Raw genomic sequence first — 115343 nt, 5'->3', positions numbered from 1 at the left:
CCAGTCATCGACTTTAAATGGTCGGTGGAACCAAATGGAGTGGTCAATGGTAGCGACCTGGAATTTCGGTGTCATCAGAGAGACACCGTGAGGGTGTAGCGCAGTGACAAGGAAGCCCCAATCAGATGCGTAGCCTAATAAATATTGATGGATAAGTTGGTTGTCCGGTACTTTGCCGTTGGCTTTTATCCAAAGATATTGCTTGGGATCCGCTTTTTCAGGTTTCAACGGATTCACCACTGTAACCGGTCGCATTTCGATAGGTTTTTCTCCGCAAAACGTTTTCTGCAATTTTTCTGGTAGCAAATGAGCAATGCGGCCAGCAAGCTCTGACTCTGACGCAAAGTGCTCTGGCCCTGGGATATCAGGCATCACATTTTGATGTTCAAACCCCGGTGCTTCGCCGTGATAAGATGCGGTGAGGTAGAAGATTGGACGCCCATTTTGAATCGCTTTAACACGACGAGTACTGAAACTACGACCATCGCGTAGGTTTTCCACATCGTAAATAATAGGTTTCTCGGGATTACCCGGATAGAGAAAATAGCTATGAAATGAGTGAACCGTACGATCCGCATCAACGGTGTAGCGAGCCGCTGATAATGCCTGACCGATAACCTGACCACCATAAACTTGTGGTAGCCCGAGGTTTTCGCTTTGACCTCTAAAAAGTCCTTCTTCAAGCTTTTCTAATTGCAATAAATTCAACAACTCGTTTAGAGGTTTACTCATATTTGTGACCTTCTAATACCATATTTGAGACCCATTTTACGCAGTTACTGACAAATAAAACAGCTGTTTAAATTTTAATTGTCATCATAGAACTAGCATAGTCAAAACTTTGTCAGTAATCGTTAGCGTACAATGACATTCATATAATAGCCTTCTATAATCCTCGTGAATTTAATTAGTTATAGAGAGGCTTTATGAAAAAGGCACTAGCGTTAGTAATGTCAGTGGTACTAGGTGCAGTATTGGTTGGCTGCCAATCTTCAGAGAAACAAGAGCAACCACGAGTGGATTCAGTGACAGGCACACTTGCTTACCGTGAGCGCATTGCGTTGCCGGATAATGCAGTGGTGACAGTGACTCTACAAGATGTCTCATTGGCGGACGCTCCAGCAAAAGTTATCGCTAAACATCGTTTTGAAACCAATGGTGCGCAAGTTCCTTTCGAGTTTGACCTCGCTTACGATACTAACAAAATTGAAGCTCGCCACCGTTACAGTGTGAGTGCGCGTATTGAAGTAGATGGTCAGCTTCGTTTCATTACTGATACGTCTTATCCGGTTATTACTGATGATGCACAGACGGACAATGTCAATCTGCGCCTAATCGGTGTGCGTAACTAAAGTTTATTTAAGTTGTTTCATGTTAATCCATGGACTGGATTTAGAAGCTGGTGTCGCTCCTACGTGAGTTTTAAGCGTTATATCTAAACTTGTAGGAGTTAATCCTACATACACGATTAACGTGATTTCTTGAGTGCGATTAGCCTAGTTGGGTGTCAAACCCGCTAAGGCAGATTTGTGGCTTCTCTCGTCCAAAAACTCGTTGGAATTTCTGTATGCGTCTTCATACCTTTTGGGGACGTATTGGCTGCAGAATTTACTATTCAAGGTTTATCTAAACCGCTAGAGAGTAATCTGGAATATTACCTCATGCCGTTAGCGAATACTTCAGCAAACGACATTCCCGTAAGTCAGCTCAGGAAGTTGGTTCGGTCAGCATTGAACCCTTATGGCTACTACCATTCTAAGCTCAGTGTTCAGAGAGAGCCAAACGATCTCATTTTATTAGATGTGGAACTTGGTGAGGTCGTGTTGGTAGCTAAATCTAATATCGTCGTATCTGGTGAAGCCTCAAACGATGAAGATTTCCTCGAGTTAGTCAATCAAGCCCAACTTAAACAAGGGCAGCCGCTACTGCATTCTGAGTACGATACGCTGAAACGAAAATTGACTTCATTAGCCCAGAAAAAAGGTTACTTGGATGGGCGCTTTATCGAATCGTCTTTGGAAGTCATCCCGAGCATGAGTCAAGCAAATGTGAACCTACATTTCTCGAGTGGTTCTCGTTACCAGTTTGGTACGTTATCGATACCAACATCGGGTATTGAGCCAGCTCGAATAGAAGTGATGCGAACGTTTGAGCGGGGGGACGGTTTCGACACCTTGAAATTGAACCAATATCAAACAAATCTCTCGGAGACCAATTGGTTTCGTAGTGTCATTGTGAAAGCGGATTTTGATGGGATATCCAATACCCTTGAGGTGCCGATAGAAGTGATTGCAGAGCCAAACGCACGAAATATCGTGCAAGTCGGTGGTGGATATTCGACGGACTTGGGATTACGCGCTTCGTTGAATTGGACCAAGCCATGGTACAACACGCGAGGACATAGCTTTGAGACACAAGCGTACGCGTCAAAAGCGGAACAGTCGCTATTGCTTGGCTACAAAATTCCGACCCAAAATGTCCTGACGGATTACTACGGTATTCAGTTTGAATCTAAACATGTCGACTATCGTGATACGTCGAGTTTTTCCAATGATTTGTCGTTTGAAAAGCATTGGCAGCTAGACAGTGATTGGCAAAGCACTATGCACGTTCGTTATTTGCAAGAGCGTTATCAACAAGCGTCGGAAAATAACGACTCACAGATGCTATTGCCGGGAGTAACGTTTTCATTGCTTGATCGCAAGAATGATCAATTAGAAATAAAACACCGTCACGTTTACTCATTGGAATACTCGGATCCGAACTTTTTCTCGGATTCTCGTTTGCTGCGTATTGAAGGCAACAGTGTGCTGTCGTGGGATATCAGCGAAAAACATAAGTTTCACTTTCGTTCGAATGTTGGTATCAATGTCGCTGACGCTCTGAGTGATATCCCCTCATCATTACGCTTCTTTGCGGGCGGTGATGGCAACCTTCGTGGTTATGGTTATGAGTCTATCTCTCCGAGAGATGAAAATGGCGATTTAACAGGTGCCCGTTACATGTTCACTGCTGGTTTGGAATATCAATATCAGGTCTACCACCGACTATGGCTTGGTGCATTTTACGATGTTGGTGATGCCTTCAACGATAGCGTGGATTGGAAAAGTGGAACAGGGTTGAGTTTGATATGGAACTCAAAATACATGCCCGTCAAAGTGGATTTTGCTTACGGGTTAGATGCTCCTCAAGGAGACCAATTCCGAGTTCACTTCTCACTAGGCACGCAGTTTTAGCGTGCCTTAAAAAGGCTCTCATTCATGTGGATAGAGAGTTTGATGGCTCAGAGTTCGAACTCACCATTCAGTTGCTTGAATATCCAGTTAGGCGCTTTGTGCCATCCACCATAGTTTGGATTCTTAGTATGGGTTTCATTCATTGATTGCCACTGAGTTTGGCCTTGTCCATCTCGAGATACTCGCCAAAACAGTTCATCATGTTGCCGAGTTAAGTAGTGTATGACATGTTCTGCAAAGGTTTCGCTTTGGATCAGCACACCAAATTCCACATTGAGGAAGTCCGATCTTGGGTCGAAGTTTGATGAGCCTATATAAGTCAGCCGATCATCGAGTATCACGGTCTTGTTGTGATAATAAGTATCCGCATGGAAGTAGTGGTCGACATTTTTCGCTTTGTTTTTGTACTCCAGTATATGCACACCCTTGTCCAATAGGGTTTGACGGTGCTCCTCGTAATACGCCGGAATAAATCCAGAGTCGTTAGAGGCCGACGAGTTCGTCATTAACGTTACATCCGTATTTTGCTTCATTAAGGTATCAATAAAGGCAAATCCATTATTACCGGGTACCACGTAAGGGGTTGAAATCACCGCTTTGTTTGCGGTAGTTATTTGTTGCCAAACTTGGCGCTCTGCCCGCTTTCTAAAGTAAGGCTTGTTGTTCTCTAACTTTTTTAATGAATCGAAAACAGGGGTGACTTGCACAGTGATGAAATTGGGGCTGGTCAGTTGTTTAACCTGTTTTTCAACTTCAGCCAGAATGATGTTTCTGTCTATCTCCTCTTTATTGACGGCTTTGACAAACGCGGAATAGTTTGGGCTTACTTTAACGATATTTTCTATTGGTGTGACATGCTTGCTGTGCCAAAGCTGTTGGTAGTTTTGATCGAACGCTTGAATGATGCTGCCTTTAAACAACACATCCATATCAAAGAAGTTGGCTTTGCGGCTGTAACCAAAATAGTCGTTGCCAATGTTGCGTCCACCTAGAATCATCCATTGATGGTCGACGTTGAAATACTTCTCGTGTAGACGATTGTCCAAACGTTGTTGATGAGTAGAGAAGTTGATGGAGCGCCCAATCCAGCCTGACTTACGTGAATCAAACGGATTGAATAAACGGATTTGAATGTTGTTGTGAGCGCTGAGATCAGCAAGCCATTTCTCATTAAACACCAATAAATCATCGAGAGTGAGTCGAACTTGCACACCTCGATCCGCTGCATGTTTGAGCTCATTGAGTAGCATCAAGCCAAGCGTATCACTTTCCCAAGAAAAGTAGGTCATATCGATGCTTTGTTGAGCATTTCTTACCAGTTCAACGCGACGAGCAAAGGCTTCTGGAGCGGTAGGAATTAAGTAAACATCGGCTTGATGCTGAGTAGTTTGCCAATTGGCTTCAAAATCCGGTTCAACTTCAGGGTAAGGCTGGGCACAGCCGACCAATAGCGCGCTGAAGGTAAAGATCAGCAGAGCACGAAGGGCGTTAGGAAACATGAGTAAACCTTCCTAATTATGTTCAAGGAATAAGGATGAAAAAAGCCAGCGAACTGGCTTTTAGACATTCGGTAATGAGTTTTTAGCGACTGAGGATGACGTTACATGTGACTAAGAATCAGCCCAAGTTCCTCGAGACCGTTGAGGCGGCCTTTGCGCAGTTTTGGATCGATGCCTGAGTGATGAGCATTGTCCCAGTCTTGTGTGGATTGAATACCGCCATCGTTATCGATCAGCAATACTTGATCAGTCGCACTGTTGTATTGGAAGTCTTCGAATAGACGTTCGCTAAACCACATGCGAGAGAGTTCGTTCATCATTGCTTTGTCTTTATTACCTGGACGAACACTTGAACCATCGAGCTTTAATGCTTTGTTGAATACAAATGGTAGTTCCGATGCATTGCAAGCGCCCACAATACAACTGATGCTGTTGAGCAAGTCACCCACGTCTAAATCGCCGTTTTCACCTGTGGTGTCATAAGTCCAAACATTGAAGCCTGGTGTGTAGTCAAAGTAGTAAAAGCTTTGCGTTGCTCCTGTTGTTTCTTCACTTGAAACCTTATGACGGTTTGGACCCGTGAAGAGTAAGTCATGCAACGCGGTTTTGAATTGCTGCATGTTTTTGGTCGCACCATTCAGTTCGCTTTCATCGTTAGGGAAAAAGTCAGCCAGAGCAAGTAACTCAGAGGTTGAATCAGAGTTCCCCAAACCGAAGAACAACTTAGTCATCGCCTCATAAGCGGTGCTAGGCAGCAGCTCCAACAAGTCAGAAAGATCGAGTTCAACCGATGCCGAATCGCTGAGTAGTGAACGATATTCCGCGCGTAAGCGATTCAAGTTTGCTTCCGATTCTAGCCACTCCACCATGGATTCGACAATTAAGGTCTCATCGCCACTTTCAATGATTTCTGGCGCTTCTTGGCTCAAGATTTCAAGGATAGTAGGGATCAAAAACGTCAGGCTCGGCAGCATGCCCAGCGTGTTGCTTTCTGCGCTGTTTGAGCCAATCACAGTCGGTACGATCCACTCACTCTCAATAGCTTGTTCAATAAAGTGATGACCTGGTACTTCTTCCACTAGAAACGCTGGTGGGCGGTGCTCAATGTACGGCGCAAAAGGCATCAACGTGGCTAATGGGCTGTTGTCTCGTGTCGGGCTGATTAACGGAATGTTAGCCGCGGTCAGTACCCAGCTCTTGAGACGCTGAATAGGGTCAAGCATGTCACCCTGAACCTTCAAGACCTCATCAAGTGGTACTAATGCAAGATCTTCAATGCTTTGCTCTGGTCGTTGGCTCTTGGCAACATCGTAACTTTTGTACTCAAAGCCGTAAGCGTTGCTTTGCATGATGGCACGTTGAAAGTGCTTACCAGCGATTGCAGCATCGCCTTTTGATTGCTGCAAAATACCTACCGACATTGCACCAGCTCCTTGACCCATAAGTGTCACGTTTTGCGGATTACCGCCAAACGCCTCTATGTTTTGCTGAACCCATTCAAGCGCGTGTTTTTGATCGCCTAGGCCAAAGTTACCACCTTCTGGGTTATCCAAACCATCGACCCAAACACTGCCCAACAAGCCCAAACGATAGTTAAAAGTAACAGCAATAAACGGGTTACCATCGTCTGCACCTTGTGCAACAACCATATCACCATGAATTAGAGGTTCTGAGCCCGCGCCGTGTTCAAAGTCTCCACCATGAATAAAGACATAAACGGGTAAATCTGCATATGCTTCTGTCCCGGCTGGGCGCCAAATGTTGAGGTTCAAGCAATCTTCTGATTGTGTTTGGAACGTGGTTTTTAACTGAGGACACGCATCACCGAACTGAGTTGCATCAATGTTGCCTTCAAGCGGCGCAACAACGCTGTGCTGAAAGCGGTCTGCTTGCGCAAATTGGATACCTTTGAACGCTTCTACAGCGGCCAGTTTTTCATCTGCATCAAGAGGTGTGATGACAAGAGACTCTTTAGTCGCTTGAATGGTTGCATCGCCAATTTCCAATGTGATTTGCTCTGGTAGTAACGGTTGTAATGGCAGCGGATTGTAAGGCGCGCTAGGTTTACTTGAATCATCACCACAGGCAGCTAAGGCAATAGTGATGGTAATAGCTAAAGTTGAGCGATTGAGTAAAGTCATTGTTATGTCCAAAAAGTCATTTGGTGCGTGCACCGAAAATGTTAAACGGCATCTAACGAGCGACGTCCTGACGCTTTGGTATTAATCCGTGAATGGTTGGATGGCTTGTTGTATTGATGGCTCAAATGGTAGGGCATCGGTGACAGTTTCAATAATCGCCTTTGTAGGATGCAGTCCTACCATCTAATGGCCTACCAATGTGTGATTTCTATGTGTGCTATTTCTTGGTGCGATTAGAAGCGATAACCCAAGTTCAAGGTCAGTGAGTCGCGTGTTTCACCTTTGTTGTAAAGCATGGTCAAGTTGTAGTTCTTACCGATTTGCTTGTTGAAACCTGTCAGGAATGCCCACTCGTCAAGCTCGACACCGATGTCGTAATCGAACTCGATATCACCGCTTTTTACTCGGCCATCCATACGAGAGTCCAAGCCTTGGTATTCAGCACCCACAAAGAACTGAGTCCGGTAATCCACTAACTGATAGCCAAGCATTGGTTGAACGGTATAAATGCCGTCACCCCAGTCGTCTAAGCCCTTTAAACGTGTTTGAGAGTACGTGCCGGTAACGGAAGCAAAAAACTCTCTGTAACCAACTGATAACGTTGTACCCACACCGCGCAAGTCGTACTCAAGATGAATCGGCACATTGACTCGTCCGCGATTACATAGAGCAGACAATCCATCGCAGAACTTATCCCCCAAGCCTGGTAGACGGTCATTGAGCTTGTCTTTGAGGTATTGGCCTCCTTCGCCTGTGTAAGCTGCATCCACATTGGCATCGACATTGATTTTGCCGATGTAACCAAAAACATTCCAAAAGGGAAGGATGTTAACGTCACCACGAATACTGAAACTCTCTGCGTTTACAATACCCACAGTGTCTTCTGGATCGAATAGGTCGTTCAAACGTACGCCATCAATAACGAAATCGTTAAAAGGGATGTTCATATTCTGGTTACGGTAAGCCATCGACACGCCAAACGGCAGAGGCAAATCGATACCTTGACGGCGTACCATATCGCCCATTAACGGGAAGATACGATCAAGTTTTACACTGGCTTCTTGCATGCGTGGGTCAGAAACTTCGTTCAAACGTTTCTCATCCAACACTTGCACACCAATGTCATCCTCATAGATGGCAACAGGCTTAAGAGTGCTGACCACTTTGAGCGGTTTCTTTTTGCTTGAGCCAACGATTTCAGTGTGTTTGCTTGCAATCACAAGCTTGCCAGAATCCAGCTTTTGAAAGCGGATCTCTTGGTGGTACGTATCCACGTTGTATATGTGGTGTGTGAATGGCTTCTCGTTGGTAATGACCATGCGCTTTGGTTCGCCGTTGACAAGTTCGATATCAACGCTTAAGAAACGAAAATAGGCGATATCCTGCGGAAGGCCGTATTTCGAGTAGTTGAAGCTAACAATGACATTGCCGTTTTTATCTTCTTTTGCTCGTACCGATGAAGAATCAAAGCTCTCTGCGTAGTTGCGCAGACGGTATTCTGTACGCGTGAAGGTTTCGATTTCATCGAGCACTTTTTCGTTCTTATCGAGCTCGTTAGGGTTGTATTTGATGCGAAGATCGATATTGCCCTTGCTGTCTGTGCTCTTTACCAGAAACACCGAAGAGTCACGTACCTCGTTGCTGATTTGAACGGTTCGGTGAACATGCTCTACCAAGTGCTCACCTTGCACTAGAGAGCTGATGGCCAGTTTCGGTAGATCACGGCTGATACCGTATTTGTCGAATATCTCGCGACCTTGTTCCATAACTTCACGATAAGTTGTCTCTTCTGCGGCGAAGCTAAAAGTGGGGGTAGTAAGCATTAGTGCGCTCGCTAGCACAGTAAGAGAAGATGTCTTGCTAGCGCGTATTTCAAAAAAACTCATGACGATTTCCACTCTGAATAGCCTCAAACCTTTGAGACTCAGACAGTTAATGTGTCACTGAACATCTTGTTCAGTTAGATAGATGTGTTTGCTGTAATTGATGTTGTGAATGCAGAGTTTTTAATTGCATTTCGTTAATCAATGAGAGAATTTTATGAGCAGCAGAGCAATCCCGTTAATCGCTTTTGATGGATAGTATCCTCGCTTTATGGGTGAGGTAGGAATCGAGCCCAGCGAAAAAACAAAACGCCCCGCGGAGCAGAAGCAATGCAGGGCTTTAGTGTTAAAAACAGAGACGATAGCTAGGCGATAACGCGCGCACGGAACAGATCAGTAAATACCTTGGCAATCATCAAAATGATCAGAATGTTTACCAGCATCAGCAAAGGTGTTTCGATACGATATACAGGGGTTAAGTTGAGTGCACCCGATGTCAAAACAACCAGTAAATTAACGCCTAAAATTCTGTGCACCATCAGTTTTGGTGTCGCAAAAACTTTCCAAATTACGATGATGTTGATGAAGTAGAACAGCCCAAGTTGCCATAGCTCGGTCATCATTGGCATTAAGAAAATGTATTGCAGAAGAATCACTGTGCCAGTGCCTATTACACCAAAAAACGCATCCTTAATAATGCTTGGTGGCATGGTAGGGACGAGTGACGAGAATATGCCAGCCATCATCGGGAATATGAACCCGCCGGGAACCGGAAGATAAATCCAAATCAATAATGACGTAACGAACATGGAGATACCTTGCAGTACCTTTCTGCCATCTTCATGCCAATGTTGTATGAAAGTTCGGTGATCATGATGCAACATGGAGTCTCTATCTGTTTTTGCCACAAAAGGTACTTGACCGATTAAGGACGTACTAGGCTTGGCCATATCAAAGCATTGAAGTTGCTGAGCAAGAGTTGGCCAATCGATCTTACTTCGTTGCTGTTTTTCCACTTGTTCAAGCAGTCTCTCTTGGATCTGAGCCATTTCATTTAAGCGCAGGCGCCATAATTGACGATGCTCTTTCAAGTAGTAGGCACCAGTAAGTGGTAAGCTGAGCAGTTGGAACAATTTCTCTATGTTAGCGGTGTTGGTTTCCAGTGCTTTGATATCAATTTGGTTGGGCGTTTTCATGGCGTTAAGCAAAATCTCACGGCTTGCCTCAAAGCGGTGAATGAAGTTCTGTTCGGTATTAATCGGCCATACTAAACGGTACACCACAGAGAAGGAGATTACGCCAAGAATGGTTTCCTGCATGCGCAGTACAGCGAAGTGGAACGTTGCTTGGTTATCAAATCCCCCCATACAGGCGATGATCGAACACACTGAAAAACCGACGGTAAACACATCACCATATTTTTTGTCACTCGACATATAAATGCACACACCTAGAAACAAAGTGAAAAAGGTGAGAAACAAAAAACGGTCTTGAGAGAACATTGCGATTAGGAAAAAGGCATAACCGGTGCCCAATAAGGTTCCACGCAACCTGTTATGGCCTTTGTTTATCGAGTGAGCGAAGCTTTCATTCAACGCCATTACCCCGACAGCGATGGCTGCCCAATAAGGTTTCTCCCATTGAAACCAGAAGGCAAGGGAGATTGCGACAACAATGGATAGCGCAGCTTTGATCGCTTCTTTGGTTGAGGTGTTGAACATAACAATCACCTAATTACTTAATGATTTTAATAGAAGCGGTCATACCCACACGAAGCTGTAGATCGTTTGGCAGTTCATCCAGTTTTACTTTGATGGGAATACGTTGAGCCAAACGAATCCACTGGAAGTTCGGATTGACATTAGGCAGGAGGTCGTTGCCTGTGCTGCCATCTTGCTTCGCAATACCGTAGCCAATACTTTTGATTTCACCTTTCAGTTGCACATCGCTGTGCATCATCAAAGTTACATAAGCGGTGTCTTCAGGATTGACGCCAACCAGATCTGTCTCTTTGAAGTAACCTTCTACCCAGAAACTGTCTTCATCTATTAAAGCAACAATCGGAGAGTTTGCCACAACTTGAGAGCCTACTCGTAAGTTCAAATTAGTGATGTAACCGTTGGTTGGCGCATAAATTTTGGTGTAATTGAGGTTCAACTTCGCTTCTTCAATATTGGCTTTCGCGAGTTCTACGTTGGCGACCGCCGTTTCTACCGCATTGTTTAGGTTATTCAATGTCAGTACCGGAACAGCGCCTGGCGTGCGTTTTTCTAACTCGAGTGCGCGCTTTTCTTCGTTATTTGCTTTTGCTAACAGAGCCACAGCTTGCTTTTGAGTTGCCAACGCTTTGTGGTATGCCGCTTTATAGATGCTAGGGTCGATCTCAAACAGTAAATCACCTTGCTTCACTTGCGAGTTGTCTTCGACATACACGTTAATGACTTGTCCTGTTACACGGGGTGTTATCGAAACGATGTGCGCGCTGACCTGACCATCTCTAGTCCAAGGGTTGTTTGTGTATGATTGGTAGTAGCTGAAAATCACAGTGCCAGCGGAACACAGTAATAACAGAGTGATGAGATAACGTTTAATCACGGGATTTGCCTCAAAAGATGGTAATGAATTGACCAATAACGCCAGTAAAAATCACCATTAGGCTCAGCTCAGCGAGTGCAGGAAATGCAACGTATTTATGGAACCCCAGTTTTGTCGCAACGGTTCCAACCAAAATGGTGAGCATATAAGCCAATGTGATAACCAGCAACAAGGGTGGGAAGTAGACTTCGCCCCACACGAGTTCATGTGGCATTGAGTTCATGGTGTTTTTCTCTATTAACTTGATGAATGGAAAGATAAGGCAAATGATGATGGCGGTGATAATCGCATTTGTAGGGCCGAACCCATCAAACGAAAGGTGTTATGTGCTATATGGAGTGAATAGTGCAACCAAACAGTTTTTTGGACAGGGAAAATAAAAATAAAATTATTTTTCGATTTACCCGATGTTCATTACAGACCACTAAGTCATTCAATTTTCGATAATTATTTCTCAATGCTTGCTTTTGAATATGCGAAGTGATGGTTTCATCCTTCAAATAGGATTACGAGTTGTTAGTTTTTGTCCCTAATATTCGCTTCGAAGCAAACGAGATGCTTTTTAAATTAAATGATCCAACAAATATGAGTGGCAGATTATTCGTTAGATTATTTTGTTTTTCTATTTTTAATAAGAGTAAATTGTCATGGAAATTATTTCTAACCTTTTTGACATGGCACCATTTGTTGCTCTCTTTATAACGCTCTCTCTCGGTTATATGGTAGGTAAAATTACCATTGGTCGATTTGTTCTTGGCGGTGTTGCCGGAACATTATTAATGGGTGTAATTATTGGGCAATTTGGTGTTCATATTGATCCCGGCGTAAAAAGCATTTTCTTTGCGCTCTTTATTTACGCAGTAGGGTATCAGGGTGGTGCGCAGTTCTTCAAAGCATTGAACTTTAGAACTATCAACATTCTACTTTCTGCTGTTGTGATGACGGTTTCTGGCCTGCTTTGTGTATTAGCAGCAGCTTGGATGTTCGACCTAGATAGAGGCACGGCAGCAGGCCTAGCAGCGGGTGGTTTGACTCAATCGGCAATCATAGGTACCGCGGGTGATGCGATCGCACGTCTTGGCGGTGTGACAGAAGAAGCGAAGCACCTAATGCAAACCAATGTTGCAGTGGGCTACGCAGTCACATATATCTTTGGTTCGCTTGGTCCAATTCTTATGGTGACGTGGGTGTTCCCAACATTGATGAAGTGGGATATCCGAGCAGAGGCGATTGCTCTAGAGGAGAAAAACTCGAATGGCAAGCACGAGCTAGCACCGGGTGAATTCAATGCAGTAACGGCATTGGTTACACGAGCATTTAAGGTGAGCAAAGATGGCGGGCTAGCAGGTAAAACCTTAGCTCAGCTAAACCAACAATCGTTGGCTGCTTGTATTGAGTTAATTCAACGCGATGGCAAAGTGCTAGAGGCGGATAAATACACCGCACTGAAAGAAGGCGATGTCATTGTTGTCACTGGCCGTCGCCATGCGGTACATCAACTGCAAGCTGGTTTGGCAGACAACGAGGTTGTACTACCAGAAGGCTATGAAATTATTGAAGAAAACCGCCAGCTGATTGCTGACAACCGCAAACTGATTGGTAAGTCACTGCAAGAGATCAAAGAAGCATCCAATCAAGGTTCCATGCGTGGTATCTATGTGACGGATTACATTCGTGAAGGCCGTTCAATCGAAATGACACCGGACCTTGTGGTGAAGAAAAACGACGTCATTCAGCTTACGGGTACTGCAAAAGATATCAATCGCGTTGAGAAAAACATCGGTCAACGCATGGGCTCTTCAACCATGACGGACTTCGTTGTCCTTGGTATGGGTATGGTGCTTGGTCTGCTTATTGGTCTTATCAGCTTTAAGATTGCCGGTATCCCCGTCACGATTGGTTCTGGTGCAGGTTGCTTGATCTCTGGATTGATTGTTGGTTGGTTACGCAGCCGTAATCCACACGTTGCTCAGTTCCCTGTGGGCGCCGCGAACTTTATTCGAGATTTCGGTTTGGCGGCATTTGTGGGCATTGTAGGCCTTGAGGCTGGCCCTCAAGCGGTCGATACCATTAAAGAACACGGTATGTCCCTGTTGTTCCTTGGCATGGCCGTGACGATTATCCCTCAGATTATTTCGTTCTTCTTCTCATATTTTGTATTGAAGATTAAGAACCCAGTTGAAGCGCTTGGCTGCGTTACAGGTGGACGAAGTGCGAACCCAGCATTTGCTGCTTTGATGGAAAAAACAGGCAACGCAACACCAGTATTCTCATTCACCGTGACTTATGCAGTCGCCAATGTACTACTCACCCTGTGGGGACCAATTATTGTCGGCATTATTACTTTAAATGCAGGCATGTAATTTAAATAAATTAGAAAATCTTATCGCCTAATTAACTAGGCGATAAGGGAAACATTATCAAAATTAAGTAAATAATAGACTAAGGTAAATATTATGACCACGCAAAATACAACGATTGATTTTTCAAAGTTTGCAGATTTAAGCCCATTTGAATTAAAAGACAAACTCATTGAAGTGGCAAAAACGGTTCCTGACCGTATTTTATTAGATGCAGGTCGTGGTAACCCAAATTTTTTAGCGACACTGCCACGTAAGGCATTCATTCGTTTAGGTGAATTTGCGGTGATGGAAGCAGAGCGTACCTATTCATACCTTGATGGTGGTTTTGGTGGTATTCCAGATGGAATGGGTATCGTTGAACGTTTTGATACATTTGCGAGCAATAACAAACAAGATCAAGGTGTGCAGTTTATCGAAAAGTCGTTGAGCTACGCAAAAGATCGTCTAGGTCTACAGAAACAAGCGTTTTTGAATGAGTTGGTTAACGCATACCTAGCGTGTAACTACCCAGTGCCACCTCGAATGCTGACAAACATTGAAACTGTCGTGAAGCAGTACATCGCGGAAGAAATGTATGGCCCTATGCCAATCACAACAGATTTCGATCTGTTTGCAACGGAAGGTGGCACCGCATCAATGACTTACACGTTCCAAACGATGTTTAACAACGGGCTACTCCAAAAAGGCGATAAGGTTGCGTTGATCACGCCAATCTTTACTCCTTATTTAGAGATCCCGGAGCTTTCTGAATATGAGTTGGAGATTGTTGAGTTACGCCTTGATGAGACCACATGGCAACTACCAATGTCTGAAATCGAGAAACTGGCGGATACAGACATCAAACTGCTTTGTGTCGTTAACCCAGCGAACCCTGCATCAGTCAAATTTTCGGATGAGACGCTAGATAACTTAACGAACTTCGTCAATGAGCAACGCAGTGATTTATTCATCATTACTGATGACGTATACGGCACATTTGCAGACGATTTTATATCGCTGTTTGCGAAACTGCCATACAACACGCTGTGTGTTTACTCGTTCTCTAAATACTTCGGTGCAACAGGTTGGCGCTTGGGCTCGATTGCGATTCAGCACAACAACGTGTTTGACGACGCAATGCGCAGCCTTCCCGAAGCGCGTCAACTTGAGTTGGACGATCGTTACAAAACGCTAACTCCGGAACCACGTGAAATCAAGTTTATTGACCGTATCGTAGCAGATAGCCGCAGTGTTGCACTTAATCACACAGCAGGTTTGTCGCTTCCTCAACAAGTTCAAATGGCACTGTTCGCTCTGAATTGCTTAATGGACTCAGAGCAAAACTACAAAGCAGCGTGCAAACGCATCATCCGTGAGCGTTACAAAACCCTGTACAAAAACATGGGTGTAGACATTGAAGAAAACAAAGATCGTGTGGACTACTACACACTGCTTGAGCTCGACACTTTGGGTGGAAAATTGTACGGGCCAGCCTTCGTTGATTGGTTCAAAGCGAGTGAAAAGGGCAAAGATTTCCTTTTCCGCCTTGCACATGAAACCGGCGTTATCTTACTTCCGGGCAAGGGTTTCGATGTGGTACACGCTTCTGTTCGAGTATCCCTGGCTAACCTTACTCACCACGAATACGAGCTCATTGGTCGTGCAACGCGCAAAGTGTTGGATGAGTACTTTGCCGAGTTCCAAGGCTAATTAATCTAGCTCAATAAGAATAAGCCTCGGCATTGTCGAGGCTATTCCGACCAAATAAGCACAGTGCGCGGCATTGTGTTTATTTAGTCGCCAAGCTAACTAACTTCCCAACTAAGAGTGACTTATGAAAAGTATTATTTCTATTCAATCTCATGTGGTCTATGGCCACGCTGGTAATAGCTCCGCTGTCTTCCCAATGCAAAGAATGGGGCTTGAGGTATGGCCAATTCATACGGTTCAGTTCTCTAATCACACACAATATCAACAAGGTTGGACGGGGCAAAAATTTGGTTCTGACGATATTCGTTCATTAATGCGTGGTTTAGACAACATCGAAAAGCTCAGTGAATGTGGTGCGATATTGTCCGGTTATCAAGGCAGTGCCGACCAATGCCGCGCTGTCGCCGAAGCGGTAAGTTTGGTAAAGGACCGTAACCACAGCGCACTCTATGTGTGCGATCCTGTTATGGGGGACCCAGATAAAGGCTGTATTGTAGAAGATGGTGTCAAAGAAGCTATCAGACAACACTTGTTGCCCATCGCCGATGTAATAATTCCAAACCAGTTTGAATTGAGTGAGTTGACTGGCGTCAAAATAGACTCAATTTATGATGCGGTCACCGCTTGTAAAAAAGCTTTGGATCTGGGACCGAAAATGGTGCTGGTGAAACACCTTCATGCATTAAAGGATGATGCTTTCAGTATGATTCTAGCGATGCCGAAAGCATGTTATTTGGCCCAGCGTCCAAGCATTGACTTTGATTTACAACCAGTTGGAGTCGGGGATTTGATTTCCGCCATTTTTACTGCTTGTTTGGTGAAAAATATGTCTCCAGTTGCGTCATTTCGTCACGCTCACAATGCAGTTTATGGTGTATTAGAAGCCACTAAAGAATATAACGCATGGGAACTGCAGACGATCAACGCTCAATATGAATTTGTCGAGCCGACTCATGAGTTCAATATCGTGAAAATTGCTTAGCGCAACAGCTTAGGAGTTTAGTTAAACGCTATAGAAACTATCCATCATTGCATTGATGGATAGCATCCTACATCCGCGATTACGGTTATTCAATGCGCTTGGCTATAGTACCCTCATACAACGAAACGGACTTCATTTTGACCCCATTAATTTCCAACTGAGTCTCTGGTCATGCACCAGAGACATTAAATGAGAATAATTATGAATCGTTTAATTTCCTCTGGTGTGACTGTTGCGCTCTCGCTATTGGTAGCGGCGTGCAGTTCACCCCATACGCTGGATGTGCGCGTTTCTCAGACTAACTATAAAGATGTTGAAATCGAAAATTCAACACCGAAAGAACCACTTCGAATGTGGGCCAATGAGGCGCCCGATTTTCTCTATTCGACGCATAACAAAACCACACCGATCAAAGTGACGGGTGACCAACTCAATATTTTGGCGTTGTCAGGTGGCGGCGTAAATGGTGCATACGGTGCAGGTGTTTTGATGGGCTTACAAGAGAAAGGTGAACTGAAAGATTACGCCATCATCACGGGGATCAGTGCGGGAGCCTTGATTGCTCCATTTGTTTTCACTGGTGGCGAAGCGATGCCAAAGATGAAAGAGGTGATGCTTAACATCAACGATAAAAACGTTCTGGGTAAAAAAAACTTCTTAAACACGCTGTTTAAGGACGCCTTTACAGATGGTAAAACCCTTTATGATTTCATTGCAGACGCGTATCCAGAGCCATTCATTGAAGCGATGGCACAGCAACATCGTAATGGAAAGCGTCTTTTTATCGGCAGTACCCATTTTGATTCCGGCGAACTGGTGATTTGGAACATTGGCGCTATTGCAAACAGTGACTTGGCGAACAAATCTGAATTGATATACAAAGTGCTTGCAGCGAGTGCATCCATTCCTGGAGTCTTCCCACCGCAATTTATCGAGGTTGAGCATGAAGGAGAAACATTAGAAGAGTTACATGTAGATGGTGGTCTCGCGGCTCAAGTGTTCTTTAATCCGTCTAACTTTAACTACCACCAAATATCGGATGCATTGGGGTTAGAAAAAGCGCCGCAGTTAGATGTGATTCGTAATGGTGTACTGAAGGCTCCTTATCGACCACTAAAAGACAAAGGTTTTGACCTTGTATCGAAAAGCGTCGAAAGCCTTACGTTAGCTCAAACTCGGGGTGATCTGTATCGCATGAAATACATTAGTGAAAACAATGATATTGAGATGCAGTTTACCTATATCGACCAAGATTTCGGATACGCAAAAATGACGAAAGATATGTTCGACCCCCACTACTTGCTGACGATCTACGAATATGGATTCAAAAAAGCCACTCAGGGACACCTTTGGGTGACTGAACTCCCTTAACACAGGAAAACAATAAAATGAAAAAAGCCGTTATAACACTAATGATGCTTACTGCTTCCGCTACTGCATTTGCACAAGGTGGCGTACATGTTGATCAGCAAAAAGTGGATAGTGACATGCAGCAACTTTCTGCAATCAAAGAAGAAGGAGCTGCCTTTATCATGATTGATGAGGATTCGAGTTACGTTGCGATCGAGTACGTCGGCAAATGGGAAGAGATCAACAATTATGTGTCATATAAAGAAGCCAAGCAACGCAAACTGGAAAAAGTGAATAAGCGGTTTGTGTATTCGCAAACGGGTGAATCGCTGGCGTCACTAGAACAGAAGATCGTTGACCATATTCAAGCAGATCAACCTAAATATTTCAGTGTGGATGTCTACCGAGATTACCATGGCGCCTCTGGTGAGTTTAACTATTTGGCTCGTGTTGTTGAGTACAACTAAAATGGAGAAAACCTACTAACTTTAGTAGGTTTTTTATGTCGATGAGAAGGAACTCAAACGCAGTTTGTTACCGTTACCAACTAGCAATGCTATCATGATCTAATTAAATAACTCTAAAATGTAAGCACAACCTATGAACTTTAGTTTTGAACAACTTCTCGCGTTCGTGACCGTTTATGAACAACTCTCGTTTAGTAAAGCAGCGATCAAACTCAATAAGCACCGAACTACGATAGGGCAGGTGATTACCAACCTTGAAGACCAACTGGCGGTCAACTTGTTTGAACGAGTGGGGCGTTCGGTAGAGCCAACAGAAGATGGTCACCTTCTTTATCACTATGCTAAATTAACCATCGAGCAAGCGCGTACTTTCGATAAATTGGCGCTAAGCCTCTCTTATGGTGGATTAGAAAGCGTCAACATCGCCTATTCTAGTGTGATTCCTCATCGCGCTTTGGTTGAAATCCGCCAGCAATTACTTCGCGATTTTCCGTTAATGCGCGTGAACTTTCTTGTTAGGAATAAACAGGACATCAAAAGAGGCATAGATAGTGGCGAATTCCATTTTGGTATCGTCAATGTGCATGACCGTCAGGCGATGTATAGCTTTGATGCTACCTTCCTTGGGCATTTCGAATTTTACCCGTTTGTTCAAAAAGGTGGAGAGCTATCTAGGTTGGAGAAAAGTGCAGTCCTGGTGGCTCTGAAAAACAGCAAGCAATTTGTATTGCGATCTTTTATTGAAGAAGGCATGGCAGAGAAAATCATTTACAGCTCAGACAACGAAGCCGTCGATCAACTTGCTCTAGTGATAAAGATGGTAGAAGCTGGTCTAGGTTGGGCACTACTTCCTAAAACATTAGCACACACTGAGTTTGCCAATCACGCCATTGAGCCAGTTGAAGCCGATGAGATGCTAGAGGGCTTCAAGTTTGGCTTCGCGCTTTGGTGTCCACATTCCAAACAAATTGTTGATATTAAAAAGTCGTTAATCACCGTGATAAACAATTATCGCGAGCGATTTGAAGATGTTTTCCGTCGTTAACTCACAGACCCATCCAATTTCTAACAAGGCTCAATTAGAGCCTTGTTTTCGTTTCAGTTAACTTTAAGTTCGAGTTTTGATGGATTACACCCTCTATACAGGAGTGTAGGTTATCTCTTTTGGGGCTTAATCTAGTTTCGCTCTATGGGGAAGCCAAGAGCAAAAAAAGAGTTTTTATCATGTAACCGCTGCACGGAAGCAGATTTTTCAGCTGGGTTCAGTTCCCCGGCTTTTTTATCTGAGGGTCAACTTTATGAATCGCCGATACCGCGGGGCGCTTATTTCTCTTTCTGCATTGCTATCATGCTCGTCACTTGCCTCTTTCTACGATCCAGTTGATGGACAGTTCGATATGGGGCATCACATTGCAGAGAATGCTCATGGTTTTTTACCAATACCTATCCTAATTACTGAGCCTGCTATTGGGTATGGAGGCGGTGTCGCTGGTTTGTTTTTGCATGAAACGCAAGAAGAGAAACACAAAAGAAAACAAGCGGCGTTATCAGCGATAGATGGCGGAGCACAGCTCGTACCGAGTGCAATGACTGTCGCAGGCGCATTAGGTACTGAAAATGGTACTTGGTTTGCGTTTGGTGGACACCGACGCTCTTGGCTGAATGACTCCGTTCGCTATGTAGGCGGTGGTGGTGTCGGGGTGGCTAACTTGGATTTGTATAAACACATCTCCTTTGGGCCGATTGATAAGGAAATCAAATTTGGAACCAAAACAACGGTCGCAGTGCTGGCTCAAAAAGTGCAATTTCGCCTTGCCGATACACCATTGATGCTTGGTGTAAAACAAATGTTGGCGAAGTCTAAAGTGGAATCGGATAGCAAGCTGATAGATAAGGTCATGCAACTTACCCTTGGAAGTGAAGCTGTAACGTCTGGGTTAGGTGTGCTCGCTGAATACGATACTCGCGATAATCTCTTTTACCCTAGCAAAGGGTATAAAGTGACTGCTGACTATATGATTTATGATGATGCTTTAGGCAGTGATTATAATTATCGTACTTTTAACCTTGATGCAGAAGCCTACATCCCGATTGCGGAAAAATGGACGTTAGGTTTGGCTGGCAACTACCAAAATTTTGAGCAGAAAGATTCTATGGTGTCACCGACTGCAAAGCCGTATGTCGCACTGCGGGGTGTTTCTTCATACCGTTACCAAGGTGATGAAATCGAAACCTTGCAAGCTCAACTAACTTACAGCATTAACCATCGTTGGAAAGTGAGTGGTTTTTATGGTGCGGGTCAAGCGACCCAACGCAGTGGCGATCAACAAGACAGCCGAGTTAATGCTGGTGGCGTAGGTTTTCGTTATCAAATTGCTCGTCGATATGGCCTACACATAGGTATGGACTATGCGATGAGTGATGAAGAAAATGCTATTTATTTCAATGTAGGTAGCGGCTTTTGAATAGCCATCAAGTCGGTGTGCGTAACTAAAGAGTATTGAATGGCAGCCCATCAGGGCTGCCATTTATATTTTCTCAAGCTCAACTTTCCCTCTTCACTGACTTCAACACCTTCTGCAATAAGCTTGGCTCTTTGTCTCAGTAGATCCTGTCCTTTTAAAGAAATCTTGCCCTGACTGTTAATCACTCGGTGCCAAGGCAACTTGGTCTCTTGTGGAAGATTGCCAAGGGCTTTACCAACGTGACGGGCATAGCCAGGATAACCTGCGCGTTTTGCGATCTCACCATAGGTCGTGACTTTTCCACTAGGAATTTGGTGAATTACAGCAAAGATTTGCATTAAAAACTGGTCCATAATCAGAGTGTCCTAGTACAGAGTTCCAAGGAATGGATAAGGAGAGGGCATGGTATTTTCTACATTTCAGTTCTTAGTGACAACGTTATTGGCTGTGGTTTGTGCTCGGAGTATCAGTCTAAGCGAAGGCGATATCCCCGTTTTAGCCTTAATCATCCCCGCATTGTGGATTTTTCCCCAGGGCGGTGTGGTCGGTCTTGTATTGATGGCCGCGATGACCACTTATGGTCTTACACTACCTCATCAACCGTTTACGTTATCCGTGAGTCTATGGGTACTGTTCCCGTTATTAATGGTCGCATTTTCTAAACGAAGCAGCTTGGGGGTCGTGCTGACAAGTGCTTTGATCGTGACGACCTTAATGGTGGGGATTATGGTGACACAAGCGGGAGGGAAACTCGCTGGTGAACCCGTTGTCACTTTTGTCCAAACTATTGCCGTGATTGCTATTTGGTGGTCAGTCTCTCACTGGAAGCCATCCAACAAACATAGCTGGTGGGCTCTGGGTTTAATTCTGCCGTTATGGATAGCTGATTTGTCTTACGCCGCGCTGTTGGCTCTATGTATTACAGGCATTATGGCCTCGATGGAAAGTTTGTCGAAGTTGACCTCATTCCGTTGGAGTAAATTGTTATGTTGGACATTACCAACGGTTGGCTTCGCTGCCTTAGTCGTTACCCCTACCATCGAAGTGCCCAATCCCGTGTTTGTCGTGTGGATCTGTTTGCTCGGTACAGCTTGGATGACAGACTACATTTTGCGAAGTGTTGAACAAGAGCAAGATATATAAATAGTCAATCAGAGTTCGATGTATATGCGGTTGGCATATTCAACTATGTGTGTCAAAATTGCGCATGTTTTGAACGGTGAGTGGGTTGATAAGGACAATACTTTTAAACAAGTGCTTGTTTGTCCGACACTTTAGTTCGGCATCCGACTCGATGATATCCCCAGGGCATCTTTGTTCCTTGGTCATCTTTGAGATAAGAGAATTCATAACTATTCAAATAGGAACAAGCAAGGATGACCTACCTCTGGCGCATGTGGTGCACTGTGTTTTGCATGCTATTGATACCCACAACGTACGCAAACACCAAATATAAGGTCGCGATGGAGGCGGATGATGTCGTCTCACGGATACTTTTTGATGCTGTTTCTGAGCAATTTGGGTTGCAGGTGGAGTATGTCTATTATCCAAGCTTTAATAGCATCCTAAATGCCGTAAAAACTTCGCAAGCCGATTTTGCCGCCAACGTTACTTATACTACTGAGCGCGCTGAGTTTTTTGAGTTCTCAAGCCCAACCAATATTGAATACACCTATCTTTTTAGTTTGATTAATGCCGACTTGGATGAAGTCTCAACCGTCGGAGTACCCGCCGGAACCATTTATGGCGAGTTGATTCACGCTAACTATCCAGAAATGAGCTTGGTAGAATATCGTGGACATGACCAAGCTAAATCCTTGATTGAGTCAGGGCAAGTTGATGGTGTTGTTGACGCGATCAATCAGTTAAAACCCATGCTTCTCGCGGGTTACGATGCACAATTGCTTAACCATCAACTGATGATTAAGCCCGTTTCAATTATTGTGCCAAAAGGCAAACATCAAAACTTACTCAAAACGATTGAACATTATGTGCACGGCGCAGAGGTACAAAAACTTCTGCGCGAGTCGGTGAAGCAGTATCAATTTGATTTGAGAAAACAGGCGTTACGTCAGGATGTTATTGATAGCCTGATCAACTATCAAAAGCCCTTGAGAGTTAAGATTGAAAATATAGGTCAGTACGCCAAATACCAACCAGACGGCAGTATCAGTGGCATTACTGCCGATGTGGTTTTACAGGCATGTGAGATCCTGATGCTCAAATGTAACCTCGTAAGTACCTACGATGAATCTTGGGAGAGCATGTACCGTGATTTGATCGAGCAAGAGATTGATGTTCTATCACCTATTGTGGCTTCTGAATCACGCAAGAACATCGCGTATTTTAGTGTGCCTTACTATTTCCCAGAAGCCATTCTGGTCAAAAGGGAAGGGTACAAAGAGAATGTTTACAGCAACGTCTCAGAGTTAATCGCCGAGAGAATTGGCGTGATCCGAGACGACTTCTATCAAGAGTTACTTTCGCAGCGTCTACCTAATAAAGTCCTCCATGCTTATCCAAGTGGTGATGCAATCTATGAAGCGCTATTAGACGGAAAAATTGATTACTTGGCGGTCAGCCGAGCTAACTTCAATAAACGACTACGCGAATCCAATGATCTCCTTCCACTCGCAGAGGAAACATTGATTGGCAGCTACTACAAATCACCGATTGCGATAGGTTTTGCCAAGAACGATCTAGGAGAAACGCTAGCGCCACTCTTTACTCGAGCAATCAAAATGATCGATGTTGAGCGCATTATCAGCAAATACGATTATCAACCGGACTGGAAAGCCACCTTACATGCAGAACAGGCGTTCTCACGAAATAGCCAGTTTCTCTTCTTATTGGTGCTAGGATTTTTAGTGGTCGTGGCGATGTATCTGCATAGCCAATCAAATACCGATAATCTAACCAGGTTACGTAATCGTCGAGCGCTAAAGCAGAAATATAGAAGCGGCATCAATGGGGATGAGACCTTAATCTATTTAGATGTAAATCGATTCAAACAGATCAATGACAGCTATGGTCATGAAGTCGGTGACCAAGTGTTAAAAGCGGTGGCGAGCTACATTAGTCGTTATTGGCGTGGATCGAGCTATCGAATTGGTGGCGATGAGTTTGTGCTGGTCGGTAAGGTTACGCCAGAAGAGGTCAGCAAGTTAAAAAGCCAGTTTGAGTTGTTTCCGTTCGCTTCTGATGACAAAAGCATTGCGTTCAATGTCTCGCTAGCTTTCGGGGCTTCACCTTCAGGAAGACACTTTATGAGCATTGAAGAAGTGATACATGAAGCCGATGTAGAAATGTATCAGCACAAGCAAGCGCAAGCAGACGGAAAAAATGGGGCGAGACAAGCTGCGAAAGTGGTTTCTCTCAATTCATAGTGGTTACTCACTAAGCAGTTGAATCGAAAAGATGACTTTTCTGCCTTGTTTGACTTGAAATAGCCCTGAGGATGACTGATAATCCCCTCACTCCTTAGCTCTGCTAAGGAAAACGAATCTATGGAGGCCCTGGTCCTCCCGCAACAATAGCTCGTGAACTCGGTCAGGTCCGGAAGGAAGCAGCCGCAGCGAGTGACTTGTGTGCCGGGATGTGGCTGGGGCTTCCACCCATTTGAAGCCTGCAATATATGTTCGCATAAATTGCAGGCTTTCTTCATATTTGCACCATAAGTCTTCATAGTCCATTTTTTGTTGTAGGTTTACAGCAAAAGTGATTTTGCTATGTTCGACCAAACCAAAAAATCATCTTACGTACATAACATCTGTAAGTTCATGAGCTTGAAGAACGATGCTGTTGTTCGCACTCTCTCCATTCTGGAGTTCGATTTCTGTTTTCACCTCGAATACAACCCAAACATTAAGAGTTTTACCTCTCAACCTTTTGGCTTCAACTATCAATTCAATAACCGCAAGTGCCGATATACTCCTGATTTTTTGGCGACAGATCACGTTGGCCAGATGTTGTATCACGCCTCTGGTTTTGGTTTTAAATGAAACCTCAATTTCCTTAGCTCGACGACTTATACCGGTGTAATGCGGACAAACAAGAAGTAATGTTAGCCAGCTTAAATACGGAGTCTAGGCATTTTTGCTCAACGAATTTTTATTTATGCTAATTTTATTTTTAGCTTAGGTACTAATATTTTCGATATTGTTCTCCAACTTGCTAAATACCTCGATGAATAAACAATCACATTCACTGTTACTTATTTCGGCTGTATTGAATGGATGTGGTGGGGAAAGTAGCAGTGATACCAATGACCGAGAAACTTCCAATACAAATACCAATACTCAAACGGTGTATCTAGCGAGCGATGCTTTTCGAACAGGAGAATTGTCGCAAGAACTGTACCTAGATCTTTCAAATAACATTGGCTCGAACGATGGCAGCGATGTTGCTATCGTCAATGTGACGTCAATGAGCGCCGATAGCTCTTGTGAACCCCTGTATATTAATGATGTTGGATTTGCTATCGACGCAACATCGGCAAATGTCTGTGAATATCAATATACCGTGGGGGCAAAGAGTAGTAGAAGCATTACGCCAACGGCTATGGTCGAGTCTGAAGAGAGTGTTTCAACGTCAACGTCAACGGCTACGGCTAGAGCTGCTGTCGGTGAAACTGTCACAATGTTAGCACCGCTGTCTTCCGTAACTTCAGAAGGTATCGCAATTCCCATTGATGTTTCAAATGGTGGTGCAATCGACACAGGCGTTTATACCTTATCCAGTGAAGTTGGTTTACCTTACAGTGCTCAATCAGGTTCAAGCGCGATTGCTTCCCCGTCGACCAATGAAATCACCTATACACCCGGCCCTGGCTTTGTCGGTGTAGAGCGTATTTCTTACAACTACAGCGATGGCACCAATATTCTAACAGGTGATATCGATGTCTCTGTTTCAACCAGCAGTAACAATGCGCCAATTAGCGACAATTTCCAATATCAAGACTCAGTGACGGGTTCAACTATCGTAGGCAACGGTACCTTGATCGCTATTGATGTATCAAGTTTTGTCTCGGACGCCGATGGTGATGTTGTAACTGTGAAAGAGGTAAGCAGTTATGACTCTACTGTCTCAGTCACAAGCGACTCGACATTTGAGTTCAGCTCGACCGTTTCAGGCTTGCATTATGTTACCTATGTTGTTTCAGACGGCAAAGGTGGTTATAGCTCCGCAGTCGTCAGTGTCACAGTTGAACCTCAGCCTTCGTTGGTAAGAGATTGGCAAGATATAACGTACAACGATACCGCTAATGCGACTAACGTAACGATTACTGCGCCTATGTCTAAGGCGGAAGCAGACTATGTCAATCTGCCATACTCAGACACGCTTATTGGCGACGGAGTAAACAGCCCTGCGTTTAGTGAAATTACTCTTCATTCGTTTGATGAGGCAATGGATGTCTGTAAAGCAATGGGGGGGCGCCTTCCGACTCAAGGAGAACTTGAGCAGTCAATTCAGCTGTTTCGATCCAATAATTGGCCTACAGACGATAGTTACTGGGTTGGCTCAAGAACAGATCAAGCGATAAACCTGACAGGGGCTGACCAAGGCTGGTCTATTGATATTTCACCCGAAAGTGTAGTGACTGTGTCTCAAGAATTGAGAGCAAACCCTAATTTAGTTACGTGCATGCTTTACGACTCTCCAGATGTGCGCCGATATTCCATCGAACAAGGCAGCTCTATAGTGAAAGGTGACCATACTCGATACCGATTCCGCGTACTGACACCTGATCTGCAACCCGCCCACTACGGCAAAAATATTTTTGTGACAGCGGGTATCGAGAAGAACGGATACTTCAAGCAAGAGTACTACGATACTGATGAGTTTGGCTGGGTTGATGCTGACTACACGGATCTCTCTTTTGAAGACAACGTTGGTGTTGTGTCTGTCTACGATGTTGTCAAAGAGCAGCTTATTAGTATTGATAGTGAAGCTTATGTATTGAATGTAAAAGATGCGGGTTCATGGAACAGGACGATTACAGAAGGAAGCGGCTTACCTGCTGTAGATGCCAATTTCGGTTTACCTGTCACGTTTCAGGGTAAAAAACTCACGTCAGTTTACAACGTTCAGTCTTACACAGGATCGACATTAATCGGTCGTTATTATAGCTACCAAAATGTTGGTCTCGGAAACGGAAAATACTCATTCTATCTTCAACAAGTGGGCGATACGCCGACTAGCACTTGGGGAGAGAAGCTTTGGAGACCGGGTGGCCCAACCAGCAAAAACTTTGAAGTTGTTGTCGATATATTTGAGAATGAAGTGAATATATTTATTGATAGTAATACGCCTAAATATACGGTAACCAATATTGATCTAAAGGGAGATCGTTATGTTTGGTTCGAAGTGAAAAACAATCGATTCAAGCTTTATACCTCATTATTATCAGAAAAACCTGAAACACCACTATTTGATTTTGAAATGGATTGGGGATTGATCGACCCAAATTCTGAATATTGGATAGGTTTTGGTGGTCGCGTATATTATGAGTCTGAAACTTATATTAATGAAGCGAGTTTCAATGCGATCCAATAACGCTGGAATCCCAATTAAATAACCTAATTGCTTGTCATATAAATACTTAATTATTAGCCCTTTCATGATAAAGGGCTAATAGCAATTTAGAGCGTCATTATGCAGAATAGAATTTTATTATCAATTATATTATCAACGACACTATCTGCATGTAATGGTGGTGAGTCCAATACGGGTGAATCTGGAGTGGCGTCAGGGGCTAATAACGGGAGTGTTATCTACTACGTGCGAGATAAAATGGTGGAATCAGGAATCAACCAGAAACCATTGTATATCGACCTCTCCGACAATATGGAGGCTGCTGATGGTAGCGCTACTTCATTAATGGGCGTGACGCCGTTATCGCAAAATCCTGAGTGTGCCGTTGTATCACAGGACAGTGATGGATTTAGTATAACTGCAGATAGTGCCAAAGCGTGTGATTACCGTTTTTCAGTCGGTGGCGAAGAGGGAGTACAGCAATCGAGTTTGACGAATGCGACACGTTATTCATCAACCAATGACGGGTTTTCTTCGGCCACGACTCGTGTCTTGGTGGGCAACACAACTGAACAATTGATTCCAATTCACAGTCAAACCCAAGTGAATACGAGTAAACCTATCGATGTTGCGTATGAACTCGCCAAGGTTGGGGGAGAGCTCGATACAGCCAATTTCACATTGAACTCATTGACGTTACCCGACCAAGGGACTACAGGCTCAAGCGCAACATTTGATAGTTTTAGCAATACAATTAATTACACACCCGGCAATAGTTTTGTCGGAGTCGAGCGTATCAACTATAGCTATTTGAGCAATGATTCAAGCAGCGTAGCAGGTGGAATTATAGACATCGGCGTGTCGAGGGATCTGAATAGTGATCCCGTGGCGAACAAATACGAGCATCCGAGCTTAGTGAGAGTAAATACGCCGACACTCATCGACTTATCGAGTGTGATAAGCGACCCAGACGGCGACGTTTTGCAGCTAATCGATGTGTTTGGTTACAACTCGACTAATATCATACAGTCTGGACCTACATCTAACTTTGACTCCAATTCGTTTACGTTCGAAACAAGCCAGTTCGGAGACCACTATTTAAGCTATGTCGTGACAGACAAAAATGGTGGCTATGCTTCATCAACGATCAAAGTTAACGTCGAAGCTGATATTAGTCTGCTTCAAAGCTGGGACGATATAACTATTACCGACCCGTACATCAGTGCTCCAATAACCTTCACGGCTCCGGCGTCGTTGGCCTATGCAGAATTATTTAGGGTTCCTTATCACGAAGTCTTGACAGGGGAGGGCATTAGCGCGCCTCTAGGTGAGCGGTTCATCACCATGACTTACAACGATGCTTACCAGCACTGCATCGATATAGGTGGAAGGTTACCGATCCAGCGTGAAATGCAAACGCTGTTTAGCGCACTTGGGAATGTTTATTCATCTCGCAACTGGCCTGCTTCTGAGTTTTTCTGGTTAGCAGACAAAGCGGCGGGTAATCAGGCCAAGACTTACAGTTTAGTAAGTGATTCCGATAACGTAGCGCAAACAGATGAACCGTTTGAAGGGCGATTAGTAACGTGTGTATTACTTGACTCTGAAGCAGTAAAAAACTTCGAAGTTAAGGACCTTGTTACTTCAGATCGCCAAGTAGACGGGAGCTACAGATTGAGTGCCAACACTTATGACCCTGACGGCAACCTAGCACCGTTCCAAAAGGTAGATCTAAAAGTAGACAGCGAAACGAAGGGAGATGTATCAGAAGATGTGGTTACGTCTAATGCATCCGGTGCTTTTGGGGTGCTTTATTTTGATTACTCTATGGAAGATAGCTTTGTTCGTAGCAAGATTCACAACGACATTGCTTATGTCCTTGTAGAGCCAGAAAGCGGTGACCTTGATGTCGCGACGCCTTCAAATTGGTCTCGATTGGCTCTAAAACACTACAATAATGCTCAAGGTGAATTACGCCCACATACAGCAGAGGGGCTTCCGATTTTGTTTAACCAAAGCCAAAGCACCAACCTTTATTCTGCTAAGGCATATCAAGGTTCTGAGTTTATAGGTGAGTTTATCGTTGAGTCACCAACCAATAAAATCTTTACAGGGAAATACTCATTTTATGTTCAACAGGTGAGAGGAGATGCTCCTCAATCTACGTGGGGTCCACAAAATGTTCAGCCGGGAGCACCGAACTCGGCAAAAGTGTTTTCAATTGTAATTAACGTATTTGATTCAAGAGTATTAATATTTGATGGCTATGGTAACCGTGTTGCCTTCTATGACGCTGATTTAAAAGGTGAGCGTAAGTTATGGTTTGAAAGTCGAGACGGTAATTTCGCAATATACTCTCTCGACGGGTTGGTTGGGGATAAACCTTCTAAACCTTTGATTACTTTACCAATGCCATGGGGGAATATTAATCAAAATTCTCCATATTGGATTGGATTTGGTGGTTATAATGGTGATATTGACGATGGTACGAATGCTGTTGTAAGTTCAGCAAAGTTTTCATCCTTTATCAGAAACTAGAATTAATAAAATTTAATTTTTGAAAGATACCTATTTTGATAGGTGGCTTCTCCATGCATCTTAAAATAAGAAAGCAAGTCATTATAAGTGGAATGATAAACCTCATTATGTCTGCAAATAATGCAAATTATTTGCAGAGTAATTAGGCTTTGTTCAATGCTTTGATCATCACATAGGTTTCGCCAACTTTTGCGTTGTAATTTCTTAGACTTAACTGACTGCCACTAGGCACTATTGCACCTTGTAATTTGGTCAATGCCCATTCTCATTTGAATTTAATTTATATATTTAATCGATTGCCGCAAATACAGAAACTTATTATGAATAGTTATACCACTATAATTTCATCATTATTCATCACTGCAATGTTAAATGGATGTGGTATTGAAAAAATGACAGAGAAGAATGGAGAAAATACTGGCTGGGAGGGTGATGGCAGCAGTTCGATACCAGAGCCAACTTACTACGCTCAGGACACTGTACGTCACTCTAACGTAAGCGCAAACACTTATATTGATTTGGAAAAAAACATTGACAGCTCTGATGGTTCACAAGTCTACATAACGAATGTTGAAAGCCTCGATGGGCAAGCCGGTTGCGATATTATCAGTATAGAAAAAACGGGTTTTTCGGTAAAAACCGAAGCTGTACAGAGTTGCTATTATAAATATAGCGTGGGTGGGGCTACTTCCCATCGACAAACATCGAAAACAATGGAAGCAAGCGCCAGTGTCTCCGTATTGATTGGTAGCGATGTAGATACCTTTACACCCATAGGGGCTGTAACATCGATAAATACAAATGTGGTGGTCGATATCGCTAAAGAGCTAAGCCTATACGGAGAAACGATACCAGAAGGATACTCACTAGACAGTCATGTATTGATACCCAACGACAGTAGCAGCGGCTCTGTTGCACTTGCATCTGGTAATAATATCGAATATCAACCCGGATTTGATTTTATTGGTGTTGAACGTGTTCTGTATTCGTTCAGCAATGGGGATTCTGTTATTCATGGCGATTTAGATATTAGTACTTCGTCACTCAATAACACAGCACCCACCGCTTCTTATGTACATTATTCACTAGAGGGTGGCGCCCCCATTCCATGGGGAGAGGAAGTTTTCATCGATGTTAAAGACTATATTCATGACATGGATGGTGACGAGCTACAACTGGTTGATGTTTATGGCTACGATTCTACCTTGAATATACCGACTGATTACAATGGAAATAATAATCATTATGATGATACCGTGTTCGGTTTTTATTCTGAAAAACCTGGCAAGCACTCAATAACCTATGTTGTTAGCGACAAAAAAGGAGGATACGCTCATGGCATGATTCAACTGAATGTAGAGAACGTATATAAATCGCTATTGAAAACAAGTGATGACGGTCAGGAAATGTATTTTACCCCCCCCTATACTAATGAGCAGGCTGATGTAGCCCATGTGCAGCATATAGAAGGAGAACTGGGAGACGGTATTCATTCTGTAAACGGTGTTGGCACAGCAAAAACGACCTTCGATGTAGCAACAAGTATTTGTTCTGCCAAACAAGGCCGCGTACCGACCGTGTCAGAAGCGATCCTATTACGTGAGCGATCTTTAAATCAAAGCATATTTGATGAAGGTAGATGGCCAGAAAATGAGAAGTATTGGGTCTATGATGTACCGAATGAATTGAGCAACGCACAATATGCGGTGATCGATATGGCAACCGGCACAGTAAGCGAGGCACAGGCTAGAGAGTACTATTACTCTTTTTGTATTGAAAGCCAGCCTTTATCAATTTTCATTGAAGGCGCTCACTCGATACCGGTTTATAGCCATTTGGACCCAATATCTAGAATGTATCAAAGTTATGCAACGTTCCCGCAGAACGATGAAGCTATAGCCTTCGACAACGATCTTGAGTGGACCTTTGTGATTGATACACCCGATGTCGCAAGCTTCGATTATCGCACGAGAGTTCTAACATCATCACCACAAAATCCGGAGGTTGGGGCAACAGCGCATATCACCGCCTGTACAAAATCCAATCTATGCGGAACCAAAACAGTACAGTTATATACTCAGCTCTTTCAGATGCCTTCTAATACTTCTGGGTTAACCGTGGATAAGTCTTGTGAGGATATGGGGTATAAATCGATAAATGAAGATGTTTACAGAGAGGTGTTCAACTCTATGTACAAACCCGATACGAGCTCTTGGCTATATGAAAACGATGCTGCCTATTGGTCCAGTGGACTCGTTGTCGATATTTATGGAAGAATTCAACCCCAAACTGAATACACGCGTCGAGTGGCTGAAATACAAGAAAACAGTGCTGTCAAACCAGTTAATGGCGAAGTTTGGACGATAATTGACACGTCTTATGGCCCAAGCCATTTGATTTGCCAGTATTAAATACCTGCACAATGAAAACAATAACGGCCGAGAGATATTGAATATTTCTTGGCCGTTATTTCAACTAATCAACAAAAACCAGTGCATAGCTTTTCCGTACGTTGAACAGATGTGGTTGAATATTGTTCAAAACTCTTCCTATTGGGTGGGCTTTGGAGGGTATAGTGCTAATTGAACTGATGGTACGAATGCTGTTGTAAGTTCAGCAAAGTTTTCATCCTTTATCAGGAACTAGAACTAATAAAAATTAATTTTCGAAAGATACCTATTTTAATAGGTGGCTTCTCTATGCATCTTAAAACAAGAAAGCAAGTAATTATAAGTGGAATGAAAAACCTCCTTATGTCTGCAAATAATGCAAGTTATTTGCAGAGTGATTATTTTAAATGACCAATTATTAGCTAGGCAGATTGCTTGTCTTAAAAATGTTGAATGCTCATCTTATGGATAGGTTCATTGCTAATATACCGCTCGTTATCGGCGCATTGTCGAGTAAATAATCTGATTAAGGAAAATATAGTGAAAAAGCTTGCTCTTATCGCAACCCTAACTGCATTGACTTCTGCATCAACATTTGCAGCTAGCGGCGACACTTCGACTGGTTCGGTAGTATTTAGTGGTTTCGTTCCTGGTTTTGTACCCAATGGCGATATTTTAGTAACAGGTGCTGGTGGTAATACCGACTCTGCCTCATACCAAGGTACTTTGCAGGTTAACGCTGATGGTACGTTTGAAACAACGAAACCTGTTGTGCTAGAAGCGCACGATTACACAGGTGCGGTTCTTGGTGCCAAAGTTCCTGCAAATTGGACGGTATCTCAAGTGACTGTGCTTCCCGCAGCCATGGGTGAAGTTCGACCGAACATTGTCGTGGGTGATATGAAAACAACCACAGAACTGACTAATACCGATATTCTGGCTGCGACACAGCTATCAGCGGGTGAAGATATTCAATTGTATGTTGCAAACAAAACCGCGCACAGCAATCCTGACGATATCGTCGGTACAGAAGTGATCGTTAACGTTGATATGATCGCGACCCTGCCTTAGGAAATCCACTCCTATTATTTAGGCACTTATATCAATTAAGTGCCTTGTTTTTTTGAGGTTTTCTTCCCGATGAATATAAATGTAAATTGTTTCTCCTTATACTTTTTGATCTTATTTAGTTGTAAAAGCGTTGGTTCAGAGAGCTATTTGTTTCCTGTAAGTACACAGATTAATAGAGCCAATTTATATGAATATTCGATCAATGTTAGGCTATCAAAAGAAAATATTGTTCTCCAATATAATAATGATAATAAATCATTCTACGATGGGGGTTTTTTATCATACGTAACAACAACGATTCCAACCACCTCGGGAGATTCATTTAAATACAGTTATCGTGTGTCAGACTTTAACTCATCATGCGCTGAACGTGGCAGTGGTACTGTAGTAATTAATGACTTTATTGATCTTTATATAGACAAATTACATTACCCGGACATCGCTAATATTCCAGATTTTGAATTTGATACTGATAATAATAGTGGGTTTGAAAGGGCAATCAATGAATTTTTGTTAGTAACAAACCAGACAATACCAAGTGATGAGCCATTAATTTGTAATGGAAATATTACGTTTAATGTGGAGCTGAAGTTATAATGTTTTTGAGAATCTGGCTAGGTGTTAATTTCCTAGTTATATTAACTTCTATCATTACGTATAGTGCCGAAGTTCATGCCAATATTCCTGCGGGATTTGAAGACTTATTCGAAGAAAAACCCGTAAAACTTAGGTTGACTCTCTCTGCAGACAAAAATAAATCATTCTCTTTGGATGCTTACGTGTCTGGAGATGAGGTTAGAGTTCAAGCTTCCCAACAAATGTTATTGCGACAAAGTCTCGCACAGATATTCGGCGTCGATGGCCGCATGAGTGAAAATATTACGGTATCACTAATTACCGGTGTTGAATCAAGCCATGATTGTGTGGGTTACCGAAGTGAGTGTGGCTTGCTGCCGCAGTTCTATGATTTTGTTTATGTACCTGATAGTCAATCTCTCATTGTTCATGTGAATTCAAAGTTTCTCGGTAAGGAACAACAACAGATCGAACGAGAATTTGTAAAAGCTCAGACAGACCATAATGCGGTCATCATGTCTCATGGCCTGAATGTGTCGGGTTCATTCAACGAAACGTCTGATTACACGTCAGCTTACTCCTATCAGCATGAAAATTACGTAGGCTTTGGTAAATACGGTTATTTACACAATGACCTTAATTTCAGTGACATTAATGGCTTTAGCTCTGACGACTCGTCTTACAACTATGTTGACGGAAATACGAGATTTTCCGTGGGGTATAAATATCAGGAACGAGCTTGGAATAGCACTCAGTTTTTGGAAAACAACAGCAAGACGTCGGGTTATATGCTCTCAATTGGCTCGACTAAAGAGTTGGTGAAAACATCGAGCGCGAACTCTAGACGTGTCTATTTAAATATTCCAAGAGCGGGTCGGTTAGAGATTACTGATGATAGAGGGCGAACTCTACTCAGCCGAAACGTAAACGCAGGTCAGGACTTTTTTGACTACAACGAACTTCCTGTAGGGACCTACACAGCAACGATCAGGATTTTCGATGGTGGGGAAGAGTTTTACAGCGAAGAACGCTTGATTGTTAACACAGGCTCGTCTGCATTAGCCACTGGCGAGATTGATTACCACATAACGGCAGGTTACCTGTCTCGAGAGTTGACTAATACAGGTCTTGAAGAGAATTTTGACGAAAATTCAATTATTTACGCATATGATAACTACGAAAGCCCGATCTTTACCAATGGAAAGCTGAGTTATCAAGTTGCAGATTTTTTAGCGCTAGGGGGTGGCTCATTCGTGACGGCTAGTGACCACTATAACTATCTTGGTGGCAATATAACTTTAGGTGAAGTGTCGAGGCTGTCAGCCGTTGCTGGTTTATTTGATAACGGTTCAAGCTTTTACAACGTAGATTTTGGTTTGTACGACTTGAGTGTGTCATATACCAATTTCGAGAGTGAAGAGGACAGCTTAGGTGACGTAAGTTTGTCTCGTCTTCTGTTTGGTAGTTCGAGTTATATGTCACTATCGATGAATTATAACAAATACCTGTCGAGAAACGTGTCTTCGTATATTTCGGGCATATTAACTCGTAACCAATACCAAGATATAAGCAATGACTACACAAACGACTCAGAAAGTTGGTCTGCACGTAGCGGTGTACAAATATCGGAGCTACCGCTCGATTCAAAGTTAAATATTGAGCTATCAGCCAGCGAGTCTAGCAGCATGAATTATGGAGTGACTGCTTCGATCACCATTCCGCTCAACCAAAACAATACGTATGTGCATAGTACTCAGGCGCAGTTTGACGCCAAAGGAAACACGACGCTTTCTCACAGAGATACCGTGTCGAGCAATCTAGCCAATAACGGTGATTTGAATGTATCAAGTTCTGTTGGGGTTTATTATCAAGATGCAAACCAAGATTCGAGTAATGGCGACTTGTCTGTTTCCGCTAATTATAAAAATAAATATGTGGACAGTAACTCTTATACCTATGTGAACTCAAATCGAAGTGCCAACGTGTCTGCTTACCTTGGTACTAACAACATCATCACAACTGAAGGTGTCGAGTTTACCAGTGAAAAAGCGTCGAGCTACTTTGTCTCAAATAATGATACGGGGGCACTTTCGTCACAAGGTAAATTCTTGGCCGTGGTTAATTCAGAGCAAAATGGCAAGCAAAGTAATGCTTACATCAACGAAGATCAAACGAGCGTTTATCCCTTAAATGAGTACCAAGAATATGAATTTGAACTCGATACCGAAGCGTCTGATTTTTATAACAATGGTGAGTCTTATACCTCTGCAACAAGTTACCCAGGCACAATTATTCGGTTAGATACATCGCTGTCGGAACTGAAGTCATTTATTTCGACATTCAGCGATATTAACGGAAACCCAATTGATGGTGTTGAATGTGTCGGTGAGGGTTGTGTGTCGGCAGATCGGTTGGTTGAAGGCGTTTACCAGATTAAAGTTAAAAATAAACTTCCGTACAAAATTATCTCGAAAACCAACCAGTGTGTGATTCCTGAGTTATCGTCAGTGAGCAACTTAAACTTAGGTAACAACTTCTGTATGCCGATGTTTGAAGAAAACGCTGAGGGTTATCAAGTCGCTCTAGTTGACGGTATTTATTACTACTACTTAGGGCAGTACAAGGACAGTAATGTTGTTTTGAACTATCAAGACAAACTTGATCGATCAGACGTTGAAATCATCAACAAACGGCTGGGTGATTATTCTTATGTGTTTGCTAAATCTACTGATCAATTAACGGCGGCAAACAAACTATTTGTCGATGAGCTTATTAATTATGCTGTTCATATGGAACTGACGCCGTATGCATCTAACTAATTTAGAGAAGATTATGAAATATACAATACTGACATCAATTTTATTGTTGATGAGTTCCATGAGTCATGCCTTTAGTATCGATAAAATGCTCTTGATATCAAGCGATGATGGTAATGGCGTCTTTACATTAACGAGTTCTAAAGGTGAGCCTGAATATATAAAAGGAAGCGTGAGTCAAGTTAAGGTTAATAATGGTGAACTAACAAAAATTGAGCTCACTAAAGATAATTTACCTCTGTGGGATTTAGCACTATTACCGAACAAATTAATCCTAAATCCGGGCGAACGTCGACGAGTTTCAGTTAAGAATTTATGTCAGGTCAACTGTGATAATTTAGAGAAAGATAAAGTATATCAAGTAACTTTTATACCTAGTGTTATTGATGGTGAGGAAAGCAAGAGCAGGATAGGTATTAACTATGGATATGCGCCTTATTATATTGTGCCTGCGGAGAACGCTAATGTTGATTACGACATCAAATATGATGGAAATGAGATACAGGTTGAAAATAAGGGTAATACCTTTTTCTATATGCAAATAGACAATTGCCGACCTGATTCGATCAGTAACCAATGTAAGCAAACAAACACAATATTAGCAGGCCGAAAGAAAACAATTAAGTTAGCCGACGGCCTAAAAAATGTCGATTCGTTATCCGTAAAGGTTGCCAACCATGACTACAGTTACAACAAAAAAATCACTATTCAAAAGAGGTAGTCTTCTTTTGTTAGTGCTGCTTACTGCCGTAAACACGAGTTTTGCAGCCGAGGTGTATGGAACGATTACAGCGAACAATCCGGTGGTATGGAACAATGCTGCGGCAAACAGCTATTTTGGTAGTGGAGCTATATCTCCATCGGCTTGGACGATAGCGCAAGAGCGAGCCACTGCAGAGTGGTATCCAGCAACAATGGATAACCAATCCACAAATACGATTAGTTTCGTCAATCATACGACAGGTGAAAGCTTTACCACTAGCTTGGAGTTACTAGGCGTTGAGTACAACTTAGGAAGTTCCGTAAGCTACTTTACAGCAAATGATTACGGTTCAAATGTCGGCGCGGGAGTTGCCAACGAATGTGCAGGTTCGAACACTGGTGGATCGATCGCGAGAGTCATTCAAGAACCTACGTTATGCGTTTCGCGAACGGGCTATAGATCAGTAAGTCGAGTCGAGCCTTTCAAATTCTTCCGTCCCGCTTTTTCGTTACCTGATATCAGCAACGACATATTTACTGCTCCCGTGGGGACTGGCACATATACCGCATCAATTAACATTTCTCCGACGTATTTTTTTACGAGCGAAACTGGCACGATGACTTATACCCGAGTTCCGGGGACTTTAATGATTACCATTGATTACCAAGCAGCAATTCTAGAATCATTAACAGTGTTAGGGTCAGGGGAAATTGAACCTAAGTATGACACTGCTACGAAAAGGATTTCAGGCTCAACGACGTATGATGTTGTGCTAGGCGGTACTCTACCGACGGGAGTCATTATGACGTTTAGTCCCACATCAGGTGATTATGAAATGATCAATGTGGAAAACTCGCTGGAGAAAATTCCCTATAGCATCACTTGTACGGTTGGGTGTGCGAGTGCCGATAAAGTCATTGTTCAAGATGGCCTAATGAATACCGCCTCATTCCCTGATTCAAAAGTAATCACGGTCGACGGAGTGGGCAGTAATCAGGTTAACGTTAAGTATGACATCAGTTTTGATATTGATGGTAACTCAATTAATTCGGGTCATTATCAAGGGTCGTTCAATGTTATATATGAGGTAAATCTGTGAGCCACTTATTTTTCACTTTCACTTTCACTTTCAGTTTTGTTGTATTGATCATTGGTTGTGGTTCAGTTGTTGCCGCAGAATCTGACTCACACCGTCTAGGTGTCGCAGTAAACTATGGCTATAATTTTGATGGAGATATGTATGACGACTCTCAATCGCTCCATCTATTTTATCAATATAACCGAGTTCAATTAAATCTTGGTGCCAAGCATTATCAGTTGGACAACAAGTCTGAAACTATTCCAGATCTCTCTCTATTGTATAGCATTCATGACGGCGACTTACTTGATTTAAAGCTGGGCGTTGGTCTTGAAGACAAGTATCCAACGGTAGAGTACATTGTTGAGTATTCGATTAATAACCACTTTGGTGCAACCATCGCTTTGAATCAGACATTGAACGAAGACTTTGGTCAAAATCAAAGGGAAGCCGTAGTGGGTCTCTCTTACTATTTCTATGACAGCAACAGAGCACATAAGCCAGCGGTCACTGAGCATCGTGCGAATTTTATACAGCCAACTGACGTTAAACTTAGTCCAGAAATAGAAGCGCAATCAGCACTGCAAGTAGAAGAGAAATCGGAAACGAAACTTATCAATACAACAGACGTTGCTAAAAAGCCAAATCTGCCTTACGTCGTGCAAGAGGGCGACTGGTTACATAAATTGCGTAGAAAGTTTGGATTTGATTTAGATGAAATCATTGAAAAAAATAACATAGAAAACCCAGATTTGATTTTCCCTGGGCAAGTATTAGAGTAGTTTATTAGCTTCCACCATAAAATTTCAAATATAGCAGTCATGGCAAGCTCAAGCGGGTCATGGCTGTTTTTTGTGCTCACCGCATAAATACAAGTTCCACCACTTACAACCTTTCTATATATTGTCTCTATTACCCTTATCCTTCTACTCTTTTCTACAGCATGATGGTTCGTTTTGTAGGTTCTAAGATTAGCTTCTCTCTTTCTCAAAGATAAATTATATCTAACGAACTTTAGAAGGAATCTGACATTGATAACTTTCATTACATCGGCCATTGGGATTGATCTTGTGAATTGAATTTTCATTCGTGCAATTAAATTATAACAGTGAATATATTACAGGGACATATTCACCCCGCAAACTAGGCATCCGACTTTATTTTCTCTGCAAATAAGCTAAGATCAATGTGTAACTAATTACATGTGAGGTGTTTATGAAAGTGGTGCCAAAAATGGTTCTGGCTTTGGTTTCTTTAATGGCTTTTTCGGGCCTTACTTACGCATCCTCAGCAGATGTAACCTTCTCTGGAATAGTGGGAGGGGATATACGTGCTATCTATAGTACGCTTCAGGCAGCAGAATATCGTGAAGACTCAGGTCTAGTTTGGTTGAATGGTGACAGTATTGAGGTTAATACGTATTCTTTTGGAAATGCTGTAGTGCGCGAGATGGTTCTGTAGAAGTGTACTTTGTCGTCATGAAGGACTAGGCATATATGAAGCCTCGGGTATGTTGCTGCTAATATAATCCGTGCCAGTAGGGGTATCATTTCCTGATTAGAGGATGTGATTACTTATTGGAGGCAGGAATGCATGACAACAACGTAGGGTGTGTTTCTAGAAATGAAATCGTACAGCTTTGTTACAACCGGCTAAACCAAGCTGGCCTCAGTCCGTCGGATTTGTCATCCGATGGGCTGAGGTTATTGGTTTGGTGTGCGATTAGGGATAGATTAGCAGCAGCCGCTCGAAGAGACTGAGCATGGGTTTTGACAGTCTTTGCATTGGGTTAGCAAATTAAGAAACTCTGGCTGGGCGAATAATTGAGCAGTTTCTATATGCATAATTGCACGAGAATAACTGTTCTTACCTATTTTGATTGCTCCGGTTGGTGTCTTCTCTTCATACGCAACGACAGAAAATCCCATCTTTTCTAAAACGTCTACTGAGCTTTTTACCACAACAGCTGCGTAATAGTCAGTGATATTTGCTCGTTGAGAAAGATATTTGAACTCTCGATGAAGCTGTAAGCGAAATGGTCGTTCGAACAGCGAATGTTGACTCAGTGCATAGTAGACAAACTTTTTATTAGGTGTATAGGGTATTGTCTTTCTTAAATCGATTTCGTTTATTGACTTGGTGTTTAGATTTATAATTTCTGATTCAAATGATTTATGGGTAAATATTGCACCTATATTATGACCAATTAAATCATTGCTAGCGGTGTTCACATACTTGTATGCAAGTATTCTATTGTCGGCACAGTAATCTAATAGGTCGATTTTTTGTAACCCATGCATAACATGCTCTGATGATGTTTGGCTATGGAACCTATAGATGTCATCGACCGCTTTTTGGTCATGCTGACTATAGATAGGGCATTCGCATATTAAATTATGAGGTTGAGTCAGTAATTTATTATAACTTGCACGGTTGACTAGTGAATTTAAGCTTCTGTATTTTTGTTCCAGAATGAGGTCGAATTGGTCTATTCGATCTTTTGTCCGGTTTAATGACTTTTGTTCACGGCTCAGATCTGACAAGTATTGCTCTAGGTTGTTTGTGAACTCTCTAAGGACTCGAATGCTACGGGCGATAGTAGGCTTTGTCATTCCTCTTTCCCAGCGGCTGAAAGTTACGGGATCAATATTTGTCAAATCTCCGCCAAGTAAATTTAATTTAGTTGCCGCTTGCACTTGAGTAAGGCCAGCTTCAAGCCGATATTTTTTAAGATACATTCCAAATAACATAATGACTTTCCCCAATATAATTATAAGGGATGTGATTATTATGTTAGTTACTTTGTATTTTTAGGCATTGTGAAAATGCTATAAAGCAAATTTGCCTATATGTCATTAAACATATCCATCGGCTTGATTGGTTGCTACTGCTTGCATTCGTAATCTCAATTGATTGTCTTTATTAAAGTTATTATTTCAGGTCTAGATAATAATTTATCACTATCAATACCATAGAGGCAGCGCTCGAAACGTTTGTTTCCAATTTTAACTCCGCCAAATTTTGATTCCACATCAACTGCAACTTTTTCAAATCCTAGTTTTTCCATAAATGAATTGAAGTTTGGAAGAACATTGAAAAAATAGTAGCGATGAACGTTTGAATGTTTAATCAAGTTACGGAATTGTGAGGCAAGTATATACCTGAATACCTCATAATTTGCTGAGTATCGATTGTAGTTACATCCAGCCATTCTAGAGGTTTCTTTGTAACTGAGGGAGTGCGTCAGGTCTATGGTGAACGCTTTACCTTGGATGGTACGCTCGAAATAATCTAGAGGGAAAAGGAAACTAATGGAATGTCCCATCAGCTGCTCATCCTCATTTGAGACAAATTTTTTGCATACTGCACGTTTATTCTTCTGGTATTCGAACAGGTTTACATCGAGTAGGTGAGGAGGCGTATAGCCCAATTGATCGTAAAATACCTTTAAGTTATTCCACACTTCGTCACTGTCATTCATGAGCAAAGGTCGCTCGATTAACTGGGTTGGGTCGGGTTGGTCCGTTGATTCATAGCTGGAGGATGAAAGCTTAGATAAATGAGAGTGGAATCTTATTTGTGCAATCTCATTAAACATTTCATGTTCATCGGGGTTAGGTAGTAAGTCGTAGAAGTCGCTGAGGTCTAGCTTTAAACAGCGAAGGATTCTTATGCATTTCGATAGTGAAGGTGTCGTTTTTCCTCTTTCCCATCGGCTAAGAGTGACTCCGTCAAGTGAAAGGAACTCCTCGTCAGCAAGGTTGAGCTTTGTGACAAGCTCGGTTTGAGTCAATCCCAACTGTTCTCTAGTTTGTTTTAAATACTCTCCAAACATATTCAATCCATTGAAAAACTTCCAGATTTGTAAGTCTAGATGGAAAGAAGGGTGTTCGTCTAACTAATTTATTCGATTGTGTATGTGGCTTTGACCTTGAACTGAATCTTTAGTGCGTAGCTCTCGCGCTTAACGAGCGTTTCAACTAGGCATTGGTTATGAGGTTAATTTTTGACGTGCCAATCTAAATGAGTTCTTTGTTGATTAGAGTAGTGGCCTTGAAAAGAGGCGCCATTATGCAAACATCGACAAAAATTCCATATGTAGAAATGCTCATCAATGATATAAACCAGCAAGCATTTTACCCAGTATTTCAACCAATCATTGATACTGATGGCGAGACTGGTGTCGAGGTGCTTGTACGTTGGAATAATGAGCACCATATCGGAAAGTCGATCCAATGTTTGACCCAGCATGGGCATATTGCATGGTTTACTCGCCAGTTATGTAAAAAGGTAGCAAACGAGTTAGCTACCCAACCTACGAAGCTAACTTTCGTGTCTGTTAATGTGGCACCAAGTCACTTACTGCAATTGACATTTGTTCGAGATATTTATCCTCTTTGGCAAGCTTGTGAAAAACTTGGAATCGCTTTATGGCTTGAACTTACTGAAGGCGAGGCTTATCCGACTGGACTAGAGGAAAAGCGTCTGGTTTCTCAGCTTGGTGTGTGTCGTGGATTGGGTATGAAGATTGCGCTTGATGATTATGGTTGCGGATTTAATGTAGGTGAGGCAGTGCTTTCACTCGTACGACCTAGTGTTCTTAAGTTAGATCGCACACTACTAAAGAATAAATGCGAAGATTCCATGTTATGGGCAAGACTAAGATTCTTAGCTCGTAAATACAAAATAGACCTTCTGGCAGAAGGTATTGAAAATTCTGAGGATATGCGATTTTGTCATCGACAAGGTATCCGTTATTACCAAGGGTACTTTGTTGGACGTCCATGTCGCTTATCAGATGTGGCCGATCATCAAGAATTAAAGTTTGGGTAAATGGTTTAAGCGATGAAATGTGTGAATGCTTACTTTTCTCAGTGAAGCTCATTGAGTACTGATATTAAGCACAAAGAACAAATAGATGAGTTAATGTCATCATTAGGTCGGTTTATTGTTGAGTTTCTCATCTTTGTGCCTCGCCCCATAACTCCAACACTACTATTACTCTTCGCCTCCAGTGGCTATTCGGTTAATGACTTGAATGGCAATAATCAGACTAACCTTACAAAAAAACATAAAGAAATCGCCACTCGCAATTGATATAAATATTTATTGTTTGATGGTTCGCCGTGAGTGACGTCTTATCTTAAGCGCTTAGACTTAAGTAAAGTATAGAGAGGTGACTGGTTTCACAGAACGCAATTTTTCCAAAGGCAAATGTAGCTATTTGTTATCTAGATTGCATTACTTTTGTAAAATTTTCCGCACAATATATAGCATAAGATGCTAAAAAAGCTTCTTATTAGATAATTTGGCACTTCAATCTGCTTGGGAGAGAATTTTTATTTTATTCAACTAAGGAATTCTTGATACCTAGAGATTCTTACCAATTTATTGACGTAATCGGGTGTATATACGACTTTTTGCTACATTTTTATGGCAAATTACTTCAATGATTGCTAATGTGTGCCGCAATCTTTGTATTATTTTAGATTTTTATGCTTAATTTTTGAGCTAAACAGTTCTAAATCACTGGCCGTTCTAGTGAGATACAAAGAAGTCATGGATGCAATACATAAAACTCGGAGTTTAATGCATGTACAAGAATAAAATCACACAAGCCCTACTTCTAGGCGCTGGTTTGGCAGTGGCTGCCACTTCTACTACTACACTTGCAGCAGATGTTCCTGCTGGCACTCAACTAGCTAAAGTTCAAGAACTGGTCCGTGGTAACGGTACTGAAGTTGCGTCTCTTGACCCGCATAAAGTTGAAGGTGTTCCAGAGTCACACGTTCTACGCGACTTAATGGAAGGGCTAGTGATTCAAGATGGTCCAGGTAACACAATCCCTGGCGCAGCTGAGTCTTGGACTACAGAAGACAACCAAACTTTCACTTTCAAAATCCGTAAAGACGCTAAATGGTCTAACGGTGACCCAGTAACTGCGTACGATTTCGAATACAGCTTCAAGCGCGCAGCAGATCCAGCGACAGCATCACCATACGCTTGGTACATCGAATATACAAAGATGAAGAATGCTAAAGACATTATTGCTGGCAAAAAAGACGTAAGCGAGCTTGGTGTTAAAGCTGTTGACGATCACACTCTAGTACTAGAAACCGAAGTACCACTACCTTACTTTGTTAAGATGATGGCACATACAACAATGTACCCAGTTCACAAGGCAACTGTTGAAAAATTCGGTAGCGATTGGACTAAACCAGGTAACTTCGTTGGTAACGGTGCATTCGTACTTGCTGACTGGGTTGTGAACGAGAAAATCGTACTTGAGCGCAACACAAATTACTGGGACAACAAAGACACAGTCATTGATAAGGTAACTTTCCTACCTATCGAAAACCAAAACGCGGAAATGAACCGCTTCCTATCTGGTGAAATTCACCTAACATACGAAGTGCCAAACGAGCAATTCCGTCGTCTATCTAAAGATTACCCAGAGAACGTTGTTGTTTCTCCAAACCTATGTACTTACTACTACGGTTTCAACACTCAACGCCCTCCATTTGACGATGTACGCGTACGTAAGGCACTGTCTTACACGATCGATCGTGACATCATCACTAACGCAATTCTTGGTCAAGGCCAGAAGCCAGCATTCGCGCTGACTCACAGCGGTATCACAGGTTTCTCTCCTGAAGCGCCTGAGTACGCATCTCTATCTCAAAAAGAGCGTATAGAGAAAGCGAAAGAGCTTCTAGCAGAAGCAGGCTTTGGTCAGGGTAAACCACTAGACTTCACACTTCTTTACAACACTTCAGAGAACCACAAGAAGATCGCTGTAGCGGTACAATCTATGTGGAAGAAATCTCTAGGTGGTTTCGTAAACGTGAAACTTGAAAACCAAGAGTGGAAAACGTACCTAGACAGCAGCAAGCAAGGCAACTTTGACGTTCGTCGTGCGGGCTGGTGTGCTGACTACAACGAAGCATCTACTTTCCTAGCAATCGCTATGACTGAGAATGGTTCAAACGATCAGAAATACTCTAGCGCTGTTTTTGACAAAGCGATGAACGACGCTGTAAACGTAGCGAAAACGGATGAAGAACGTAACGCGTTCTATGCAATTGCTGAAGCTCAGCTTGCGCAAGACATGCCAATCGCTCCGATTTACCAGTACGTTCAGCCTCGCCTAGTGAGCACAGTGGTAGGCGGCTATCCTGATCAGAACCCTCAGGACAATATCTACTCAAAAGATATGTACATTATTAAAAAATAGTAATTTGAAGTAGATAAGAATGCGCCCATAGCCTGCGCTATGGGTGCATTTTTTTAGATGTGAGATGCATTATGTTGAAGTTAATTTTTACTCGTATTGTGGAAGCAATTCCGACCTTACTTGTCCTAATAACCGTTTCTTTTTTCCTTATGCGTTTTGCTCCAGGTAACCCTTTTTCATCAGAAAAGACTTTGCCACCTGAAGTAATGCAAAACATCAATGAGAAATATGGTCTAGACAAGCCTTTATTTGAACAATACACCACCTATTTAGGCAATATTTTGCAAGGTGATTTTGGCCCTTCATTCAAATACAAAGACTACACCGTTAATGAGTTAGTCGCTGAAGCATTACCAGTTTCAGCTAAAGTGGGCTTTTACGCGTTTATTTTTACCGTGATCGTCGGTGTGGCGGTCGGTACACTGGCTGCGCTGAAACAGAATACTTGGCTTGACTATTCGGTCATGTCCACGTCCATGATAGGGGTGGTGTTACCCTCCTTCGTATTTGCTCCTGTTCTGATTTATATCTTTTCGATCGGCTTAGGCTGGTTCCCAGCGGGCGGTTGGAACGGTGGTGCGATTGAGTACATGGTACTTCCAGTGTTAGGTATGTCATTCCTGTACATTGCGACCTTTGCTCGTATCACTCGTGGTTCAATGATTGAAACTCTCAACAGTAACTTTATCCGTACAGCACGAGCTAAGGGCTTGAGCTACCGTTACATTGTTCTTAAGCATGCGCTGAAACCTGCGCTGCTACCTGTAGTTTCTTACATGGGTCCTGCATTCGTAGGTATCATTACTGGTTCTGTTGTTATCGAAACGATCTTTGGTCTGCCAGGTATCGGTAAGCTATTCGTTAACGCAGCATTTAACCGTGACTACTCGCTAGTAATGGGAATTACCATCCTAATTGGTTTCCTATTCATCTTGTTCAACGCTGTTGTTGATATTTTACTAGCGTTAATCGACCCGAAAATCCGTTACTAACAGGGAAGTATCGTTATGTTAACGAAAAAAGAGAATCTAGAAGCGATCGAAAAATTCTCAGAGAATCTTGAGATTGAAGGTCGCAGTTTATGGCAGGACGCGCGAATCCGCTTTATGCGTAACAAAGCGGCTATGGTGAGTCTTTTCATCCTATTTATCATGACATTGGCGGTGATTTTCTTGCCAATGATCGCGCCATACACGTTCGATGATACGGATTGGTATGCGATGCACGTTGGGCCAAGCGCGGAACACTGGTTTGGTACTGATAGCTTAGGTCGTGACCTATATGTTCGTACCCTTATTGGTGGTCGTATCTCGTTAATGGTTGGTGTACTAGGCGCACTTGTCGCTGTACTTATTGGTACACTTTACGGCGCGGCATCTGGCTTCATTGGCGGCAAAGTAGACCGTCTGATGATGCGTGTACTAGAGATCCTATACGCGGTTCCATTTATGTTCCTAGTTATCGTACTAGTTACGTTCTTTGGTCGTAATATCATCCTTATCTTCGTAGCGATTGGTGCTATTGCATGGTTGGATATGGCGCGTATCGTACGTGGTCAGACTCTAAGCTTGCGTAGTAAAGAGTTTATTGAAGCTGCCCATGTTTGTGGTGTGAGCAAGTGGAAAATCATCACTCGCCATATCGTACCAAACGTATTGGGTATTGTAGCGGTTTACTCAACGCTGCTTATTCCTAGCATGATTCTAACGGAGTCATTCTTATCATTCCTTGGTCTTGGTGTTCAGGAGCCAATGACAAGTTGGGGCGCACTACTTCAAGAAGGGGCACAGACAATGGAAATTGCTATCTGGCAACTTTCATTCCCAGCAGCCTTTATGGTCGTGACTCTATTCTGCTTCAACTATGTTGGTGATGGTCTGCGTGACGCGCTTGACCCGAAAGACCGCTAATTAAAAGTATAAAGATTAAGGAAGCAATGATGAGTCTATTAGATGTCAAAGACTTGCGTGTCGAATTCACCACTCAAGATGGTATCGTCACCGCAGTAAACGATTTGAACTTCTCTCTCAAGCAAGGTGAAACACTTGGTATTGTAGGGGAGTCTGGTTCAGGTAAATCTCAAACTGTATTCGCAATCATGGGACTGTTAGCTAAAAACGGTATCATCTCAGGTAGCGCTAAGTTTGAAGGTAACGAAATCCTTAACCTACCAGAAGCTGCTCTGAACAAGGTGCGTGCAGAGCAGATTGCAATGATTTTCCAAGACCCAATGACCTCACTTAACCCATACATGAAGGTAAGTGAACAGTTGATGGAAGTTCTGATGCTGCACAAAGGCATGGGCAGAGCAGAAGCGTTCGAAGAGTCTGTACGCATGCTAGAAGCGGTGAAAATTCCCGAAGCTCGTAAGCGTATTACTATGTACCCGCATGAGTTTTCTGGCGGTATGCGTCAGCGTGTAATGATCGCGATGGCACTACTATGTCGTCCGAAGCTGCTTATCGCCGATGAACCAACAACGGCATTGGACGTGACTGTTCAAGCGCAGATCATGGATCTATTGAACGAGTTGAAGCGTGAGTTCAACACGGCAATCATCATGATCACCCACGACCTAGGTGTTGTCGCAGGTTCATGTGACAAAGTACTCGTTATGTATGCAGGTCGTACCATGGAGTATGGGTCAGTCGACGAAATCTTCTACAACCCAAGTCATCCTTACGCTGAAGGTCTACTTAAAGCGATTCCTCGTCTTGATACTGAAGGCGAAATTTTGCCAACAATTCCAGGCAATCCACCGAACTTGCTTCGTTTGCCACCTGGCTGTCCTTATCAGGAGCGTTGCCACCGTGTAACAGATCGTTGTAAGAGCGAAACGCCAATCCTAACTCCGTTTGGAGATGGGCGTCAGCGCGCATGTTTTTCTGATTGGGAGGCTTGGAACAAATGAGTTTAGAGAACAAATCGTTATTGTTGGACGTAAAGAACCTAAAAGTTCACTTTAACATTGCTGCCAAGTCAGCATGGCCATGGGCTAAGCCTGCTAACCTTAAAGCGGTAGATGGCGTAAACGTTCGTCTATACGAAGGTGAAACGCTTGGCGTAGTAGGGGAATCAGGCTGTGGTAAGTCGACCTTCGCACGTGCAATCATCGGCTTAGTCGAAGCGACCGACGGTGATGTAATGTGGCTTGGTCAAGACTTGACTAAGATGAAAGAAGTGCAGCGCCGTGAAACTCGTAAAGAGATTCAGATGATTTTCCAAGACCCACTCGCGTCTTTGAATCCACGTATGACGGTTGGCGATATCATTGCGGAACCTTTAGAAACGTTCTACCCAGAGCTATCTAAGCTAGAAGTGAAAGATCGTGTAAAAGAAATGATGGCTAAAGTCGGTCTACTACCGAACGTTATCAACCGTTACCCACACGAATTTTCTGGTGGTCAATGTCAGCGTATCGGTATTGCCCGTGCACTGATCCTAAAACCTAAGATGATCATCTGTGATGAACCTGTATCGGCGCTAGACGTATCGATTCAGGCGCAGGTCGTTAACTTGCTTAAAGAGCTTCAGAAAGAACTTGGACTTTCGCTGGTATTCATCGCTCACGACTTGTCAGTTGTAAAACACATTTCCGATCGTGTGCTGGTTATGTATTTAGGTAACGCAGTAGAGCTTGGTGAGTCTGACGCTTTGTTTGCAGATCCTAAGCATCCATATACTCGCGCACTTATGTCTGCGGTACCAATCCCAGATCCTAAGCTAGAGCGAGCTAAGCACATTGAAATGCTTGAAGGTGATTTACCATCGCCAATCAATCCACCTTCTGGCTGTGTTTTCCGTACTCGTTGCCCACAGGCAACCGATGCGTGTGCGAAGACTAAACCAACGATTGAAGGTACCGATGTTCACGCTGTTTCGTGTTTACACGTAAGCGTATAACTCGCTTTGTCACTATTAACGCGGCGTCCTAGAGGACGCCGCGTTTTTTTGTGCCTGACCTACTCATCAACCAACTAATTCAAATAATTTGAACAACTAAACCAAGACTGCCTAATTAATCTTATCGAGGTTTCTTTTTATACTGAACTCATCAACATATTGGCGTTAGGAGTGGAAGATGGGCAAACTAGTCGAAGGCGTGTGGCACGATGTTTGGTATGACACCAAATCAAACAACGGCAAATTTGTACGCGAAGATGCGGGTTTTAGAAACTGGATAAAAAACCGACCCGATGCGCAGTTTCAACCAGAGTCTGGTCGCTACCACCTATTTGTCTCTCTTGCCTGTCCTTGGGCACATAGAACCCTTATCTTTCGCAAGCTCAAAGGTCTAGAAGAGCATATCGATTTAACCATTGTCTGCCCAGACATGATGTCTGAAGGCTGGCAAATGGGACTGCCGGAGCCACTTTTCGGTCATACTCGCCTGCATCAAATTTACACCCAAGCGAAAGCAGATTACACAGGGCGAGTGACGGTGCCTGTGCTGTGGGACAAGAAGCACAACACCATCGTTAGCAATGAGTCTTCAGAAATCATCCGAATGTTTAACTCAGAATTTAACCACATTACTGGCAATATGGATGACTACTACCCAGAGCACGAGCGAGCGTTAATTGACGAGTGGAATGCTTATATTTATCCAAACGTGAACAATGGTGTCTACCGATGTGGATTCGCGACAACGCAAGATGCGTACGAAGAAGCGTATGAAGGTTTGTTTGCCTCACTAGATAGGCTGGATGCCCACTTAGCCAATCATCGCTATTTAACGGGATCTAAAATTACGGAGGCAGACTGGCGTTTATTTACGACTTTGATCCGTTTTGATGCGGTTTATGTCGGCCACTTCAAATGCAATAAACAACGTATCGCGGACTATCCAAATCTTAACGGATATCTCAAGGAGCTATATCAGATTCCAGGTATTAAGGAAACCACAGACTTCTACCATATTAAGAGACATTACTACTACAGCCACACTGGGATTAACCCAACTCAAGTTGTGCCAAAAGGCCCCAAACTGGATTTAGACACGCCTCACGGCAGGGATAAAAGTTAACGACTCAGCAAAAACGCCACACAAGTGGCGTTTTTTTCAGTTTTATACGGCGAGTCACGATTTTAGCCGCCAAATTGCGTAATCTTATGATAGTAAAGCCAAAGTTTGAGGACTGAGGGATGGATATCAACGGACTAGTCAACGGCGAACACCTGATGTGGAATCTTTTTGTTTCCTTGTTACTCGGTGCGATTGTCGGTACTCAGCGTGGTTGGGTAATGCGTAACAGTGTTGAGGGCAGTCGGGTTGCAGGTATCCGTACTTTCTCATTGGTCGGCCTTCTCGGTGGGCTTACGGCAATTTTGGCGAAGCTCTATTCGCCATTACTGATTGGCTTTGCGTTGATCGCTTTAGTCGTCTTGGCTTGTATCGCGTTCGTTGTTCAACAAAAAAAGAACGCCGACGTGAGCATCACTGGCGTGGTGAGTCTACTGGTCACGTTTGTGCTAGGCATACTCGCTGTATCCGGTGAAGCTGTGCTGGCAGCCGCATCTGCTGTGGTGACGGCGGTCGTTTTGGATAACAAAAGAGAGTTGCACCAAGCGCTACAGCGACTTAAAGAGTATGAATTGGATGCGGGATTACGCTTATTGCTAATTTCCATCGTGATGTTACCTTTGCTGCCGAATGAAACCTACGGCCCTTGGAATGCGCTCAATCCCTATGAAATATGGTGGATGGTGGTACTGATTGCCAGTATCTCATTTGTTGGTTATTTCGCGATAAAAATCGGTGGCGCGAAACGAGGTATTTTGTTTACCTCGGTGTTTGCGGGTTTAAGTTCTTCGACTGCGCTTACACTCCAGTTTTCTCATCTATCACGTGAACAACCAAGTATAAGTCCTCTGCTTGCGAGTGGCATTTTGCTCAGTTGTGGAACTATGTTCCCGCGTCTCTTAATTGTACTTTCCGTGATTAATCCTCAGCTAGTTACCTTGCTATGGCCAATTGTCATCGCCATGATGATCGCGCTCTATCTGCCAGCATGGTGGGTTTGGCGTAAAAGTGGCGTTAACAATATTGAACCTTCAAACAAGCAAGCCAATCCCCTTGCTCTGCAATCAGCGTTGTTTTTTGGTGTCATATTGGCGGTGATCATGTTGCTATCTCAAGCACTATTGCAATGGTTCGGTGATACCGGCGTTCTACTACTCTCCGCTTTATCGGGTATCACAGATGTTGACGCAATATCCTTGGCTTTAAGTCGTCAGAGTAACGATACCCTGAGTGTTACAACCGCTATGCTAGGCATCATTATTGCCGCTTCGGTCAATACGGTGGTCAAAATGGGTATGGTGGTGGCTATCGGCGATAGACGGCTGTGGATTAGGGTTGCGCCCATTATGGTCGGGTGCGTTGCGACTGGTGGTGCGATGTACTTAGCGATGTATTGAGCGGATTTGAATAAAAGAAACCCCCGCCGAAGCGAGGGTTTGTATCACTAATAAGAGATTGGGTTAGTTAACCGCTTTCTCTTCCGCTTGTTCTGCTTGAGCCGCCTGAATCGCTGTTAGTGCAACCGTGTAGACGATATCGTCAACGAGAGCACCGCGAGATAGGTCGTTTACAGGCTTACGCATACCTTGAAGCATTGGACCGATAGAGACTAGATCTGCTGAACGCTGTACCGCTTTGTATGTCGTGTTACCAGTGTTTAGGTCTGGGAATACGAATACTGTTGCTTTACCCGCAACTGGAGAGTTTGGCGCTTTAGAAGCCGCTACGTTTTCCATGATCGCTGCGTCGTATTGTAGAGGACCGTCGATAACAAGATCAGGACGCTTCTCTTGAGCAATCTTAGTCGCTTCACGTACTTTGTCTACATCAGCACCCTTACCAGATTCACCAGTAGAGTATGAGATCATTGCAACGCGTGGTTCGATACCGAATGCGGCTGCTGAATCAGCAGACTGGATAGCGATTTCCGCCAACTGTTCAGCTGTTGGATCTGGGTTGATCGCACAGTCACCGTAAACCAGAACCTGGTCAGGAAGCAGCATGAAGAAAACAGAAGATACGATAGACGCATCAGGTGCAGTCTTGATGATTTGGAACGGAGGAACGATAGTGTTCGCAGTCGTGTGAACTGCACCAGAAACTAGACCGTCTACTTCGTTATTTTCAAGCATCATAGTGCCTAGGAACACTGAGTCTTGTAGCTTCTCACGAGCAACAACTTCAGTCATACCTTTCGCGCCACGTAGCTCAACGAGACGCGCGACGTAATTTTCACGTACTTCATCAGAGTTGATGATCGTTACGCCCGCACCGAGTTCGACGCCTTGCTGCGCAGCAACACGTTTGATCTCTTCTGGGTTACCCAAAAGCACACATTCAGCGATACCACGCTCTGCACAGATAGCCGCAGCTTTAACTGTACGTGGCTCATCACCTTCAGGAAGAACGATACGTTTACCTGCTTTACGAGCGAACTCAGTTAGCTGGTAACGGAATGCTGGAGGGCTTAGACGACGAGACTTCTTAGTACCTTCAGTCATAGACTCGATCCAGTTGCCATCGATGTTGCCAGCAACGTGCTCGTTAATGAACTCGATACGCTCTTTATCGTCAGCAGGAACTTCGATGCTGAAACTCTGTAGGTTCAGAGAAGTCTGCCAAGTGTTACCTTGCGCTTTGAAGATAGGCAGACCAGAATCGAACGCAGGCTTACATAGGCCAACGATCTGTTCTGGGATATCGTAACCGCCAGTCAGAAGGATTGCACCGATTTCAACACCGTTCATTGCAGCTAGAGCCGCAGCAACGATGACGTCAGGACGGTCTGCTGAAGTGACTAGCAGTGAACCTGGCTTGAAGTGTTCAATCATGTTTGGTAGCGAACGTGCACAGAAAGTGATGCTCTTAATGCGGCGAGTTTTAATATCACCAGCATTGATGATATCCGCATTCAGGTGCTTAGCCATATCGATAGCACGTGTCGCGATTAGGTCAATGCTCCATGGCACACAACCTAATACACGGATTGGAGATGTGTTAAAGATCTCCATTACTTTCATTTCGTTTTGCTTCGCACTATCAGCATCGTCAAAGATTTCTGATAGGTCAGGACGCGTACGACCTGCTTCATCAACAGGCGCATTCAGTTTGTTGATGATAACGCCTGAAATGTTCTTATTCTTAGTACCACCGAAGTTTGAACATGCAACTTCGATGCGCTCTTTAAGTTGCGCAGGGTTGTCTGTACCTGGAGTGGCAACAAGCACGATTTCAGCGCCAAGTGTTGCCGCGATTTCTGCGTTTACTTGGTTTGCAAATGGGTGCTTGCGAGTTGGTACTAGACCTTCAATAAGCGTTACGTCTGCATCATTGTTGATCTGGTTGTAACGCTCAACCACTGTTTCTAGTAGTTCATCCATGTTGTCATTACCGATTAGGTTTTCGGCAACAGACATTGTCATAGGTGTACCAATCTTCATATCGCTGTTAGCGCCAACGATTGTTGACGTTAGATCTGGCTGATCGCCGCCAGAACGTGGTTGACAGATTGGTTTGTAAAAAGAAACTTTAACGCCTTTGCGCTCCATTGCGCGCAGAACACCCATGCTTACGCTAGTAAGACCAACACCAGCACTTGCAGGGATAAGCATAATAGTACGAGACATTCGTAGAGTACCTTTAGCTATTGGGGGAAAAGCTCAACTGCGTGTTCCTGACTAAAACGAGGATAGAAGTTGAGCCCCATAGTAAGAAAACCGGCTGACGAGGTCAGCCGGTTAAGTCAATTAAAGACCTGCTAGACGAGCAGTGTCTTCAGCGATAACTAGCTCTTCGTTTGTAGAGATAACCATTGCTGGAATACGGCTGTTTTCTGTTGTGATAGTGCCTTCACCACCGAAACGAGCTTTAAGGTTTGCTTCGCTATCGACTTCGATACCGAAGATGCCTAGACGGTTAAGAACCATTTCACGGATTGGGCCTGAGTTTTCGCCGATACCGCCAGTGAACACGATAGCGTCTAGACGGCCTTCAAGAGAAGCTGTGTAACCCGCTACGTACTTAGCTAGACGGTGACAGAACACGTCCATAGCACGAGTTGCTTCTTCTTTCTCACCGTAGTTGTCTTCAACGAAACGACAGTCAGAAGTCACTTCAGTTAGACCCGCTAGACCAGACTCTTTCGTTAGCATGTTGTTGATTTTCTCAACTGAGTAACCAAGAGTGTCGTGTAGGTGGAAGATGATTGCAGGATCGATGTCACCACAACGAGTACCCATTACTAGACCTTCAAGAGGAGTTAGACCCATAGAAGTGTCTACTGACTTACCGTTCTTAACCGCACATACAGAAGCACCGTTACCTAGGTGACAGTTGATGATGTTTACTTCTTCAACTGGCTTGCCAAGGATGTTAGCTACTTCACGTGTGATAAATAGGTGAGAAGTACCGTGCATGCCGTAACGACGGATACCGTGCTCTTTGTACAGGCTGTATGGAAGAGCGTAAAGGTAAGACTCTTCTGGCATCGTTTGGTGGAAAGCAGTATCGAACACAGCAACGTTTTTCAGCGCTGGGAAAGATTTTTGAGCTGCTTTGATACCGATGATGTGAGCAGGGTTGTGAAGAGGTGCCAGTGTTGCACAGTCTTCGATGCCTTTAAGTACGTCGTCAGTAATTAGTGCAGACTGAGTGAACTTCTCGCCGCCGTGTACAACACGGTGACCGATTGCTGCTAGGTTCTCAGAAAGCTCTGGCTTAGAAGCAAGAATAGTTTCTACCATGAACGCTAGTGCTTCTTCGTGAGCTGCACCGTTGCCCAGTTGAGCTTCGTGCTTACCGTCAAGTTTCCACTTGATACGAGCTTCTGGAAGGTGCAGACATTCTGCAAGACCCGTTAGATGCTCATCACCGCTTTCTGCATCAACAACAGCAAATTTAAGAGAAGAACTACCGCAGTTTAAAACTAAAACTAGCTTTGACATGAGTGACTACCTGTAATAATCAGTTAGGATAAAAATTAATCACAAGAATAGACGATGCATTACAAGCTGCGTACTAATCTTGGTCAAAAAAACTTAGAATTCCATATAAAAAGACAGTGGCGATCCAGATCAACCACTCTTGCATCCGCTGCAGAAAGGTCTCAAGAGTTGCTTAAATTGTAAATAACGGCAACAATGAGATTGTGGGTCCGCAAAGGATAACGATAATAACCAATGATAACAAAAAAAATTTGAAAGAATATTAACTTTCATCAATTTTTTGTCCTTATAGTTGAATCTTTCAACTAAATTTTAGTTTTGGACCCACGGACGAAGTGAGAGAGCCCCCTATGAGTAATAAAGTCGGTTTAGTTCACAGCCTACGAGACGGGCAAAAGTACATGGATATTTGGCCCATGCGCAAAGAGCTGAATATGCTATTCCCTGAGCAGCGGATCATTAAAGCAACTCGCTTTGGTGTAAAAGTGATGCCCGCTATTGCCGCGATCAGCGTACTTACCCAAATGGCGTTCAATAATTACCAGTCGATGCCTCAGGCCGTGATCATTGCATTATTTGCGATCAGTATGCCGATTCAAGGCATGTGGTGGTTAGGGAATCGATCTAATACTCAGCTTCCGCCAGCACTTGCCGGCTGGTACCGCGAAATTTACCAAAAAATTGTCGAAAGTGGCTGTGCGTTGGAACCGATGAAATCGCGTCCTCGCTATAAAGAGTTAGCACAGATACTCAATCGTGCGTTTCGTCAGTTAGATAAGTCAGCGTTGGAGCGCTGGTTCTAATATAAGCGACGAGCTTCTAGTGAAAAGTGTTGGCATAGCAAATGTTGTGTCAATAATTGCTCGCCACTCAAACAAAAAAACGCCCACCGAAGTGAGCGTTTTTATCAATTCAATCATTCAACATTAGTTGAACATAGCGATTGCTTGTGCTGGTTCTACATACTCTAGGTTAAAGCTTTCAGCCACTTCTTTACACGTTACTTTACCGTGAATGACGTTCAAGCCTTCTAGGAAGCCTTTGTCTGCGAGTAGGGCTTCGCGGTAACCTTTGTTAGCAAGTTTAACAATGTACGGCAGTGTTGCATTGTTAAGAGCAAACGTAGAAGTACGAGCAACTGCACCTGGCATATTTGCAACACAGTAGTGAACTACGTCGTCAACGATGTAAGTTGGTTCTGCGTGCGTTGTTGCGTGTGAAGTCTCGAAACAGCCGCCTTGGTCGATTGCTACGTCAACAACCGCTGAACCTGGCTTCATCTTAGCGATATGCTCTTTTGTTACTAGTTTAGGCGCTGCTGCACCTGGGATTAGTACTGCGCCAATAACTAGGTCAGCTTCTAGAACATGCTTCTCAATGGCATCTTCTGTAGAGTAAACCACTTTTGCACGACCTTGGAATTCTTCATCCAAACGACGTAGAGCGTCTACGTTACGGTCAAGGATAGTTACGTCAGCGCGTAGACCTACAGCCATACGTGCCGCGTTAGCACCAACGACACCGCCGCCGATAACGACAACTTTAGCTGGCTCAACACCAGGTACACCGCCAATCAGAAGGCCGCTACCACCGTGAGATTTCTCTAAAGTTTGTGCACCCGCTTGAATAGACATGCGACCTGCTACCTCAGACATTGGCGCAAGTAGTGGCAACCTACCCATATTATCTGTTACAGTCTCATATGCTATACAGACAGCTTTGCTCTTGATTAGCTCTTCAGTTTGTGGAAAATCTGGTGCTAGGTGCAAATAAGTAAATAAAATTTGCCCTTCTCGAAGCATAGCTCGCTCGACAGCTTGAGGTTCTTTAACCTTTACAATCATTTCTGCTTTCGCGAAAACGTCAGCAGCGGTAGGAAGAATGGATGCGCCTACAGCGATGTAATCATCGTCTGAAAAACCGATGCCTGAACCGGCATTAGTTTCAACAAAAACTTGGTGACCTTGAGACACTAGCTCGCGAACGCTCGCTGGGATCATACCAACACGGTATTCGTGGTTTTTGATTTCCTTAGGTACGCCAATAATCATCCTGAATCCTCATTTTATGTTAGTTGTATAAACTATGATGGTTGTATTAACTGTTTGTAGGGTAATTCTGTCGAATTAATATCTAGTATAGATATGTTTGAATAAAATTTGATACTGAATATTAAAAAGTTGTAGTATATTTTTTTGCAAGGAAGTAATAAGGTGGAATAAAAAATGGCAGACAACAATAAAAAGCCGTCCAAGGATCTAGATCGCATCGACCGCAACATTCTTAATGAGTTGCAGAAAGATGGTCGAATTTCGAACGTAGAGTTATCAAAACGTGTAGGACTTTCTCCTACACCGTGTTTGGAACGTGTACGTCGTTTAGAGCGTCAGGGGTACATTACGGGTTATACCGCATTGCTTAACCCGCAATATCTCGACGCGTCATTACTCGTGTTTGTAGAGATTACGTTAAACCGAGGTGCACCAGACGTGTTTGAGCAGTTCAACACCGCGGTGCAGAAACTGGATGATATTCAAGAGTGTCACCTAGTTTCTGGTGACTTTGACTATTTGTTAAAAACACGTGTATCAGACATGAGTGCTTACCGTAAGCTTCTGGGTGATACGCTTCTTCGTTTACCAGGTGTTAACGACACACGAACATACGTGGTAATGGAAGAAGTCAAACAAACCAACCAGTTGGTGATCAAAACTCGATAGTTCTGACATGATCTCAAGCCTAAAGTCCTAATAGCTTTCGATATTCTGACTTTAAGCAATTGGGTTTTTGCGCCTGATATGGTTAAATCGATAGTCCGAGTAGCGTTGCTGCTCGGACTATTTTTTTCTTACCGATCAGAGCCTCTTCGCTCATTGGTGTTTCACATAGATAAAGTTGGTTATGTTTAAAGAAACCAAAAATAAAGTACATACGATCATTAAGACGGGTGAGGAATCACCGACGTCCCGCCTCAGCGGTCCACAACGCCTTCAGGAATGTAGTTTGATCGTGATTGTTTTAATTTCGATATTCCTATCAGTGGCACTGACGACCTTTAGTGCCGCCGATCCTTCGTGGTCGCAAACCGCATGGGGGGGAGAGATAGATAACGCTGGTGGGCTCGTGGGAGCTTGGTTGGCGGATACGCTGTTTTTTGTTTTTGGTTCTTTAGCTTATGTGATTCCATTTGTGGTGACGGCAACGGCCTGGGTCATGTTACGCAAACGCGAAGAAGGTGAAACGCTCGACCTCATGCTTTGGGGGGCTCGATTGTTAGGTCTCACGGTCATCATTTTGACCAGCTGTGGTTTGGCGGATATCAACTTCGACGATATCTGGTATTTCTCCTCTGGCGGGGTGATTGGTGATGTCTTGACCAGTCTTGCCCTTCCAACACTGAATGTTTTAGGTACCACTTTGGTCTTTCTTTTCCTGTGGGGGGCAGGGTTTACCTTGCTCACGGGTATTTCATGGCTGTCGATAGTTGATTGGCTCGGAGAGAAAACCATCCAACTCATTACTCTGTTGGTTAACAAGATGAGAGGTCGTCAGGATGAAGTTCTCGAAGCGGAACTCAATCATTACGAAAGTACGGATTCTCTAACCATTGACCCTGAAGAAGCCCAACCACAAGCCCAGCCAGCAACGCAAAGTGAAAGACGCTTTAATATCCATATGCCAGAGATGGCAACGGTCAAAACCGTAGAACCTGCGCCTCAACCTCAGGTTCGTGAGACAGCAGAACCAGAGTGGCAAACGACGGTTGAACCATCGATGGAATTCTCCGCAATGACCAATCATGCGGAGGTAGAACCGATCGACCCAGCACCAACGCTTGAAAGAACCAAGCAACTTGGTGCTACGATTGAAGAGTTAGAAAATGCTGCGCGTAGCGTTGATGATCTTGCGCCAAGCCCAGAGGTTACCGCGAGTGTGGAAGAGCAACTCAGTGTTGCTTGCGCACAAGAGTCAGCACCATTACCGTCAGAATCATCGAATCAAGAGAGGGTTGATCTGCCTTGGCACACTGACTTGGTTGAAGAAGAGATTATTCAGCCTTCAATTAGCGATTCTGACTTGGCACAAATCTCTTCTGAAATTACCCCTGACGAAGAGTATCAGGAACCTGTTATTTCATCCTTTGATGTCGTTGAAGATTCTGCGGCTGAAATGGTTCATCCACTAGAGGCAGAAGACATTGCTGATAAAGACGCGGCGGCTCTGCACAACCTAGTTGAAGAAGCGAAAGCAAAAGTGGTTGCACAGCAGAATCCATTTTTGGTTCAGCACGAGCCAAATCTGCCGAAACCTCTTGAGCCGATGCCAACTCTTGAGCTGTTGTATCATCCAGAAAAACGAGAAAACTTTATTGATCGCGAAGCGCTGGAGAATATCGCTCGTCTGGTAGAAGCCAAACTGGCAGACTACAAGATTCAGGCAACCGTTGTTGATATCTTCCCAGGCCCTGTCATTACAAGATTTGAACTCGATCTCGCACCGGGTGTGAAAGTAAGCCGAATCTCTAGTTTGTCGATGGATTTAGCTCGTTCGCTATCTGCGATGGCGGTTCGTGTTGTCGAAGTGATTCCAGGCAAACCTTATGTTGGTTTAGAGCTACCCAACATGAGTAGACAGACGGTTTTCTTCTCGGATGTGGTTGGCAGCCAGCAGTTTATTGAAGCCAAGTCTCCAACGACGGTTGTACTTGGTCAGGACATTGCCGGAGAGGCCGTGGTTGCCGATCTGTCTAAAATGCCACACGTTCTGGTGGCGGGTACCACAGGTTCCGGTAAGTCCGTGGGTGTCAACGTCATGATTCTCAGTATGCTATATAAAGCCACACCTGAAGAGGTTCGCTTTATCATGATTGACCCTAAAATGCTGGAATTATCCGTGTATGAAGGGATCCCGCACCTCCTTTCAGAAGTTGTTACCGACATGAAAGACGCATCCAATGCTCTTCGCTGGTGTGTGGGTGAGATGGAACGACGCTATAAGCTGATGTCGTTACTCGGGGTACGTAACATTAAAGGTTTCAACGATAAGCTAAAAATGGCAGCAGAAGCGGGGCATCCGATTCACGATCCGCTTTGGCAGCCGGGCGACAGTATGGATGAACATGCTCCGCTATTAGAAAAGCTACCATATATTGTTGTTATCGTTGATGAATTTGCAGATCTTATGATGGTAGTCGGCAAGAAGGTTGAAGAACTGATTGCTCGACTTGCTCAGAAAGCCCGTGCAGCCGGTATTCACTTGATTCTGGCGACACAGCGTCCTTCCGTTGACGTTATCACCGGCTTAATTAAGGCCAACATACCAACACGTGTGGCATTCACCGTTTCGACTAAGACGGACTCTCGTACCATCTTGGATCAGGGTGGCGCAGAGTCGCTACTTGGCATGGGTGATATGCTCTACTTGCCTCCAGGTTCTAGTCACACTGTACGTGTTCACGGCGCATTCGCCTCGGATGATGATGTTCATGCGGTAGTGAACAACTGGAAAGCGCGCGGTAAACCAAACTATATTGATGAGATCACTAATGGCGATCAAGGGCCTGACGCGCTGTTGCCGGGTGAGAAATTGGAAGATGATGAAGAGATGGACCCACTGTTTGACCAAGTCGTCGAACACGTGGTTCAGTCACGTCGTGGCTCAGTTTCAGGGGTGCAGCGCCGCTTTAAGATTGGCTATAACCGAGCGGCTCGAATTGTCGAACAGCTTGAGGCACAAGGTATTGTCAGTGCGCCAGGTCACAACGGCAACCGTGAAGTGTTGGCACCAGCTCCCGGTAGGGAAATGAACTAGCGGGCGTCGCCCGCTGTTTAGAGAGGGCGAGAATGCTTCGCTGCGAGAGTCGAGAACGAACTCCGCCCTGCGAGACATATCTGTGGTGAGTGAGTCGCAAGATACTGGCAGGTCAGCTCCTTTGTAATTTAATCCTCCAGATATAAAAAGAAAGGGTTGACACCATGTGCCAACCCTTCAAACTTTTCACGACTCTCTATCGCTTACTCTTCGCCAATTGCGCAACCACTACAACAGCCAACGCCACTAAGTTTGCAGCAAAAATCACCACTAGCCACTGTGGCATTGATAGAGTCAGGAATTGCCACACCACCTTGCTGCAGTCACCGTAAGCTTCAAACATCCATGGAACCCACTTGTTGAGCGGTGCCCAGTCTGGGAAGGTCACAAACAGGTCACAGGTAGCGAATGGTGATGGATTAAATTGGTAATCAACGTGCTGTAATGCCAAAGTCAGACCTTTGTATGAGCTCGCGCCCCATGCCGCAAGACCTAGCCAACGAATAACAGGGTTGTTTGGGGCAATTAAACCAACTAATGCTGCTCCACCAATGCCGAGCATTGCAACTCGCTCATAGATACACATCACACATGGCGATAGCATCATCACATGTTGAAAGAAGAGGGCGCATGCTTCAAAGAAAACAACGAAGAGTAACAGCAACAACCAAGACAGTCGTCTTTGTGAAAATGTTTTGATACTGGAAAGAATGTTCACACAGATATCCTGTAGTAATAAAAAAGCTCTGAGTTATCAGAGCTTTTTATCGCGGAAAAGTTTCTCTATCAACAAAAACTTTTACTATTTAGTGTCCAGAAGATACTGCTGGGGCAATATCACCCACGTGAGGCATAATCCAACCAGCGTCGTAGAACCAAGCGGTCATTGGTTCTACCAAGAACACAATACCTGCTAAACCAACCAGTGCTAGCACTAGGGTGTAAGGCAGTGCCATCAGCACCATACGGCCATATGAAAGGCGGACTAGAGGAGCTAATGCAGACGTCAGCAAGAACAGGAATGCTGCCTGACCGTTAGGGGTAGCAACTGATGGTAAGTTCGTACCTGTGTTGATTGCAACCGCTAGTAAATCAAACTGCTCACGAGTAATAACACCTTCAATAAGAGCCGTCTTAACTTCGTTGATGTACACCGTACCAACGAATACGTTGTCTGATACCATCGACAGCAAACCGTTCGCCACGTAGAACAGAGCCAACTGAACTCCCTTATCTTCAACATGAAGTACTGCGTCAATCACTGGCTTGAATAGTTGCTGGTCAATGATTACCGCTACGACAGCGAAGAATACCGCGAGTAGTGCTGTGAACGGCAGAGCCTCTTCGAACGCTTTACCCATAGAATGTTCTTCAATTACGCCCGTAAACGCAGTTGCGAGGATAATCACCGAAAGACCGATCAAACCTACTGCTGCTAAGTGAAGCGCTAGACCTACAATCAACCAGACAGCGATGATGCCTTGGATCCATAGTTTGGCAACATCTTGGTTTGTACGTTTTTTGCGCTCCTCGTTGTCGAAGTCGACTAGGATCTGACGTACGTTTTCAGGTAAGCGTGCGCCGTAGCCAAAAACTTTGAGCTTCTCGACTAATACACAAGTCACCATACCGCAGATGAAAACCGGCGCCGTCACTGGCAGCATGCGAATGATGAACTCACCAAATTGCCAGCCTGCTTGGTCGGCAATGATTAGGTTTTGCGGCTCGCCAACCATGGTCATTACACCACCAAGTGCCGTACCGACACCTGCGTGCATAAGCAGTGAGCGAAGGAAAGCGCGGTAATTTTCTAAGTCATCACGAGTTAGCTCTGAGAGGTGATCATCTTGAGTATGGTCGTGTGATGCATGCGGGCCTTGTCCTGATGCGACTTTGTGGTAGATAGCGTAGAAACCCACTGCAACACTGATAACAACAGCGATAACGGTCAAAGCATCAAGGAATGCCGATAAGAAAGCCGCCGCGAAACAGAAAGCTAGCGATAGCATGCTCTTAGAGCGAATACCAAGCAGTATCTTAGTAAAGATAAACAGCAGTAGCTGCTTCATGAAATAGATACCTGCAACCATGAAGACCAGCAGTAACAGTACTTCGATGTTGGCGACAAGTTCGTGCTTAACCTGCTCTGCGCTCGTCATACCGATAGCAACCGCCTCAATTGCCAACAAGCCACCAGGCTGAAGTGGGTAACACTTTAATGCCATGGCAAGCGTGAAGATAAACTCAGCGACGAGTAACCAACCAGCGACAAATGGGTCGACAAAGAAGAAAACGAGAGGGTTAATGATTAAGAATGAAATGATGGCAATTTTATACCAATCTGGGGCTTTACCAAGAAAGTTCTTAATAAATGCATTTCCGAGTGACATCGGCATGATTCAAATACTCTTATATGTTGTTATGAATAGACACTGCAAGTGCTTGTATCTATTAACCAGCAGGCTACTTGTTCTGTCTAGGGGGGAAATACCCCTAAATAGGAACCAACCTGATTCAACAGTGACTTAGAAAAACAACATCGAGATCACGTTCATGTGGTCTTGCCAAGTCACTCCCTGAGAAAAACAAGCACTCCTTTACTTTGGTCGCCACTGTACTCTTCGAAGAAATTTAGTCAATGGGAAAAATAACGCTAGCGTTTTTATCTACAAACTTTTGTTTAAAAACGCGATCAAAGTGGCGTAAAAACAGGATGAGAGTTGTGAAAAACAAGGTTTAATGAGAGCTGACGTTTGAAAGCTTAGAATAAGAAAGAATATGTAATAATTATGAATGAAAATTACCTGTAAAGATTGCAATTATTAAATCTTAAATTTTGCGGATGGAGCTCGATATATAAGGGGTGATCAATGTTTATAATATGTTAAAATTGAAAATTCCGCTGTTTCGTTGACCAATGTCTGTCAATGAATTCTGCATATATTTAGAGCTATAGCTCTATTGTGGTTTTGACGCACGTTTACTGAGTGTTTACAGAGTGATGGTTTCCGATATGTTAGAACTAGTGGTATGATGAGTTTCATTAGACCCATAAAAATACAAGATTGGATAAGTTATAAATGGTCATTAAGGCAAAGAGCCCAGCAGGATTCGCAGAAAAATACATTATTGAGAGTATTTGGAAAGGGCGTTTCCCTCCAGGTTCTATTCTACCAGCCGAACGTGAGCTCTCTGAACTGATTGGTGTTACACGCACTACTTTACGTGAAGTACTGCAACGCCTTGCACGTGATGGCTGGTTAACCATTCAACACGGTAAACCGACACGTGTAAATCAATTCATGGAAACGTCAGGTTTGCACATCCTCGATACGTTAATGACGTTGGATGCAGATAATGCGACCTCGATTGTTGAAGACTTGCTTGCAGCACGGACAAATATCAGTCCAATCTTTATGCGCTATGCATTCAAAGCGAATAAAGAGAGCGCGGAAAAAACCATCTCCAACGTAATCAATTCATGTGAAGCACTGGTTGCCGCGGAATCTTGGGATGTGTTTATGGAATCGTCTCCATACGCAGATAAGATCCGTCAACATGTAAAAGACGATGGTGAAAAGGATGAAGCGAAACGTCAGGCAACTTTAATTGCTAAAACGTTCAACTTCTATGATTACATGTTGTTCCAACGCTTGGCGTTCCATTCAGGTAATCAGATTTATGGTTTGATTTTCAATGGCTTGAAAAAACTGTATGACCGAGTGGGCAGCTACTACTTCTCAAACCCAGAAGCACGTGAACTTGCACTGCAATTCTACCGTGATTTGCTCGAAGTCTGTGAAACAGGCAATCGCGAGCAGATTTTAGTTGTTGTTCGTCACTATGGTATTGAAAGTGCGCAAATCTGGAATCAGATGAAGACCACCTTACCAACGAACTTCACAGAAGATGATTGCTAATTCAGTTGTTTTCGACAAAATTGAAAAAACCGCCTAAAAGGCGGTTTTTTTTGTTGTGGCTTTAGCAGTCAGAGCACTGATCGTCGCTACCACCCGCTTCGGTAAACCACTCAGTCAGGTGACGTTTTAGATCTTTTAGCTCGTCTGGACCAATCAGAGCTAAACCAAGATCCTCAGCGCGAGTAATGTCATTATGTCTTAGTGGACGGAAGCTAACCAGCATGGCGCGAGCTTGTAACCCGCCCAATAAATCACGCAATGATTCAAGTTTGTAAAGAGTGTCATCACCATCGTCACGCATTCCCTTCGTCTTACATTCGATGATGTGTAGCTTGTTATTCACTACCGACGCGACATCGAGCTCATTACGTACTTCTCTATCGCCGAGCTGACGATAAACCTGTACGTTCAGTGAATGGTCTTGGATAGTGGGCATATCTTGCTGAATCTGACGAACGGTACTGTGTACTAAGGTTTCTAGCCATTCACCATTAGAGAAACGACGGGCATCCTCATTGGCAAACGTTAAGACGCCATTGTCATAAGTGGCAATTTCTGCCGCGACAAGATCAGAAAGAAGCATATTGAGCTCACGATAACCTTGCTGTTTTTCCGATAGCTCCACATCTAAACGTTGCTCTTTACGACAGGTCGTCGCGAGATAGTTAAGCGTCGCGAGACCAGGACCAAGTTCTAAAGCGTTGCTAGCCCATTTCTCACCAAGCTGATAAAGCTTTTGGTCAAGCTGTTCCGGTAGATGGTGGTCGTTGAATTCTCCTCGAGCGCCAAAAACAGTGAGGTAATCATCAATGGTAATTCGATCTTGAACTTGGTTGTCGTCGAGCCCGTCAGGATATAGCCAGCACAAGCGATCGCTGTTTGGTTCTACAACAAAAATTGGCCAGTGATAAGTACGGAAAATTTCGTAGACAGAGAGTAGGCGATGACGTAATCCACAACTGGCATTGAGCTTAACCTGCTCACCACGAGCTTTGAGGTTTTCGGCTAACTGAGTGATGGACTGTTTTATCTTGGAGGTGTTTGCAACATTTGGAATTTCAAAAAACTCAGAGGTAATGTTACGTTTTCCCAGCACGCTATGAAGGCGGTGATACATATCTTGTTGGGCTTTGACGCCAATAAAAACGATGTGGTCACTGATGGTGCGATGGTCTAGAAGTGGGGTCACCAGACGGATAGGATCTTGGTCTATGATGCCAACATGAACTGCCATATATATTCCTCATGTTAGGCTTGCGAAAAGGTAAATGAAAAGTGGACAAGCCTTACTAACCATATAATGACATGGGGTATAAAAAACAAGGGCGACTAAGGAAAATAGTCGCCCAAACTCAATAAATTACACTGAGTTGACTTACTAGAGCTTAAATCGGTGCACCAGTTCGCCTTGCTGGTTAGCCAGATTGGAGAGGTTATGACTGGTCGCGGCTATCTCGGCCATTGCTTGGTAGCTCGAATCGGCGATAGCGTTTATCTCTTCGATGTTTCGAGCAATATCATGGGTGGTTTCGCTTTGCTCGTTGGCGGCTTGAGCAATGTGACCACTCATCTGACTGATTTCCATGATCAAGCCTTGAATCTCTTCCATTGCGCTATTGGCGCTGGATGCTTGTTCAACCGACAACACCATATCATCCATACAGCTCTGAATAACTTTGTTCGCCGAGCTTGAACTGCCTTGAAGGTTGCTGATCATGTTTTCTATTTCAGAGGTCGACTCTGTTGTTCGTTGAGCCAACACACGGACTTCGTCTGCTACCACGGCAAAGCCACGTCCTTGCTCACCCGCTCGCGCCGCTTCAATCGCAGCGTTGAGAGCCAATAAGTTGGTTTGTTCGGCAATGTTGCGAATAACATCAAGGATGCTACCAATCTTACCGCTCATGGTTTGTAGATCTTTCACGGCATCTACTGACTGATTCAATCTGGTTTCAAGCTGATTAATCGTAGTGATATTGCTGCCCATGATTTGGCGACCAGATTCTGCGGAAATCTCTACTTTCTCAACCATTTGTTGTGAGTTCTGCGCGCTTTGAGCGACTTCTTGGACAGAATGCGCCATTTCAGTCATCGCTGTCGCAACATTGGCTGTTTGCTCGCGCTGTTGGCTGAGTTGACTTTGTGCTTGTGTCGAAGTGGTTTGGTTTGTCTCTGCGGTCTGGGTCAGATCATTAGAGGCATCATTAAGTCGAACGAGGATGCCATGCAGGTTCTCAGCCAGTGAATTGATATGGCTACTGACTTTACTGAACTCATTATTGTAGCGGATGTCAATTCGCTGCGTCATATCGCCTTGGGTCAAGGACTCAAGTGTGCCAAGAATTCGCGTAAGAGGCTGACGAACACTTTGGGCGATGTGATAACCGATACCAATTGCCATTACAATAACCACGGCGCCAATCGAAATTGAACGTAATACGCCTTGTTCATAGACTTGTCCTGCTTCCTCAAGTGAGGCGGTTAAACCTTGTTGAGCAATTTCGGCGAAAGAGGTCAGTAAGGCCATGGTAGCGTCGACTTGTTCTGTCAGATTGGTAATGTTGGCATAAAGTGCATCTTTGGCTATTAGGTAGGTACTGTGTTGATCAAGTACCCCGCCTTTTTGACCGACGTCGCGAGTAAATTGTTGTACAGACTCGTCGAAGGCATTTTTAATCTCAGGCATCTGAGCAGTCAGGCCTCGATATGCATAATTGAGGTGAGTGACGGCTTTCTTGTTTTTTGCCACAGCTTGGTTAACCAACTCGGTATCACTGCTGGCTAACGCGTCTGATGTCGTGAGCTCGGCATCCTTGAGTTTGATGAAGTAACTCTTAGCCATGACTTTTACGGAGATACTACTTTGGTCATCAACGTACTCCTTCATGCCAAGAGTTAATTCCGAATGTAAACGTTGGAATTGGCGAGTGGACTTTTGAACTTGGGCTTGCGCTTCAAACATCGCGCGGTAGTTAGCCATTGCTTGTTCGGCTTCGGCGAAGTAACCCTGTTCCATCTCTCTCAACTGAACGAGCGATTGCTCCAATTCAGTCTGACCGCTACTTACTTTTTGTAACGCGTCGAGTTGTTCGCTGTAGGCCTGTTTGGTCGCGACAAATTGTTCAGCCAACTGCTCCATACGTTCGAAGCTTTGAGTCGTCAAAAAGTCTTTGAAAAGTTTGTCAGCAGACAACAGAGCGACGCTAGTATTGTTGGCTTGTGAGACCAAGGGTAAAGAAGTGTTGGACACCTCTTCGAAATTATTATGAATTTGCTGCATTCCCCGCATCATCATTAACGTGGTAATGATGAACAAAACAATGATCAATGCAAAGCCCGCGTACATACGCCTAATTACTGAGCCTTTCATAGACCTCTCCCTAAATTAATAAAGTCTTAAAAAAGTAACAAAAAGGAGGCCATTGTATTGATTACGAGACGCGCATTTTATGACGCACAATACAAAATTAGATACGGTAGTTTATCCGTACGCCGTTTAAGAGAGGTGAACACTGTTTTTTATTGTGATCTTGCGAAGCTTGACGCATACTCGAAAGCATTCATTTAATAACACCATAAAGATGGAGTGCTTCATGGCTGAAGAAACCATTTTCAGTAAAATCATCCGCAAGGAAATTCCAGCAGACGTCGTTTATCAAGATGATTTAGTCACTGCGTTTCGTGATATTAACCCACGTGCGCCAAGTCATATCCTTATCATTCCAAACAAGCTTATTGCGACAGTGAATGACGTCGCAGATGAAGATGAATTGGTAATGGGGCGCATGTTTACGGTCGCGCGTAAGCTTGCAAAAGAAGAAGGTATTGCCGAGAACGGTTATCGTCTCATCGTAAACTGTAACGCACACGGTGGTCAGGAAGTTTATCATATCCACATGCATCTAGTCGGCGGTCGCCCGCTAGGCCCAATGCTTATGAGCTAATACCGTCATTGACGATTCCGAACCAAAACGGACTGTTGTTGTCCTAGAACTACATCAAATTAAAGCATGGTCGGTGTAACCATGCTTTTAGCATAACTTTGGGGTACGAAGTGCATAACCACATTCGACTCGCGTTCATTTTGGGGTGCTCATTAGCGCTCTCTGCTTGCGCAAACTTATCTGCAGGTAATCTCTTTAGTCATTACAGTGCACAAAATGGCGAGTTACATCAGTTAGTAAAAAGCGGTGATTACCAACAAGCGGAGGCGGCTCTGCCTGACTACGTCGCAGGCGATATTCTGGATAATTTTGAAAGTGGCCGAGTCTACTTCCTGAACCAGCAATATCCTGAGAGTAAGGAAGCACTTGGGCTAAGTGATAGAGCTGTTCGAGTTCAGCAAGATCAAGCGACTGTGTCAGTCACTCAAAGTGCGATGAGCCTGAGTGCGTTGGCGGTCAATGATAATCTCAACACCTACCAACCTGCTGACTACGAACTTGGCTTTCTCCATCTCTATCTAGGATTAAACTACCTGAAGCAAAATGACTTGGAGGGGGCTTTGATTGAGATGAGACGAGCCAACCAAGTTCAGGAGCAAGCGCGTAAGGATCGAGAAAAAGATCTCGAGTCAGCCCAGAATCAGATGGAGCAACAGGGTTTAACGCCAAACTTAGGCTCTGTATTGTCGAACTACCCAGACGCAGGCAAAACCCTTCAGGCGGTACAAAGTGGTTATTTACTTTATTTATCGGCTTTACTGTATGAAGCTGACAATGATTTGAACAGTGCTTATGTTGACTACCGCCGAGCGTTGGCCGTAATGCCGGATAATCAACAAGTCATAGATGGCACCAAACGAGTGGCAAAGCGTCTCGGCATGAGAGAAGACTTGGTAAAACTCGAACAACGTTACGGCAAGGCCAGTTACTTAGAGAGCGGCAAAGGAAGGGTCATCGTCATTGATGAACGTGGTGTTGTTGAGGCATTGCAGGGCTGGAAACAAGCTTTGCCGTTATATGACAGTCGTGGAGATGGCGCGTGGTATTCTATAGCCTTGCCATATTATCCTCAGGTGCAGAGTGAGGCTTTTTCACCAATAACCTTGAACAATGACCATCTTAGTGGAAGTCTGTTGACGGATGTTAACTTGATGGCACAACGCGACTTGTCTGAACGTATGCCGTCGATCGTGATTCGACAGGCGTTGCGAGTTTGGGCTAAGGATCAATTGAGGAAAGAAGCGGCTAAAGGTGATGATGTCGGCAATCTGCTGTTCAATGTTTGGAATACGTTAACAGAACAACCCGACACACGTAGTTGGCTTACTCTGCCTGGTGAGATATACAGCGCTAGCGCTGTCGTTGAACCGGGTGAGCAAAAAATGAAGATTAATGGTCAGGACTACACCTTTAATGTCGAAGCTGGTCGAACCGCGTTAGTTTGGCTGTCTCGTCAAGGTGAGAGTTCAACCATCTGGCATAAACAGTTAGGGAACATACGATGAAAAAATGGCTTATTTCAGCAGTGATGGCATTAACTCTGCTAGGTTGTGCAGAGAATACCGCTGGGCTTCGTATTGATGGAGCGTCACAAACCGTTTTATTTGGTGACAATGTACTTGCCGGTCGCTTAACCATAGACGATATATCGACCACTCAGGTGGATGGTAGAGCGCGAGGCGTAGTTCGATTAATCAGTCAGTACACTGGTGACCAGTATGTCCAATACCGTTTTTACTGGTATGACGATCAAGGTTTAGAAGTTAACAACAAGCAAGGACCATGGCGTCAGGCAGTGATTCGTGGTACTGAAGAGATTTCAATTTCTGAGGTATCTGTCAATCCAAACGGAACCCAGTTCCGAGTACAGATTCGTCAACTTAATAATTAACAATATAACTAAACTTTAGAGATTTAAGGAACCAACAATGAAGAAAAGTGTTATTGCATTACTTGGTTTAGCTGTCGTTTTGGGTGGTTGTTCAAACCAAGTAAGCTACGGAGACGCTCAAGCCGTTGAAACAACAACGATTGACTTTGGTTCAACTGACCTACAGAAAATCGCTGGTGAAATGGTCGACAGCATGATGATGTCTGGTTCTGTTTCCGCTATTACACGAGATTCGCGTCCGATCGTGTTTGTCGAGCGTATCAAAAACAAAACCAGTGAGCATATTGATACTGAATCCATCACCGATACCATCAGTACTAAGATGTTGAATTCTGGTAAATTCCGCTTCGTCGATATGGATCGAGTGGAATCTGTTCGTGAACAATTGAACTTCCAGAATAACGATGAACTCGTCAATCAAAGTACCGCTATTCAGTTTGGTAAGATGGTTGGCGCTCAGTACATGCTTTACGGAAACCTCTCTAGCATCGCGAAAAACGCAGGTAGCGACAAAGACGTTTACTACAAGATGACAATGCGTCTGATGGATCTTGAAACTGGCTTGATTGAGTGGGCGGACGAAACAGAAATCCGTAAACAAGAATCGAAAAGCTTTTTAGGTCTGTAATGGCTCTCTAAGCGGAAGGAGTGAACTATGGCGCGTATGTCTTGGAATGAAGCATGTTCTCTGGACCGTTCATTGTCGTCGTTAGATCACTTCTTCGCTATGCCCCCTGATTATGCCCAAACGCTAACCGGGGGGCTGACAAATCGTTGTTGGAAGGTAGTGACCAGCGACGGTCAAGCCTATGTATGGCGACCTACCACCCATATTACCCAAGCCTTTTCGATATCTCGTTTTCAAGAGTATCAAATCCTCTCCGCTATTGAATCCAGCCATTTGGCTCCGAAAGCCATTCATATCAACGATCAAGGACTACTGGTTGATTGGATTGAGGGACAACCCTTGACCAATGATCTCACTTTTGACTCGTTATTAAAGACAATGGTGAAAGTTCATGAAGTCGATATTAAGCGCATTCCCGTAGCGCCTTTTAATTATACGGCGCGAGTGGATCACTATTGGATGTTGCTTAATGATGAATACAAAGTGGATCCTTATCTTGCTATCTATACTCAGTGGCGTTCGGCACCGAGTCTTGCCGATGTAGGGCATACCTTGTGTCATTTTGATTTAGCTGGCTACAACATGGTCAAGACAGAGCAGGGTAATAAGGTTATCGACTGGGAGTATGCGGCAATTGCCGATCCGCGTCTTGATCTGACGTTGAGTATTGACGTCATGGAAGAGAAGCCACTTGAAGCTGTGTATCGTTACTGTCAGTTACGTGGAGTTGAAGGTGTTGATGACTGGGTTGAAGGTGTTATGGCTTGGAAGCCGAGAGCAACCATGATGGCCATGCTATGGTATTTACTGGCATACCAGTTATGGGGCGATGAACAATATTTAACCCAAGCGCGTGCACTGAAAGAGACGTTTTGTTGCTAAGATCACTGTTTAGTGTATTCGGTCAGCGAATCTCATAATGACGACTTTTAAACCTTAGTTTTCGTGGTAGATTTAAACCACAAGGATCGGGGGATATACAATGATTATTTATTTACATGGTTTTGATTCGACCAGCCCAGGCAACCACGAAAAAGTACTGCAACTGCAGTTCATCGACGATGACGTGCGTTTTATCAACTACAGTACTCTCCATCCAAAGCACGATATGCAGCACTTACTCAAAGAAGTACACAAAGTTATCGAGCAAGCAGGTGATACTCAGCCGGTGATATGTGGTGTGGGTCTTGGTGCTTACTGGTCAGAACGAATTGGCTTCTTGTGTGGTATTAAGCAAGTCATGTTTAATCCGAATCTTCATCCTGAGCTAACCATGCAGGGGCGAATTGACCGTCCTGAAGAGTACGAAGATATTGCGACTAAGTGCGTCTCTGAGTTCAGAACCAAGAACAAAGGCCGCTGCCTAGTGATTTTATCGAAAGAGGATGAAGTACACGACAATAGTAAAACCGCAGCTGAGTTAGAAGATTACTACGACATCATCTGGGATGAAACGCAGTCTCATAAGTTTAAGAAGATCTCTCAGCACCTCAAAACGATAGAGGCATTCAAAAAGAGTTAAACACCACTATTTTGTTTAAAGCGGCATGAAATCACTAGTGCCGCTTTTTTTTGTTCTAAATCTATGCTGAGAATATAAATATCGCTGAGATAAGTGCAATCTTTGGTTGCGTGTCCTATTAAGCTAGATATAATGAGCTAATTACAAATTTTTTGATAAATATCAAAAAAAATTGAGAGCGGATGGAAAATCTGCCCATCAACGAGTGATTGTTTTAACAATTGGCTCGGAGTCTAATGACTCTTTATCCATTAGCATGTCACATTTTATGTCCCTCTAGGTCGGAACCTCTGATGGGTTAAAACCCTAGGTGTCCCAAAAATACAGAATTCCATCGAGGCGGAATACCGACTCGATTAAGTTTTATTATAATTTTGAGGAGAGATGCTGTGACACGAATTATCGTAGTAGGCGGCGGTGCAGGTGGTCTTGAGCTTGTGACTAAACTTGGTCGCACATTAGGCCGCAAAGGACGAGCAAAAGTCACCTTGGTTGACCGCAAGGCAAGCCATTTATGGAAACCACTTTTGCATGAAGTTGCGACAGGCTCATTGGATGAAGGCGTTGACGCGTTAAGCTATCGCGCACACGCAAAAAACCACCACTTTGACTTTCAAATGGGCGGTCTGCAAGATATCGACCGTGAGCGTAAGGTCATTAAGCTTTGCGAACTGAAAGACGAGCACGGTGAACTTTTGATCCCGAGCCGCGAGCTAGAATATGACATTCTAGTGATGGCGATTGGCTCCACTTCAAACGACTTTAACACTCCTGGTGTGCGTGAACACTGTATCTTCCTTGATAGCCCTGAACAGGCTCATCGTTTCCGTACAGAAATGAACAATGAGTTCCTTAAACTCCATGCTAAGAACGGTAACGGTACGGTTGATATTGCCATCGTCGGTGCGGGTGCAACGGGGGTAGAGCTTTCTGCTGAATTACACAATGCTGTCAAAGAGCTGAGAACGTATGGTTTTGGCGATCTAGATTCAAGCAAGCTGAATGTCAATCTTGTCGAAGCGGGCGAACGTATTCTTCCTGCTTTGCCTCCACGTATCTCTTCAGCAGCACATCAAGAGCTGACTAAATTGGGGGTGAATGTTCGCACCGCGACCATGGTAACCCAAGCTGATGAAGATGGTCTTACGACAAAAGACGGCGACAAGATTCCTGCTCAGATCATGGTGTGGGCTGCGGGTATTAAAGCACCAGATTTCATCAAAGATATTGCAGGTCTTGAGACTAACCGCATCAACCAGTTAGTGGTTAAAGATACACTACAAACCACTCGTGATGATGACATTTTCGTTATTGGTGATTTGGCTCAGTGTACCCAAGCCGATGGTTCATTTGTGCCACCACGCGCTCAGGCTGCACACCAGATGGCGACCCGAGCTTTCTACAATATCGTCGCGAAGCTGAACGGTCGTGAGCTAAAACCTTATGTCTACAAAGACAAGGGTTCATTGGTGTCACTGAGCCGTTTCTCTACGGTAGGTAGTTTGATGGGGAACTTGACCAAAGGCTCAATGATGGTTGAAGGTCGCATTGCTCGTGTGGTTTACATTTCACTATATCGCCTCCACCAGATGGCGTTGCACGGTCTATTTAAGACCGCACTGATCATCTTGATGGGTCGTATTAACCGAGTTCTACGACCAAATTTAAAGCTTCACTAATAAGCTTCATGTGTAAAAAAAGAGCGCTTAGCGCTCTTTTTTTATGTGTGGAATTGGTTACGGAATGATCGAGTAAACCAAGCCATCTTGAGCAAGACCATCAAATATAAACCGATTTCGCGCACGCGTTTCAAATAGCCCACCACATTTCTCGATCAGCTTTTGACTGGCTAGGTTCTCAGGGGAACAAACCACTTCTATACGCGTGACTTTTAGCTGTGAAAAGCAAAACTCAATGAGGGCGTTAACTGCAGCAGTACCGAGCCCTTGACCTTGATAATCGTCAGCAATCCAGTAGCCAATGCTCGCCATGTTAAAGGTGTGATAAAGTTCGTTGATCGCCACCATTCCAATGAGCGCATCGCTTTTTCGGCAGAAAACACCAAACCCGAAGGCTTCGGATTTTACCCAATTCAGTCTGGTTGCGAGGATAAAGCGCTCAGCATCATCATTGGTGAAATCTGCATGGCACCAATCAACCCATCGATGAAGGGTGGGGGAACGCACGATACAAGACTGCAACTTATCGCTGTCTGAACTTTCGATAAGGCGCAAGATTAGTCTGGGTGTAATGATTTGGTAATCTGGGCTCATAAAAGAATAGCCCTCAGTAGAGGGCTAAAAGCAAGATTAGTTAACACGGCGAACCTGAATGATCATGCCCATAAGTGGGTGATCGAGGAAGTGTGTTTCACTGCTGCGCATACGGCGCTTCTGATCGAGTCGGTAGCTCTTGAGATACTCTTCTTTGTGAACGATGGGAGTGACATCCTCCATCAGTCCGATCTGAACAACCTGATTTTCGTCGCTGCTCTGATCACTCAGTGATTCTGGTTGATGCTCTTCTAACGTGACTTCACGTACGCTTGGCGCTTTAAGGTCGAGTTCAACGTCAGCATACAGATAATGTTCTACGTAAATCTGGAGTTTTCCGTCGAGTTGATAGATGGCTTTAGGAATAGATTGCTCTGTGACGCCCTCTAACACCTGTTGGCCGGTCGTGCCGATCATTGAGCCGTCAGTATTAAACTTGCCTGAAAAGTCATAGCCAGCTTGAATGTGGAAGGTCGGGGCAGACAGTCTTCCCTGATCCCCTTGACGCCATGCTTTATGCATCAACACTTCAAAACCAGCGTGCTGCTTAAGCTTTTGCACTTCATCGGTTAGCGCATACTCTGAATAAGGGAGCATTTGCACCCCTTTTTTTGCACGATAGCTCGCATCCGCAAATGTTCCAGCTCGTTCTAAATCGATTTTTGGCAGGTTAGCCGGCCATGATTCAGCGGTTTGCTCCGCATCAACGGCACGTTTAAAAATGATCACTTCGATATCGAATTGACGCTGCGCCATTGACGGCATTGCTACAAGCATTAGCAACAGCGGGATCAGTTTCTTCATTGCAACTCCATGAAAAGGTGCATGGCACCTTAATTTAATTTTGTAAACACTCAAGCCTTAGGTAATAGATTCTGCTGGAACTCGCCCAGCATGTCATTAACAAATTGAATGCGTTTGCGTCTATCCACTAATGGTATCGTAAACTTGAACTTAGTTGGTCCATCCATTGCGAATTTTTGTGGCTGAGATTGCAATAGTTTAACCAAATACATAGGGTTAATGTCAGCATCCGGATAGAATTCAATAAAGCCCCCTTTATCGTGAGCCTCAATCTTCTTCACTTTTAGTGATGCTGCTTTCAGTTTAAGTTGTGCGACTGAGAGTAGATTTTGAGTTGCTTCAGGCAACAGACCAAAACGGTCAATCAGTTCAATCTTCAGTTCGCCTAACTCATCGTCAGTACTGACACTCGCTATCTGTTTGTACATAGAGAGGCGAGTATTGACGTCTGGTATATAGTCGTCAGGCAACAGTGCTGGTAGACGCATCTCGACTTCAGTTTGTTCACGCAGCAATTCATCAAGTGACGGTTCTTTGCCTTCCTTGAGTGCTTCTACTGCTTGTTCCAGCATCTCCATGTACAAGGTAAAACCGACAGACTGAATCTGACCACTCTGCTCATCTCCAAGTAGTTCACCCGCACCGCGGATTTCTAAGTCATGGGTGGCGAGGGTAAAGCCAGCGCCCAAATCCTCGAGCGAAGCGATCGCCTCCAAACGTTTGACCGCATCTTTTGTCATCGCTTTGGGATGTGGCGTGAGGAGATAAGCATACGCCTGATGATGAGAGCGACCAACGCGTCCACGTAACTGATGAAGTTGAGCCAAACCAAGGTTATCGGCACGATCCATGATGATGGTATTGGCGGTTGGAACGTCAATACCCGTTTCAATAATCGTGGTACACACCAACAAGTTGAAACGCTGGTGGTAGAAATCGTTCATGATTCGCTCGAGTTCGCGTTCTCGCATTTGTCCATGTGCGACGGTGACACGGGCCTCTGGAACCAGTTTTTCTAAGTCAGCAGCCACCTTTTCAATGGTCTCGACCTGATTGTGAAGGAAGTACACTTGACCGCCGCGCATAATCTCACGCAGTACCGCCTCTCTCACCACCGCATCATCACTTTGGCGGACGAAGGTTTTGATTGCTAAGCGCCTTGCAGGTGGCGTCGCGATAATGGACAGATCACGCATACCACTCATCGCCATGTTGAGGGTACGTGGAATCGGTGTGGCGGTCAGAGTTAAGATATCGACGTCAGCGCGCATCGCCTTCATTTTCTCTTTCTGACGAACACCAAATCGGTGCTCTTCATCAACGATTAGCAGACCAAGATCCTTAAACTTAATATCGTTGGAGAGCAGTTTATGGGTACCGACCACTAGGTCGACTTTACCGTCCTCGATATCCTGCAATACGAGTTTCTGCTCTTTTGCGGTTTTAAAGCGAGACAGTACTTCAACACGTATTGGCAGATTTGCGAAGCGGTCACGGAAGTTTTCAAAGTGTTGCTGAGCGAGTAGAGTGGTTGGAACCAAGACTGCCACTTGCTTTCCGTTGTCCGTAGCGACAAAGGCGGCGCGCATGGCCACTTCAGTTTTGCCGAAACCTACGTCGCCACACACTAGGCGATCCATGGCTTTTGCCTGGCACATATCCGAAAGTACCGCATTAATTGCCATCGATTGATCATCCGTTTCTTCAAACGGAAAGCCAGCTTTGAAAGTGGCGTATTGACCACGGTCTAAGGCAAATTTATAGCCCGGCTTGAGCTCACGTTTTGCATAGACGTCAAGCAACTCCGCAGCGACATCACGTACTTTCTCTGCGGCTTTACGACGCGCTTTAGCCCACGCTTCACCACCCAGTTTGTGTAATGGGGCACTCTCTTCTGCACCGCCTGAATAGCGGCTAATTAGGTTGAGTGATGCCACTGGCACATATAGCTTAGCTTCATTTTGATATTCAAGGGTAACGTACTCGGTCGTCATCCCTCCTGCCTCGAGGGTTTGCAAGCCTATATAGCGCCCAATACCGTGGTCGATATGCACGACAGGTTGACCGGTTTGCAGTTCAGCAAGGTTGCGAATGACCGCATCGCTATTGGTGACTTTGCGATCTTTACGGCGACGTTGAATGACACGGTCACCGAGCAAATCGCTTTCACAGATTAAGGCGAGTTGATCATCACCATAGACAAACCCGTGTTCTGAGGAACCGAGGATAAAACTGAATTTGGCTTGGCTACTCAGTGCCTGCTCAAAATTTTTAGCTGGTTCTGGGCGTAATTTTATCCGTTGTAATAGCTCAAGTAGGGCTTCACGGCGACCTTCGGATTCGACAGAGAAGACGACTTTTCCTTTGAAGGACTCGCTAAACTGGCGAAGGGCAGCCATGGGTTCTTTGTTCTGATGCTGAACCGCTAATTCAGGTAAGGGTGCGATGTTAGGATTGAATCGTCCTTGTTTTTCACTGACAGGGTCAACAAACAGTTTGGCTTGTGGTAACAGTTTGAATTGACTAAAGAGCTCATCCTTTTGCAGCCAAAGCTCTTGCGGTGGTAACAGTGGGCGCAGTGGATCGATTTTGCGCTGATCGTAACGATAGTCAACATCGGTCAAAAAGGTATCAATAGCCGATTCTAAGTCACCGACGGTGACTAGTAAGCTATCTTCAGGTATGTAATCAAACAGAGTTTCGCTGTGTTCGAAGAACAGTGGCTGCCAATATTCGATGCCCGCAGGCCATGTGCCTTTCGATACCTGCATGTAGACGGACTCGGGTTCGCGGCGCGCTTCGAAGCGTTGACGCCAGCGAATACGAAAGTCTTCAATTGCAGATTCAGAGGTCGGAAATTCGTGAGCAGGTAACAGGCGGATTTCCTTAGTATCTTCAATCGAACGTTGATTTTCAGGATCGAACGTGCGAATCGTATCGATTTCATCATCAAAGAAATCGATACGATATGGGTCACTTGAGCCCATAGGGAATAGATCGAGAATCGACCCTCGGCTTGCGTATTCACCAGGACCAAAGACTTGGTCGACATTACGGTAACCGGATTTTTCCAACTGAAGTCTCAGCTTCTCTAAGGAGAACAAATCGCCTACTTTAACCATTAAGGTATGCTGCAAGAGAAACTCTCGTGGAGACTGACGTTGCAGCAGCGTGCTGACAGGCACAATGGTGATACCGGATGTCTGTGTCGGTAATTGATACAAACGGGAAATTCGGTCAGAGATGATTTCCTGATGAGGCGAAAAACTGTCGTAAGGCAGCGTTTCCCAGTCAGGAAAGAGGGCAACTTCATGACGAGAGAATTGTTCAATCTCTTGTTGTAGTTTCAGAGCCGTTTGAGGATCCGGTACCGCCAGCAGTGTGTGGGCACCATGACGTTCAGCTAGCTCTGCAATGGCGAGTGCTAAACTGGCACCACGCAGATTTCCGAACTGTTTTTTGTCTCCTGCGCCATCTGGGCATGCGAGATTAAGTAAAGATGAGTTAGACATAATGAAAGTCGTTATTTGTCGCGGTTTAGTGAACGCTGGCGAAGTAGTTTCTGCTGTTGGTATAGCGCGGCTTTAATCAGCAGGTCTTGGTCAATGTCTCTGAGTCGACCGTACTTAACAGTGATTAAGTGGGTATCGCTATTGGTCTCAATGTTGGCAACATGGCCATAGCAATAAATTGCCGCAGCAGGATGATCGAGAAACATTTTTACACGCAGCGTTGTGCCAAGCTTAATCACGGAGTCTGACATATAGGTAAACTGACTCGCACCAAATGAATGGGTGTGATGACGCAGCGTGGCATCATCTTGCTGTGACAACATGAAGGTAAGGAGTAAATTCAGCTTAGAGTTTTGAGTATCAAGCAGTTGAATGACATGTTTGAATTCGCTGTTCTTAAGTTCACCACGTGCATTGTCATTGAGTAAGTCGAGATTGCTGAACTCACTGGCGACGATGAAAGGCGCGGGGATTTCCGCTTCAAATTTTTCTGCGCTTGGCAACGATTCGTTGTCTGCCAATGGCTCAATATTAACGGTGATGGTGTGATTAACGGTAAAGAACTCTTGGTCAGACATGCTCGATTCCTTATGCTTTAGAGCATTGATTATCGTTATACCTGACAACTAATCAAGGTATCCCTTTGTTTATTACATATTTTAACGACTAATTGGCAATTAAACACTACAACCGACCTCAATTAATCGGTAGAGTAAACGACAATTACTAGGTCCCTAGACTCTAACTTTGGTTTCTACTATGTTTCATCCAGTCTCTACCTTTATCGGGTTACGCTATCTGCGCGGGCGATCCGGTGACAGGTTTAGTCGATTTGTCTCCTATATGTCGACCGCAGGCATCACTATTGGTGTGATGTCTTTGGTTACCGTTTTATCGGTAATGAATGGCTTCGAAGCCCAGCTGAAAGGGCGCATTTTAGGTGTGTTGCCACAAGCGATAGTCTCGCAAACGGCTGGCGCGACGGAGTACAGCTCGACGCCGCCAGAATTTGTCTCCAAGCTCTCCGATGCAGGGCACCCAGAACCAATAGTAAAAAGTGAAGCGGTGATACAAAGTGTCAGTCAATTGAGCGCTGGGTTACTGATAGGCATTAAACCCTCTGAACATGATCCGATCGAACAGCACCTTATTGCGGGGCGACTAGCCAATTTGCAAGCGGGGAAATATCAGCTGTTCATTGGACACACATTAGCGAGATCTTTGGACGTGACGATCGGCGATAAGGTGCGCCTAATGGTGACAAGTGCCAGTCAGTTTACGCCTCTTGGACGTATACCTAGTCAGAGATTGTTTACTGTCGCAGGCATCTATAACACAGGCTCGGACGTTGATGGCCAGTTGATGCTGACCCACATCCAAGACGCGGGTAAGTTAATGCGTCTAAATGACGATGCTATGACAGGTTGGCGTTTGTTTTTTAATGACCCTTTTGTGGTCGCAGATATAGCAGAACAGCCAATGCCTCAAGGTTGGAAGTGGCAGGATTGGCGAGACCAACGCGGTGAGCTATTCCAAGCAGTTCGCATGGAAAAAAACATGATGGGCTTGATGTTGGGACTGATCATAGGCGTCGCGGCATTCAATATTATTTCTGCCTTGATTATGGTGGTGATGGAAAAACAGGCGGAAGTGGCAATCCTTAAAACCCAGGGTATGACTGACCGTCAGGTGCTCGCCATTTTTATGGTTCAAGGTGCAAGTAGTGGTGTGATTGGTGCTTTGATCGGTGGGGCGTTTGGTATCGCTCTGGCCAGTAATCTCAACCAGATCCTTGATAGCGCAGGAGTGGCTCTTTTCTCTATTGGAGGGGAGTTGCCCATATTAATTAATCCGACTCAAATTGTCGTTGTTGTGGTGTTGGCCATCGCGCTAAGCCTTGCTGCAACCTTGTTTCCTTCCTACCGCGCATCTTCTGTAAAACCAGCTGAGGCTTTAAGATATGAGTAACCTTCTCAAGTGCCACAATGTGTGTAAAACCTATCATGAGGGAGCGTTTGATACTCAAGTATTAAAGGGTGTCAGCTTTGAATTAGCGAGAGGAGAGCTAGCTTCAATTATCGGTACGTCCGGTTCGGGTAAGAGTACTCTGTTACACATTCTTGGTGCGCTCGACGATGCGACACAAGGGCACGTTACCTTTCTCGACCATGATCTCGCTACGCTTAGCTCCAACCACCAAGCCAAACTGCGCAATCAGCACTTAGGATTTGTGTATCAGTTTCATCATTTGTTGTCTGATTTTAGTGCGATTGAAAATGTTGCGATGCCTTTATTGATTGGTGGCGTAAAAGTCAGCCAAGCAAAACTGGCTGCTAAAGCATTGCTTGATAAAGTTGGCTTGAGTCACCGATTAGAGCATCGTCCCGCTGAACTGTCAGGAGGCGAGCGCCAACGCGTAGCGATTGCTCGTGCCCTGGTGAACAGCCCTGCGTTGGTGTTGGCTGATGAGCCGACTGGCAACTTGGATCATTCGACGGCGCTAGCAATTTACGATTTGATGCGCGAATTGAATCAAGAATCAGAGACGGCTTTCCTAGTCGTCACTCATGATGGTGAACTTGCGGCCAAAATGGATCGCCAGCTACACATGCAAGATGGCCTGCTACTCAATCTAGAGGGGGTCTAAGTGTTTTCATCATTATCGTTATTTATCGGTGGGAGATTCAGTCGAGCCAAACAGCGAAATAAAATGGTTTCTTTTATTTCACTGTCCTCGACCATTGGTATCGCTGTCGGAGTCGCCGTTATTATCATTGGCCTTTCGGCGATGAATGGTTTTGAACGAGAGCTCAATAACCGGGTCTTGTCGGTGATCTCACATGGTGAATTCGAAGGGGTAAAAGGCCCGCTAAGTAATTGGCACAATGTGGTCACCCAAGCTGAAAAACATCCAAAAATTGAAGCTGCCGCTCCTTACGTTAAGCTGACTGCTCTTGCCGAGAAAGGAACGCAACTAAAGGCGATAGAGGTCCGAGGGATTGACCCTCAACAAGAGAGTAAAGTCTCCAATCTCAATGCGTTTATCGATGCCCAAGTTTGGCAAGCATTCAAGCCTAACCAGCAACAGGTAATTTTAGGTCAAGGTGTCGCGGACTCGTTGCAAGTCAAACAAGGCGATTATCTGACGCTAATGATCCCCACAAGCGGTGTGACAACGAAGGTTCAGGCTCCAAAGCGTGTGCGCGTTAAGGTCGCTGGACTGTTAAAGTTAAATGGTCAAATCGATCACAATTTGGCATTGATCCCACTCGAAGATGCACAGGCGTACGCCAAATTGGGTGACGGCGTTAGTGGTGTTTCAGTCCGTGTCACCGATGTATTGCAAGCAACGCAAATTGTAAGAGAAGCAGGCAATACCTTAGATGTGTATGTTTATCTGCGCAGTTGGCAACAGAAATATGGTTTCTTGTATCGAGACATTCAACTGGTCAGAACCATCATGTATTTGGTGATGGTGTTGGTCATTGGTGTTGCCAGCTTTAATATCGTCTCTACATTAATGATGGCGGTTAAAGATCGTGCTGCTGAGATCGCTATTTTGCGTACCATGGGGGCAAGCGATGGTCTGGTTAAACGTATATTTGTCTGGCAAGGTGTCTTTTCTGGTGTTCTCGGCAGTGTGGCTGGTAGTGCCATTGGTGTTCTAGTTGCGCTTAATTTGACGCCAATGATTACGGCGTTGGAGGCGTTGATTGGCCATCAATTCTTGTCTGGTGATATCTACTTTGTCGACTTTCTTCCTTCACAGGTCAATGTCTCAGATGTGGCATTGGTGTCGTTGACGGCGGTCGTGCTGAGTTTGCTGGCGACTTGGTATCCAGCCTCTCGAGCGAGTAAGCTTAATCCTGCGGCGGTACTGAGCTCAAAGTAACGCTCAATCAAAACAATAAAAAAGGACCTACTGGTCCTTTTTTTTATTCCATTCGACATCTCAATTACATGTCTGGCAAATCTGTCCTGCGCAATTACACATCGCAAGTTTACTTCTTCAACAAGCCACTTATTCTGATTTTTCGTTTTTGCCAGCTGCGTACAACCGAATAACGCCAAAGGGCTTTGATGCCAAAGTAGCCGGCCATTGCTGAGGCTATACCACAGATCATGCAGCCTAGTAGGAATGGAGGGCCAATAGTGGTCATCTGGTGGAGAATAAACTCCCAAGAAAGCTCAAAATGAAAGTCTTGAGGTGGGACGTGCATTACCCACGCGCCAATCTTATACGCGAAGTAGAACAGAACGGGCATGGTTACAGGGTTACTGACCCAAACGAGTGCAACAGAGAGGGGTAAGTTCACGCCACACATGATCGCGAGACCTGCTGACATGATCATCTGACTTGGCAGAGGAACAAACGCCATAAATAACCCTACTGCAAAGGCACCGGCGGCTGAACGACGGTTAAGACACCATAGGTTAGGGTTGTAAAGCACGTTGCCAAAAATCTTTAGTGCCTTTTGACGCTTAATTACTTCGTGGTCAGGCATAAAGCGTTTAATAAATTTTCTTGGCATAGGGGAATATGACTCTCTACTTAAATTATTGGACGCTAATTTCGTTCTCTTTGTTAATCACGACTAGCCCTTACTGGTTCAGCATGCCCAGTTGGCATTATCTGCTGCTTCCTCTGGCTGTGTTGCTTGCTTCCTTCAAGTATAGAAAAGCCAGATATTGTTCAGGAATAGCCTTAGCGTGTGTCGTCATCCTATTGCACGGCAACTTACTGCGATATCAAACAGAGATGCTTTTTCAAGCAGGTCAGGATATTACCATAATTGCTGATGTTGACAGCCTTTTTAAACCAATAAACTACGGCTTTCAAGGCATAGTTATAGTTAGATCAATCAATGGCCAAGCTTTGACCAGTTTAGCGTGCCCGAAAGTGAGGTTAAAGGGGCCGATCAAGCTAAAACCGAGAGATGTGATTTCAGCCAGTGTAAAAGTGAGTGCAATTTATGGACTGATGAACTCAGTTGGGTTTGATGCTGAGAAATACGCGCTTGAGCAATCGATAGTGGCGTCACTGTCGATAAACAGTAAGCGCAGCTACTATGCCATCACCCGTGAATCACTAAGAACTCGGCTGCTAGACAAAGTCAGGCGCCATCTAGCTAGCCGCGAATTTAGAGGCATGATCTTAGCCGTGATCTTTGGTGTACGTGATGAGATTTCTGCTCAAACCTGGCAGCAACTTAAACAAAGTGGTTTAAGTCACCTGATTTCAATCTCTGGCCTTCATATCGCGATTGTATTTACTTTTGGTTGGTCACTTGGGCTGGTAGCGATGCGAGTGAGCGCTGCGTTACGCTGGACCCCGGTTTTTTTGGGGTTGCTGCTTGCATGGTGCTACGCGTGGTTAGCGGGTTTCTCTATTCCCACTCAACGTGCTTGGTTGATGTGCTGTTTAGTGAGTGTGACGCACTATCGAGCGGGTAGTTTGCCCAGCAGTTATCGTTGGCTTCTTGTATTCGCTTTTCTGGTCGCGATGGAACCATTCTCAGTGTTAAGTCGGAGCTTGTGGATGTCTATGTATGCTGTCGCCATTATCATGCTAAATCGTTCTCTGATAAGGGAGAAGCTAAGCTGGCTCGAGGGTTTATTGAGACTCCAGTTGCTGCTTGTCATTGCTATGGCACCATTAGTGGTTTACCTATATCAGGGACTCAGTATTGGTTCGGTGATTTATAACCTGTTGTTTGTGCCTTGGTTTAGTTTTGTCGTGATGCCTTTGGCCTTTCTCGCTTTGCTAGGCTCGTTGTTGGCAGATAGCACGTCATGGCTATGGTGGGCAGTCGATGGCAGCCTTTTCCCTGTGAGTTGGATGATTGCTAACGCTCATTGGGGATGGCTGGACCTATCAAATACACAGCTAAAGTGGATAATGGTGACGGTGGTGGTAGCGCCTGTGATCATTCTAGTAAGGCGGCGAAACCGTCTGCTAGTATTCGGTGTTATTACCTTGGGTGTCACCGATTGGTCGCCAGCGCCAACATGGAAGTTGACCGCTTTGGATGTTGGCCACGGGCTAGCTATTGTGGTGCAACAAGGGCAGAGTGTGCTTATTTACGATACGGGAGCGGCCTGGAACAACTCAAGTTTTGCCGAGCAAATTGTCTCTCCTCATATCAGGTATAGTGGTATTGAGAACGTCGATTTTTTGATTCTCAGCCATTTCGATAATGACCATGCTGGTGGTTGGATGGAAATACAAGGTTCTTGGCAACCGGAAAACCTCATCAGTAGTCAACGACTTGCTGCTGGACAAGAATGCATCGCTGGGAACAAGTGGCAATGGCAAGAGATCGAAATTGAAGCACTGTGGCCGCCAAAGAGTGTCGAGCGTGCCTTTAATGCTCACTCTTGTGTAGTGAGGCTGACGCATACAATACAAGGGCAAAGTGTGCTGCTTACGGGGGATATTGTTTCGGTAACCGAATGGTTGTTGCTACGTCAGGTCGACAATCTTAACGCGGATATTATTGTTGTCCCTCATCATGGCAGCATTACCTCTTCGACTTTGCCGTTTATCAATGCGGTGTCAGCGGACATAGCGATTGCCTCTGTCGGCAAAAAGGGACGGTGGAATTTGCCTAGTCAGCAAGTTGTCCACCGATATGAAAATGCAGGCGCAACATGGCTAGATACCGCCAATGATGGTCAAATTACGGTCGAATTTTATCCAAATCACACCCAGACAAGCGCACTTAGGTGGTTGAAAGGGGGGACTTGGTATAGGCAGATGCTGCGTAAGGGAGTAGAATAACCGCAATATTGTAAAAGAAAAATAAGCATTTCTATGTCTCTGAATCAAGACGAAACTACTTGGCAAACCTTTAAACGCTTGTGGACTTATATTCGCCAATACAAGGCAGGTCTAGCGGTTGCCGTTGTCGCATTGGTCATTAATGCGGTTGCTGATACTTACATGGTCTCTCTGCTTAAACCCCTTCTAGATGAAGGTTTTGGTAACGCAGAATCTAATTTCTTACGCATATTGCCACTGATCATTTTTGGCATGATGGTGATACGCGGTCTAAGTGGCTTTGTCTCGACCTACTGCCTGAGCTGGGTTTCTGGCAATGTGGTGATGGAGATGAGACGTGCGATCTTCAATCAGTTTATGCACATGCCCGTGACCTACTTTGATAAAGAGTCGGCTGGTGGTCTTCTTTCTCGAATTACCTACGACTCTGAACAAGTAGCCGGTGCAACTAGCCGTGCATTGGTCAGTATTGTTCGTGAAGGTGCGAGTATTATTGGTCTCTTGGTACTGATGTTCTGGAACAGTTGGCAGTTGTCACTGGTGCTATTTGTTGTTGCTCCGCTGGTGGCTTGGGGTATTGGTGTCGTTTCGAAGCGTTTCCGTAAGATCTCAAAGAATATGCAGGATGCAATGGGACATGTCACTTCGTCAGCTGAACAGATGCTCAAAGGTCACAAAGTCGTATTGAGCTATGGTGGTCAGAAAATCGAAAGCGAGCGCTTTGATGCTGTAAGTAATCAGATGCGCCAGCAGTCGATGAAGTTAGTCGCCGCTCAAGCCATCGCGAACCCAGTGATACAGCTTATCGCTTCAATTGCACTTGTTGTTGTCCTGTTTCTTGCAAGTGTCGAATCTATTCGCTCTGACCTGACTCCAGGCACATTTACCGTAGTCTTTTCTGCTATGTTTGGTCTGATGCGTCCTCTCAAAGCACTGACAAACGTAACGTCTGAATTTCAACGTGGTATGGCAGCCAGCCAGACCTTATTTGCATTAATGGATCTTGAAACCGAGCAAGATAATGGCAAATATCAGGTTGAGCGTGCCCGCGGTGATATTGAAGTGAAGGAAGTCACCTTTACTTACGAAGGCAAAGAAAAACCTGCGTTAGTCGATGTCAGCTTTAAAATTCCTCGAGGAAAAACGGTCGCCTTGGTCGGTCGTTCAGGTTCAGGCAAGAGTACTATCGCAAGCCTGTTTACCCGTTTCTACGATGTTGACTCTGGTAGCATCTGCCTCGATGAGCATGATATTCGTGATTATCAACTTAGTAATCTGCGTTCACACTTCGCGTTAGTTTCGCAAAACGTACACCTGTTTAACGACACTATTGCCAATAACATCGCCTATGCGGCAACAGAGAAATACAGCCGTGAACAGATAGAGCACGCAGCCAAATTGGCTTATGCGATGGACTTTATTGACAAAATGGATGATGGCTTAGATACGGTTATTGGTGAAAATGGTGCCAGCCTATCGGGTGGTCAACGTCAGCGTATCGCGATCGCCCGAGCATTGTTACGTGATGCGCCAGTACTGATTCTAGATGAGGCAACGTCAGCGTTGGATACCGAGTCTGAGAAGGCTATCCAGTCTGCGCTTGATGAACTGCAAAAAGATAAAACGGTATTGGTTATCGCCCACCGACTGTCTACGATCGAAAGCGCAGATGAAATTCTCGTTGTTGATGAAGGTGAGATTGTTGAACGTGGTAGTCATCAAGACTTAATCGAGAAAAACGGTGCTTACGCGCAACTGCATCGTATTCAGTTTGGTGCGTAATCTTGATTGAGAAAATCTGGTTCGAAAACCACCCCGTCAAATATCTCCTATGGCCACTTTTGTGGCCATTAAGCCAGTTGTTTGGGGTTATAAGCCGTTCCCGTCGCATCAAATATCAGTCTAATGTTAAACCAAGCTACCGAGCTCCTGTGCCTGTGGTCGTGGTTGGCAACATTACGGCAGGGGGAAATGGTAAAACTCCGGTCGTGATTTGGTTGGTGGAACAACTACAAGCGTTAGGTTATAAGCCAGGTGTGGTTTCTCGTGGCTATGGTGCAAAAGCGCCCTCATACCCATTGGTTGTTGGCGATGATACCCCAACTCAACATTGTGGTGATGAGCCGAAGTTGATTTCTAAGCGAACCGGAGCGCCGGTTGCCGTCTCCCCCAAACGCAGTGAAGCGGTAAACGCCTTGCTTCCTATGGGTGTCGATATCATCATTACTGATGATGGTTTGCAGCATTACGCTCTTGAGAGAGACATTGAAATCGTGGTAGTGGATGGCGTTAGGCGATTTGGCAATGAGTCACTACTGCCTTTGGGGCCATTAAGAGAATCCGTCGCACGTTTGGCTGAAGTCGACCTCATCATCACGAATGGTGGTAAAGCGTTACAAGGCGAAGCGGCCATGACGCTTAAACCAGACCAAGTGATAAACTTAAAAACGGGTCAACGAGCGAATATTTCTACTATTCGAGAGCAGTTAGTCGCAATGGCAGGAATCGGTCATCCACCAAGGTTTTTTAAGACGTTAGAAAGTTTAGGAGCAAAGCCTACCTACCAACTGGGTTTTGCTGACCATAAAGATTTTGAACCGTCAGAATTAGAGCAACTTGCCAATAAAGGCAAACATCTGATTATGACGGAGAAAGATGCAGTAAAATGCGCGAGCTACGCGAAAGATAATTGGTGGTATCTGCCCGTTAGCGCAGTGTTTAGTCCAAGTGATGAAGCGCGTATTTTAAATATGATTAAAGAGGTTAAGGAAAAATATGGATCACCGTCTGCTTGAGATTGTTGCCTGTCCGGTATGTAAAGGTAAGCTTGCGTTCGATAAGGAAAAGCAAGAGTTAGTGTGTAAACTGGATCGTTTAGCCTATCCGATCAAAGAGGGAATCCCTGTGCTTCTTGAACCAGAAGCACGCAATATCTCAATGGACGAGGGCAGATAATGTCATTTACGGTTGTTATCCCAGCACGTTATCAATCGACGCGCCTGCCAGGTAAACCTCTGGCAGACATTGGCGGTAAGCCGATGATTCAATGGGTGTATGAGCAAGCGATCCAAGCTGGTGCAGATAAGGTGATTGTCGCGACAGACGATAGCCGCGTTGAGCACGTTGTTAAAGCGTTTGGTGGTGAAGTATGCATGACTTCGCCAGACCATGAATCGGGTACAGAGCGTCTTGCTGAAGTCGTTGAAAAAATGGCAATTCCTGACGATCACATTATTGTCAATGTTCAGGGTGATGAGCCATTAATCCCACCAAGTATTATCGCTCAAGTTGCACGCAACTTAGCCAGTAGTGAAGCACCAATGGCGACGCTAGCGGTAGAAATCGACCATGAGTCGGAAGTGTTCAATCCAAACGCGGTAAAAGTGGTGACGGATAAAGACGGGTATGCGATGTACTTTAGCCGTGCAACGATTCCATGGGATCGTGACAATTTTGCTAATGACTCAAAGAGTATCGCGCAACCTTTAATGCGTCATATTGGTATCTATGCTTACCGTGCTGGATTTATCAATACTTACATCAATTGGCAACCTACCGTGCTTGAGAAAATTGAGTGTTTAGAGCAGCTACGAGTGCTTTGGTATGGTGAAAAAATCCATGTGGAAGTTGCTAAAGACGCGCCATCTGCGGGTGTAGATACACCAGAAGATCTTGAAGTGGTGAGAAAAATCATCGCTAACCGATAAAAGAAAAGGCCCGAGGGGCCTTTTTTAACATCTATATTTTCGCGTCATAATCATTTCGTTTTGGACAAGCGCCTAGTATCTCTCTGCGACCACTGTCTTTTAGTTCCTCCAGTCTGACGTCAAATCCCCACAAACGGTACAAGTGTTTTAACACTTCCTCATAGCTGTCATCTAAAGGGATACGATCGTGTGGAACGTATTGTAGAGTGAGTGAACGATCGCCACGAACATCTACGTTAAATACCTGAATATTGGGTTCCAGGTTAGACAGATTGTACTGAGCGGCGAGCTTTTCTCTTATGGCTTGATAACCACTGTCATTATGAATGGCGCTCACCTCGATATAATTTTTTCGGTCATCATCGACGATGGCAAAAAGCTTAAAGTCGCGCATCAACTTTGGTGAAAGATACTGACTAATAAAGCTTTCATCTTTAAAGTTTTTCATCGCAAAGTGAACCGCTTCTAGCCAATCTGTTCCGGCAAGATCTGGGAACCACTCGCGATCTTCATCGGTCGGCTCTTCGCAAATTCTACGGATGTCGCGGAACATAGCGAATCCGAGTGCGTAGGGGTTAATACCACTGAAATAGGGGCTATTGTATGGCGGTTGTGCGACGACACCGGTATGACTATGCAAGAACTCAAGAATAAAACGGTCGGTGACTAATCCTTCGTCATAGAGATGATTGAGGATCGTATAGTGCCAAAATGTTGCCCACCCTTCATTCATCACTTGGGTTTGTTTCTGTGGGTAGAAGTACTGACTGATCTTACGCACAATGCGCACGATTTCACGTTGCCACGACTCAAGGAGTGGCGCGTGTTTCTCTATGAAGTACAGGATGTTTTCCTGAGGCTCAGAGGGGAAACGCGCCTTTTCGTTGTCAGGTTCTACCTTTGATTTAGGAACGGTACGCCACAAGTCGTTGACTTGAGATTGTAGGTAGGCTTCGCGCTCTTCTTGGCGAGACTTCTCTTCCGCGATGGAAATTTTCTCAGGGCGCTTGTAGCGGTCAACACCGAAGTTCATCAGCGCATGACAGGAATCCAACAGCGCTTCGACTTCCTTAACTCCATATTTTTGCTCACACTCAGCGATGTAGTTCTTAGCGAACAACAGATAATCGATGATAGAACTTGCGTCCGTCCAAGTCTGGAATAAGTAATTTCCTTTGAAAAACGAGTTGTGACCATAGCAGGCGTGTGCCATGACCAAAGCCTGCATAGTGACGGTATTTTCTTCCATCAAATAGGCGATACAGGGGTTTGAATTAATGACGATTTCGTAAGCAAGGCCCATTTGGCCATGTTTATAGCCTTGCTCGGTTTGAATAAATTTCTTACCAAATGACCAGTGATTATAGTTGATGGGCATACCAATGCTTGAGTAGGCATCCATCATCTGTTCTGAAGTGATCACTTCGATCTGGTTAGGGTAGGCGTCAAGCTTGTAGTGGTCAGCCACTCGCTTAATTTCAACATGGTATTGCTCAAGCAAATCGAACGTCCAGTCTGGACCGTCCGGCAATGCTTTGCTTTTCGTTGGCTTTTTAGTTTTTGTTGTCATACGGCCTCCCTAAGCAGTCTCTTTTCTGAAAAGCTCTCTAAACACTGGGAAAATGTCCTCTACGCTGCGAATATTTTTCATCGCAAAGTTAGGGAAGCTCCCTTCGAGTTTTTCGTACTCATGCCACAAGGTTTGATGTGAACGACGAGTAATTTCGATATAAGAATAATACTGGCAGTGTGGCAGTAAATGTTTGGTCAGTAGTTCGCGACAACGCGGTGAGTCATCGGCCCAATTATCACCGTCTGAAGCCTGCGCAGCATAGATATTCCATTCACCAACAGGGTAGCGTTCAGCGACAATTTCATTCATCAGTTTTAATGCACTTGAAACAATGGTTCCCCCGGTTTCTTGGGAATAGAAAAACTCATGTTCGTCGACCTCTTTAGCCTGAGTATGATGGCGTATAAACACCACATCGACGTTTTCATATGTGCGCGTTAAAAAGAGATAGAGCAAGACATAAAAACGTTTCGCGATGTCTTTCGTCGCTTGGTCCATTGAGCCGGACACGTCCATCAGGCAGAACATCACAGCCTGACTTGAAGGAATAGGGCGGCGTTCGTAGTTTTTAAAGCGTAAGTCGAAGGTATCGATGAAGGGCACAGTTTCAATTCGACGACGCAGATCTTTGATTTCGTTCTGTATACGCTGTTCTTCGAGCATCTGAGCTGGCTCAGACATTTTTACGCGGTCGAGCTCTTCCTCTAACTCACGTAGCATCCTTTTTTTGCCTGCTGTCATGGCGGTGCGTCGCGCGAGAGATTGCTGTAGAGATTTGACCACCGCGATATTGGCGGGAACCCCAGCCGTTTGATAACCGGCACGGTGGGTTTTCCATTCTGTGATTTTATTAATCTGATTTTTTTCTAAGTTTGGCAGTTCAAGATCTTCAAATAGGATGTCTAAGTATTCATCTTTAGAAATCTGGAAAACAAAATCATCTTGGCCTTCGCCGTCCGCGCTGGCATCACCCTCTCCGGAACCGCCCCCTTGTCCACCCCCTTTAGGGCGTTCAATTTTGTCCCCGGTGATAAATTGGTCATTACCCGGATGCACGCGTTCTTTTAGGCCGCCTTTGCCTTGATGAAATACAGGCTCTTTGATGTCCTTGTGCGGAATAGCGACATCTTCACCAGTTTCGGTGTTGGTGATTGAACGGCGATTTACTGCATCCGCCACAGACTCTTTAATCTGATCTTTATGGCGGCGCAAAAAGCGCTGGCGGTTTACAGCACTTTTATTTTTGCCGTTCAGTCGTCGGTCAATAAATTGCGCCATGAGTCACCCCTTATCTCATACAAGCCCTGCAACGAGGGCTGGATCAATCTTGCACCTTACACCTGCCAGAATAAAATAGACTGGCAGGTGAAGTACGGGCTAAAACACTGCTGCTATGATGATTTACGTACGCGTAGATACCATTCAGATAGCAAGCGAACTTGCTTCTCTGTGTAGCCCTTTTCCATCATACGGGCGACAAAATCATCGTGTTTCTTCTGATCATCAGAAGAGGTTTTAGTGTTAAAGGAGATAACTGGTAACAGTTCCTCGGTATTAGAGAACATTTTTTTCTCAATCACAGTGCGAAGTTTTTCGTAACTCGTCCAAACTGGATTGGTACCGTTATTGTTTGCTCGTGCACGAAGCACGAAGTTAACGATTTCATTTCGGAAATCTTTTGGATTACTAATGCCGGCTGTTTTCTCGATTTTTTCTAGCTCATTGTTCAATGCTGATCGATCAAATAATTGCCCTGTCTCTGGATCGCGATACTCTTGGTCTTGAATCCAGAAATCGGCGTAAGTGACATATCGATCGAAGATGTTTTGTCCGTATTCGGAGTAAGACTCTAAGTAAGCGGTCTGAATCTCTTTACCGATAAACTCGACGTAACGTGGCACTAGATAACCTTTTAAGAACTCGAGGTATCGCTCTGCCGTCTCTTGAGGGAACTGTTCACGCTCGATCTGTTGCTCGATTACATAGAAGAGGTGAACGGGGTTTGCCGCCACTTCGGTCTGATCGAAGTTAAAGACGCGCGATAGAATTTTAAAGGCGAAACGGGTTGAAAGACCTGACATGCCTTCATCGACACCTGCGAAATCGCGGTATTCTTGGTAACTTTTCGCTTTTGGATCGGTGTCTTTAAGAGTTTCACCATCATAAACGCGCATCTTAGAGAAGATGGACGAGTTTTCAGGCTCTTTTAGACGCGACAGAATACTGAATTGGGATAGCAGTTCGAGAGTACTCGGTGAACAAGGCGCTTTCGACAACTCAGAGTGATCGAGAAGTTTTTGGTAAATCTTGACCTCTTCCGATACACGCAGACAGTAAGGCACTTTAACGATGTAAACACGGTCAAGGAATGCTTCATTGTTTTTGTTATTACGGAATGTTTGCCACTCGGATTCGTTTGAGTGAGCGAGTATCATGCCGTCAAATGGTAATGCGGAAAGCCCCTCGGTACCGTTGTAGTTTCCTTCTTGAGTCGCGGTTAAAAGAGGGTGTAGCACCTTGATTGGTGCTTTGAACATCTCGACAAATTCCATCAGGCCTTGGTTAGCACGACACAGTGCACCTGAGTAGCTATAAGCATCAGGGTCATCTTGAGAGAAGTGCTCTAACTGGCGGATATCGACTTTACCCACCAAAGATGAAATATCTTGGTTGTTTTCGTCGCCAGGTTCGGTTTTCGCGATGGCGCGCTGATCTAAAATCGACGGTCTCACTTTAACCACTTTGAACTTAGAAATGTCGCCGCCAAATTCGTGCAAACGCTTCGCTGCCCAAGGTGACATAATCGAGCGGACATAACGCTTCTCAATGCCATACTCTTGTTTAAGTAATTCGCCATCCTCGGTGACATCGAATAAACAGAACGGATGGTCATTGACAGGGCTGCGCACACCGTTAGCGGAAAGTACGTAAATCGGCATTTGCTGCATTAATGATTTTAGTTTTTCGGCCAGTGATGATTTACCACCACCTACAGGACCGAGTAAGTACAAAATCTGTTTACGTTCTTCCAAGCCTTGAGCAGCATGTTTTAGGTAGGAAACGATTTGCTCAATGGCATCTTCCATACCGTAGAAATCTTTAAAGGTCTCGTAACGTGAAATGACCCTATTCGAGAAAATACGACTGAGTTGAGGATTCTGCGCAGTATCAATGACTTGTGGCTCACCGATGGCCATCAATAATCGTTCTGCTGCATTGGCGTAAGCACTTTTATCGTCTTTGCAAAGGCTTAGAAAGTCTTGTAGCGATAGTTCCTCATCCTTGGAGGCTTCGTAGCGTGCTTGGAAATGGTCGAAAATACTCATGGTGAATTCCCCTCTGAACCTGTCAAACCTGACAATAAACCCGCATAGAAAAGCAAATCCTTTCTTTATTAATCCTAGTTGGTTTTTAGAATTTTGCTTAAAAAATATGTGTTTAATTGCAATTTGTGACCACAGGCTAGTTGTCAGACCACTAATCAGCTAATGTTGATAAATTAACTATTTAGCAAGGAAATAAATGATGCGCGTAATGTTTGGCGGGTAAATTTATCTCCGAATGACAATCAAGCTCTCTTTTATTTATACGTCGCCTGATGACTTTTTGCTCACAAAGGTTGTTATTGGGATGGTATTCTATATAATTTGATTCCAATTTGTTTTATCAATATAAAGTTTGACTACTATGCAAAAAACAACGTGGCTAAAAAGCTTTTGTATCATTGTTGCAATAACCACTTTACCTGCCGAGGCAAAGATTTCTCAGTGGTCATTGGGAGTCGCCGCTTCTTACTCTCCCGCTGTCTACAAAGATACACCGTCAAACCAGACGGTGATTCCACTTATTGGTTACGAAGGAGAGCACCTTTTTTTACGTGGATTTACCGCTGGCTATCGACTGTTCCCAGTAGGTTCGCCTCACAATATTGTGTTCCGCGCTGCGTATGACCCGAGAACGCTCAAGCCAGAAGATTCAAATGATCCCAACATCAGGCTAGTGGATGAACGAAAAGCGACAGTGTTAGGTGGTGTAAGCTATCAAGCGATAACGCTTATCGGTATGTTTGAAGCGACCGTGGGAAGTGATATCGCAAATAGACACAATGGAGTCTACGCCGAAACGGCTTGGCGATTACCGATCCGAAGAGGGGGCTGGGGAATCACCCCTTCGCTTGGTTATGCATACAACAGTAGTCGTCTCAATAATCACCTGTACGGCGTGAGTTCTGCTGAGGCTACGCGATCAGGATTGACGGAATTTGATGCAGATTGGGATGGACAGATATTTATCGGCGCGAGTGGTTACTTTCATCTTACACCGAGTATTCGAATCTCTGGCGGTGTACGTTACACCAATATAGAGGGGGACATAGAGGGTAGTCCATTGATAGAGAGCGGAGTCACTACCTCTGCGAATATTGGGGTTGCCTACGTGTTCTAAGGGGTATCTCAATCACATGTAGAAAGGGCCGTTGCTTAGCAACGGCCCTTTTTAAATCAAGCGTTAAAGATTTGCTTTAGTTCATTTGCACACAAGTGGTACTGACGAGGGCAGTTGCGCCAGGTGTTTAGCATTCGACGGTATTTGTCCAGCATAGGCATTTGCGCGTTAAAATGATGTTCTCCCTTGCTGAACTGAGGGTATAGCCCTTCAGAATCAACTAGGAAGCGAACGTAGTTAACCAACTGTGCTTCCGATGCTGCATCAAAACCTAAGAAAGTTAGACGACGCTGGTCAACAAGCTTTTGCTCATCTTCAGAGAGCATTTTGTTTGATTCTTGCATCGCATGGTACATTTCCATGATGTCGATAATTTCGCGACACTCTGCGTCAACCAAACAGCCAAAGTCCTTATTGAGTTCGCGCATTTGTAGCTCGTATCCACGTTCCACTATCGTTTGCAAACGTTGATATTTAGCTGCGTTTTCAGGATCCATTTGTGACATCAAATAGTACTGATTCGATAGGATCAAACGTTGAGCGTTGGTCATTTCCATGGTGGCCTCACTAAAATAATCTAATACATTTTTAATGTGCTTAGGTTATCTGTTCCAGATTAACTGAAACATGATCTCAACACATATTTAATATCAAAAGTACAAAGATTGAGTAAGATTTTTTACTTGTCTTGGTGATAGTGATTATAGATATAGTCTCTATCCGAGAAGACGCGCAATAGTTCTGGTTTGAAAACCGTCAACATCGTCACAGTCATCCCATTAAGTAGACCTTCAGGAAAAGCGAGCAGAGGGGTAAACACGAGGTAGTTATCGTAAATCGTGCCCCAATCATAGTCAGTTACTGCAAGCAGATAATAGGCATTGATGAGTAGATGGGCTGTGCCAGTCACGCATCCATTGAGAAAGCCAGCGATAAAGATAAACACAAAAATGTTACGCGGGAGGAAACGGTAACTAGCCAGAAATAATAGATAGCTAATAAGAATTGGAAGTAAACAAGACAACAGTATGAACTGTGGTAGCTGGTAAAAGGATAGTTCGCCAAACAGCGCCATTAATGCACAAACGACCATAGAGATTGCGTAGGCACTGCGCCAGCCATACATTAGAGTCAGAACGGTCAGTCCGAGAAAATGAATAGAGAGACCTTCTTTTATTCCTGCGTCGGCAGACCAAAGAAGGTAAAAAGCAAACACAACGCCGAACGTGACGTGCTGAAAGGTTCGTTCGCTAGTTAGCTTCGGCACTAATACTTGCACGACATCTCTCCAGACAAAAAAGCAGGAAAACAGTACTAGCGAAAGAGCAAACAGTTGATTCAGCGCCACGGAAACCTCAAAAAAAAATACCAACCATATGTAAGGTTGGTATTTTTTACGAATTTCTTAACGAGTGGTATCAGTATTTAACGTTTGAGTGATACTGCTCAAGGATTGATACTATCTTGTCCATCGTCTCTTTTGAAGGAGGGTTAGTTCCTTCCAACGGGTATTCAATACCAAGGGCTTCCCATTTATGAGCGCCAAGTTTGTGATACGGCAGTAACTCAACCTTTTCGATGTTGTCCATATCTTTAATGAAATCGCCCAGCATATGTGCGGCTTCTTCGTCATCGGTATAACCAGGAACCACTACATAGCGAATCCACGTTTTCTGTCCAATTTTATGCAGGTAGCGGGCAAAATCTAATGTACGTTTGTTAGATACGCCGATGAAGTCATGATGGATTTCATCTTTCATATGCTTAAGGTCAAGCATAACCAAGTCAGTCGCATCCAACACTTCATCAATAACTTCAGTATGTTTGCGGATATAACCATTGGTATCGAGACAAGTGTGGATACCCTCTGCTTTGGCAGCGCGGAAGAAATCTCGCACGAATTCAGGTTGTAGCATGGCTTCGCCACCTGAACAGGTCACACCACCGCCGGAAGCATTCATAAAGTGTCGGTATGACTTCGCCTCGTTGATGATCTCCTCAACGGTCACTTCTTTACCGTCGTGAGTATCCCAAGTGTCGCGGTTGTGACAGTACATACAACGCATTAAGCAACCTTGCAGAAAAACGATAAAACGAATTCCTGGTCCATCTACTGTTCCGCAAGATTCAAAAGAATGAATACGACCGATTGTTGACATGAGCTCATCTCGTATTAGTAATTTGGCCGTTATTTTATTACAAATGGTAGGGATAAAATAGGTTTTCCGAACCTAGCTAACAAGAAAAGCTGAAATAAGAAAAAAACCGTTTCTTTGCTAAGATTTATGTTATAAAAATGTTATTGGTAACAATTAAATCAATAACAACTAATAACAACAGTCAGGCAAAGTATTTTACATCTGTTTGATGTTAAGGGATTTTATATGGATATGCTTGCACTCTCTCAAAAACAGAAAGTCACACTGTTTTTGATTGTTTTAACGATCGGATTCGCTTTTCTAGCCTTTTTTACTTCAGAAAGATTGTCGAAAATGAAGAGTCAATATCAAAGCAGTGCAGATATTGGTTCGGGGTCTCTGGCCATTTATCAGACCCAAAGTCGTATTCTTACGCTTGGTGGAACACTGGATAGCATGACGGGTGACAAGGTTGCAACGACCAAGACCCGTATTGAAGATATCGTTATGGCAATCAGCGATAACGCCAAGTTCCTCAAACAAGTTGGGCTGGTATCACAAGGTGATGAATTAACCCAAAGTGTCATGGACTTTAAAAGTGCCGTTACGCCTTGGTTAACATTGAAGCAAGAGTTGGGATTCAATATTGACGAAGGCAAGCTGGGGCAGATGAAGCAGACTGCGACCATCATCGAACAAAAAATCGCAGAAACCGGCATGGTGACGCTTAACTCTGATTTTCAGGCGATGGTAAAAGCGCAACAAAACTACTTATTGCAACCCTCTGAAGATAATTTGAAATTGTTCAATCGAGCAATGGCGAGCTTCGAAAGCATGTCCAATGTTTACGCGATGCTTGATCTTTATGAAAAAGAAATTGAACAGTACAAACAGGCTTTTGTGAGAGTGAGTGAGTTATCTCAACAGCTTGGCTCGGTTGAGAAGCAGCTTGATGCTGCAAAAGCCAAAATGACACGTTTGATTGGTGAGATTACCAATGAGCTGGGCGGCATTGGTGCTCGTTATCAAAACGTAGCAGAAACGACGTCGACACAAACCTTGTGGTCTATTTTGGTTGCGTGTGTTGTGTTAGCGATCTTTACCATTGCAATTTTTGCCATGCAGAGTGCGTCTATGTCACGCTCATTGAATCGTACCAAAGAGATACTCAATAGCGTTTCTAAGGGCGACTTTTCCCAGCGAATGATTCTTTCCAAGAACCCCAACGATGAATTTAATCAGTTAGCATCAAGCATCAACCAGAGCTGTACGAATTTGGGTGAACTGGTTTCAGGCGTTCAAAGCAGCAGTTTGGCGCTATCGGGCAACGCTGCTGAACTTAATCAAGGATTAGACCTGCTTGCGCATCACCAGTCTGAGGTGCTCGGTCAGACTCAATTGCTGGCTTCGGCGACTGAAGAGGTGAGCGTGACCACCCAAGAAGTCTCCAACTCACTTGAGTTTGTTGCGGATATTAGCCGATCTTCAACCGATGCAGCGGAAGAAGGCGCTAAGGTTATCAGCGCTGCGATAGGTTCGATTGAAGAAGTAGGTGCCATAATGACGGCGGCTGCCGGACACATTCAGCAGTTGGAAGAGGCGTCAGCAAAAGTTGACTCAGTGATGGATATCATCAATGGCATTGCCGAACAAACCAATCTACTGGCGCTTAATGCGGCGATTGAGGCTGCGAGGGCAGGGGAACAAGGGCGAGGGTTTGCCGTTGTTGCGGATGAGGTGCGTAGTCTGGCTGTGCGAACGGTTGATGCGGTCTCTGAAATTTCAGGCACCATTGACACGATGAAGAAAGAGAGTGCGGAAGTGATTCAATACATAGGTCAGTCTGAATCCTCAATGATCGCAGGTCGTGAGCGAGGTCAGGAAGCCATGAACGCACTGAAAATGATCACTGACAAAACCAACGAGGCGTCGCATCAAACGGAAGTTATTTTTGCTTCAATTAGAGAGTTGGCCACAACCAGTCAGTCGATGGCGGATAACATGACGCAAATCTCAGCGGCGATGAAAGAGCTTGAACAAAATAACGATCAGCTAAGAAAAGTCAGTGGGGTTGTTGAAGAGCGATCAGGCAGCCTCAATCAAGACTGCCTCAAGTTTACGATCTAATCGCGTTTAGAAGAACGCGTAGAGTGATAGGGCGCCGGTTCCGTATATCGATTCCGGCGCCTCTTTGTAATCGGGAGTTTTCGCGGTTGCAGTTAAGCTCGCGCCGAAACTTTGGTTATACCAAGCGAAGCCTGCGACTGCTGTTGCTTGATTGTTTTCCAGTGTAACGTCGTAGATACTCGGATTCTGACCGTTTTTAACCGCGTATTCAGTCACACCTGAACGCTCGCCTTCAATCGTAATGTCATTGAATCGGTAGCGTGCTTCGATACCAGTGAAGACAAACCAGCCACCCTGTGAACCACCAATCATACCGGCACGGAATGGGTTCTCGTTGTCAATGTTTGCCGCCCCCATGTTTCCGCCTAAATCTGAGCCCCAACGGAACATAAATCCTGTGGAAACATCACTGCGGAAGTTACCTGCATTGACTTCAGAGACATTGGAAATTTCGAAGTCTGTATTGGCAATTGCGCGCTGACGCCATAAGTTGAAGTGCGACAGATACCCAACGCTACCAACGAATTTATCGTCAACCTGATATGTCCAACCTCTTGGTTGATCTGAGCCGGTGATGCCGTGAACGATATCTTGTGCTTGATCGGCCAGAGAGCTCTCGCCAGTGGTACCGAGTGTGAGGTTAAAACGCTGAGCTTGTTGAGGGTGCAAACTAATATAGTTGAACTCAGTGTGCAGAAATCCTGCGTACGGTCGGTCATTGACCATAGGCGCTGTCGCTTCAATATCCGAAGGCGTGTACATCTTATGACCAAGGGTGAATTCAAACTTGTCGAGTGAAGCACCGCCCCAGAAAGAGAGACTCAAAGGGCTGAAGATAGGATAAGGCGTAATGCCCCCTGTCGTGTAGCTCAGAAACAGACCGTTGGTGTAGTCTTGGTCGACACCGAAGATACCATCGTTGTCGATAGAGAATGAAAGGGTCGATCTGTCTGAGGCGATACTACTTGCAGAAGCCAGTAGCAGAGGCAGTAAAATTATGCGGTTTAACTTCATGTGTCTGTGCTTAACTCAATTAGATGTCTGATAATACAAGATTAATCGATACAAATGTTAGCAATTAACATACCAGAGAGATGAACTGTGCACCGTATCGCTGATTTATCGGTGATAAATTGACAGAAAAAATAAAGCCCCGCTATTTAGCGGGGCTTCGTCAATCATTTAGCTGAGAATTATAGAGACTCAGTAAATGTACGTGCGATTACGTCTTGTTGCTGCTCTGTAGTTAGAGAGTTGAAACGTACAGCGTAACCAGATACACGGATTGTCAACTGAGGGTATTTCTCAGGGTGCTTAACTGCGTCTTCTAGAGTTTCACGGTTAAGTACGTTCACGTTTAGGTGCTGACCGCCTTCGATGCCTGCTTCATGGTGGAAGTAACCATCCATTAGACCGGCTAGGTTAGCACGTTGTGATGCTTCTTCTTTACCTAGTGCGTTTGGCACGATAGAGAAGGTGTAAGAGATACCGTCTTTTGCGTGAGCAAATGGTAGTTTACCTACAGATGTTAGAGACGCTACCGCACCTTTCTCATCACGACCGTGCATTGGGTTTGCACCTGGAGCAAATGGAGCACCTGCGCGACGACCATCTGGAGTGTTACCCGTCTTCTTACCGTATACCACGTTTGAAGTGATAGTCAGGATAGACTGAGTTGGGATTGCATCACGGTAAGTCTTAAGCTTACGGATCTTGTTCATGAACACTTCTACTAGTTCACAAGCAATGTCATCTACGCGAGCATCGTTGTTACCAAATTTAGGGTAGTCGCCTTCGATTTCGAAGTCGATTGCTACGCCATCTTCATCACGGATAGGTTTAACTTTCGCGTGTTTAATTGCAGATAGTGAGTCAGCTGCAACAGATAGACCAGCGATACCACAAGCCATAGTACGACGAACGTCACGGTCATGTAGAGCCATTAGTGCAGCTTCGTAGCTGTACTTGTCGTGCATGAAGTGGATAGAGTTCAGTGCAGTCACGTACTGCTTAGCTAGCCAATCCATGAAGTGGTCAAGTTTGCCCCATACGTCGTCGAAGTCTAGAACTTCGTCAGTGATCTTAGGCATTGCTGGACCAACTTGGATCTTCAGCTTCTCATCCACACCACCGTTGATTACGTATAGTAGTGTCTTAGCAAGGTTTGCACGAGCACCGAAGAACTGCATGTGTTTACCAATGATCATTGGTGATACACAACATGCGATAGCGTAGTCATCAGATTCGAAATCTGGACGCATTAGATCGTCGTTTTCGTACTGGATAGAAGAAGTGTCGATAGAAACTTTCGCACAGAACTTCTTGAAGCCATCAGGTAGTTTCTCAGACCAAAGTACAGTGATGTTTGGCTCTGGAGAAGGACCCATAGTGTATAGAGAGTTTAGGAAACGGAAGTTAGTACGTGTAACTAGTGTACGACCGTCAAGACCCATACCACCCATAGACTCAGTAGCCCAGATTGGGTCGCCAGAGAATAGGTCATCGTACTCAGGAGTACGTAGGAAACGAACCATACGTAGCTTCATTACGAAGTGGTCGATCATTTCCTGAGCTTCAACTTCAGTGATCTTACCTTCAGCGATGTCACGCTCGATGTAGATGTCTAGGAACGTAGAAGTACGACCCAGAGACATAGCAGCACCGTTTTGTGATTTAACTGCAGCTAGGTAACCGAAGTAAGTCCACTGGATAGCTTCTTGAGCTGTTTCAGCAGGACGAGAAATGTCGAAACCGTATTTCTCAGCCATCACTTTCATTTGGCCAAGTGCACGGTGCTGCTCAGCGATCTCTTCGCGAAGCTGCATTGTCATTTGAAGATCTTCGCCGTTCTCAAAACGCTCTTGTAGAGACTTGAATTGAGCCAGTTTGTCCTTCATTAAGTAGTCGATACCGTATAGAGCAACACGACGGTAGTCACCGATGATACGACCACGACCGTAAGCATCAGGCAGACCAGTTAGAACACCTGACTTACGACAAGCTAGGATGTCTGGAGTGTAGATATCAAATACACCAGCGTTGTGTGTTTTACGGTACTCAGTGTAGATTTTAGAGATTGCTGGATCTAGCTCGCGGTCGTACGCTTTGCAAGAACCTTCAACCATACGGATACCACCGTTAGGGATGATAGCACGCTTAAGAGGGGCATCAGTTTGAAGACCAACGATAGTTTCTAGGTCTTTCTCGATGTAGCCTGCATCGTGAGCAGTGATGGTAGAGATAAGGTCAGTATCGAAATCAACAGGTGCGTGAGTTGAGTTCTCAATCTTGATACCTTCCATTACCTTAGCCCAAAGCTTGTTTGTTGCTTCAGTACCTTCAGAAACTAGGAAAGATTCGTCGCCTTCATACGGTGCGTAGTTCTTTTGAATAAAATCGCGAACGTTTACTTCGTTTTGCCAATCACCTGCAGCAAAACCTTCCCAAGCTTTAGCAAATTGCTCTGCCATGACATACCTACCTTTTTAGTAGAAAAAACACGTACCTATCAAACCGTTGAGCCAGTTTGAGTCCCAAAAATGGGATGGTACACTCTTATGAATAACAATATGTATAGTCTTTAAAGTTAATTACCGAAAGGGCATAAAACTATAAATATTGTCACTACTTTTTACATGGTGTCTTATTAACTTGGTTTCAAGGATAAACTAAAAAAAATTTGCAAACCTTAAACTAAATCAATAAATGCTCGTTTGTTTAAATTATTTTTTAAAAAATAACTTGTCACTAAAAAAAAGTTGAGAGCCGAGGCCGGCTCTCAACATCTGTTTGCGTTATAGGAACGCTGCGATGCCGTATTGGCCTTCAAGCATACCTACTGCAAGCATAGCGATCAGACAGATAACCAGTACGCCTACTGGGATCACGATCTTATCGACGAACGATAGACGAGCTGCGCGTTCTTTATCACCAATCAGACCGTTGTTATCAAGTAGCATGGTTAGTGCCCAAGCTAATACAGGGTTCACAACAGCCGAGCCGAAGATACAGATACCTGCAGCTTGAGAGTCCTTAGAATCTTTAACCATTTGCATACCCGCTTCAAGTAGCGGAAGTGAGACACCGACAAGAAGAGCAACACGCATTACTGGAGGCCATACAGCGATATCCATAGGGAAACCAAGAATCGCAATGATCATAACCAACAAACCTAGCAGAATCGCACCAGCAGGAATAGGGCGCTTAGCGATGGCAGCTGGGATCATGTAAGTCCCCCAAGATGATGTGATGTTACCACCACCCACTGCTGTACCTACCATCTGACGAATTGAACACATTGTCATAGTGTCATCTACGTCCATCAGTACTTTTTCAGTCTTTTTAGGGTAGTTCAGTTCTTGGAAGATACGGTGACCTAGGAAGTCAGGTGACCACATAGCAACCGCTAGAATGGCGAACGGAAGTGATGCAATAAAGTGTTCCATGTTTGGTAGACCAAGCATCCAACCTTGCTCTGTGCTGCCCCACCAGTAAACTGGGTTTAGGTTTGGCAGACCAGTTTCAGTCACGAACTTAATATCGAAGCCAGCACCAAGTACAAGCGCAATCACTAGACCAGTAAATGCACAAACAGGGATAGCCAACCAACGCTTGTTCACTTTAGCTAGGAAAGCATACAGCGCAATAGTGACGGCAAGTACGATAAGGCCAACATAGCCCATGCTACCAGCGGCAACCGTGTCAGACTGAAGACCCACAGCCCATGTCTGAATAGAGTTGATTTGGCTCATAGTACCGGTCAGACCGAGGAAGATCAGTAGGCCACCGGCCGTACCTTCTGAAGTCAGGTTGACCAACTTGGAGCCACCTTTTAGGAAACTCAGAAGTAAGCCAAAGATACCAATTAGGATAGCCAATGCAAGAGGGTGCGCACCTGCTAATGCGATGGTGCCGATAAGAGGGATCATTGGGCCGTGGTTACCGGCAAGGTTTGCTTTCGGGTTGATGAAACCAGAAGCGAGAACACAGAACAGTAATGCTGGGATCAGCATTTCTACTCGAGCCACTTCGATGGCAAACTCTTTACCAAGGTTAACGTGGTCCCAAGCAGCGGTTAGACCTTCAGCCCAAGACATCATTACCGCAGAGTACATCGCGATAATACCAATAGTACCGGCTAGAGCGGGTACCAAGTCTTCAAGCTCAAAGCGGAAATCACGACCAGGCAGGTTTAATCCGAAGCGGCGTGGCTTCATGATTTGCAGTTCGTGGTCTAGGTAGTCTGAACGGCTTTCAAACTCAGAAGCTGGGCGGTGCAGCTCTTGATAGCTCTTGTTTTCGATATCCGAATCAGAGTGCGGTTTATTGACTGCGTCTGACATAGATTCCTCATATTCTAAATAGTTAGTAAATCTGCGAAGAGGGACCAGATTATTGTTCTGAGACGGTCCGCTCTGTAAAAACCTGGTTTAGCTTCCTGCAATTTAATCCCGGCCTACCTCGCTGTAGCTCATGCTTGATGTGCTAAAGCATAGAGGATTTATTGCGAAAAGTACCTATATTGAGACTTTTAGCATTGAGGCGAGTTTAACTTGCTAACCCTAAAGAGTGATTGATTTAGATCACTTTATGAAAGGTTGTGAAAGAAAACTACACAAGCTGCAATTAGTTGCGAGCTTGTAATCAGTTTCACTGAAATAAAATTTCATAACGTAAGGTTTACTAGCGACCTCAACCCTTTACGAGTTGAAGGCGAATGGGGTAAAGATCGTTTATTGAGTTAGATCTTGTTTTTATAAAAATGTTAATACTGACAATGTGGATATTATCTGTGTTGTCGGGCGTTTTATGCGAAATATGGAGCGCTTTTAACTATTAAATGCATTATTAATCATATAAAGTGGCTATATATTGCTGATTTATAGGTTAATAATTTGTTGCAACTTGCTCGGGGGAGTGCTAGTTTGTATCGCAATGTGGGTGGAACCCAGCAGTCAACCAATCGTGATTACTATTAATGATTGGTCATAATAAAGACAGGGAGTATGAGCGCATGAAAGATGTACCAGCGCTGGATATAAAAGAACTGCACAAAACATTTGGACAAAATGAAGTTTTAAAGGGCATCTCATTGGAAGCCCACAAAGGGGACGTAATTTCCATTATCGGCTCATCCGGTTCAGGAAAAAGTACTTTTCTAAGATGTATCAATCTTCTTGAAACACCTACTGCTGGTGAAATTTGGGTTAACGGGGAATTAATCCAGATGAAAAACAATCGCCAAGGGGAGGCTGTTCCTGCCAATGAAAGACAGGTGCAACGAATTCGTTCCAGACTTGCTATGGTTTTCCAAGGGTTCAACCTTTGGTCACATATGACAGTCATGGAAAACGTCATTGAAGCTCCGGTTCACGTGTTAGGCGTGCCTAAAGCACAAGCGATCGAAAATGCAGAGCTGCTGCTTAAAAAAGTAGGGCTATATGAACGCAAAGATTATTATCCAGGTCATCTATCGGGCGGTCAGCAGCAGCGAGCAGCCATTGCACGCGCACTTGCCGTAGACCCAGAAGTGATGCTGTTCGATGAGCCGACATCGGCACTCGACCCTGAGTTAGTCGGTGAAGTTCTAGGCGTAATGCGCGACCTAGCAGAAGAGGGACGCACCATGCTAGTGGTCACTCATGAAATGGCGTTCGCGCGCGATGTTTCTAACCATGTGATGTTTTTGCATCAGGGATTGGTTGAGGAACAAGGCGACCCTGCGAAGCTATTTACAAACCCTGATTCTGAGCGATTAAAGCAATTTATCTCATCAATTTACTAATAGCCGTTTAGCGGCAGACAAACACACATAAGTTACATATAAAAATCACAATCACAGGAGTATGGAAATGAAAAAGTGGTTATTAGCAGCAACACTGGCAGCTACCGCTGTGACTGGCGCAGTACAAGCGAAAGAATGGAATGAAGTTCGCTTCGGTATTGAAGGTGCTTACCCTCCATTTAGCTGGACAGAAGCCGATGGTTCACTGAAAGGTTTTGACGTAGATATGGCAAACGCTCTATGTCAGGAAATGGCAGTGAAATGTAAGATCGTTGCTCAAGACTGGGATGGCATCATTCCTTCACTACTAGCACGTAAATACGACGCCATCATCGCAGCAATGTCTATTACTGAAGAGCGTAAGAAGAAAGTTGACTTCACTGGTAAATACGCACTTATCCCAAACAAGTTTATTGCTAAGAAAGGTGCAGGCCTTGATTTCGATAATCTGGATGGTCAGAAAATTGCTGTGCAGCGTGCAACAACTCACGACAAGTACCTAACTGACAACTACGGTGACAAAGTAGAAATCGTTCGTTACGGTTCTTTTGACGAAGCTTACCTTGACCTTGCAAACGGTCGTGTAGCGGCAGTTTTGGGTGATGCATCTGCTCTTGAAGAAGGTGTACTGAACAAAGCGGGTGGTGAAGGGTACGAATTCGTAGGCCCATCGCTAACTGACCCTAAATGGTTCGGTGAAGGTTTTGGTATCGCACTTCGCAAGCAAGATAAAGATCTGACCAAGAAGCTAGACCAAGCCATCCTATCTTTACGCGAGAAGGGTGTTTATCAAGAAATCGCGGCTAAATACTTCAACTACGACGTTTACGGTCAGTAATCGTTGCTAAGCGACCGTTGGTTCTTGTTCCTAGGAGTAGTAGCCAACGGTCGATTTCTATAAAGTTTAGGGACCAGGAACTTACCTATGCTGGATTTACAAGGATATGAAGCCTCTATTATGAAAGGGGCCGTAGTGACCATAGAAGTCGCTCTGTTGTCATTATTGCTGGCTATGATTCTAGGTATGCTAGGTGCATTAGCCAAAATGGCCCCTTATCGCTGGGCACGAGCAATAGCCACTCTATACACCACGGTGATTCGTGGTATTCCCGACTTAGTTCTCATGATGTTGATTTTCTTTGGTGGACAAATTCTTCTCAACAACAGTTTGTACTCCATCAACGAAACACTAAACGAATGGTTTGCGGCAAGTGACCCAAGTCATGAGTGGACGTCATATTTACCAGATTACATTGATGTCAGCCCATTTGTGGCAGGCGTCCTCACTATCGGATTCATTTTCGGCGCCTATATGGCAGAAACGTTCCGTGGTGCCATCATGGCAGTTGACTCCGGTGAACTTGAAGCTGCCAAAGCGTACGGTATGAGCTCTGTATTGGCTTTCCGTCGCATTCTTTTACCGCAAATGATTCGTCACGCCTTGCCAGGATTTGGTAACAACTGGCTCGTTTTGCTCAAGACTACGGCACTTGTGTCAATTATCGGTCTTGAGGATATGGTTCGGATGAGCTCACTGGCTGCTGGCTCGACGAAAATGCCATTTACCTTCTACATGGCGGTAGCGATTATTTTCTTATTCTTTACCAGTGTTTCAACAGGCTTCTTAAAGCTGGTAGAGCGCAAATTCAGTATTCATGCGAGGTAAAGAATGGATTTTTCACTGATTTTAGATAGTTTTCCCATCTATCTTGATGGATTAATGACCACCGCATGGCTGGTTGGTGTGGCTTTGATTATTGGATTGATTGTGGCGATTCCACTTGGGGTGGCACGCAACAGTCATAATGTGCTAATAAACGGACCGAGCTGGGCTTTCATCTATTTTTTCCGTGGCACACCGTTACTGGTTCAACTTTACCTAATTTACTATGGTATGGACCAGTTTTTCCCAGTCAAAGACACCTTATGGGAGAACGCTTGGTTCTGTGCATTGGTCGCTTTTGTGCTTAATACTTCAGCATATACTGCTGAGATTATCCGCGGCGCAATCAATGGTCTGCCTAAGGGTGAAGTGGAAGCGGCCAAAGCTTATGGCATGAGTGCGTTTATGACTTATCGCCGCATCATTTTGCCAAGTGCTTTACGTCGTGCGCTTCCTGCCTATAGTAATGAAGTGATCTTTATGCTTCATGGTAGTGCCGTTGCTGGTATCGTGACGATCGTCGATTTAACTGGCGCAGCGCGTTTGGTTAACTCTCGCTACTATGCCCCGTTTGAATCTTTCCTCACAGCTGGAATGTTCTACATGGCGTTAACCTTTATTATCTTAGGCTGCTTTAAGTACGCTGAGAAACGCTTCTTAGCCTACTTGAGACCATTAAGCTAATGACAGAAAAACGGCACCGAAAGGTGCCGTTTCTATTTGAGTTCGGGTTTCGCCGTAATGTGCCGGCGTGTAACACAGAACGTTAACTGAGAATGATCAGTATCGTACCAGCCAGAGTCATCAAAATATTGGCTATCGCATAAGTGCCGGCATAGCCTAAGGCAGGGATGGTTGACTTGGCATAATCATTAACGATATCCATCGCCGGTGCGCAGGTTCTGGCACCAATAATGGCACCAAACAGAAGTGCGCGGTTCATTTTCAGAATGTAGGCGCCAACCAAATAAGCCAGTACAACGGGTACGACACTGACTAGGAAGGCGAGGCCAATTACTTGAACCCCAACCTGAGAAAGATGCTCGAACATCTTACCACCCGCACTCAGACCAATTCCGACCATAAAGAACATCAAGCCTAGGTCTTTGACCATATTTAGCGCACCTTGTGGTACGTAGCCAAATGTTGGATGGTTAGCGCGCAAGAAACCGAGTGTGATACCCGAAAGAAGCAATCCCACGGCATTACCGAGACCAAACGAGACTTGACCGAATGTCATGGTGATCAAACCAAACATAATGCCCAGAATGAAGAAGCTACAAAACGCCAGTAGATCCGCCATCTGGCTGTGGATTGAGATAAAACCGATTTTTTCCGCTAAGCCGTGGACACGACTTTTCTCACCACTGACCTGCAGCACATCACCTTTCGCCAAAACGATATCTAAATCCATCGGCATTTCAATCTGAGCACGAACCACGCGGTTGAGGAAACAGCCGTATTCGGAAAGATTCAAATCAGAAAGACGTTTACCGGCAATCGCATCACTTTTTACGACAATCTCTTCTTCGACGATACGCAAGTCTAGCAAGTTGCGATCGAAGACTTCTTTTCCGTTGCGGAAGCTAGGATCGAGACGGGCGTGACTATCTGGGAAGCCCACGAGAGCAATCTCATCCCCTTCTTGTAAAATAGCGTCACCATCAGGATGGGCGAGGATACCATTACGGCGAATACGCTCAATGTAGCAACCGGTTTGACGATAAATACCGAGTTCTCGTAAGTTCTTACCGTCAATCCAGTTAATCAACTCTTGACCAACGCGGTAAGCACGAATAATTGGCAAGTAAACTTTGCGCTGACCAGACCCCCCTAAACCGCGTTCTTGCGCAATTTGTTGTGCTGAGTCGGAAAGGTTCTGCTTTTGCAGTTTTGGCAGAAGCTTGGCAAACATGATCATACTGATTAAGCCGATCAGATAAGCCATCGCATAGCCGACAGACAGGTTCTCGATCACCTGAGCAAAGTCCATATTTCTTGGTGTGGTCGCTAAACCAGAATTGAGGGCGTCTTGGGCACCAACCAACACAGGCGTTGAAGTCAGGGCTCCCGCCATCATGCCTGCTGATAGACCGAAATCTAATCCCAGATGATGGCTGGCAAAATAGGTGATCGAAAGGGCAGTGGACAGCACCACCATACTCAAAATGAAGTAATGCTTACCGTCTCTGAAAAAAATACCGAAGAAGTTAGGGCCTGCTTCAATACCAACACAGTAGATAAACAACATAAATCCGATAGTTAATGCGTCAGCATTAAAGGTAAAACCGAGGTGTCCCATGATGAGCGATGTAATCAACACACCAATGGAGTTGCCCAATTGAAGGCTTCCAAAGCGGATTTTACCAATACCTAAGCCTATCGCTAGGACAACGAAAATAAGAAGAATGGGGTTCTGTTCGAGCAAGGTTACGACGTCAATGTTCACGGGCAATTCTTGTGTTGGTGCCGGGCAGTAAGTTATGTCAGCGAATTGTATCTGAATATTGCCAAAAGATAAGTGAAAATTTTGACAATTTATTGTTGAGTAGAGTTAAGAACAATATGACTGGGGTTGCAAACAGAATTGAAACAAAAAAAACCGCGTTAGACGCGGCTTTTTTTAAAAACGGATTTATTACTCGGCGAATAGGCCTAGGTGTTCTTTAGCGTATGCTTCGAAGTCATCGCAACCACCGATGTGCTCTTGGTCGATGAAGATTTGTGGCACAGTCTCAACAGGTTTACCTACGGTTTTTTCTAGGTCTGCTTTAGAGATACCCTCTGCGTGGATATCAACGTAGCGGTAGTTGAAGTCATCGCGCTGTGCTTTTAGTGTTTCTGCGTGCTCTTTTGCGCGAACACAGTATGGGCAAGCTGGGCGACCAAAGATAACTACGAACATATTCTCTTTCTCCTGTAATTTGTTAACTGCAACTATGCCCGATCCAATGGCGGAAATAAAGTGGCATTTACCTGTTGTTTCAATAGGTGAAATCTATCGAACAAAAATTGAACCCAGTCAGTTATATTTAGCTATGAAACCTGTGCTTTGTGTCGATAAAGCCATATATTTTTTAAGGTTAATTGCTACAAATTGCACTTGGTCAAATTAATTAGTGGCAAATCGGTGCAATCTAATTGGGCCGGTGTGACAGGGAGAGGCAGAACATGTTTCAATTTATGACCTCCACGCGAATCATCTTTGGTGAAGGTGCACTGCAGTCATCATTGTCTGTACTGAATCAATTTGGTTACAGCGTACTCTTAGTAACAAGTAAAAATCTCAGCAGAGCCTCTCCCGTTATTCAATATCTCAGTTCTCAAAACATGCGCTATCAGCATGTTGCTATCCGTGGTGAGCCCAACATTACAATGGTAGAAGAGACCGCATTAGTCGGTCGTAAATTTAGGCCAGACATGGTGGTCGCGATGGGCGGAGGGAGTGTTCTCGATATGGGCAAGGCACTTGCTGCTATCATTCCTAACCAAGGTGATGTGTATGACTATGTTGAGGTCGTGGGACGCAACGTTCCACTCAAGTCGAAACCTATTCCTTTCATCGCGATACCAACTACCGCCAGTACCGGCTCTGAAGTGACGCGGAATGCAGTACTTCGATCAGGGCAAGACAAGGTTAAGGTAAGCTTAAGAAGCCCCGACATGTTAGCTGATGTGGCAATTGTCGACCCTACATTGACTTATGGTACCGATGTTGAGACGTCAGCTCGGGGAGCAATGGACGCCTTCACTCATTTGATGGAAGCCTATGTATGTGGGCAGCCAAATCCGCTGACCGATATGATCTGTGAAGAGGGGTTGCGCAGATTAAGTAAATCTATCCTTGCTGCCTGCTTAAACGATCAACATTCCGCTCGTTCGGATCTTTCGTTTGCTGCAATGCTGGGCGGCATGGCGGTCACCAATGCCAAACTGGGTGCGGCACATGGATTGGCATCCGCTTTGGGCGGTAAACTCAATGCCCCTCATAGTATTATCACCGCCCGTCTCGCGCCCTACGTGATGTTGGAGAATATTCATGCCGCAGAACGTGCCGGACGAGATGATGTGTTGGATCGCTACGCTAAGATAGCGAGTATTGTCTCTGGGCGTGTCAATGCTTGCCGCGAAGATTCAGTATTATGGGTCAACATGATGCTTGATCGGTTAGGTTTACCAAAACTCGACCAGTTTGGAGTTTGTACAACATCATTCGAAAGTGTTGCTGAAGATGCGTTAAAGTCAGTGGCAATAAGAGGTAATCCTCTTCCGCTGACCAAAGAACGTTTGACGCATATCCTACAACAGGTATGTCAGTGCGATGGTTCCTGCCAAGAGGAGAGACCATTTGAACACCAGTGTGAAGCTAGTGTAGTCAGGCTAGGTGGAGATAAACTGGATGAGGGGCGTTTGCAAAACAGCTAACAAAAAACGGAGCGTTAAACGCTCCGTTTCTAGTTAAAATTGTGACAGCTTGTCGTATCGAGAATCTTTCAATACGTCTTTAACGCGTTTGAGGTTTTCACGGAAACCAGAACCACGACGCAGTGTAAAACCGGTTGCCAAAACATCAATCACGGTCATTTGAACCACGCGGCTTGCCATTGGCATGTAGACATCGGTGTCTTCTGGGACATCTAGTGAAATAGACAAAGAGCTGGCTTTATCTAACGGCGAGTCCTTAGCCGTAATGGCGATTACCGTCGCCCCATTTTCACGTGCAAGGTTCGCGATCTCGACTTGGCTCTTAGTTCGACCAGTGTGAGAAATCAGAACGATCACATCATTGTCAGTGCAGTTAATACAGCTCATACGCTGCATAACGATATCTTCAAAACAGGTGATTGGGATATTGAAACGGATAAATTTGTTTTGAGCATCTTTTGCTACTGCTGATGATGCACCCAATCCGAAAAATGAAATGCGCTTCGCCTGAGTCAGAAGATCAACTGCACGGTTAATTTGCATTGGGTCAAGGCTGTTTTTGGCTACGTCTAAACACGCCATAGTAGATTCAAAAATCTTATGCGTGTAGGCGTCTGGACCATCATCTTCCTCAACATTGCGGTTTACATAAGGTGTTCCGTTAGCAAGGCTTTGCGCTAAATGAAGCTTAAAATCAGGGAAACCTTTAGTGTCCAAGCGACGACAAAAGCGGTTAACCGTTGGCTCACTTACGTCAGCCATCTTAGCCAGTGTAGCAATACTAGAATGAATCGCAGTCTGAGGGGAAGCCATGATAACTTCGGCGACCTTACGCTCTGACTTACTAAAGTTTTCTAGATTTTTTTGAATTTTTTCTAATGTATTCATAGTGTTCACGAGGGTATAGAGAACAACTCACCAGATATACCCGTAATTAATGATAGGAAACAACCAGTTTCCCAAAAGGTAAGTGCAATCCGGCGCCATGCGACCAGTATAAACCTAAGCCAAAGGTTTACGGCAATATTTCTATCTGTCAATTGGCTATTATATGACAAGCCTCAAACTAAATTTTGTCTAAACTACAGAAATCATATCCTGAGCCAGAAAAAAACAAAATCTGAAGCCTGTGTTGATAGGGAAATTACACTTTTCCAGAAAGAAAGTTTCAGTTTAAGACTGATGATTAACGATTTCTGTACATAGCTCATCAATCCTAGCCATCAAGTTAGGTACTTGAGTCGCGATAACTCTTTGCTCCTCAAGAACGGAACTAAGAATATCCCTTCCGGTGAGTGGGTTAGCGAGCACCACACGAAAAACGATCGTGTTAAGGTGATTCCACTGTTCAGGGTTAAGGCGTGTTCGTGAGACAAATGATTTACCTGTTTCACGTTGACGCTTCTGAATGAACATGGTCAATTCGTTAAGCAATTCATTGAGCTGCTCAGTTTGTTTACCCGTTGAGAGCTTGAGTGCAGCTTTGACATGCGCAGGTAAATATCGATAAGTAAGCAGACACAGTTCAGGCTCAGAAACAAGTTCGAAGTCCGGTTGCTGATGGATAAGGTCGGCAAAGTAGCGAGCTTTTTCGATACTTTGGTCAATGAGCAGCTCATAACCTGGGCGGCTGATAATATGCATTGCGGCATACACCAGCATCGCCATTCCGGAGCGAGAACCTTCCAACGTATGGCTGCCAAGATCTTTTGAACCTTTACGCAAAATGTACTGTGCGTGGTGTTCAATAGACTTCATCGCATCAGGTTGTTTGAACAGAACCATGCCGGCGCCCATTGGGATGTATAGCTGTTTGTGTGCGTCGATGGTGACAGAGTCTGCTAATTCAACGCCATCCAATAAATGTCTATGATTGTTAGA

Annotated in this window: 90 protein-coding genes, 1 other RNA gene and 2 pseudogenes (2 of these 93 cut by a window edge); 57 read left to right on the top strand and 36 right to left on the bottom strand. The window is 44.4% G+C overall.

What is annotated here, in order from left to right; all coding sequences use genetic code 11:
- Positions 1–732, bottom strand: the 5' portion of a protein-coding gene (tesB, locus tag ACQEXT_RS02015) for an acyl-CoA thioesterase II (RefSeq protein WP_331417276.1). 129 nt of this gene lie to the left of the window's left edge; the window shows 732 of its 861 coding nt (coding positions 1–732); it begins with the start codon at positions 730–732; its stop codon lies beyond the left edge, outside the window.
- Positions 733–926: 194 nt separating this feature from the next.
- Here tesB and ACQEXT_RS02010 point away from each other — a divergent pair, with 194 nt between their 5' ends.
- Both ACQEXT_RS02010 and ACQEXT_RS02005 read left to right on the top strand, forming a co-directional pair.
- Positions 927–1352, top strand: coding sequence for a YbaY family lipoprotein (locus tag ACQEXT_RS02010; protein ID WP_138970836.1), 426 nt, complete (start codon positions 927–929; stop codon positions 1350–1352).
- A gap of 177 nt (positions 1353–1529) precedes the next feature.
- Entirely contained in the window at positions 1530–3236 is a 1707-nt protein-coding gene (locus tag ACQEXT_RS02005) for an autotransporter assembly complex protein TamA (protein ID WP_426950405.1), read from the top strand.
- Positions 3237–3283: 47 nt separating this feature from the next.
- Here ACQEXT_RS02005 and ACQEXT_RS02000 read toward each other — a convergent pair whose 3' ends face one another.
- From ACQEXT_RS02000 to ACQEXT_RS01975, 6 genes are all read right to left on the bottom strand, one after another.
- Positions 3284–4735: a phospholipase D family protein gene (locus ACQEXT_RS02000; RefSeq protein WP_426950404.1), complete on the bottom strand. Its 1452-nt coding sequence runs from the start codon at positions 4733–4735 to the stop codon at positions 3284–3286.
- A 101-nt stretch (positions 4736–4836) separates the two neighbouring features.
- Positions 4837–6876: a carboxylesterase family protein gene (locus tag ACQEXT_RS01995; protein WP_426950403.1), complete on the bottom strand. Its 2040-nt coding sequence runs from the start codon at positions 6874–6876 to the stop codon at positions 4837–4839.
- Positions 6877–7109: 233 nt separating this feature from the next.
- Positions 7110–8762 (bottom strand): hypothetical protein, encoded by a 1653-nt coding sequence (locus ACQEXT_RS01990; RefSeq protein ID WP_426950402.1) that lies wholly within the window; start codon positions 8760–8762, stop codon positions 7110–7112.
- Between the two features lie 302 nt (positions 8763–9064).
- A complete protein-coding gene (locus ACQEXT_RS01985; protein WP_426950401.1) occupies positions 9065–10420 on the bottom strand; it encodes an FUSC family protein in 1356 nt (451 codons plus the stop codon).
- A gap of 13 nt (positions 10421–10433) precedes the next feature.
- Positions 10434–11294, bottom strand: coding sequence for an HlyD family secretion protein (locus tag ACQEXT_RS01980; protein WP_426950400.1), 861 nt, complete (start codon positions 11292–11294; stop codon positions 10434–10436).
- Between the two features lie 10 nt (positions 11295–11304).
- Entirely contained in the window at positions 11305–11517 is a 213-nt protein-coding gene (locus ACQEXT_RS01975; RefSeq protein WP_426950399.1) for a DUF1656 domain-containing protein, read from the bottom strand.
- 424 nt (positions 11518–11941) lie between these two features.
- On the opposite strand from ACQEXT_RS01975, the gene aspT reads away from it, so the two are divergent.
- The 7 genes from aspT (at position 11942) to ACQEXT_RS01940 (ending at position 20610) form a co-directional block, all read left to right on the top strand.
- Complete coding sequence (gene aspT, locus ACQEXT_RS01970; protein WP_426950398.1) at positions 11942–13657, top strand: aspartate-alanine antiporter; 1716 nt, start codon at positions 11942–11944, stop codon at positions 13655–13657.
- Positions 13658–13750: 93 nt separating this feature from the next.
- Positions 13751–15346 (top strand): bifunctional aspartate transaminase/aspartate 4-decarboxylase, encoded by a 1596-nt coding sequence (locus ACQEXT_RS01965; protein ID WP_426950396.1) that lies wholly within the window; start codon positions 13751–13753, stop codon positions 15344–15346.
- A 124-nt stretch (positions 15347–15470) separates the two neighbouring features.
- Positions 15471–16328: a pyridoxal kinase PdxY gene (pdxY, locus tag ACQEXT_RS01960; protein ID WP_426950394.1), complete on the top strand. Its 858-nt coding sequence runs from the start codon at positions 15471–15473 to the stop codon at positions 16326–16328.
- A gap of 201 nt (positions 16329–16529) precedes the next feature.
- On the top strand, positions 16530–17699 hold the full coding sequence (locus ACQEXT_RS01955; protein WP_426950392.1) for a patatin-like phospholipase family protein: 1170 nt from the start codon (positions 16530–16532) through the stop codon (positions 17697–17699).
- Between the two features lie 17 nt (positions 17700–17716).
- Complete coding sequence (locus tag ACQEXT_RS01950; RefSeq protein ID WP_038940442.1) at positions 17717–18145, top strand: hypothetical protein; 429 nt, start codon at positions 17717–17719, stop codon at positions 18143–18145.
- A 133-nt stretch (positions 18146–18278) separates the two neighbouring features.
- Positions 18279–19190, top strand: a complete 912-nt coding sequence (locus ACQEXT_RS01945) for a LysR family transcriptional regulator (protein WP_426950391.1) — start codon at positions 18279–18281, stop codon at positions 19188–19190.
- Between the two features lie 253 nt (positions 19191–19443).
- Positions 19444–20610, top strand: coding sequence for a BamA/TamA family outer membrane protein (locus ACQEXT_RS01940; RefSeq protein WP_426950389.1), 1167 nt, complete (start codon positions 19444–19446; stop codon positions 20608–20610).
- Between the two features lie 50 nt (positions 20611–20660).
- Here ACQEXT_RS01940 and ACQEXT_RS01935 read toward each other — a convergent pair whose 3' ends face one another.
- Positions 20661–20963: a DNA base-flipping protein gene (locus ACQEXT_RS01935; RefSeq protein ID WP_426950388.1), complete on the bottom strand. Its 303-nt coding sequence runs from the start codon at positions 20961–20963 to the stop codon at positions 20661–20663.
- 49 nt (positions 20964–21012) lie between these two features.
- Between ACQEXT_RS01935 and ACQEXT_RS01930 the strand changes: the two genes are divergently transcribed.
- The 4 genes and pseudogenes from ACQEXT_RS01930 to ACQEXT_RS01915 all read left to right on the top strand — a co-directional run.
- Positions 21013–21753: a hypothetical protein gene (locus ACQEXT_RS01930; RefSeq protein WP_138970838.1), complete on the top strand. Its 741-nt coding sequence runs from the start codon at positions 21013–21015 to the stop codon at positions 21751–21753.
- Positions 21754–21986: 233 nt separating this feature from the next.
- Positions 21987–23996 carry a GGDEF domain-containing protein gene (locus ACQEXT_RS01925; protein WP_426950387.1) on the top strand — a complete coding sequence of 670 codons (2010 nt, stop codon included), beginning with the start codon at positions 21987–21989 and terminating at the stop codon, positions 23994–23996.
- A 127-nt stretch (positions 23997–24123) separates the two neighbouring features.
- An RNA gene (gene ffs, locus ACQEXT_RS01920) (signal recognition particle sRNA small type) lies at positions 24124–24220 on the top strand.
- 118 nt (positions 24221–24338) lie between these two features.
- A pseudogene (locus tag ACQEXT_RS01915) lies at positions 24339–24569 on the top strand (TnsA endonuclease N-terminal domain-containing protein); the annotation flags it as partial.
- Here ACQEXT_RS01915 and ACQEXT_RS01910 read toward each other — a convergent pair.
- Positions 24570–24708 (bottom strand): annotated as a pseudogene (locus ACQEXT_RS01910) (transposase); the annotation flags it as partial.
- Positions 24709–24795: 87 nt separating this feature from the next.
- Here ACQEXT_RS01910 and ACQEXT_RS01905 point away from each other — a divergent pair.
- The 10 genes from ACQEXT_RS01905 to ACQEXT_RS01860 all read left to right on the top strand — a co-directional run bounded on the left by ACQEXT_RS01905 (position 24796) and on the right by ACQEXT_RS01860 (position 39777).
- On the top strand, positions 24796–27165 hold the full coding sequence (locus tag ACQEXT_RS01905; protein ID WP_426950386.1) for an Ig-like domain-containing protein: 2370 nt from the start codon (positions 24796–24798) through the stop codon (positions 27163–27165).
- 99 nt (positions 27166–27264) lie between these two features.
- The gene (locus tag ACQEXT_RS01900; protein WP_426950384.1) at positions 27265–29682 is read left to right on the top strand and encodes an Ig-like domain-containing protein; all 2418 of its coding nucleotides are present in this window, start codon (positions 27265–27267) and stop codon (positions 29680–29682) included.
- A 320-nt stretch (positions 29683–30002) separates the two neighbouring features.
- Positions 30003–32093 (top strand): hypothetical protein, encoded by a 2091-nt coding sequence (locus ACQEXT_RS01895; protein WP_426950382.1) that lies wholly within the window; start codon positions 30003–30005, stop codon positions 32091–32093.
- 519 nt (positions 32094–32612) lie between these two features.
- Entirely contained in the window at positions 32613–33143 is a 531-nt protein-coding gene (locus ACQEXT_RS01890) for a hypothetical protein (RefSeq protein WP_426950381.1), read from the top strand.
- Between the two features lie 147 nt (positions 33144–33290).
- Positions 33291–33740 (top strand): hypothetical protein, encoded by a 450-nt coding sequence (locus ACQEXT_RS01885; protein WP_426950380.1) that lies wholly within the window; start codon positions 33291–33293, stop codon positions 33738–33740.
- The gene (locus ACQEXT_RS01880) at positions 33740–36538 is read left to right on the top strand and encodes a CS1-pili formation C-terminal domain-containing protein (protein WP_426950379.1); all 2799 of its coding nucleotides are present in this window, start codon (positions 33740–33742) and stop codon (positions 36536–36538) included. Before ACQEXT_RS01885 ends, ACQEXT_RS01880 begins: the two co-directional genes overlap by 1 nt.
- 13 nt (positions 36539–36551) lie before the next feature.
- Entirely contained in the window at positions 36552–37256 is a 705-nt protein-coding gene (locus tag ACQEXT_RS01875) for a hypothetical protein (RefSeq protein WP_426950378.1), read from the top strand.
- Positions 37213–38337 (top strand): hypothetical protein, encoded by a 1125-nt coding sequence (locus ACQEXT_RS01870; protein WP_426950376.1) that lies wholly within the window; start codon positions 37213–37215, stop codon positions 38335–38337. Before ACQEXT_RS01875 ends, ACQEXT_RS01870 begins: the two co-directional genes overlap by 44 nt.
- Complete coding sequence (locus ACQEXT_RS01865; RefSeq protein WP_426950375.1) at positions 38334–39098, top strand: LysM peptidoglycan-binding domain-containing protein; 765 nt, start codon at positions 38334–38336, stop codon at positions 39096–39098. Before ACQEXT_RS01870 ends, ACQEXT_RS01865 begins: the two co-directional genes overlap by 4 nt.
- 433 nt (positions 39099–39531) lie before the next feature.
- Positions 39532–39777: a hypothetical protein gene (locus ACQEXT_RS01860; RefSeq protein ID WP_426950374.1), complete on the top strand. Its 246-nt coding sequence runs from the start codon at positions 39532–39534 to the stop codon at positions 39775–39777.
- 272 nt (positions 39778–40049) lie between these two features.
- Here ACQEXT_RS01860 and ACQEXT_RS01855 read toward each other — a convergent pair whose 3' ends face one another.
- The gene (locus ACQEXT_RS01855; RefSeq protein ID WP_426950373.1) at positions 40050–41066 is read right to left on the bottom strand and encodes a helix-turn-helix domain-containing protein; all 1017 of its coding nucleotides are present in this window, start codon (positions 41064–41066) and stop codon (positions 40050–40052) included.
- A gap of 155 nt (positions 41067–41221) precedes the next feature.
- Positions 41222–42151, bottom strand: coding sequence for a helix-turn-helix domain-containing protein (locus ACQEXT_RS01850; protein ID WP_426950372.1), 930 nt, complete (start codon positions 42149–42151; stop codon positions 41222–41224).
- A gap of 236 nt (positions 42152–42387) precedes the next feature.
- Between ACQEXT_RS01850 and ACQEXT_RS01845 the strand changes: the two genes are divergently transcribed.
- From ACQEXT_RS01845 to ACQEXT_RS01810, 8 genes are all read left to right on the top strand, one after another.
- Positions 42388–43149, top strand: coding sequence for an EAL domain-containing protein (locus ACQEXT_RS01845; protein ID WP_426950371.1), 762 nt, complete (start codon positions 42388–42390; stop codon positions 43147–43149).
- Between the two features lie 760 nt (positions 43150–43909).
- Positions 43910–45550, top strand: coding sequence for an ABC transporter substrate-binding protein (locus ACQEXT_RS01840; RefSeq protein ID WP_426950369.1), 1641 nt, complete (start codon positions 43910–43912; stop codon positions 45548–45550).
- A gap of 71 nt (positions 45551–45621) precedes the next feature.
- Positions 45622–46542, top strand: a complete 921-nt coding sequence (gene oppB / locus ACQEXT_RS01835) for an oligopeptide ABC transporter permease OppB (protein ID WP_331417280.1) — start codon at positions 45622–45624, stop codon at positions 46540–46542.
- Between the two features lie 15 nt (positions 46543–46557).
- Positions 46558–47460, top strand: a complete 903-nt coding sequence (gene oppC, locus ACQEXT_RS01830; protein WP_269375978.1) for an oligopeptide ABC transporter permease OppC — start codon at positions 46558–46560, stop codon at positions 47458–47460.
- Between the two features lie 29 nt (positions 47461–47489).
- Positions 47490–48461 carry an ABC transporter ATP-binding protein gene (locus tag ACQEXT_RS01825; RefSeq protein WP_240800956.1) on the top strand — a complete coding sequence of 324 codons (972 nt, stop codon included), beginning with the start codon at positions 47490–47492 and terminating at the stop codon, positions 48459–48461.
- The gene (oppF, locus tag ACQEXT_RS01820) at positions 48458–49453 is read left to right on the top strand and encodes a murein tripeptide/oligopeptide ABC transporter ATP binding protein OppF (RefSeq protein WP_331417282.1); all 996 of its coding nucleotides are present in this window, start codon (positions 48458–48460) and stop codon (positions 49451–49453) included. The genes ACQEXT_RS01825 and oppF overlap by 4 nt, the downstream gene beginning before the upstream one ends.
- 178 nt (positions 49454–49631) lie before the next feature.
- On the top strand, positions 49632–50576 hold the full coding sequence (locus ACQEXT_RS01815) for a glutathione S-transferase family protein (RefSeq protein WP_426950368.1): 945 nt from the start codon (positions 49632–49634) through the stop codon (positions 50574–50576).
- A 119-nt stretch (positions 50577–50695) separates the two neighbouring features.
- Positions 50696–51970, top strand: a complete 1275-nt coding sequence (locus ACQEXT_RS01810; RefSeq protein WP_426950367.1) for an MgtC/SapB family protein — start codon at positions 50696–50698, stop codon at positions 51968–51970.
- Positions 51971–52033: 63 nt separating this feature from the next.
- Here ACQEXT_RS01810 and pta read toward each other — a convergent pair whose 3' ends face one another.
- The gene (gene pta, locus ACQEXT_RS01805) at positions 52034–54199 is read right to left on the bottom strand and encodes a phosphate acetyltransferase (RefSeq protein WP_426950365.1); all 2166 of its coding nucleotides are present in this window, start codon (positions 54197–54199) and stop codon (positions 52034–52036) included.
- Positions 54200–54319: 120 nt separating this feature from the next.
- Entirely contained in the window at positions 54320–55516 is a 1197-nt protein-coding gene (locus ACQEXT_RS01800; RefSeq protein WP_426950362.1) for an acetate kinase, read from the bottom strand.
- Between the two features lie 350 nt (positions 55517–55866).
- On the opposite strand from ACQEXT_RS01800, the gene yfbV reads away from it, so the two are divergent.
- Complete coding sequence (yfbV, locus tag ACQEXT_RS01795; RefSeq protein WP_138973341.1) at positions 55867–56319, top strand: terminus macrodomain insulation protein YfbV; 453 nt, start codon at positions 55867–55869, stop codon at positions 56317–56319.
- A gap of 123 nt (positions 56320–56442) precedes the next feature.
- Here the strand turns inward: yfbV and ald are convergent, their stop codons facing one another.
- Positions 56443–57567 carry an alanine dehydrogenase gene (gene ald / locus ACQEXT_RS01790; RefSeq protein WP_138973340.1) on the bottom strand — a complete coding sequence of 375 codons (1125 nt, stop codon included), beginning with the start codon at positions 57565–57567 and terminating at the stop codon, positions 56443–56445.
- Between the two features lie 174 nt (positions 57568–57741).
- Between ald and lrp the strand changes: the two genes are divergently transcribed.
- Together lrp and ACQEXT_RS01780 are read left to right on the top strand one after the other, a co-directional pair.
- Positions 57742–58236 (top strand): leucine-responsive transcriptional regulator Lrp, encoded by a 495-nt coding sequence (lrp, locus tag ACQEXT_RS01785; protein WP_004414493.1) that lies wholly within the window; start codon positions 57742–57744, stop codon positions 58234–58236.
- Between the two features lie 181 nt (positions 58237–58417).
- Positions 58418–61327 (top strand): DNA translocase FtsK 4TM domain-containing protein, encoded by a 2910-nt coding sequence (locus ACQEXT_RS01780; RefSeq protein WP_426950360.1) that lies wholly within the window; start codon positions 58418–58420, stop codon positions 61325–61327.
- 196 nt (positions 61328–61523) lie between these two features.
- Here the strand turns inward: ACQEXT_RS01780 and dsbB are convergent, their stop codons facing one another.
- Both dsbB and nhaB read right to left on the bottom strand, forming a co-directional pair.
- The gene (dsbB, locus tag ACQEXT_RS01775; protein ID WP_426950359.1) at positions 61524–62045 is read right to left on the bottom strand and encodes a disulfide bond formation protein DsbB; all 522 of its coding nucleotides are present in this window, start codon (positions 62043–62045) and stop codon (positions 61524–61526) included.
- 88 nt (positions 62046–62133) lie between these two features.
- Positions 62134–63723, bottom strand: coding sequence for a Na(+)/H(+) antiporter NhaB (gene nhaB / locus ACQEXT_RS01770; protein WP_426950358.1), 1590 nt, complete (start codon positions 63721–63723; stop codon positions 62134–62136).
- A gap of 684 nt (positions 63724–64407) precedes the next feature.
- Here nhaB and fadR point away from each other — a divergent pair.
- Positions 64408–65247: a fatty acid metabolism transcriptional regulator FadR gene (gene fadR / locus ACQEXT_RS01765; RefSeq protein WP_138973336.1), complete on the top strand. Its 840-nt coding sequence runs from the start codon at positions 64408–64410 to the stop codon at positions 65245–65247.
- Positions 65248–65308: 61 nt separating this feature from the next.
- Here fadR and ACQEXT_RS01760 read toward each other — a convergent pair whose 3' ends face one another.
- The gene (locus tag ACQEXT_RS01760; protein WP_331417292.1) at positions 65309–66481 is read right to left on the bottom strand and encodes a DUF1887 family protein; all 1173 of its coding nucleotides are present in this window, start codon (positions 66479–66481) and stop codon (positions 65309–65311) included.
- A gap of 144 nt (positions 66482–66625) precedes the next feature.
- Entirely contained in the window at positions 66626–68617 is a 1992-nt protein-coding gene (locus tag ACQEXT_RS01755; protein ID WP_426950357.1) for a methyl-accepting chemotaxis protein, read from the bottom strand.
- A gap of 223 nt (positions 68618–68840) precedes the next feature.
- Here ACQEXT_RS01755 and hinT point away from each other — a divergent pair, with 223 nt between their 5' ends.
- The 7 genes from hinT (at position 68841) to ACQEXT_RS01720 (ending at position 74911) form a co-directional block, all read left to right on the top strand.
- Positions 68841–69191: a purine nucleoside phosphoramidase gene (gene hinT / locus ACQEXT_RS01750; RefSeq protein WP_138973333.1), complete on the top strand. Its 351-nt coding sequence runs from the start codon at positions 68841–68843 to the stop codon at positions 69189–69191.
- Positions 69192–69301: 110 nt separating this feature from the next.
- On the top strand, positions 69302–70696 hold the full coding sequence (locus ACQEXT_RS01745) for a hypothetical protein (RefSeq protein WP_331426597.1): 1395 nt from the start codon (positions 69302–69304) through the stop codon (positions 70694–70696).
- Positions 70693–71082, top strand: coding sequence for a YcfL family protein (locus ACQEXT_RS01740; RefSeq protein ID WP_331417294.1), 390 nt, complete (start codon positions 70693–70695; stop codon positions 71080–71082). The genes ACQEXT_RS01745 and ACQEXT_RS01740 overlap by 4 nt, the downstream gene beginning before the upstream one ends.
- Positions 71083–71119: 37 nt before the next feature.
- A complete protein-coding gene (gene lpoB, locus ACQEXT_RS01735) occupies positions 71120–71710 on the top strand; it encodes a penicillin-binding protein activator LpoB (RefSeq protein WP_138973330.1) in 591 nt (196 codons plus the stop codon).
- Positions 71711–71737: 27 nt separating this feature from the next.
- A complete protein-coding gene (locus ACQEXT_RS01730) occupies positions 71738–72592 on the top strand; it encodes a phosphotransferase (protein ID WP_426950356.1) in 855 nt (284 codons plus the stop codon).
- Positions 72593–72692: 100 nt separating this feature from the next.
- Complete coding sequence (gene ycfP / locus ACQEXT_RS01725) at positions 72693–73232, top strand: alpha/beta hydrolase YcfP (protein ID WP_426950355.1); 540 nt, start codon at positions 72693–72695, stop codon at positions 73230–73232.
- A 389-nt stretch (positions 73233–73621) separates the two neighbouring features.
- Complete coding sequence (locus ACQEXT_RS01720; protein ID WP_138973327.1) at positions 73622–74911, top strand: NAD(P)/FAD-dependent oxidoreductase; 1290 nt, start codon at positions 73622–73624, stop codon at positions 74909–74911.
- A 57-nt stretch (positions 74912–74968) separates the two neighbouring features.
- On the opposite strand, the gene ACQEXT_RS01715 is transcribed toward ACQEXT_RS01720, so the two are convergent.
- From ACQEXT_RS01715 to ACQEXT_RS01700, 4 genes are read right to left on the bottom strand one after another with little or no spacing between them, the layout of a single operon-like run.
- Positions 74969–75505: a GNAT family N-acetyltransferase gene (locus ACQEXT_RS01715; RefSeq protein ID WP_426950354.1), complete on the bottom strand. Its 537-nt coding sequence runs from the start codon at positions 75503–75505 to the stop codon at positions 74969–74971.
- Positions 75506–75541: 36 nt separating this feature from the next.
- Positions 75542–76309 (bottom strand): peptidoglycan binding protein CsiV, encoded by a 768-nt coding sequence (locus tag ACQEXT_RS01710; protein WP_138973325.1) that lies wholly within the window; start codon positions 76307–76309, stop codon positions 75542–75544.
- Positions 76310–76359: 50 nt separating this feature from the next.
- Entirely contained in the window at positions 76360–79821 is a 3462-nt protein-coding gene (mfd, locus tag ACQEXT_RS01705) for a transcription-repair coupling factor (protein ID WP_426950352.1), read from the bottom strand.
- A gap of 11 nt (positions 79822–79832) precedes the next feature.
- Positions 79833–80399, bottom strand: a complete 567-nt coding sequence (locus tag ACQEXT_RS01700) for a PilZ domain-containing protein (RefSeq protein ID WP_426950351.1) — start codon at positions 80397–80399, stop codon at positions 79833–79835.
- A gap of 181 nt (positions 80400–80580) precedes the next feature.
- Here ACQEXT_RS01700 and lolC point away from each other — a divergent pair, with 181 nt between their 5' ends.
- Genes lolC through lolE form a run of 3 tightly spaced genes read left to right on the top strand, consistent with a single transcriptional unit; the run spans position 80581 to position 83713 of the window.
- Positions 80581–81789: a lipoprotein-releasing ABC transporter permease subunit LolC gene (lolC, locus tag ACQEXT_RS01695; protein WP_331426599.1), complete on the top strand. Its 1209-nt coding sequence runs from the start codon at positions 80581–80583 to the stop codon at positions 81787–81789.
- Complete coding sequence (gene lolD, locus ACQEXT_RS01690) at positions 81782–82468, top strand: lipoprotein-releasing ABC transporter ATP-binding protein LolD (RefSeq protein WP_331417302.1); 687 nt, start codon at positions 81782–81784, stop codon at positions 82466–82468. Before lolC ends, lolD begins: the two co-directional genes overlap by 8 nt.
- A complete protein-coding gene (gene lolE, locus ACQEXT_RS01685; protein WP_426950348.1) occupies positions 82469–83713 on the top strand; it encodes a lipoprotein-releasing ABC transporter permease subunit LolE in 1245 nt (414 codons plus the stop codon).
- Positions 83714–83822: 109 nt separating this feature from the next.
- Here lolE and ACQEXT_RS01680 read toward each other — a convergent pair whose 3' ends face one another.
- The gene (locus tag ACQEXT_RS01680; protein WP_138973319.1) at positions 83823–84353 is read right to left on the bottom strand and encodes a DUF2062 domain-containing protein; all 531 of its coding nucleotides are present in this window, start codon (positions 84351–84353) and stop codon (positions 83823–83825) included.
- Positions 84354–84361: 8 nt separating this feature from the next.
- Between ACQEXT_RS01680 and ACQEXT_RS01675 the strand changes: the two genes are divergently transcribed.
- Genes ACQEXT_RS01675 through kdsB form a run of 5 tightly spaced genes read left to right on the top strand, consistent with a single transcriptional unit; the run spans position 84362 to position 90309 of the window.
- On the top strand, positions 84362–86602 hold the full coding sequence (locus tag ACQEXT_RS01675) for a DNA internalization-related competence protein ComEC/Rec2 (protein WP_426950347.1): 2241 nt from the start codon (positions 84362–84364) through the stop codon (positions 86600–86602).
- A gap of 33 nt (positions 86603–86635) precedes the next feature.
- The gene (gene msbA, locus ACQEXT_RS01670) at positions 86636–88384 is read left to right on the top strand and encodes a lipid A ABC transporter ATP-binding protein/permease MsbA (protein WP_426950346.1); all 1749 of its coding nucleotides are present in this window, start codon (positions 86636–86638) and stop codon (positions 88382–88384) included.
- Positions 88385–88386: 2 nt separating this feature from the next.
- On the top strand, positions 88387–89397 hold the full coding sequence (gene lpxK, locus ACQEXT_RS01665; protein ID WP_426950345.1) for a tetraacyldisaccharide 4'-kinase: 1011 nt from the start codon (positions 88387–88389) through the stop codon (positions 89395–89397).
- A complete protein-coding gene (locus tag ACQEXT_RS01660; RefSeq protein WP_138973315.1) occupies positions 89378–89557 on the top strand; it encodes a Trm112 family protein in 180 nt (59 codons plus the stop codon). Before lpxK ends, ACQEXT_RS01660 begins: the two co-directional genes overlap by 20 nt.
- Complete coding sequence (gene kdsB, locus ACQEXT_RS01655) at positions 89557–90309, top strand: 3-deoxy-manno-octulosonate cytidylyltransferase (RefSeq protein ID WP_426950344.1); 753 nt, start codon at positions 89557–89559, stop codon at positions 90307–90309. Before ACQEXT_RS01660 ends, kdsB begins: the two co-directional genes overlap by 1 nt.
- 31 nt (positions 90310–90340) lie before the next feature.
- Here the strand turns inward: kdsB and ACQEXT_RS01650 are convergent, their stop codons facing one another.
- From ACQEXT_RS01650 to ACQEXT_RS01640, 3 genes are all read right to left on the bottom strand, one after another.
- Positions 90341–91879, bottom strand: a complete 1539-nt coding sequence (locus ACQEXT_RS01650; RefSeq protein ID WP_138973313.1) for a SpoVR family protein — start codon at positions 91877–91879, stop codon at positions 90341–90343.
- Positions 91880–91888: 9 nt separating this feature from the next.
- A complete protein-coding gene (locus ACQEXT_RS01645; RefSeq protein WP_331417077.1) occupies positions 91889–93160 on the bottom strand; it encodes a YeaH/YhbH family protein in 1272 nt (423 codons plus the stop codon).
- Positions 93161–93273: 113 nt separating this feature from the next.
- Positions 93274–95208 (bottom strand): PrkA family serine protein kinase, encoded by a 1935-nt coding sequence (locus ACQEXT_RS01640; protein ID WP_138973311.1) that lies wholly within the window; start codon positions 95206–95208, stop codon positions 93274–93276.
- 361 nt (positions 95209–95569) lie between these two features.
- On the opposite strand from ACQEXT_RS01640, the gene ACQEXT_RS01635 reads away from it, so the two are divergent.
- On the top strand, positions 95570–96325 hold the full coding sequence (locus ACQEXT_RS01635) for a MipA/OmpV family protein (RefSeq protein ID WP_426950343.1): 756 nt from the start codon (positions 95570–95572) through the stop codon (positions 96323–96325).
- Positions 96326–96381: 56 nt separating this feature from the next.
- Here ACQEXT_RS01635 and ACQEXT_RS01630 read toward each other — a convergent pair whose 3' ends face one another.
- The 3 genes from ACQEXT_RS01630 to pflA form a co-directional block, all read right to left on the bottom strand.
- Positions 96382–96882 carry a YfbU family protein gene (locus ACQEXT_RS01630; RefSeq protein ID WP_138973310.1) on the bottom strand — a complete coding sequence of 167 codons (501 nt, stop codon included), beginning with the start codon at positions 96880–96882 and terminating at the stop codon, positions 96382–96384.
- A 122-nt stretch (positions 96883–97004) separates the two neighbouring features.
- Entirely contained in the window at positions 97005–97673 is a 669-nt protein-coding gene (locus ACQEXT_RS01625) for an energy-coupling factor ABC transporter permease (protein WP_426950341.1), read from the bottom strand.
- 70 nt (positions 97674–97743) lie between these two features.
- Complete coding sequence (gene pflA / locus ACQEXT_RS01620; protein ID WP_138973308.1) at positions 97744–98484, bottom strand: pyruvate formate lyase 1-activating protein; 741 nt, start codon at positions 98482–98484, stop codon at positions 97744–97746.
- A gap of 225 nt (positions 98485–98709) precedes the next feature.
- Here pflA and ACQEXT_RS01615 point away from each other — a divergent pair, with 225 nt between their 5' ends.
- On the top strand, positions 98710–100590 hold the full coding sequence (locus tag ACQEXT_RS01615; RefSeq protein WP_426950340.1) for a methyl-accepting chemotaxis protein: 1881 nt from the start codon (positions 98710–98712) through the stop codon (positions 100588–100590).
- Between the two features lie 6 nt (positions 100591–100596).
- Here the strand turns inward: ACQEXT_RS01615 and ACQEXT_RS01610 are convergent, their stop codons facing one another.
- From ACQEXT_RS01610 to ACQEXT_RS01600, 3 genes are all read right to left on the bottom strand, one after another.
- Positions 100597–101604, bottom strand: a complete 1008-nt coding sequence (locus ACQEXT_RS01610; protein ID WP_426950339.1) for a lipid A deacylase LpxR family protein — start codon at positions 101602–101604, stop codon at positions 100597–100599.
- A 179-nt stretch (positions 101605–101783) separates the two neighbouring features.
- Positions 101784–104060 carry a formate C-acetyltransferase gene (pflB, locus tag ACQEXT_RS01605; RefSeq protein ID WP_269375944.1) on the bottom strand — a complete coding sequence of 759 codons (2277 nt, stop codon included), beginning with the start codon at positions 104058–104060 and terminating at the stop codon, positions 101784–101786.
- Positions 104061–104384: 324 nt separating this feature from the next.
- Positions 104385–105932 (bottom strand): DUF3360 family protein, encoded by a 1548-nt coding sequence (locus ACQEXT_RS01600; protein WP_138973304.1) that lies wholly within the window; start codon positions 105930–105932, stop codon positions 104385–104387.
- 671 nt (positions 105933–106603) lie between these two features.
- Here ACQEXT_RS01600 and ACQEXT_RS01595 point away from each other — a divergent pair.
- The 4 genes from ACQEXT_RS01595 (at position 106604) to ACQEXT_RS01580 (ending at position 109721) form a co-directional block, all read left to right on the top strand.
- Positions 106604–107374, top strand: coding sequence for an ABC transporter ATP-binding protein (locus ACQEXT_RS01595; protein WP_138973303.1), 771 nt, complete (start codon positions 106604–106606; stop codon positions 107372–107374).
- Between the two features lie 67 nt (positions 107375–107441).
- Positions 107442–108212: an ABC transporter substrate-binding protein gene (locus tag ACQEXT_RS01590; RefSeq protein ID WP_426950338.1), complete on the top strand. Its 771-nt coding sequence runs from the start codon at positions 107442–107444 to the stop codon at positions 108210–108212.
- An 87-nt stretch (positions 108213–108299) separates the two neighbouring features.
- The gene (locus ACQEXT_RS01585) at positions 108300–109040 is read left to right on the top strand and encodes an ABC transporter permease (protein ID WP_138973301.1); all 741 of its coding nucleotides are present in this window, start codon (positions 108300–108302) and stop codon (positions 109038–109040) included.
- 3 nt (positions 109041–109043) lie between these two features.
- The gene (locus ACQEXT_RS01580) at positions 109044–109721 is read left to right on the top strand and encodes an ABC transporter permease (RefSeq protein WP_138973300.1); all 678 of its coding nucleotides are present in this window, start codon (positions 109044–109046) and stop codon (positions 109719–109721) included.
- Between the two features lie 82 nt (positions 109722–109803).
- Here the strand turns inward: ACQEXT_RS01580 and ACQEXT_RS01575 are convergent, their stop codons facing one another.
- Both ACQEXT_RS01575 and ACQEXT_RS01570 read right to left on the bottom strand, forming a co-directional pair.
- On the bottom strand, positions 109804–111486 hold the full coding sequence (locus tag ACQEXT_RS01575; protein WP_138973299.1) for an aspartate:alanine antiporter: 1683 nt from the start codon (positions 111484–111486) through the stop codon (positions 109804–109806).
- Positions 111487–111675: 189 nt separating this feature from the next.
- Complete coding sequence (locus ACQEXT_RS01570; RefSeq protein ID WP_138973298.1) at positions 111676–111942, bottom strand: GrxA family glutaredoxin; 267 nt, start codon at positions 111940–111942, stop codon at positions 111676–111678.
- A gap of 266 nt (positions 111943–112208) precedes the next feature.
- On the opposite strand from ACQEXT_RS01570, the gene ACQEXT_RS01565 reads away from it, so the two are divergent.
- Positions 112209–113462, top strand: coding sequence for an iron-containing alcohol dehydrogenase (locus ACQEXT_RS01565; protein ID WP_426950336.1), 1254 nt, complete (start codon positions 112209–112211; stop codon positions 113460–113462).
- A 33-nt stretch (positions 113463–113495) separates the two neighbouring features.
- Here ACQEXT_RS01565 and ACQEXT_RS01560 read toward each other — a convergent pair whose 3' ends face one another.
- Both ACQEXT_RS01560 and panP read right to left on the bottom strand, forming a co-directional pair.
- Positions 113496–114350 carry a MurR/RpiR family transcriptional regulator gene (locus ACQEXT_RS01560; RefSeq protein WP_010320194.1) on the bottom strand — a complete coding sequence of 285 codons (855 nt, stop codon included), beginning with the start codon at positions 114348–114350 and terminating at the stop codon, positions 113496–113498.
- Between the two features lie 285 nt (positions 114351–114635).
- Positions 114636–115343 carry the 3' portion of a pyridoxal-dependent aspartate 1-decarboxylase PanP gene (panP, locus tag ACQEXT_RS01555; RefSeq protein WP_426950335.1) on the bottom strand. The gene runs 945 nt beyond the window's last position, so 708 of the gene's 1653 nt are visible here — the last part of the coding sequence; its start codon lies off the right edge, out of view; its stop codon occupies positions 114636–114638.

It is taken from the genome of Vibrio sp. TRT 29B02 (genome assembly GCF_050113655.1).
In the GTDB taxonomy this organism is placed as follows: Bacteria; Pseudomonadota; Gammaproteobacteria; order Enterobacterales; family Vibrionaceae; genus Vibrio.
Note: the sequence above shows the minus strand (reverse complement) of the source record. Positions and strands in the feature narration are given on the sequence as shown.

Excerpts from the sequence above, each read along its gene's own strand:
- ACQEXT_RS02010 (WP_138970836.1), top strand. The coding sequence starts at position 927 with ATGAAAAAGGCACTAGCGTTAGTAATGTCAGTGGTACTAGGTGCAGTA.
- ACQEXT_RS02000 (WP_426950404.1), bottom strand. The coding sequence starts at position 4,735 with ATGTTTCCTAACGCCCTTCGTGCTCTGCTGATCTTTACCTTCAGCGCG.
- ACQEXT_RS01975 (WP_426950399.1), bottom strand. The coding sequence starts at position 11,517 with ATGAACTCAATGCCACATGAACTCGTGTGGGGCGAAGTCTACTTCCCA.
- ACQEXT_RS01965 (WP_426950396.1), top strand. The coding sequence starts at position 13,751 with ATGACCACGCAAAATACAACGATTGATTTTTCAAAGTTTGCAGATTTA.
- ACQEXT_RS01940 (WP_426950389.1), top strand. The coding sequence starts at position 19,444 with ATGAATCGCCGATACCGCGGGGCGCTTATTTCTCTTTCTGCATTGCTA.
- hinT (WP_138973333.1), top strand. The coding sequence starts at position 68,841 with ATGGCTGAAGAAACCATTTTCAGTAAAATCATCCGCAAGGAAATTCCA.
- ACQEXT_RS01590 (WP_426950338.1), top strand. The coding sequence starts at position 107,442 with ATGAAAAAGTGGTTATTAGCAGCAACACTGGCAGCTACCGCTGTGACT.
- nhaB (WP_426950358.1), bottom strand. The coding sequence starts at position 63,723 with ATGCCGATGTCACTCGGAAATGCATTTATTAAGAACTTTCTTGGTAAA.
- ACQEXT_RS01935 (WP_426950388.1), bottom strand. The coding sequence starts at position 20,963 with ATGGACCAGTTTTTAATGCAAATCTTTGCTGTAATTCACCAAATTCCT.
- ACQEXT_RS01680 (WP_138973319.1), bottom strand. The coding sequence starts at position 84,353 with ATGCCAAGAAAATTTATTAAACGCTTTATGCCTGACCACGAAGTAATT.
- ACQEXT_RS01640 (WP_138973311.1), bottom strand. The coding sequence starts at position 95,208 with ATGAGTATTTTCGACCATTTCCAAGCACGCTACGAAGCCTCCAAGGAT.
- ACQEXT_RS01880 (WP_426950379.1), top strand. The coding sequence starts at position 33,740 with ATGTTTTTGAGAATCTGGCTAGGTGTTAATTTCCTAGTTATATTAACT.
- yfbV (WP_138973341.1), top strand. The coding sequence starts at position 55,867 with ATGAGTAATAAAGTCGGTTTAGTTCACAGCCTACGAGACGGGCAAAAG.
- ACQEXT_RS01810 (WP_426950367.1), top strand. The coding sequence starts at position 50,696 with ATGGATATCAACGGACTAGTCAACGGCGAACACCTGATGTGGAATCTT.
- ACQEXT_RS01580 (WP_138973300.1), top strand. The coding sequence starts at position 109,044 with ATGGATTTTTCACTGATTTTAGATAGTTTTCCCATCTATCTTGATGGA.
- ACQEXT_RS01895 (WP_426950382.1), top strand. The coding sequence starts at position 30,003 with ATGAATAGTTATACCACTATAATTTCATCATTATTCATCACTGCAATG.
- lolD (WP_331417302.1), top strand. The coding sequence starts at position 81,782 with ATGAGTAACCTTCTCAAGTGCCACAATGTGTGTAAAACCTATCATGAG.
- oppC (WP_269375978.1), top strand. The coding sequence starts at position 46,558 with ATGTTAACGAAAAAAGAGAATCTAGAAGCGATCGAAAAATTCTCAGAG.
- ACQEXT_RS01855 (WP_426950373.1), bottom strand. The coding sequence starts at position 41,066 with ATGTTATTTGGAATGTATCTTAAAAAATATCGGCTTGAAGCTGGCCTT.
- ACQEXT_RS01780 (WP_426950360.1), top strand. The coding sequence starts at position 58,418 with ATGTTTAAAGAAACCAAAAATAAAGTACATACGATCATTAAGACGGGT.
- pflB (WP_269375944.1), bottom strand. The coding sequence starts at position 104,060 with ATGGCAGAGCAATTTGCTAAAGCTTGGGAAGGTTTTGCTGCAGGTGAT.
- lolC (WP_331426599.1), top strand. The coding sequence starts at position 80,581 with ATGTTTCATCCAGTCTCTACCTTTATCGGGTTACGCTATCTGCGCGGG.
- ACQEXT_RS01760 (WP_331417292.1), bottom strand. The coding sequence starts at position 66,481 with ATGGCAGTTCATGTTGGCATCATAGACCAAGATCCTATCCGTCTGGTG.
- lrp (WP_004414493.1), top strand. The coding sequence starts at position 57,742 with ATGGCAGACAACAATAAAAAGCCGTCCAAGGATCTAGATCGCATCGAC.
- ACQEXT_RS01870 (WP_426950376.1), top strand. The coding sequence starts at position 37,213 with ATGACTACAGTTACAACAAAAAAATCACTATTCAAAAGAGGTAGTCTT.
- ACQEXT_RS01650 (WP_138973313.1), bottom strand. The coding sequence starts at position 91,879 with ATGACAACAAAAACTAAAAAGCCAACGAAAAGCAAAGCATTGCCGGAC.
- ald (WP_138973340.1), bottom strand. The coding sequence starts at position 57,567 with ATGATTATTGGCGTACCTAAGGAAATCAAAAACCACGAATACCGTGTT.
- ACQEXT_RS01840 (WP_426950369.1), top strand. The coding sequence starts at position 43,910 with ATGTACAAGAATAAAATCACACAAGCCCTACTTCTAGGCGCTGGTTTG.
- ACQEXT_RS01995 (WP_426950403.1), bottom strand. The coding sequence starts at position 6,876 with ATGACTTTACTCAATCGCTCAACTTTAGCTATTACCATCACTATTGCC.
- ACQEXT_RS01945 (WP_426950391.1), top strand. The coding sequence starts at position 18,279 with ATGAACTTTAGTTTTGAACAACTTCTCGCGTTCGTGACCGTTTATGAA.
- ACQEXT_RS01630 (WP_138973310.1), bottom strand. The coding sequence starts at position 96,882 with ATGGAAATGACCAACGCTCAACGTTTGATCCTATCGAATCAGTACTAT.
- oppB (WP_331417280.1), top strand. The coding sequence starts at position 45,622 with ATGTTGAAGTTAATTTTTACTCGTATTGTGGAAGCAATTCCGACCTTA.
- msbA (WP_426950346.1), top strand. The coding sequence starts at position 86,636 with ATGTCTCTGAATCAAGACGAAACTACTTGGCAAACCTTTAAACGCTTG.
- mfd (WP_426950352.1), bottom strand. The coding sequence starts at position 79,821 with ATGTCTAACTCATCTTTACTTAATCTCGCATGCCCAGATGGCGCAGGA.
- ACQEXT_RS01585 (WP_138973301.1), top strand. The coding sequence starts at position 108,300 with ATGCTGGATTTACAAGGATATGAAGCCTCTATTATGAAAGGGGCCGTA.
- ycfP (WP_426950355.1), top strand. The coding sequence starts at position 72,693 with ATGATTATTTATTTACATGGTTTTGATTCGACCAGCCCAGGCAACCAC.
- pflA (WP_138973308.1), bottom strand. The coding sequence starts at position 98,484 with ATGTCAACAATCGGTCGTATTCATTCTTTTGAATCTTGCGGAACAGTA.
- ACQEXT_RS01570 (WP_138973298.1), bottom strand. The coding sequence starts at position 111,942 with ATGTTCGTAGTTATCTTTGGTCGCCCAGCTTGCCCATACTGTGTTCGC.
- ACQEXT_RS01610 (WP_426950339.1), bottom strand. The coding sequence starts at position 101,604 with ATGAAGTTAAACCGCATAATTTTACTGCCTCTGCTACTGGCTTCTGCA.
- ACQEXT_RS01950 (WP_038940442.1), top strand. The coding sequence starts at position 17,717 with ATGAAAAAAGCCGTTATAACACTAATGATGCTTACTGCTTCCGCTACT.
- ACQEXT_RS01845 (WP_426950371.1), top strand. The coding sequence starts at position 42,388 with ATGCAAACATCGACAAAAATTCCATATGTAGAAATGCTCATCAATGAT.
- ACQEXT_RS01755 (WP_426950357.1), bottom strand. The coding sequence starts at position 68,617 with ATGAAAGGCTCAGTAATTAGGCGTATGTACGCGGGCTTTGCATTGATC.
- ACQEXT_RS01925 (WP_426950387.1), top strand. The coding sequence starts at position 21,987 with ATGACCTACCTCTGGCGCATGTGGTGCACTGTGTTTTGCATGCTATTG.
- ACQEXT_RS01645 (WP_331417077.1), bottom strand. The coding sequence starts at position 93,160 with ATGGCGCAATTTATTGACCGACGACTGAACGGCAAAAATAAAAGTGCT.
- kdsB (WP_426950344.1), top strand. The coding sequence starts at position 89,557 with ATGTCATTTACGGTTGTTATCCCAGCACGTTATCAATCGACGCGCCTG.
- ACQEXT_RS01930 (WP_138970838.1), top strand. The coding sequence starts at position 21,013 with ATGGTATTTTCTACATTTCAGTTCTTAGTGACAACGTTATTGGCTGTG.
- ACQEXT_RS01985 (WP_426950401.1), bottom strand. The coding sequence starts at position 10,420 with ATGTTCAACACCTCAACCAAAGAAGCGATCAAAGCTGCGCTATCCATT.
- ACQEXT_RS01850 (WP_426950372.1), bottom strand. The coding sequence starts at position 42,151 with ATGTTTGGAGAGTATTTAAAACAAACTAGAGAACAGTTGGGATTGACT.
- ACQEXT_RS01900 (WP_426950384.1), top strand. The coding sequence starts at position 27,265 with ATGCAGAATAGAATTTTATTATCAATTATATTATCAACGACACTATCT.
- ACQEXT_RS01615 (WP_426950340.1), top strand. The coding sequence starts at position 98,710 with ATGGATATGCTTGCACTCTCTCAAAAACAGAAAGTCACACTGTTTTTG.
- ACQEXT_RS01955 (WP_426950392.1), top strand. The coding sequence starts at position 16,530 with ATGAATCGTTTAATTTCCTCTGGTGTGACTGTTGCGCTCTCGCTATTG.
- ACQEXT_RS01875 (WP_426950378.1), top strand. The coding sequence starts at position 36,552 with ATGAAATATACAATACTGACATCAATTTTATTGTTGATGAGTTCCATG.
- ACQEXT_RS01800 (WP_426950362.1), bottom strand. The coding sequence starts at position 55,516 with ATGTCAAAGCTAGTTTTAGTTTTAAACTGCGGTAGTTCTTCTCTTAAA.
- ACQEXT_RS01600 (WP_138973304.1), bottom strand. The coding sequence starts at position 105,932 with ATGTCAGACGCAGTCAATAAACCGCACTCTGATTCGGATATCGAAAAC.
- ACQEXT_RS01595 (WP_138973303.1), top strand. The coding sequence starts at position 106,604 with ATGAAAGATGTACCAGCGCTGGATATAAAAGAACTGCACAAAACATTT.
- ACQEXT_RS01635 (WP_426950343.1), top strand. The coding sequence starts at position 95,570 with ATGCAAAAAACAACGTGGCTAAAAAGCTTTTGTATCATTGTTGCAATA.
- ACQEXT_RS01660 (WP_138973315.1), top strand. The coding sequence starts at position 89,378 with ATGGATCACCGTCTGCTTGAGATTGTTGCCTGTCCGGTATGTAAAGGT.
- ACQEXT_RS01740 (WP_331417294.1), top strand. The coding sequence starts at position 70,693 with ATGAAAAAATGGCTTATTTCAGCAGTGATGGCATTAACTCTGCTAGGT.
- pdxY (WP_426950394.1), top strand. The coding sequence starts at position 15,471 with ATGAAAAGTATTATTTCTATTCAATCTCATGTGGTCTATGGCCACGCT.
- lpoB (WP_138973330.1), top strand. The coding sequence starts at position 71,120 with ATGAAGAAAAGTGTTATTGCATTACTTGGTTTAGCTGTCGTTTTGGGT.
- ACQEXT_RS01560 (WP_010320194.1), bottom strand. The coding sequence starts at position 114,350 with ATGAATACATTAGAAAAAATTCAAAAAAATCTAGAAAACTTTAGTAAG.
- ACQEXT_RS01990 (WP_426950402.1), bottom strand. The coding sequence starts at position 8,762 with ATGAGTTTTTTTGAAATACGCGCTAGCAAGACATCTTCTCTTACTGTG.
- oppF (WP_331417282.1), top strand. The coding sequence starts at position 48,458 with ATGAGTTTAGAGAACAAATCGTTATTGTTGGACGTAAAGAACCTAAAA.
- ACQEXT_RS01905 (WP_426950386.1), top strand. The coding sequence starts at position 24,796 with ATGAATAAACAATCACATTCACTGTTACTTATTTCGGCTGTATTGAAT.
- ACQEXT_RS01825 (WP_240800956.1), top strand. The coding sequence starts at position 47,490 with ATGAGTCTATTAGATGTCAAAGACTTGCGTGTCGAATTCACCACTCAA.
- fadR (WP_138973336.1), top strand. The coding sequence starts at position 64,408 with ATGGTCATTAAGGCAAAGAGCCCAGCAGGATTCGCAGAAAAATACATT.
- ACQEXT_RS01710 (WP_138973325.1), bottom strand. The coding sequence starts at position 76,309 with ATGAAGAAACTGATCCCGCTGTTGCTAATGCTTGTAGCAATGCCGTCA.
- ACQEXT_RS01715 (WP_426950354.1), bottom strand. The coding sequence starts at position 75,505 with ATGAGCCCAGATTACCAAATCATTACACCCAGACTAATCTTGCGCCTT.
- ACQEXT_RS01860 (WP_426950374.1), top strand. The coding sequence starts at position 39,532 with ATGAAAGTGGTGCCAAAAATGGTTCTGGCTTTGGTTTCTTTAATGGCT.
- pta (WP_426950365.1), bottom strand. The coding sequence starts at position 54,199 with ATGTCTCGTACTATTATGCTTATCCCTGCAAGTGCTGGTGTTGGTCTT.
- ACQEXT_RS01675 (WP_426950347.1), top strand. The coding sequence starts at position 84,362 with ATGACTCTCTACTTAAATTATTGGACGCTAATTTCGTTCTCTTTGTTA.
- ACQEXT_RS01730 (WP_426950356.1), top strand. The coding sequence starts at position 71,738 with ATGGCGCGTATGTCTTGGAATGAAGCATGTTCTCTGGACCGTTCATTG.
- ACQEXT_RS01700 (WP_426950351.1), bottom strand. The coding sequence starts at position 80,399 with ATGTCTGACCAAGAGTTCTTTACCGTTAATCACACCATCACCGTTAAT.
- aspT (WP_426950398.1), top strand. The coding sequence starts at position 11,942 with ATGGAAATTATTTCTAACCTTTTTGACATGGCACCATTTGTTGCTCTC.
- ACQEXT_RS01565 (WP_426950336.1), top strand. The coding sequence starts at position 112,209 with ATGTTTCAATTTATGACCTCCACGCGAATCATCTTTGGTGAAGGTGCA.
- ACQEXT_RS01815 (WP_426950368.1), top strand. The coding sequence starts at position 49,632 with ATGGGCAAACTAGTCGAAGGCGTGTGGCACGATGTTTGGTATGACACC.